General features: G+C 59.2%; 109 protein-coding genes (2 of these 109 cut by a window edge). 90 read left to right on the top strand and 19 right to left on the bottom strand.

Going from position 1 to position 115343, the window contains the following annotated elements:
- On the top strand, window positions 1-706 hold the 3' portion of the coding sequence (locus EL234_RS01905) for an amidohydrolase family protein (protein ID WP_126415881.1). It extends 374 nt beyond the left edge of the window; only the last 706 of its 1080 coding nucleotides appear in the window; its start codon lies beyond the left edge, outside the window; the stop codon is at window positions 704-706.
- A 19-nt stretch (window positions 707-725) separates the two neighbouring features.
- Here EL234_RS01905 and EL234_RS01900 read toward each other — a convergent pair whose 3' ends face one another.
- The gene (locus EL234_RS01900; RefSeq protein WP_126415880.1) at window positions 726-1700 is read right to left on the bottom strand and encodes a cation diffusion facilitator family transporter; all 975 of its coding nucleotides are present in this window, start codon (window positions 1698-1700) and stop codon (window positions 726-728) included.
- 271 nt (window positions 1701-1971) lie between these two features.
- Here EL234_RS01900 and rpsP point away from each other — a divergent pair, with 271 nt between their 5' ends.
- From rpsP to EL234_RS01840, 12 genes are all read left to right on the top strand, one after another.
- On the top strand, window positions 1972-2460 hold the full coding sequence (rpsP, locus tag EL234_RS01895) for a 30S ribosomal protein S16 (protein WP_126415879.1): 489 nt from the start codon (window positions 1972-1974) through the stop codon (window positions 2458-2460).
- Window positions 2460-2696 carry an RNA-binding protein gene (locus EL234_RS01890; protein ID WP_126415878.1) on the top strand — a complete coding sequence of 79 codons (237 nt, stop codon included), beginning with the start codon at window positions 2460-2462 and terminating at the stop codon, window positions 2694-2696. Before rpsP ends, EL234_RS01890 begins: the two co-directional genes overlap by 1 nt.
- A gap of 132 nt (window positions 2697-2828) precedes the next feature.
- A complete protein-coding gene (gene rimM / locus EL234_RS01885; protein WP_126415877.1) occupies window positions 2829-3383 on the top strand; it encodes a ribosome maturation factor RimM in 555 nt (184 codons plus the stop codon).
- A complete protein-coding gene (gene trmD, locus EL234_RS01880) occupies window positions 3380-4753 on the top strand; it encodes a tRNA (guanosine(37)-N1)-methyltransferase TrmD (protein WP_126415876.1) in 1374 nt (457 codons plus the stop codon). The genes rimM and trmD overlap by 4 nt, the downstream gene beginning before the upstream one ends.
- A 125-nt stretch (window positions 4754-4878) precedes the next feature.
- The gene (gene rplS / locus EL234_RS01875) at window positions 4879-5226 is read left to right on the top strand and encodes a 50S ribosomal protein L19 (RefSeq protein ID WP_126415875.1); all 348 of its coding nucleotides are present in this window, start codon (window positions 4879-4881) and stop codon (window positions 5224-5226) included.
- A gap of 124 nt (window positions 5227-5350) precedes the next feature.
- Window positions 5351-6151, top strand: a complete 801-nt coding sequence (gene lepB / locus EL234_RS01870; protein WP_126415874.1) for a signal peptidase I — start codon at window positions 5351-5353, stop codon at window positions 6149-6151.
- A complete protein-coding gene (locus EL234_RS01865; RefSeq protein WP_126415873.1) occupies window positions 6148-6837 on the top strand; it encodes a ribonuclease HII in 690 nt (229 codons plus the stop codon). The genes lepB and EL234_RS01865 overlap by 4 nt, the downstream gene beginning before the upstream one ends.
- The gene (locus EL234_RS01860; protein WP_126415872.1) at window positions 6834-7145 is read left to right on the top strand and encodes a DUF2469 family protein; all 312 of its coding nucleotides are present in this window, start codon (window positions 6834-6836) and stop codon (window positions 7143-7145) included. The genes EL234_RS01865 and EL234_RS01860 overlap by 4 nt, the downstream gene beginning before the upstream one ends.
- 97 nt (window positions 7146-7242) lie before the next feature.
- On the top strand, window positions 7243-7620 hold the full coding sequence (locus EL234_RS01855; protein ID WP_197718451.1) for a YraN family protein: 378 nt from the start codon (window positions 7243-7245) through the stop codon (window positions 7618-7620).
- Complete coding sequence (locus tag EL234_RS01850) at window positions 7617-9134, top strand: YifB family Mg chelatase-like AAA ATPase (protein WP_126415871.1); 1518 nt, start codon at window positions 7617-7619, stop codon at window positions 9132-9134. The genes EL234_RS01855 and EL234_RS01850 overlap by 4 nt, the downstream gene beginning before the upstream one ends.
- The gene (dprA, locus tag EL234_RS01845; RefSeq protein WP_126415870.1) at window positions 9134-10240 is read left to right on the top strand and encodes a DNA-processing protein DprA; all 1107 of its coding nucleotides are present in this window, start codon (window positions 9134-9136) and stop codon (window positions 10238-10240) included. The genes EL234_RS01850 and dprA overlap by 1 nt, the downstream gene beginning before the upstream one ends.
- Window positions 10237-11133 (top strand): tyrosine recombinase XerC, encoded by an 897-nt coding sequence (locus EL234_RS01840; RefSeq protein ID WP_126415869.1) that lies wholly within the window; start codon window positions 10237-10239, stop codon window positions 11131-11133. Before dprA ends, EL234_RS01840 begins: the two co-directional genes overlap by 4 nt.
- A gap of 62 nt (window positions 11134-11195) precedes the next feature.
- Here EL234_RS01840 and EL234_RS09450 read toward each other — a convergent pair whose 3' ends face one another.
- Both EL234_RS09450 and EL234_RS01830 read right to left on the bottom strand, forming a co-directional pair.
- Window positions 11196-11738 (bottom strand): M23 family metallopeptidase, encoded by a 543-nt coding sequence (locus EL234_RS09450; protein ID WP_241969056.1) that lies wholly within the window; start codon window positions 11736-11738, stop codon window positions 11196-11198.
- A gap of 87 nt (window positions 11739-11825) precedes the next feature.
- Entirely contained in the window at window positions 11826-12623 is a 798-nt protein-coding gene (locus EL234_RS01830; protein ID WP_126415868.1) for a trimeric intracellular cation channel family protein, read from the bottom strand.
- Window positions 12624-12987: 364 nt separating this feature from the next.
- Here EL234_RS01830 and rpsB point away from each other — a divergent pair, with 364 nt between their 5' ends.
- From rpsB to EL234_RS01800, 6 genes are all read left to right on the top strand, one after another.
- Complete coding sequence (gene rpsB, locus EL234_RS01825) at window positions 12988-13890, top strand: 30S ribosomal protein S2 (RefSeq protein WP_126415867.1); 903 nt, start codon at window positions 12988-12990, stop codon at window positions 13888-13890.
- A gap of 19 nt (window positions 13891-13909) precedes the next feature.
- A complete protein-coding gene (tsf, locus tag EL234_RS01820; protein ID WP_126415866.1) occupies window positions 13910-14755 on the top strand; it encodes a translation elongation factor Ts in 846 nt (281 codons plus the stop codon).
- 161 nt (window positions 14756-14916) lie between these two features.
- Window positions 14917-15669: an electron transfer flavoprotein subunit beta/FixA family protein gene (locus EL234_RS01815; protein WP_126415865.1), complete on the top strand. Its 753-nt coding sequence runs from the start codon at window positions 14917-14919 to the stop codon at window positions 15667-15669.
- Between the two features lie 2 nt (window positions 15670-15671).
- Window positions 15672-16526, top strand: a complete 855-nt coding sequence (locus EL234_RS01810; RefSeq protein ID WP_126415864.1) for an electron transfer flavoprotein subunit alpha/FixB family protein — start codon at window positions 15672-15674, stop codon at window positions 16524-16526.
- A gap of 80 nt (window positions 16527-16606) precedes the next feature.
- Window positions 16607-17899, top strand: coding sequence for an FAD-dependent oxidoreductase (locus EL234_RS01805; RefSeq protein ID WP_126415863.1), 1293 nt, complete (start codon window positions 16607-16609; stop codon window positions 17897-17899).
- Between the two features lie 7 nt (window positions 17900-17906).
- Entirely contained in the window at window positions 17907-18197 is a 291-nt protein-coding gene (locus EL234_RS01800) for a ferredoxin family protein (protein WP_126415862.1), read from the top strand.
- Here the strand turns inward: EL234_RS01800 and EL234_RS01795 are convergent.
- Window positions 18194-19747: an MFS transporter gene (locus tag EL234_RS01795; RefSeq protein WP_126415861.1), complete on the bottom strand. Its 1554-nt coding sequence runs from the start codon at window positions 19745-19747 to the stop codon at window positions 18194-18196. The genes EL234_RS01800 and EL234_RS01795 overlap by 4 nt on opposite strands.
- 110 nt (window positions 19748-19857) lie before the next feature.
- On the opposite strand from EL234_RS01795, the gene EL234_RS01790 reads away from it, so the two are divergent.
- The 11 genes from EL234_RS01790 (at window position 19858) to EL234_RS01740 (ending at window position 30745) form a co-directional block, all read left to right on the top strand.
- Entirely contained in the window at window positions 19858-20235 is a 378-nt protein-coding gene (locus tag EL234_RS01790; RefSeq protein WP_126415860.1) for an RNA-binding S4 domain-containing protein, read from the top strand.
- A 32-nt stretch (window positions 20236-20267) separates the two neighbouring features.
- Window positions 20268-20984 carry a UMP kinase gene (pyrH, locus tag EL234_RS01785; RefSeq protein ID WP_126415859.1) on the top strand — a complete coding sequence of 239 codons (717 nt, stop codon included), beginning with the start codon at window positions 20268-20270 and terminating at the stop codon, window positions 20982-20984.
- 7 nt (window positions 20985-20991) lie between these two features.
- Window positions 20992-21549: a ribosome recycling factor gene (gene frr, locus EL234_RS01780; protein WP_126415858.1), complete on the top strand. Its 558-nt coding sequence runs from the start codon at window positions 20992-20994 to the stop codon at window positions 21547-21549.
- A 2-nt stretch (window positions 21550-21551) separates the two neighbouring features.
- Complete coding sequence (locus tag EL234_RS01775; protein ID WP_126415857.1) at window positions 21552-22439, top strand: phosphatidate cytidylyltransferase; 888 nt, start codon at window positions 21552-21554, stop codon at window positions 22437-22439.
- Window positions 22440-22471: 32 nt separating this feature from the next.
- The gene (gene rlmN, locus EL234_RS01770) at window positions 22472-23764 is read left to right on the top strand and encodes a 23S rRNA (adenine(2503)-C(2))-methyltransferase RlmN (RefSeq protein WP_126415856.1); all 1293 of its coding nucleotides are present in this window, start codon (window positions 22472-22474) and stop codon (window positions 23762-23764) included.
- Entirely contained in the window at window positions 23757-24302 is a 546-nt protein-coding gene (locus EL234_RS01765) for a DivIVA domain-containing protein (protein ID WP_126415855.1), read from the top strand. Before rlmN ends, EL234_RS01765 begins: the two co-directional genes overlap by 8 nt.
- Window positions 24302-25516 carry a 1-deoxy-D-xylulose-5-phosphate reductoisomerase gene (gene dxr, locus EL234_RS01760; RefSeq protein WP_126415854.1) on the top strand — a complete coding sequence of 405 codons (1215 nt, stop codon included), beginning with the start codon at window positions 24302-24304 and terminating at the stop codon, window positions 25514-25516. Before EL234_RS01765 ends, dxr begins: the two co-directional genes overlap by 1 nt.
- 2 nt (window positions 25517-25518) lie before the next feature.
- Window positions 25519-26832 carry a M50 family metallopeptidase gene (locus EL234_RS01755; RefSeq protein WP_126415853.1) on the top strand — a complete coding sequence of 438 codons (1314 nt, stop codon included), beginning with the start codon at window positions 25519-25521 and terminating at the stop codon, window positions 26830-26832.
- An 87-nt stretch (window positions 26833-26919) separates the two neighbouring features.
- Window positions 26920-28080, top strand: a complete 1161-nt coding sequence (ispG, locus tag EL234_RS01750) for a flavodoxin-dependent (E)-4-hydroxy-3-methylbut-2-enyl-diphosphate synthase (protein ID WP_126415852.1) — start codon at window positions 26920-26922, stop codon at window positions 28078-28080.
- Complete coding sequence (locus EL234_RS01745) at window positions 28080-28928, top strand: GNAT family N-acetyltransferase (RefSeq protein ID WP_126415851.1); 849 nt, start codon at window positions 28080-28082, stop codon at window positions 28926-28928. Before ispG ends, EL234_RS01745 begins: the two co-directional genes overlap by 1 nt.
- Window positions 28929-28954: 26 nt before the next feature.
- On the top strand, window positions 28955-30745 hold the full coding sequence (locus EL234_RS01740; RefSeq protein WP_126417210.1) for a proline--tRNA ligase: 1791 nt from the start codon (window positions 28955-28957) through the stop codon (window positions 30743-30745).
- A 4-nt stretch (window positions 30746-30749) separates the two neighbouring features.
- On the opposite strand, the gene EL234_RS01735 is transcribed toward EL234_RS01740, so the two are convergent.
- Entirely contained in the window at window positions 30750-31571 is an 822-nt protein-coding gene (locus EL234_RS01735; protein ID WP_126415850.1) for a hypothetical protein, read from the bottom strand.
- Window positions 31572-31610: 39 nt separating this feature from the next.
- Between EL234_RS01735 and EL234_RS01730 the strand changes: the two genes are divergently transcribed.
- The 7 genes from EL234_RS01730 (at window position 31611) to EL234_RS01700 (ending at window position 39724) form a co-directional block, all read left to right on the top strand.
- Entirely contained in the window at window positions 31611-32060 is a 450-nt protein-coding gene (locus EL234_RS01730) for a ribosome maturation factor RimP (RefSeq protein WP_197718450.1), read from the top strand.
- A gap of 8 nt (window positions 32061-32068) precedes the next feature.
- On the top strand, window positions 32069-33058 hold the full coding sequence (gene nusA / locus EL234_RS01725) for a transcription termination factor NusA (protein WP_126415848.1): 990 nt from the start codon (window positions 32069-32071) through the stop codon (window positions 33056-33058).
- A 62-nt stretch (window positions 33059-33120) separates the two neighbouring features.
- Window positions 33121-33417, top strand: coding sequence for a YlxR family protein (locus EL234_RS01720; RefSeq protein ID WP_126415847.1), 297 nt, complete (start codon window positions 33121-33123; stop codon window positions 33415-33417).
- 90 nt (window positions 33418-33507) lie between these two features.
- Window positions 33508-36312 carry a translation initiation factor IF-2 gene (gene infB, locus EL234_RS01715; protein ID WP_126415846.1) on the top strand — a complete coding sequence of 935 codons (2805 nt, stop codon included), beginning with the start codon at window positions 33508-33510 and terminating at the stop codon, window positions 36310-36312.
- A gap of 8 nt (window positions 36313-36320) precedes the next feature.
- The gene (gene rbfA, locus EL234_RS01710; protein WP_126415845.1) at window positions 36321-36803 is read left to right on the top strand and encodes a 30S ribosome-binding factor RbfA; all 483 of its coding nucleotides are present in this window, start codon (window positions 36321-36323) and stop codon (window positions 36801-36803) included.
- Between the two features lie 107 nt (window positions 36804-36910).
- Complete coding sequence (gene truB / locus EL234_RS01705) at window positions 36911-37840, top strand: tRNA pseudouridine(55) synthase TruB (protein ID WP_241969054.1); 930 nt, start codon at window positions 36911-36913, stop codon at window positions 37838-37840.
- A gap of 159 nt (window positions 37841-37999) precedes the next feature.
- A complete protein-coding gene (locus EL234_RS01700; RefSeq protein WP_126415844.1) occupies window positions 38000-39724 on the top strand; it encodes a leucine-rich repeat protein in 1725 nt (574 codons plus the stop codon).
- 299 nt (window positions 39725-40023) lie between these two features.
- Here EL234_RS01700 and EL234_RS01695 read toward each other — a convergent pair whose 3' ends face one another.
- The 3 genes from EL234_RS01695 to EL234_RS01685 form a co-directional block, all read right to left on the bottom strand.
- Window positions 40024-40404 (bottom strand): carboxymuconolactone decarboxylase family protein, encoded by a 381-nt coding sequence (locus EL234_RS01695; RefSeq protein ID WP_126415843.1) that lies wholly within the window; start codon window positions 40402-40404, stop codon window positions 40024-40026.
- A 116-nt stretch (window positions 40405-40520) separates the two neighbouring features.
- Complete coding sequence (locus EL234_RS01690; protein WP_126415842.1) at window positions 40521-41186, bottom strand: class I SAM-dependent methyltransferase; 666 nt, start codon at window positions 41184-41186, stop codon at window positions 40521-40523.
- A 67-nt stretch (window positions 41187-41253) separates the two neighbouring features.
- The gene (locus EL234_RS01685) at window positions 41254-42099 is read right to left on the bottom strand and encodes an Ltp family lipoprotein (protein WP_126415841.1); all 846 of its coding nucleotides are present in this window, start codon (window positions 42097-42099) and stop codon (window positions 41254-41256) included.
- Between the two features lie 186 nt (window positions 42100-42285).
- On the opposite strand from EL234_RS01685, the gene EL234_RS01680 reads away from it, so the two are divergent.
- The gene (locus tag EL234_RS01680; RefSeq protein WP_126415840.1) at window positions 42286-42501 is read left to right on the top strand and encodes a hypothetical protein; all 216 of its coding nucleotides are present in this window, start codon (window positions 42286-42288) and stop codon (window positions 42499-42501) included.
- 100 nt (window positions 42502-42601) lie between these two features.
- Here EL234_RS01680 and EL234_RS01675 read toward each other — a convergent pair whose 3' ends face one another.
- The gene (locus tag EL234_RS01675) at window positions 42602-44269 is read right to left on the bottom strand and encodes an FAD-dependent oxidoreductase (protein WP_126415839.1); all 1668 of its coding nucleotides are present in this window, start codon (window positions 44267-44269) and stop codon (window positions 42602-42604) included.
- A 27-nt stretch (window positions 44270-44296) separates the two neighbouring features.
- Here EL234_RS01675 and EL234_RS01670 point away from each other — a divergent pair, with 27 nt between their 5' ends.
- The gene (locus EL234_RS01670; protein WP_126415838.1) at window positions 44297-44563 is read left to right on the top strand and encodes a hypothetical protein; all 267 of its coding nucleotides are present in this window, start codon (window positions 44297-44299) and stop codon (window positions 44561-44563) included.
- A gap of 2 nt (window positions 44564-44565) precedes the next feature.
- The gene (locus tag EL234_RS01665) at window positions 44566-44829 is read left to right on the top strand and encodes a metal-sensitive transcriptional regulator (RefSeq protein WP_126415837.1); all 264 of its coding nucleotides are present in this window, start codon (window positions 44566-44568) and stop codon (window positions 44827-44829) included.
- A 246-nt stretch (window positions 44830-45075) separates the two neighbouring features.
- Here EL234_RS01665 and EL234_RS01660 read toward each other — a convergent pair whose 3' ends face one another.
- Window positions 45076-45732 (bottom strand): hypothetical protein, encoded by a 657-nt coding sequence (locus tag EL234_RS01660; protein WP_126415836.1) that lies wholly within the window; start codon window positions 45730-45732, stop codon window positions 45076-45078.
- Between the two features lie 471 nt (window positions 45733-46203).
- Between EL234_RS01660 and EL234_RS01655 the strand changes: the two genes are divergently transcribed.
- The 11 genes from EL234_RS01655 (at window position 46204) to EL234_RS01605 (ending at window position 62905) form a co-directional block, all read left to right on the top strand.
- The gene (locus EL234_RS01655; RefSeq protein WP_126415835.1) at window positions 46204-47847 is read left to right on the top strand and encodes a site-specific DNA-methyltransferase; all 1644 of its coding nucleotides are present in this window, start codon (window positions 46204-46206) and stop codon (window positions 47845-47847) included.
- Between the two features lie 15 nt (window positions 47848-47862).
- Complete coding sequence (locus tag EL234_RS01650) at window positions 47863-50517, top strand: DEAD/DEAH box helicase (protein ID WP_126415834.1); 2655 nt, start codon at window positions 47863-47865, stop codon at window positions 50515-50517.
- Between the two features lie 213 nt (window positions 50518-50730).
- Window positions 50731-51288: a LemA family protein gene (locus EL234_RS01645; protein ID WP_126415833.1), complete on the top strand. Its 558-nt coding sequence runs from the start codon at window positions 50731-50733 to the stop codon at window positions 51286-51288.
- A 16-nt stretch (window positions 51289-51304) separates the two neighbouring features.
- The gene (locus EL234_RS01640; protein WP_126415832.1) at window positions 51305-53050 is read left to right on the top strand and encodes a DUF2207 family protein; all 1746 of its coding nucleotides are present in this window, start codon (window positions 51305-51307) and stop codon (window positions 53048-53050) included.
- A gap of 270 nt (window positions 53051-53320) precedes the next feature.
- Entirely contained in the window at window positions 53321-53467 is a 147-nt protein-coding gene (locus EL234_RS01635; RefSeq protein ID WP_164712287.1) for a hypothetical protein, read from the top strand.
- A 60-nt stretch (window positions 53468-53527) separates the two neighbouring features.
- A complete protein-coding gene (locus EL234_RS01630; RefSeq protein ID WP_126415831.1) occupies window positions 53528-54511 on the top strand; it encodes a bifunctional riboflavin kinase/FAD synthetase in 984 nt (327 codons plus the stop codon).
- 170 nt (window positions 54512-54681) lie between these two features.
- Entirely contained in the window at window positions 54682-54951 is a 270-nt protein-coding gene (gene rpsO / locus EL234_RS01625) for a 30S ribosomal protein S15 (protein WP_126415830.1), read from the top strand.
- A gap of 135 nt (window positions 54952-55086) precedes the next feature.
- Window positions 55087-57417, top strand: a complete 2331-nt coding sequence (locus EL234_RS01620) for a polyribonucleotide nucleotidyltransferase (RefSeq protein ID WP_126415829.1) — start codon at window positions 55087-55089, stop codon at window positions 57415-57417.
- 126 nt (window positions 57418-57543) lie between these two features.
- Window positions 57544-58842, top strand: a complete 1299-nt coding sequence (locus EL234_RS01615; RefSeq protein WP_126415828.1) for a M16 family metallopeptidase — start codon at window positions 57544-57546, stop codon at window positions 58840-58842.
- Window positions 58843-58893: 51 nt separating this feature from the next.
- A complete protein-coding gene (gene dapB, locus EL234_RS01610) occupies window positions 58894-59637 on the top strand; it encodes a 4-hydroxy-tetrahydrodipicolinate reductase (protein ID WP_126415827.1) in 744 nt (247 codons plus the stop codon).
- 31 nt (window positions 59638-59668) lie between these two features.
- Window positions 59669-62905 carry a DEAD/DEAH box helicase gene (locus EL234_RS01605; RefSeq protein WP_126415826.1) on the top strand — a complete coding sequence of 1079 codons (3237 nt, stop codon included), beginning with the start codon at window positions 59669-59671 and terminating at the stop codon, window positions 62903-62905.
- 12 nt (window positions 62906-62917) lie between these two features.
- Here the strand turns inward: EL234_RS01605 and EL234_RS01600 are convergent, their stop codons facing one another.
- Window positions 62918-63502 carry a GNAT family N-acetyltransferase gene (locus tag EL234_RS01600; RefSeq protein ID WP_126415825.1) on the bottom strand — a complete coding sequence of 195 codons (585 nt, stop codon included), beginning with the start codon at window positions 63500-63502 and terminating at the stop codon, window positions 62918-62920.
- 76 nt (window positions 63503-63578) lie between these two features.
- Between EL234_RS01600 and dapA the strand changes: the two genes are divergently transcribed.
- Both dapA and EL234_RS01590 read left to right on the top strand, forming a co-directional pair.
- Entirely contained in the window at window positions 63579-64475 is an 897-nt protein-coding gene (dapA, locus tag EL234_RS01595; protein WP_126415824.1) for a 4-hydroxy-tetrahydrodipicolinate synthase, read from the top strand.
- A 109-nt stretch (window positions 64476-64584) separates the two neighbouring features.
- On the top strand, window positions 64585-66279 hold the full coding sequence (locus EL234_RS01590) for a ribonuclease J (protein ID WP_126415823.1): 1695 nt from the start codon (window positions 64585-64587) through the stop codon (window positions 66277-66279).
- An 18-nt stretch (window positions 66280-66297) separates the two neighbouring features.
- Here EL234_RS01590 and EL234_RS01585 read toward each other — a convergent pair whose 3' ends face one another.
- On the bottom strand, window positions 66298-67215 hold the full coding sequence (locus tag EL234_RS01585) for an NAD(P)-dependent oxidoreductase (protein ID WP_126415822.1): 918 nt from the start codon (window positions 67213-67215) through the stop codon (window positions 66298-66300).
- A 128-nt stretch (window positions 67216-67343) separates the two neighbouring features.
- Between EL234_RS01585 and EL234_RS01580 the strand changes: the two genes are divergently transcribed.
- Window positions 67344-69938 (top strand): FtsK/SpoIIIE family DNA translocase, encoded by a 2595-nt coding sequence (locus EL234_RS01580; RefSeq protein ID WP_126415821.1) that lies wholly within the window; start codon window positions 67344-67346, stop codon window positions 69936-69938.
- A 25-nt stretch (window positions 69939-69963) separates the two neighbouring features.
- Here the strand turns inward: EL234_RS01580 and EL234_RS01575 are convergent, their stop codons facing one another.
- Window positions 69964-71250: a CapA family protein gene (locus EL234_RS01575; RefSeq protein ID WP_126415820.1), complete on the bottom strand. Its 1287-nt coding sequence runs from the start codon at window positions 71248-71250 to the stop codon at window positions 69964-69966.
- A gap of 53 nt (window positions 71251-71303) precedes the next feature.
- Here EL234_RS01575 and pgsA point away from each other — a divergent pair, with 53 nt between their 5' ends.
- The 8 genes from pgsA to miaA all read left to right on the top strand — a co-directional run bounded on the left by pgsA (window position 71304) and on the right by miaA (window position 77609).
- The gene (gene pgsA, locus EL234_RS01570; protein WP_126415819.1) at window positions 71304-71882 is read left to right on the top strand and encodes a CDP-diacylglycerol--glycerol-3-phosphate 3-phosphatidyltransferase; all 579 of its coding nucleotides are present in this window, start codon (window positions 71304-71306) and stop codon (window positions 71880-71882) included.
- Complete coding sequence (locus EL234_RS01565) at window positions 71875-72429, top strand: CinA family protein (protein WP_126415818.1); 555 nt, start codon at window positions 71875-71877, stop codon at window positions 72427-72429. Before pgsA ends, EL234_RS01565 begins: the two co-directional genes overlap by 8 nt.
- Window positions 72430-72536: 107 nt before the next feature.
- On the top strand, window positions 72537-72914 hold the full coding sequence (locus EL234_RS01560) for a helix-turn-helix domain-containing protein (protein WP_126415817.1): 378 nt from the start codon (window positions 72537-72539) through the stop codon (window positions 72912-72914).
- A complete protein-coding gene (locus EL234_RS01555; protein WP_126415816.1) occupies window positions 72911-73135 on the top strand; it encodes a DUF3046 domain-containing protein in 225 nt (74 codons plus the stop codon). The genes EL234_RS01560 and EL234_RS01555 overlap by 4 nt, the downstream gene beginning before the upstream one ends.
- Window positions 73136-73431: 296 nt before the next feature.
- Window positions 73432-74490 carry a recombinase RecA gene (gene recA, locus EL234_RS01550; RefSeq protein ID WP_126415815.1) on the top strand — a complete coding sequence of 353 codons (1059 nt, stop codon included), beginning with the start codon at window positions 73432-73434 and terminating at the stop codon, window positions 74488-74490.
- On the top strand, window positions 74490-75080 hold the full coding sequence (locus EL234_RS01545; RefSeq protein WP_126415814.1) for a regulatory protein RecX: 591 nt from the start codon (window positions 74490-74492) through the stop codon (window positions 75078-75080). Before recA ends, EL234_RS01545 begins: the two co-directional genes overlap by 1 nt.
- Before the next feature lie 67 nt (window positions 75081-75147).
- Window positions 75148-76683: a tRNA (N6-isopentenyl adenosine(37)-C2)-methylthiotransferase MiaB gene (gene miaB, locus EL234_RS01540; RefSeq protein ID WP_241969051.1), complete on the top strand. Its 1536-nt coding sequence runs from the start codon at window positions 75148-75150 to the stop codon at window positions 76681-76683.
- A complete protein-coding gene (gene miaA, locus EL234_RS01535) occupies window positions 76683-77609 on the top strand; it encodes a tRNA (adenosine(37)-N6)-dimethylallyltransferase MiaA (protein WP_126415812.1) in 927 nt (308 codons plus the stop codon). The genes miaB and miaA overlap by 1 nt, the downstream gene beginning before the upstream one ends.
- 3 nt (window positions 77610-77612) lie before the next feature.
- Here the strand turns inward: miaA and EL234_RS01530 are convergent, their stop codons facing one another.
- Window positions 77613-78221, bottom strand: coding sequence for a class I SAM-dependent methyltransferase (locus EL234_RS01530; protein ID WP_126415811.1), 609 nt, complete (start codon window positions 78219-78221; stop codon window positions 77613-77615).
- An 86-nt stretch (window positions 78222-78307) separates the two neighbouring features.
- On the opposite strand from EL234_RS01530, the gene hflX reads away from it, so the two are divergent.
- Together hflX and EL234_RS01520 are read left to right on the top strand one after the other, a co-directional pair.
- Window positions 78308-79765: a GTPase HflX gene (gene hflX, locus EL234_RS01525; RefSeq protein WP_126415810.1), complete on the top strand. Its 1458-nt coding sequence runs from the start codon at window positions 78308-78310 to the stop codon at window positions 79763-79765.
- Window positions 79762-81711: an ATP-dependent DNA helicase gene (locus EL234_RS01520; protein ID WP_322787199.1), complete on the top strand. Its 1950-nt coding sequence runs from the start codon at window positions 79762-79764 to the stop codon at window positions 81709-81711. The genes hflX and EL234_RS01520 overlap by 4 nt, the downstream gene beginning before the upstream one ends.
- Window positions 81712-81761: 50 nt before the next feature.
- Here EL234_RS01520 and lexA read toward each other — a convergent pair whose 3' ends face one another.
- Complete coding sequence (lexA, locus tag EL234_RS01515) at window positions 81762-82484, bottom strand: transcriptional repressor LexA (RefSeq protein WP_126415809.1); 723 nt, start codon at window positions 82482-82484, stop codon at window positions 81762-81764.
- Between the two features lie 194 nt (window positions 82485-82678).
- Between lexA and EL234_RS01510 the strand changes: the two genes are divergently transcribed.
- Entirely contained in the window at window positions 82679-83386 is a 708-nt protein-coding gene (locus EL234_RS01510) for a LysM peptidoglycan-binding domain-containing protein (RefSeq protein ID WP_126415808.1), read from the top strand.
- 216 nt (window positions 83387-83602) lie between these two features.
- Window positions 83603-84073: a transcriptional regulator NrdR gene (gene nrdR / locus EL234_RS01505; RefSeq protein ID WP_456119762.1), complete on the top strand. Its 471-nt coding sequence runs from the start codon at window positions 83603-83605 to the stop codon at window positions 84071-84073.
- 96 nt (window positions 84074-84169) lie between these two features.
- Here the strand turns inward: nrdR and EL234_RS01500 are convergent, their stop codons facing one another.
- The 3 genes from EL234_RS01500 to EL234_RS01490 all read right to left on the bottom strand — a co-directional run bounded on the left by EL234_RS01500 (window position 84170) and on the right by EL234_RS01490 (window position 89578).
- Window positions 84170-86044 carry an AMP-binding protein gene (locus EL234_RS01500; RefSeq protein ID WP_126415806.1) on the bottom strand — a complete coding sequence of 625 codons (1875 nt, stop codon included), beginning with the start codon at window positions 86042-86044 and terminating at the stop codon, window positions 84170-84172.
- 76 nt (window positions 86045-86120) lie between these two features.
- Window positions 86121-87326, bottom strand: coding sequence for a phosphoglycerate dehydrogenase (gene serA, locus EL234_RS01495; RefSeq protein WP_126415805.1), 1206 nt, complete (start codon window positions 87324-87326; stop codon window positions 86121-86123).
- A 17-nt stretch (window positions 87327-87343) separates the two neighbouring features.
- Entirely contained in the window at window positions 87344-89578 is a 2235-nt protein-coding gene (locus EL234_RS01490) for a UvrD-helicase domain-containing protein (protein ID WP_241969049.1), read from the bottom strand.
- A gap of 172 nt (window positions 89579-89750) precedes the next feature.
- On the opposite strand from EL234_RS01490, the gene EL234_RS01485 reads away from it, so the two are divergent.
- On the top strand, window positions 89751-90776 hold the full coding sequence (locus EL234_RS01485) for a PAC2 family protein (protein ID WP_126415804.1): 1026 nt from the start codon (window positions 89751-89753) through the stop codon (window positions 90774-90776).
- On the top strand, window positions 90776-92182 hold the full coding sequence (locus EL234_RS01480; RefSeq protein WP_126415803.1) for an MFS transporter: 1407 nt from the start codon (window positions 90776-90778) through the stop codon (window positions 92180-92182). The genes EL234_RS01485 and EL234_RS01480 overlap by 1 nt, the downstream gene beginning before the upstream one ends.
- On the opposite strand, the gene EL234_RS01475 is transcribed toward EL234_RS01480, so the two are convergent.
- Entirely contained in the window at window positions 92183-93022 is an 840-nt protein-coding gene (locus tag EL234_RS01475) for a spermidine synthase (RefSeq protein WP_126415802.1), read from the bottom strand.
- Window positions 93023-93148: 126 nt separating this feature from the next.
- Between EL234_RS01475 and dinB the strand changes: the two genes are divergently transcribed.
- The 22 genes from dinB to dnaE all read left to right on the top strand — a co-directional run.
- Entirely contained in the window at window positions 93149-94384 is a 1236-nt protein-coding gene (gene dinB / locus EL234_RS01470; RefSeq protein WP_126415801.1) for a DNA polymerase IV, read from the top strand.
- Window positions 94385-94472: 88 nt separating this feature from the next.
- Window positions 94473-94847, top strand: coding sequence for a DUF3040 domain-containing protein (locus EL234_RS01465; RefSeq protein ID WP_126415800.1), 375 nt, complete (start codon window positions 94473-94475; stop codon window positions 94845-94847).
- 406 nt (window positions 94848-95253) lie between these two features.
- Window positions 95254-95685 (top strand): division/cell wall cluster transcriptional repressor MraZ, encoded by a 432-nt coding sequence (mraZ, locus tag EL234_RS01460; protein WP_126415799.1) that lies wholly within the window; start codon window positions 95254-95256, stop codon window positions 95683-95685.
- A 136-nt stretch (window positions 95686-95821) separates the two neighbouring features.
- The gene (gene rsmH, locus EL234_RS01455; RefSeq protein WP_126415798.1) at window positions 95822-96823 is read left to right on the top strand and encodes a 16S rRNA (cytosine(1402)-N(4))-methyltransferase RsmH; all 1002 of its coding nucleotides are present in this window, start codon (window positions 95822-95824) and stop codon (window positions 96821-96823) included.
- Entirely contained in the window at window positions 96820-97209 is a 390-nt protein-coding gene (locus EL234_RS01450) for a hypothetical protein (protein ID WP_126415797.1), read from the top strand. Before rsmH ends, EL234_RS01450 begins: the two co-directional genes overlap by 4 nt.
- 90 nt (window positions 97210-97299) lie before the next feature.
- Entirely contained in the window at window positions 97300-99099 is a 1800-nt protein-coding gene (locus EL234_RS01445; RefSeq protein ID WP_241969047.1) for a peptidoglycan D,D-transpeptidase FtsI family protein, read from the top strand.
- A complete protein-coding gene (locus tag EL234_RS01440) occupies window positions 99089-100609 on the top strand; it encodes a UDP-N-acetylmuramoyl-L-alanyl-D-glutamate--2,6-diaminopimelate ligase (RefSeq protein WP_241969045.1) in 1521 nt (506 codons plus the stop codon). The genes EL234_RS01445 and EL234_RS01440 overlap by 11 nt, the downstream gene beginning before the upstream one ends.
- Entirely contained in the window at window positions 100606-102003 is a 1398-nt protein-coding gene (locus tag EL234_RS01435) for a UDP-N-acetylmuramoyl-tripeptide--D-alanyl-D-alanine ligase (protein ID WP_126415794.1), read from the top strand. Before EL234_RS01440 ends, EL234_RS01435 begins: the two co-directional genes overlap by 4 nt.
- Window positions 102004-103089, top strand: coding sequence for a phospho-N-acetylmuramoyl-pentapeptide-transferase (mraY, locus tag EL234_RS01430; RefSeq protein WP_126415793.1), 1086 nt, complete (start codon window positions 102004-102006; stop codon window positions 103087-103089).
- On the top strand, window positions 103086-104627 hold the full coding sequence (murD, locus tag EL234_RS01425; protein WP_126415792.1) for a UDP-N-acetylmuramoyl-L-alanine--D-glutamate ligase: 1542 nt from the start codon (window positions 103086-103088) through the stop codon (window positions 104625-104627). Before mraY ends, murD begins: the two co-directional genes overlap by 4 nt.
- The gene (locus EL234_RS01420) at window positions 104624-105853 is read left to right on the top strand and encodes an FtsW/RodA/SpoVE family cell cycle protein (protein ID WP_126415791.1); all 1230 of its coding nucleotides are present in this window, start codon (window positions 104624-104626) and stop codon (window positions 105851-105853) included. Before murD ends, EL234_RS01420 begins: the two co-directional genes overlap by 4 nt.
- Window positions 105853-106965, top strand: a complete 1113-nt coding sequence (gene murG, locus EL234_RS01415) for an undecaprenyldiphospho-muramoylpentapeptide beta-N-acetylglucosaminyltransferase (protein ID WP_126415790.1) — start codon at window positions 105853-105855, stop codon at window positions 106963-106965. The genes EL234_RS01420 and murG overlap by 1 nt, the downstream gene beginning before the upstream one ends.
- A complete protein-coding gene (gene murC / locus EL234_RS01410; RefSeq protein ID WP_126415789.1) occupies window positions 106962-108293 on the top strand; it encodes a UDP-N-acetylmuramate--L-alanine ligase in 1332 nt (443 codons plus the stop codon). The genes murG and murC overlap by 4 nt, the downstream gene beginning before the upstream one ends.
- A 47-nt stretch (window positions 108294-108340) precedes the next feature.
- Window positions 108341-109474 carry a cell division protein FtsQ/DivIB gene (locus tag EL234_RS01405; protein WP_164712285.1) on the top strand — a complete coding sequence of 378 codons (1134 nt, stop codon included), beginning with the start codon at window positions 108341-108343 and terminating at the stop codon, window positions 109472-109474.
- 126 nt (window positions 109475-109600) lie between these two features.
- The gene (gene ftsZ, locus EL234_RS01400; RefSeq protein ID WP_126415787.1) at window positions 109601-110827 is read left to right on the top strand and encodes a cell division protein FtsZ; all 1227 of its coding nucleotides are present in this window, start codon (window positions 109601-109603) and stop codon (window positions 110825-110827) included.
- A gap of 146 nt (window positions 110828-110973) precedes the next feature.
- Complete coding sequence (locus tag EL234_RS01395) at window positions 110974-111711, top strand: polyphenol oxidase family protein (protein ID WP_197718449.1); 738 nt, start codon at window positions 110974-110976, stop codon at window positions 111709-111711.
- A gap of 88 nt (window positions 111712-111799) precedes the next feature.
- Window positions 111800-112231, top strand: coding sequence for a cell division protein SepF (locus tag EL234_RS01390; protein WP_126415786.1), 432 nt, complete (start codon window positions 111800-111802; stop codon window positions 112229-112231).
- An 18-nt stretch (window positions 112232-112249) separates the two neighbouring features.
- The gene (locus EL234_RS01385) at window positions 112250-112534 is read left to right on the top strand and encodes a YggT family protein (protein ID WP_126415785.1); all 285 of its coding nucleotides are present in this window, start codon (window positions 112250-112252) and stop codon (window positions 112532-112534) included.
- Window positions 112535-112746: 212 nt separating this feature from the next.
- The gene (locus EL234_RS01380) at window positions 112747-113328 is read left to right on the top strand and encodes a DivIVA domain-containing protein (protein WP_197718448.1); all 582 of its coding nucleotides are present in this window, start codon (window positions 112747-112749) and stop codon (window positions 113326-113328) included.
- A gap of 61 nt (window positions 113329-113389) precedes the next feature.
- Window positions 113390-113932 (top strand): signal peptidase II, encoded by a 543-nt coding sequence (gene lspA / locus EL234_RS01375; RefSeq protein ID WP_126415783.1) that lies wholly within the window; start codon window positions 113390-113392, stop codon window positions 113930-113932.
- Window positions 113929-114849 (top strand): RluA family pseudouridine synthase, encoded by a 921-nt coding sequence (locus tag EL234_RS01370; protein ID WP_197718447.1) that lies wholly within the window; start codon window positions 113929-113931, stop codon window positions 114847-114849. Before lspA ends, EL234_RS01370 begins: the two co-directional genes overlap by 4 nt.
- Window positions 114850-114923: 74 nt before the next feature.
- Window positions 114924-115343, top strand: the 5' end (the start) of a protein-coding gene (gene dnaE, locus EL234_RS01365) for a DNA polymerase III subunit alpha (RefSeq protein WP_126415782.1). It continues 3117 nt past the right edge of the window; the window shows 420 of its 3537 coding nt (coding positions 1-420); its start codon is at window positions 114924-114926; its stop codon lies off the right edge, out of view.

Here is a 115343-nt window from a genome sequence, read left to right as displayed (position 1 = left end):
GGAGACGGAGCCGGCGGACCTGCCGGCTGAGGCGCTACGCCAATTAGCGGTATCCGGCGGGTGGATCAAAGTGGTTGGCGATTGGATCGACCGCGAGGTCGGGGACATGACGCCGCTATGGCCGCGTGCCGCTTTGAAAGATGCGGTGGCCGCGGTACACGAGGCTGGCGGCAAAGTCACAGTACACGCTTTCGCCCGCGAGACTATTGATGATCTGCTGGAAGCCGGCGTCGACGGAATCGAACACGGCACCGGCATGACCCGCGATCACCTGTTGGAGGCTGCAGCCCGCGGCATCCTCATCACTCCCACTGTTCGCCAGATTCGCCGCTTCCCAGAGTTCGCGGCCAGTGCCACGAAATATCCGGCGTACCAACAGCGCATGTTAGCAATGGACGCCCAGCGGCGCGAACACCTCGCGCTCATGGTTGATACTGGCACGCATTTCCTCATGGGCTCAGATTCGGCAGAAGACGTCGGCGAAACTAACCTAACCGATGAGCTGATCTGCGCCGTCGAGGATGGGATGCCTGCCGACGTCGTCATGGCAGCGGCCTCCTATGATGGCAAGCGCCGGCTCGGGCTGCCTTTCTGGGCCGAAGGTGCCCCTGCCGACGTCGTCGTCTATCTAGACGATCCCGAAGAGAATATTGCCACCGTACGCACGCCTGCTGCCGTATTCATTGGTGGGCATGCCATCAGCTAGAAGCTCCTGGGAGCGGTAGTTAGGCGCCCGGTTCGGGCTCGTCGTCAGTGATTGGAATGTAGCCTTCGGGAATGTCCTCGTACGAACTTGCGTCTTCGATGGGCTCCACGTGAATCTCAACAGAGGAATCGGGCAGCTTCGCGGTGATTTCTTCTTCGATGACGTGCGCGAAGTCGTGGCCTTGCGTGACGCTCCAGTGGCCAGGAACCTGCAGGTGGAAGCTAATGAAACGCTGGCGGCCTGCTTGGCGGGTGCGCAGGCCGTGGAAGGTTACTTTGCCCTCTTCGGTGCGCTCGCGCAGAATGTTGACGATAACCTGGTTGTCGGCGTCGGGAAGCGTGACGTCGAGGAGCCCGGCGAGAGCCTCGCGTAGCAGTTGGACGCCGGTGCGCAGAATGTTGATTGCAACGAGGATTGCGATGATCGGATCAAGCTGGTACCAGCCGGTCACGGATACGAGTGCGAGCCCGCAGATCACGCCGGCAGACGTATACAGGTCAGTCAGGAGGTGCTTGCCGTCGGCTTGCAGCGTGATTGACCTGTGCTTGCGGCCAGCGCGCAGAAGAAAGATACCGGCCCCACCGTTGATGAGGGCCGCAACCAGCGAGATCGCAAGACCAATACCAAGTTCAGTGACCCCTTGTGGCTTGAGCAGACGCTGCACCGACGCGAAAATGATCAGCGCAGCCGCACCGAAAATCATTGCGCCTTCGACTGCCGCAGAGAAGTACTCGGCCTTCGAACGCCCGTAGGTGTAACGGGACGACGCCGGCTTTGCGGCGAGAATTAAAGCGACGAGCGCGATGACCGCGGCCACGAGGTTGACCACGGATTCCATCGCGTCCGACAGCAACGACACCGAACCGGTAACGTAATAAGCCCCGGCTTTGAGGCCAATCGTGACGATAGCGACGCCGATCGCGAACCAGGCGTATGGGGTCAGGTTTGGTGCGGATTGGGTGGACTGAGCGGACTGACCGGATGTGCTAGACATGCCTCTATTGTGCCGCTGCTGAGGAGTGGGCGAGAAGAATGGTGATGTAGATATCTCCACAGTTGTCAGGATTCGTGACCACTACCACCGCGGTTTTGGTTACTCCCGCTGCCATTTGGCGCTGAAATCTGGCATGATTAACCACTGTACTCAGGCTTTCCGAGACCCCTCTCTTCTCGGTCAGTCTTAGTCACGGGCTGGCGATCATGCGCATGATTTCCCACGCTACGATCGGCGCCCATTGAAGAAGAAAATAGGAGAGACCGCTAAAGTGGCAGTCAGAATTCGTTTGAAGCGCATGGGTAAGATCCGGGAACCGCACTACCGGGTCGTCGTCGTGGACCAGAAGAAGAAGCGTGACGGCCGGGTGATCGAGGAGATCGGATACTACAACCCGAATACCGATCCGTCGGTTATCGACATCAACTCTGAGCGTGCCCGCTACTGGATTTCGGTTGGCGCACAGCCGTCCGAACCGGTGCTCGCACAGTTGAAGATCACTGGCGACTGGCAGGCAGCCAAGGGCCTTGAGGGTGAATCCACCCTGCGTACGCCCGAGGTTGTGGATAAGGAAAAGGCTCGCGAAGAGGCCGTCCAGGCTGTTCAGGACGACGCCGAAAAGCGCCGTGCCGCTAAGGCACAGGAGCGCGCGGAAGCTGAGGCGGCAGCCAAGGCTGAGGCCGAGGCCGCAGCAGCTGAGGAAGCCGGCGAGGATGTTCCTGCTGAGGAAGCTCCGGCTAGCGAGGCGGAGGAAGCCTAATGCTGAGTGAAGCCTTGGAACACCTCGTCCGCGGAATCGTGGACAATCCCGACGACGTCGAGGTGACCGCCCGTGAAAACCGCCGCGGCGAACTGCTCGAGATCCGGGTTAATCCTGAGGATCTTGGGCGCGTGATCGGCCGTAATGGTCGCACGGCCAAGGCGTTGCGTTCTGTCATGAGCGCGCTATCGACGGACGGTCCCGTTCGCGTTGACGTGATCGAGACCGATCGATAACCCAAAACTCTCAAGGGAGCCCGCCAACTGGCGGGCTTTCTTGTTGCCCGCCGGCATGCGGGCGCTTTTGAGTGTTAGCCTGTGATGTCGGCACAATAGATCTGGTACGAACATGCGAATGAGGGGAGTGGCATGCAACTCACGGTGGCTATTATCGGGCGCCCGCAAGGCCTGAAAGGCGAGGTCAAGCTGGATGTGCGTACCGACGCCGTAGAGGAGCGCCTCGCCCTTGGGGCAATGCTGGAAACCGACCCTGCGGAGATGGGACCTGTGACTGTTGCGAAGCGGCGCGAATATAAGGGGCAAGTGTTCGTCACGTTCGAGGAGTACCCGGACCGCAGCGGCGCGGAGGCCTTGCGGGGCACGAAGCTCGTCATTGAATCGGATGAGGACGAGGTGGAAGACGACGCCTGGTTTGCCCACGAGCTGAAAGGCTTGGAGGCGCTCGACCCGGAGGGTTACGAGCTGGGCATTGTTGTGGGGTTGGAATACATGCCGGGGCATGACCTGCTGGTCGTGCGCGAGCCGGATGGGATTATTACCCGCGTGCCCTTCGTGAAAGAGATTGTTACCGAGGTTGACCTTGAGGATAACTGCGTGGTCATCGACGCGCCGCCCGGCCTGTTCTCGCCCGAGGACCTCGTGGTCTCGGAAGAGACCGGTGAGATTAAGGAGCGGCGTTCATGAGGTTTGACATCATTTCGGTTTTCCCGGAGTTTTTCTCGGTGCTCGATCTTTCTCTTGTGGGTAAGGCACGCGAGCGGGGGCTGATCGCGGTGCAGGCACACGACTTGCGTGATTGGACGAGCGACGTGCACCGGACCGTTGACGACGCCCCGTTTGGCGGCGGGGCCGGCATGGTCATGAAGCCGGACGTGTGGGCAAAGGCGATCGACGACGTCGCACGCGCGGCTGACGGCGAAACCCCAGGTAGTGACCAACAACAGTCGAAGGTGGTGCTCGCAATCCCGACCCCGGCCGGAGAGCCATTGACGCAAGCGGACTGCTGGCAGCTCGCCGATACGGATCACCTCATTATTGCGTGCGGACGCTACGAAGGGATCGACGCGCGCGTCGCGGATTACTACCGCGGGCAGGGCGTGGAAGTCTTCGAATATTCGCTGGGCGACTTCGTGCTCAACGGTGGCGAAGTAGCGGCGATTGCGCTGGTCGAAGCGGTGGCTAGGCTTGTGCCAGGCATGGTGGGTAATCCCGATTCGCTGCGCGAGGAGTCGCACGGGGAGCAGGGCTTGCTTGAATACCCGATCTATACGAGGCCCACAGACTTCCGCGGGCTGCAGGTGCCGGAAGTTCTCACCTCGGGCGATCACGGCAAGGTTGCCCGCTGGCGGCGAGACCAGGCGCTCGAGCGGACCGCACAGCGGCGTCCGGACATGATCGCAGCTTTGCACGCCGAGCAGCTCGACAAGAAGGACCGGGCAAAACTTGCCGAGCTTGGCTGGCTGGTTCAGGGTGATGAGCTGGTCAACGTCGTCGTTGAAGAGGCAAGCCCGGAGGAAGCCACCGCAGTGGCCGAGCTCGCCGGCCGGTTATTCCCGCACGCCTGCCCACCAGAAATGAAAACCGAAGATATCCAGGCCTTCATCGATCAGAACCTCACCGAAAAACATTTCGCGCACTATATTGCCGATCCGAACCATATCGTGCTCGTTGCCCGAGATGGCCGTGACATTGGCGGATATTCCCTGTCGATCATCCCGCGGCCAGGGGAGGTGGAACCGGACGCCCCTGTCGACGTCGTGCTCGATGTGCCACGAAACGGCCCACTGGCCTACCTGTCGAAAATGTATATCGAACCGGCATGGCGAGGAACCGGCCTATTTGACTTGCTCATGGGCGAAACAATCGCCGCGATCCGGCGGGCATCCGATGGGCCGGAACCCTACGTGTGGCTCGGCACCAACGCCGGAAACAAGCGGGCGATCCGGGCGTATAAGCGTGCCGGATTCGCCGTGGTCGGCGAACGCGAATTCTTAGTTGGTGATCAGATCAACAAGGATGTGACTTTGGCGATCCGCGCCAATATGCCAAAATAATAGGGCTTGCACATGGAGGATCGGATCCGCCGCAGGGGATCGACCTCGTCAGCAAGAACATCACAACGGACGGGCACTGCCCGGAAAGCATTCTGACCTGCGTGCAGAGTGAGAAGAGAACGAACATGAATATTCTCGACAAGATCAATGAAGCCTCCCTCGTGGAACGCCCGGATTTCCGTGCGGGCGATACGGTCAAGGTCAACGTGAAAGTCGTTGAAGGTACCCGGAGCCGTATTCAGGTGTTCCAGGGCGTCGTGATTAACCGCCGCGGCGGCAACTCTGTGAACGCTACGTTCACGGTGCGTAAGTCGTCGTTCGGTGTTGGTGTGGAGCGTACGTTCCCGCTGCATTCGCCGAACGTGGATTCCATTGAGGTTGTCACTCGTGGTCGCGTGCGCCGCGCTAAGCTCTACTACTTGCGCGATCGCCACGGTAAGGCTGCGAAGATCCGCGAAAAGCGCGAAAACTAAGAGTTTTCTTAGCGGGGCGCCCTTCGGGGCGCCTTTCGCTTACGTGGCCAACACAATTGATCACATCACCGATCAGGCCGGTTAATGCCGTAGGCTAGAGGTCTCAGCGCGAAAGGAAGGTGCGATGGACGGGCAGGATAACTATGGCCAAGCGATGCCGCCGTCGTACCCGCCAGAAAATCCGCGTGCAGCTAATCCTGCTGTGGAGCCTGAGCCGGTCGAACAGGAAGCAAGTGCTGAGACCAACTCGTCGAAGTTCTTCTCTGGTTTTCTCGAGTTCGGTATGGTGATCGCCGCGGCACTGTTGCTGTCGGTCATCATTAAAACGTTTTTTGCGCAAGCGTTTGCTATTCCGTCTGAGTCGATGGAAGACACGCTGATTCCTGGTGATCGTATTTTGGTGAACAAGCTCGCCGATGGTGAGGGCGATCTGAATCGGGGCGACGTCGTCGTGTTCGTGGATCCGGGATCGTGGCTGGATGATGTTCCAGAGCCGGAACGTAACGCGCTCCAAGAGGCGCTGATCAATATTGGTGAGGCGATCGGGCTCGTACCGCAAAATGTGGGCGATCATTTGGTGAAACGAATCATTGGTATGCCTGGAGACCACGTGGCATGCTGCACTGACGAAGGGCTGCTGACCGTGAACGGGCAGCCGATTCGGGAGAGCTATTTGAAGCCGGGCGTGTCTGCCTCGCACAGCACGTTTGATGTGACTGTTCCTGCCGGGCACGTGTGGGTGTTGGGGGATAACCGCCCGCGATCGAAGGATGCTCGTTTCCATCACCAAGCCACCGGTTTTGGGTTCGTGCCTATTGCGAACATTGAAGGGCGGGCGTGGTTGACTGTCTATCCGTTCGATCGGTTCGGCACGATTCCGTCTGCCACTCACGTGTTCGAAAACGTGCCTGATCCTGCTCCATGATCGAGCCTGATCGCGTTCTTGAAAAAGAGCTACTTTCCTTAGCCGCGCAGCATGTGAGCGGCCCGGTTTATCTTGCCGGTGTTGACGAAGTGGGCAGGGGAGCCCTCGCCGGCCCGGCGAGCGTTGGCATCGTACTCGTATCAAAGACGACGTCGGATCAGTTCCCGGCAGGGTTGCGAGATTCCAAATTGATGAGTGCCGCGGCGCGGGAAGCTATCGTCGACGACGTCGTGACTTGGGCTGATGCTGCCGCTGTGGGGCATGGCCAACCGGAGGCTGTGAACGAATTTGGGATTATTGGAGCGTTGAGGTTGGCGGCCGCGGACGCGCTGGCGCAGCTTGCGGACTATCCGATTGCGGGCGTGCTTCTTGACGGATCGCATGACTGGTGGACGAGCCACGAACTGCCGCTGGGCCCGCAGCTTCCGGCGTTGCCGGTGCACGTGCAGACGAAAGCGGATGCGACCTGTGCCGTGGTGGCTGCGGCTTCCGTGCTGGCGAAGGTGGCACGCGACAGGCGGATGGTCGAGCTTGCCGGGCACTACCCGGGTTACGATTGGGAACATAACAAAGGATATTCCTCGCCGCGGCACATTGAGGGCTTGCAAACGCTGGGGGCTAGTCCGCAACATCGGACGTCGTGGAAACTACCAGGGCTGACCAACGGAACGGAAGGGCGCGCATGAGCGAACTGGAAGAATACGAAAGTAATCAGGAGCTTGCCCTGTATCGCGAATACCGTGAGGTGGCCAGCCGGTTTAGATTCGTAGTGGAAACGGAGCGGCGTTTCTATTTGGCTAATGACGTGGACGTGAAAGTGCGCGCCTCCTCGGCTGGCGACGTGTTTTTTGAGGTGACGTTGACGGACGCGTGGGTGTGGGATATCTACCGGGCCTCGCGTTTTATTCGAGGTGCGCGGATCGTGACGTTCAAGGATGTCAATGTTGAAGAGCTCAACCGGCCGGATAGGACGCGCGAACTCGGCAACCAGTAAAGGTCGAATACTTTTCCACACCCAAGTAAAAGCAGCGTTTTTCTAAGCGCGGGGGATAACCGTGCCAGCGCTTCTTCGGATTTGGTGAGATCGCATCATGACGATTGAACAAATGACGAAGAATGAGTTGGGCGCGTGGGGTGAAAACCTTGCGGTCAAACATCTGAAGGATTCCGGCTGGGCGATTCTCGAACGTAATTGGCGCACCCGCGGAGGCGAACTCGATATTGTGGCGTTCGACCCGCAGCGCGGGGCGATCGTGGCCGTTGAAGTGCGTACTCGGCGCACCCGGATAGCTGGCACGGCGGAAGAATCCGTCACGTACGCGAAGGTGAATCGGCTGCGCGGATTGCTGTTGAGCTGGCTGGTGCAGCGAGGCAGCTTCGCGGCTGAGATTTCGGTTGACGTGATCGCAGTGGCCGTGGGCGACGACGGGCTACACACGATTAGCCATGTGACGGACGTGACGTCATGAGCGCGGGAACTGTAGGGCGAGCGCACACGCTCAGCCTGCTTGGACTCGACGCGGTGCCCATCCTTGTTGAGGCAGTTCAACTCAACGGGCTGCCTAGCTTCACGATTGTGGGATTGCCGGACGCGGCGGTCAACGAAGCACGCGAACGTCTGCGGGCCGGTTTTCATGCGATCGGGCTGCCGTGGCCAAACCGCCGGTTGACGGTTAACCTTTCGCCTGCTGACGTGTCCAAATCCGGTACGGGTTTTGATTTGGCGATTGCGGCCGCCATCCTCGGTTCGATGGGGTTTCGGCTCCCACCTGGTGTGACGGTCATGGGTGAGCTTGGACTTGATGGTTCTGTCAGAGGGGTGCGCGGAGTGCTACCGGCCCTCGTTGCAGCCTCTGAGCAGGGTGTTGGCAGAGCAATCGTGCCGGTAGCAAATAGGGCCGAAGCTGAACTTGTTGACGGCATCGACGTGGCCGCCGTGCGTCACCTTGGTGAGGTGGGCTCCATGTGTGGGGCGCCGTGTGAATTTTCCATGCCGAGCGTTCCGGAGTCAGCCCCAGACGTCCACGTTGAAACTGAGCCTGATCTTGATCTTTCCGACGTCTACGGCCAAGAAGCGGCTATCGCTGCTCTCGAAGTCGCGGCTACCGGTGGTCATCACATGATCATGGTCGGATCGCCAGGGGTCGGTAAGTCGATGCTGGCTCGGCGCCTGCCGGGAATCTTGCCTCGACTTACAGATGAAGCGGCGCTTGAAGTTGCCGCGGTATCCTCACTTGTTGGCCGGCAACTAGCTGTTCTCCCTCAAGAACCACCGTTCGCAGCCCCGCATCATACGGCGTCGCCGTCAGCGATGGTCGGTGGCGGATCGGGGATCGCTCGCCCGGGTGCGATCACACTAGCGCACAGGGGCGTGCTGTTTTGCGATGAGTTCCCCGAGTTCGCACCCAGAGTGATTCAGGCGTTGCGCCAGCCGATGGAAGATGGCTACATCGACATCGCCCGTGCCAAGGCCGCCGTTCGGTTTCCGGCCCGGTTCCAACTGGTGGCGGCCGCTAATCCGTGTCGGTGCGGTGCCATTCTTGATGCGCCTAGTTCGTGCACGTGTACCTCGCGAGACAACCGCATGTATCAAGCCTCGCTTGGCGGGCCGGTACGGGATCGGATCGACATCCAAACGATTGTGCGCCGCCCGTCGAAAGCAGATCTGCGCCGAGGTGGAACAATCACGAGCGCCGAGGTTCACGAACGTGTCAGCGAGGCACGCTTGCGGCAAATCCACAGGTTGGAAGGCAGCGGTTTCGACTGCAACGCGCACGTGTCCGGGAAATGGCTACGGGCTAACACCACGCTGCCCGAGCGTTCGCGAACGGTTTTCGAAGAGGCCATGGCTCGCGGGGATATGTCGTTACGCGGATTTGACAGGATTTTGCGTTTAGCGTGGTCGGTGGCCGATCTCGCTGGGCATGAGCACCCGAGCGACGACGACCTCGCGCTCGCGTTTACGTTGAGACGAGGTGCCTGATGGATAACAGGCTCGCGCGGATTGAGTGGTCGCGGATTACTGAAGGTGCAGATCAGGCCGCTCATGGGCTGATCGCCCGGCTCGGAGCGGCTGCAAGTCTTGAGGCCGTCCGCAGTGGAGAGGGGCTGACACCGGATGAAGAGCAGGTGGCCCGGAGGTGGCGGCACAGGCTTGACGGCCTCAGTCCATTCCGGGAAAAGTCGCTAGCCGCCCTTGGGATAACCGTTCTTGCCCCCGAAGATGAGCTGTGGCCCGAACAGATCAACGACCTCGGCGCTGAAACGCCTCTCCTGCTGTGGGTGAAAGGCAACCCGGAGGTACTCTCGTCTCGCCCGGCAGTAGCGATTGTTGGCTCGCGGGCGGCAACCGCGGATGGGAAACGTATTGCGCGGGATTTCGCCTGCGATATTTCGGATACCACCACGGTCGTCTCTGGTGGGGCGTTCGGAATTGATGCGGCCGCCCATGGTGGCGCACTTCTTGCGGAAAAACCTACGGTGATTGTTTCCGCCGGGGGAGCAGATCGGGTTTATCCGCGCGCTCACGAAGCACTATTTGCAGCTGTGCTCGACGGCGAGGGCGCCGTCGTCTCCGAATCTCCCATTGGTGCTGCTCCGCAACGGTTCAGGTTTTTGGCCCGCAACCGGATTATTGCAGCGTTAGCCCGAGCTACGCTCGTCGTCGAAGCTCCAGTGCGGTCCGGTGCGCTATCTACTGCCCGGCATGCGATGAAAATAGGTCGGGATGTGGGCGCCGTGCCGGGTCAGATTGACTCGATCCAATCTCACGGGTGTATCGATCTGCTCCGTAACGGGGCGACTGCGATCGCGAGCGCCGATCACCTGCGTGAACTCGTCGGTCCTTTCGATGTGCAACCGACGTTGGCCGCCGATTTCTTTTCGTTTGGTGCAGCCGACGATTTCGATCTGCGCACGGCCCGCACATTCGATGCCGTGCCGGTGAGCCACAGTGCCGACGCGCATTCGATCGCTTCCGTGGCAGGGTTGACCGTTGCGGAAACGTTGACCGCGCTAGGAAAGCTCACGCTTGGCGGGCATGTTGAAGAAAACAGGGGCAGGTGGCGGCGCAGTAGAATCAAAGCATGAGTGTTGAGCGTGTGCTTGCTGAATATGGCCACGAGCTCGCTGTGCGCAGAGGTCTGTCCGAGCACACCGTCACCGCTTACGTGAGCGAGGCGCGATCACTGGTCGAGTTTCTTTCTGAGTTCTCCGACGACGTCACCGCTTCGCTCAAGCACCTCGAGTTAGATGATCTGCGGCTATGGCTGGCTTCTTTCGATGGCCATTCGCGCGCATCGGTCGCTCGCCATTCGTCTGCGATCCGGAACTTCACGGCTTGGTTGTATAAGGCGGGCTATGCCGATGCTGATGCTGGGCAACGCTTGAAAGCCCCGCGGGCAGATGCCACGCTTCCGCAGGTGTTGACTGAAGCGCAGGCTAAAACCCTACTCGCCACAGCAGAACAGAAAGCGAATGAGGAAGGCGGGCTCGCTGTTCGCGACTGGGCCATGTTGGAGCTGCTGTATGCGTCGGCCATCCGAGTCAGCGAGCTCGTCGGGTTGAACGTGGCGGATCTGCGCCCAGATTCCACAATGCGGGTACTGGGTAAGGGTAATAAGGAGCGCATCGTTCCCTACGGCCGCCCAGCTCGGGAGGCGATCATGCAGTGGTTAACAGCCCGCCAGGACTTCATCACTGATGACCACCGAGCACTGTTTCTTGGTGCGCGCGGAAAACGGATTAATCCGCGGGTTGTTCGCACTGTGTTGGATAACCTGACGGCGCTTGCCGGGGTGCCCAAGATTGGGCCGCATGCGCTACGCCACTCAGCTGCCACTCACCTGTTGGACGGCGGCTCGGATCTGAGAAGCGTGCAAGAAGTGCTTGGTCATTCCTCGCTGGGCACCACCCAACGCTATACGCACGTGAGCGCCGAACGGTTACGTGCCGCGTTCGGGCAAGCTCATCCGCGCGCATAAACCTCGCGCTAGATCCTCATACGTGGGCTTGGCGTGCTCAGACACGGGCGCAGGCGTGAGCTCTACTCGAGGAGCCGGATCGGCGCCCGCTGTAATAACGTCAGCGGATCGATATAGTCGCTTGATCCGCGTTTGGCACCCCAGTGCAAACACGGCAACGGAGCGCAGTGCGTTCCGTCCACATAGCCGATCACCTCGCCCCGGGTGACGTCCTGGCCGCGGCGAACCGCCGGTATGAGGGGTTCGTAGGTGGTACGAATGCCATCGGCATGTTCAATCGACACGAGCTGGCGATCATTGAGCCAACCGGAGTAAATAACCGTGCCGTCGGCTGCAGCGTACACGGACTGCCCGGCGTCGAGCGCAAGATCAACCCCGCGATGGCCCGGATTCCAGTTCGCGCCGTCCATATAAAACGGACGCAACACGGGAACTTCTGCCCCGGAGGGCCAGTCGTAGTCCACCGGCGCACGTGACTGGTCGGTGATAACGGTGATGGTTTGGTGAGAATCGAGAACGCGCGCCGGAGCGCCAGGGGTGTAGACGGCTGCAACTCCCAGTGCGCCAAGAGCAAGTGCGGTAACAGATAAGGCAAGTTTCTTCATGCCTTCACCCTGCCACCTAGCCACTCTTCAGCGTTCGGAACGGCTGCTTGCTGTGGGTAACGCGAACAGGAGACAGACTGTGGAGAACTATTCGGAGTGTGAGCTATCGGAGTCTTGCTGGTTGTTGGACTCGTGCCCTGCGCCAGACTTTTTCCGTTTGCTGCTCGCTTGCCGCTCCTTGGATTTGCGCCGCTGGCTACGCGTGAGCTTTTGGCTCGTGCGCAGGCGCCGGTGGTGATGCTGGATTTGCCGGGTGGAGGTCTCGAGCACGTTCAGGGGGCGGGATGGGAGCACCCAGTTGAACTTCTGGGCGGCAAGCCCGAACACGAGGCAGATCAAAATGGCAAGCGCCATACCCTCTTCGTACAGGCCGTTCTTTTGGAAGATGACCATCACCCCGGAGGCGAGGATCGCGAACGAGGCGTACATGGGGTTAGAGCCGAAGATTGCCGGGCGTCGGCCGATGACGACGTCGCGAATAACGCCGCCTGCGGTGGCGGTGATGACGCCGAGAAACATGGAAGGAATGGGCGCGAGGCCAGCGGCGAGCCCCTTTGATGCTCCTGTGGCGGACCAGCAGCCGAGTGCGAGCACGTCGGCGAGCAGTAGCCACCTGCGCCACCACGGGCCGTCCATCGGAATCAGATACGCAACGAAGGCGGCGCCCAGTGCACCGGAGAGGTACCACGGATCGGTGAGTGCCACGGGAAAGCCGATGCCGAGCAGGCTGTCACGGATCATGCCGCCGCCAAGAGCGGTGATGACGCCAAGGAACAAATAGCCGATCACGTCATAGTTCAGGGCGCGGGCATAACTGGCGCCCAGCACGCCGTAGGCGATGACGCCCACAACATCAACGATTCGGAACAACACGTCGGGTTCCATGGCTCTCCTTCCTCCTGAACCAAATCCGCAATCATCTTACGCGCCTGGCGCGGTATGCGGCATGCCCGTTATCACTTCCGTCGTGTTGTGTTGCTAGCAATGTTGGCAAGACCACCCGCACCTAGAGCGGCCATCCTTGGAATGGTTCGACGCCCCGGGGTAGACTGGTGAGGCTGTGATTTTCGCGGCGCACGGCTGTGTGCCCGGTTTTCGCAGACTACGCGTGCTCGTACGCCGCACGGCCTCTAGCGTGTCGGTCTGCCCGGTATAGGTGGATAGCGCTGGATGGAGCACTAGGGCTGGCCGCATAAGCGTGCTCAGCAAGAACCGACAGCGCACTCGTGCGCACATAGAAAGGACGGCCATGGCAGTCGTTACAATGCGTCAGCTTTTGGAAGCTGGCGTCCACTTCGGGCATCAGACCCGCCGCTGGAACCCTAAGATGAAGCGTTTCATTCTCAATGATCGCAACGGCATCTACATTATCGATCTGCGCAAGACGATCGACGACATCAATCGCACCTACGATTTCGTTAAGGAAACGGTCGCGCACGGCGGCAACATCCTGTTCGTGGGTACCAAGCGTCAGGCGCAGCGTCCGATCCGCGAGCAGGCGGAGCGTGTTGGCATGCCTTACGTTAACGAGCGTTGGCTCGGCGGTATGCTCACCAATTTCCAGACCGTCAACCTGCGTATCCAGCGCCTGAAGGAACTTGAGCTTATTGATTTCGACGACGTCGCCGGCTCCGGCTTGACGAAGAAGGAACTGCTCATGATTAGCCGCGAGAAGGACAAGCTGGAGCGTACGCTCGGCGGTATTCGCGACATGGCTAAGGTTCCCTCGGCGATCTGGGTTGTTGACACGAACAAGGAGCATCTGGCTGTTGCGGAAGCAGCCAAGCTCAACATCCCGGTGATCGCGATTCTTGATACGAACTGTGATCCGGACGAGGTCGATTACGGAATCGCCGGTAATGATGACGCGATCCGTTCGATTGAAATTTTGACCCGCGTGGTTGCCGACGCCGTCGCTGAAGGCCTCGTTGCCCGTAGCGGTGGTGCTGCGAACGCTGAAGATCCTATGCCTGAGTGGGAACGTGAGATCCTTGCAGGTGAAGAAGGATCAGCCGACACGCCGGAAGCTGCCGAGCCGGCAGCTGACAAGCCTGAGGCCGCCGAGCCAGCTGCTGAGGCTTCGGAGCCGGCAGCTGAGGACGCCCCGGCAGAGCCGGCTGGTGAACCGACGACTGACCAAGACAACGCCTAAATCTTCGGAGGATTAACACATGGCAAAGTACACTGCTGCAGACGTGAAGGCGCTGCGTGACAAGACTGGCGCCGGCATGATGGATGCTAAGAATGCGCTTGTTGAGGCTGATGGTGACGCCGTCAAGGCGGAAGAGATCCTGCGCCTCAAGGGCCTGAAGGTTGCTGCTAAGCGTGGCGACCGCACGGCTTCTAACGGACTTGTGCTCTCGCACATTGGGGACTGCGATGCGGGCAAGTTTGGCCTGATTGTCGAGGTCAACGCTGAGACCGACTTCGTGGCGAAGAACGAGAAGTTCATCGAGTTCTCCGAGGGCATCTTGGCTGCCGCTGTTGAGGCTGGCGCGAAGACCACCGAGGAGGTTCTGGCCGCCACGCACGCCGATGGCACCGTTCAGGATGCCGTTACGAACTTCACCGGAATTATTGGTGAGAAGCTGGGCGTGGGCGCCGTCGAATACATCGAGGGTGAGAACGTGTCGGCTTACATGCACAAGACGGCCACGGATCTACCTCCGCAGGTTGCGGTGCTCGTGGCAACGGATGCGGCGGGCGCTGAGATCGCTCACGACATCGCCGTGCACATCGCCGCGCTGTCCCCGCAGTACCTCGATGAGGCTTCCGTTCCGGAAGAGGTCGTGGAAAACGAGCGTCGGATTGCGACCGAGCTGACGATTGCTGAGGGCAAGCCGGAGAAGGCCGTGCCGAAGATCGTTGAAGGCCGCCTGCAGGGCTTCTTCAAGCAGGTGACGTTGATGGATCAGGGCTATGCTCGCGATCCGAAGACGCCCGTGAGCAAGGTGGTTAAGGATGCTGGCGCTAAGGTGACCGGCTTCAAGCGCGTCCGCGTTGGCCAGGGTGCCTAACGAGGGCTGTTAGATTGGTGTGGGGTGCGGAGTTTTTCGCACCCCACACCTCTATATTGGTCGATTTCCCGCTCCGCTATGAGATGAAATGAGACGAGTCGTACTGATTTTTGCTGGTCTCACGCGGGACAATGAGGCGTTTAGTACTAAAGGGAGAGCACATGAGCGTAGTTGTTGCATATAAGTATGCGCCGAATCCGCAGGATGCCACAGTGCAAGCCGATGGCGCGATTGACTGGTCGCGTGCGAAGGCAGCGGTCTCGGAATCTGATCCGGTGGCTATTGAGCTTGGCCGGAGGGTCGCGAACGCGCAGGATACTGAACTGGTGGGGATCAGCGTGGGCGCCAAGGTGGCAGGCTCGGCGATGGCCACCAAGAATGCGATGTCGCGCGGTTTCGACCGGGGGATCGTGGTTGCTGATGATGCGACGGCGGACTGGTCATCCACGCAGGTGGGCTCGGTGCTCGCCGGTTTGGTGAAGAAGATTGACGGCGCGACGCTCGTGCTCACCGCAGATTCGTCGATTGATGATTCGGCTGGCATGATGCCAGGGCTGATCGCAGGCTACTTGGGCTGGCCCGCAGTTTTAGAGGTCACCAATGTTGAAGTGACTGAAACGGGTTACGTGCTCACTCAGCGGGTGACGGGCGGTACACGCAAACTGGAAGTGGATGGCCCTGTGGTTGTTGCGACGACGTCGGACGCAACGTCTCCGGCTGTGCCGTCGATGAAGGACATCCTGGCTGCAGGCAAGAAGCCGATCGACGTGCTCAGCGCAGCCGATGTTGAACCGGCGAAAGCCGGGCTGAACGTTGCCCGAACTGAACGCCCGCAAACGCGGGAGCGGAAGGGCAAGATGTTTTCTACTGCGGAAGAACTTGTTGCCGCGCTGCGCGAGGATGGGGTGCTGTAAATATGACCACGTGGATTGTGACGACCGAAGCAGAAATCTCCCAGCTGGTAGATATGGCGGTGGGTGAAACCGTCGGCGTTGTGGTTGGTGAGGCCGAGATCGGCGGGGTCGACCACGCGATCCGGATTCCTTGCGGGAATCTTCCCGCTGAGGCGATGGCACCAGCCGTTGTGAATGCCGTTGAAGCTCAGGACGGGGATGTGATCCTCGTGCTCAACAATCCGGCGGGCCGCGTGCTCGCTGGCGCGCTCGCGGCGTCGAACAACGCGCCCGTGCTACGCGGGTTGCGCGAGCTTGGTGAAGGTAGCGCAGTGCTTGGCCGCTACGGAGGAATCACTCACGAGCACGTGACGTTCGACGGCGTCGTCGTAGGCTTGGTGGCAACCGGGGAAGCGGTAGCAGACCCTGTGGCTGCGGATAGCGTGGATGGCGAGTCGTACCCGGTGAGCGTGGTCAGCGAGGATATTGGCGAGGGCGCGCAGGTGAACCTGTCGGCTGCCACACGCATTGTTGGCGTGGGGCGCGGCTTCTTGAATTACGAAGATCTTGATCTGGCACGTGCGCTTGCTGATGCGATCGGTGGGGAAGTCGGCTGTACGCGCCCGCTTGTGGAAGGTAACGGCTGGATGGATCGTGACGCCTATCTGGGAGTGTCCGGGCATACGGTTGCCCCCGAGGTCTACATTCCGGTTGGCATTTCGGGGCAGATCCACCACACGTCGGGTATTGACGAGGCCGAGACGATCGTCGTCGTCAACAATGACGAAACGGCGACCATTTTCGAGTTTGCCGACTACGGGATCGTGGGCAATCTTTACGACGTGCTGCCCAAGATGATTGGGCAGCTCAAGAAATAATTCCTCATGCTCGATAGTATCGGGGTTGCGCTCCGGAGCCGGGGCGCCCCGATTGCGGCGGGTGATGAGGAAGGACGGCAATGGACTACGATTTTGACGTGATTGTGGTGGGAGCCGGTGTTGCCGGCTGCATTGCTGCCACCCAATTATCCCGGGAGGGCCACGAGGTGCTACTCGTGGAGCGCGGGGTGGAGCCCGGTGCGAAGAACCTGTCTGGAGGCGTGTTCTATACCCGTGTACTCGACGAGGTTTTCCCTGATTTCGTCGAGCAGGCACCGATTGAGCGGATTATTACGCGCAACACGTTGAGCTTCCTCAACGAAGACTCGGCGGTCAACATCGACTATTGGGATCGCAAGCTTGCCGAGCCTGTCAACGCCGTGTCAGTATTGCGCGCGCATCTTGATCCGTGGCTGGCTGAGCAGGCCGAAGAGGCCGGCGTCGCTATCATTCCGGGTATTAAGGTTGATCGTCTGCTGCGCGAAGGTACTCATTTCACGGGTATCGAGGCGGCGGGGGAACAGATGCGCGCGAAGGTCACGATTGTGGCTGAGGGCGTGAATTCGTTCTTGGCGCACGAGGCCGGAGTGCGTGCCACGCCGAAGTCGAAGCACCTGGGTTTGGGCGTCAAGTCCGTGATCCGGATTGGCGAGCAGGCCGTTCAAGAACGTTTCAACCTCACAGGTAACGAGGGTGCGGCGTATGCGATCGTGGGGGATGCGACCCTCGGCGTGCCCGGCGGCGGATTCCTGTACACGAATAAGGATTCCATTTCGATCGGCGTGGTACTCATGCTCGATAAGTTGACGCAGTCCGGGCTCGCGTCATCCGACATTCATGATCACATGATCAACCATCCCTATTATGCGCCGTTCTTAGAAGGTGGCGAGCTACTCGAATATGGCTGCCATCTGGTGGCTGAGGGCGGTGAGGCCATGCAGGAAGATCTGGTCCATGACGGGCTGGTCCTCATTGGCGACGCCGCCGGGTTCACTCTCAACACCGGGCTGACCGTGCGCGGAATGGATATGGCGGCTGGTTCGGCGATCTCCGCGGCGCGCACAGTACATGACGCCCTGGAGGCCGGCGATTATTCGCGCCTCCAACTGAACTCGTATGTCACCGATTATCAGAGCACGTTCGTGGGCAAGGACATGCACACGTACCGGCGTGCGCCGGAGTTTTTAGAGAACGATCCGCTCATGTTCACGCAGGTTGGCCCGCTACTCGCGGATGTCTTTTATCGCGCATACAATCATGATCTCAGCCCGCGCAAACCCCTTGTGAAGGTCGCACTAGATGCGTTCAAGGCGTCAGGGGTTAAGGTGCGCGATCTTGCGCGCACTGGTATAGCGGCGTTGCGTGCCCTTTAGGAGGAACATGTCTTTCAATCTTGGTTCGGTTAACGAGCGCTTGTCGAAGAACGTTTTCCATACTGATTCGCAGCCGCACATCTCGATTGATCAGGAGCGTGCGCGTGCCACCGGCTCTGGTAAGCGGCTGGTGGCCGTGTGCCCGGCGCACGTCTATTCGGAGAACGACGACGGCACCATCGCGATCGAAACAGCCGCCTGTCTCGAATGCGGCACGTGCCTGGTGGTTGCCGATCCGGGAGTGCTCACCTGGCACTACCCGGCCGGCGCGATGGGCGTGCAGTTCCGGGAAGGTTAAGATGCCTTGCGCTTTGTGCGTCCGTGTCGCAAAAATGCGATGGCGATGATGAGGGCCAGCGTGATGAAGACGAGCACGACCGTGTAGGCGAGCGCGATCCCGAGGTAGGAGCCGTCTAGGCCTGCGATCATGCGCTGGCCGAGGAAGAAGACGGCGGTGATGACGGCGTTGCCGATTGCTGTGGCGATGCGCTGACCGGTCTGCGTCACTCCGCCGGCCGTGCCGCCGGAGGCCGGGGGCACGTCGAGCATGGACTGGGTTTGGTTGGCCGATCCCATGGCGCCCTGTCCGAAACCGAGCACGGACAGCGGGATGATGAGCCACCAGAACGATGCGCCGGCCCTGATGCCCCAGACCACGCCTATTGAGCTCAGCACTCCGAGGAACATGAGACCAAGAGCGAAGACCTGGATCTCGCGCCCGTGTTCGACTGCTCGTTTACCCGCCCACATTGCCGCGTATCCGGAGATAAGCGCGTTTGGTAGCGATACGAGGCCGACCTGGAGCGCCGTGGTGTCCAGACCGCGCTGCAGGAAGAGGGCGAGGACGGCGAAGATCGACGTCGTACCTAAAAATTGGGCTGCAGAAATAGCGGCGGAAAAAGAGAAGGTCTTGATGCGGAACAGGTCGAGATCAACCATCGGTTCCCGGCCACGGTTCTTGTACCAGCGTTCCCAGGCCACCCAGGCCACGGTGAGCAGTACGCCGACCGGAAGGAGTGCCCACACCCATGCCAGCCCGGTGGACATGAATGGCAGCATAATGCACAGCACTGCCAACACCAGGATCAGCATACCCACCGGATCTAGATCCACTCGTACCCGTTTGGTGTAGGGAACCCCGCGGGCTTTCTGCTTTTCGATGTGTTCGGCACGGGCACGATCCTTGTTCGGGCCGACGTGGCGGCGTTCCTTACCAAACGGAAGCCACATGAAGGCAAGCACAAGGCCGAGGATGCCGAGCGGGAAGTTAATGATGAAAGCCCAGCGCCAGCCCAGCTCGCGGCCAAGGCTACCGATCATCACACCAGACATGAGTGGCCCAACCGCCACTGACATGGCCACGACGAGCCCAAAGAGTGAAAAAGCTCTCGCCCGGGCGTGCCCGGTAAAGTATTGCTGAATCAACCCGGTGGTTTGCGGGGAAAGTACGCCGGCGCCGAAGCCTTGGACGAGGCGCATGATGTTGAGCAGCGTGGCGTCGTCGGACAGCCCCACGAGCAGGGAGGCTACCGTGAAGATGCCCAGCCCTATGGCGAATACGGAGGACCGGCCGAAAATATCGCCGATACGCCCGGCTGGCACCAGCACGATTCCCACGGCTAGCGCGTATCCGGACAGCACCCACTGGAGTTGCGCGTCGGAAGCTTCCACGGCCTGACCCATTGCCGATAGCGTGTTGTTGACCGAGGAGATCTGCATGAGGGTCATCATGAGCGGTACCAACAGCACGGCTAGTAGCTTGTTACGATCGTAGACGCGATCGGATCCGGCTACGGAAAAATAGCGCGGGTTGTCTCCAACCTGATTAGGCTGTTTCGGGGTAGTCATTTAACCTCAAGTTTCTTCAATTTAAAAGCAATAAAATATGGTGCACGCGAGCACCCGTATCTAGGGTAGCCCTAAACGAGTTGCGATGCACGGATGGAGAGGTTGGCCTCATGGATGCACGTATCGATCAGTGGCTGTGGGCTGTACGGCAAACGAAGACCCGTTCGGCGGCTACTGCGGCGTGCCGTGCGGGGCATGTGCGTATCAATGGAGAGCCGGTCAAGGCTGCCACGAAAGTGAAGGTGGGCGACACAGTGCGTTACCGTGTGCAGGGCTGGGATCGTATCCTCAAAGTGAAGAAACTGATCGTCAAGAGGGTCGGTGCGCCAATTGCGCGGGAATGCTATGAAGATCTCACTCCCGAGCGCCCATACGTTCACATTCCGGTGATGAGACGCGAACCGGGAACTGGCAGACCAACTAAAAAGGAGCGGCGAGAACTCGACCGGCTGTTTGGGCGTGATTCTAATTGGGGGCGAATGCGCTAAACTGGGCACGCACCCACGAAGAAAGGTTTGACATGTCCGAGCAAAGGCGCCGAGTCCTTCTCAAACTATCCGGAGAGGTTTTCGGGGGAGGCCAAGTAGGTCTGGACACCGCAGTATTAACTCGTATCGCGTCGGAGATTAAGGCGGCTGCTGACGACGGCGTGCAGGTGGGCGTCGTCGTTGGGGGTGGAAACTTTTTCCGTGGCGTTGAATTGCAAGAGGCCGGGATGGATCGGGCGCGTGCCGACTACATGGGCATGCTGGGCACGGTGATTAATGCGGTTGCGTTGCAGGATTTCTTAGAGCATGCGGGCGTGCCTTCGCGGGTGCAGTCCGCGATTACGATGGCCCAGGTGGCCGAGTCGTATATTCCGTTGCGAGCCATCCGGCACTTTGAAAAGGGCCGGGTGGTTATTTTTGGTGCGGGCGCGGGTATGCCGTACTTTTCTACTGACACGGTGGCGGCGCAGCGAGCGCTCGAGCTTAAGTGTGACGAGCTGCTTGTGGGGAAGAATGGCGTCGACGGCGTTTACACGGCCGATCCGCGCACGGATCCCAGCGCGGTCAAGCTTGATCACGTGACGTATGAGGAAGCGTTGCGTGAGGGTCTGCGAGTCGTGGACGCGGCGGCGTTCTCGCTGTGCCAAGATAATGGCATGACGATGCGCGTGTTCGGGATGGTTGAACCCGGAAACGTGACCCGCGCGTTGCGCGGAGAAGATATTGGAACATTGGTGACTAAGAACTGAGGACACGATGATTGAAGAAGCCCTGCTAGAAGCAGAAGACAAGATGGAAAAGGCCATCGACGTGCTGCGCAACGAGTTTTCGAAGATCCGCTCGGGGCGGGCAAACCCCGAACTGTTTACGTCGCTCATGGTGGATTACTATGGTGCACCGACGCCGTTGCAGCAGCTCGCGTCCGTGACCGTACCGGAAGCTCGCCAGATTCTTATTTCTCCTTACGATCGCAGTGCGATGAAGGATATTGAGCGTGCGATCCAGGAAGCTGACCTGGGTGTGAATCCGACCGACGACGGCCAGGTGTTGCGTGTGAATCTGCCGGCTCTGACGGAGGAACGCCGTAAGGAATATGTCAGGCTGGCTCGTGCCAAGGCGGAGGAAGGCCGTATTTCGATCCGCGGCAACCGCCGGAACGCTAAGGAAGAGCTGGAGCGGATCAAGAAGGATGGCGATGCTGGCGAGGACGAGGTAGAACGCGCCGAAAAGGAGCTGGAGGCTCTGACCAAGCGGTTCACCGATCAGGTCGATGAGTTGTTGGCCGGTAAAGAAAACGATCTCATGGAGATCTAAATATGGACGTTGATCGTTCGGTGCAAGCCGCGTCGTTTTGGGCGCGGCTTGCACCACGTCCGCCGCAACCGCCGCGGGAGTCGACCTCGCGGGCAGGGCGTAATTTGTGGCTAGCCGTTCCCACGGCGCTCGTGTTGCTTGCGATCGTGTGGCTGGCGCTGTTTATTCGGATTGAGATCTTTGTTGGTCTTATCGTCGTTGCGCTGAGTATCGCCCTGTGGGAAATGGCCGGCGCCTTACTGGTCCGAGATTTTCGCATTCCGATCGTGCCCTTGCTTATTGGCCAGGCGATCATGCTTGTGGTGACGTGGACGCACGGCCTAGGCGGAGGCCTGATTACCTATTTCCTTACCTGCGCGGTTGCAATGGTGTGGTGTTGGCGTAGGCCGGCGGGAATGCGCGATGCGCTCGCGGGTTGTTTTTCTGTGGCGTGGCTGGGCGTGATGGGCATGTTTGCGGTGGCGATGGCGGCCATGCCTGATGGTGCGTGGGTGAGTTTAGCTTTTATCTTGTTGCCGGTGGCCTCGGATACCGGGGGCTGGCTAGCCGGAGTGTTGTTTGGTAAGCATTCGATTGCGCCGTCGATCTCTCCGAAGAAATCGTGGGAAGGGTTCGCCGGCTCGGTGATTGGTGCTGCGCTGGTGGCGTGGCTGATGTGCGGGTACGTTCTTGATCTTGACTGGCCATGGGTGGCTGCATTCGGTCTGCTCACCCCGGTGTTTGCCACGGCTGGTGATTTCGCGGAGTCGCTGCTGAAACGTGACCTTGGAGTGAAGGACATGGGATCGATTTTCCCCGGGCATGGCGGAATGCTCGACCGGATTGATTCGATGATTTTTTGTGCGCCTGTGTGCTATCTCCTGTTCGCCCTCGCACTTGGCCTGTTCTAATTTTTTGCTTTGGCTGGCACAATGGATGAGCTATGAAAAACCAGCACGCTAACCCCGGTGTTCGTCAGGTTCGCCCTCGTAACGAGAGCGGCCGTGAACTGACCCTGACCTTTCATGAGAAGCGCAGGGGTAAGCCGCCGCGCCATCTTGCGGATCTTGATCGGGGCGAGCGCCGGGAACTTCTTGAGCAGATGGGACACCCGGGTTTTCGGGCCGACCAGATCTCTGCACACTATTTCACCCACCGGACGATCGACCCGGATCGGATGACGGATCTGCCTGAAAATGGCAGGGAAGAGCTCGTGGCGGCGGTGTTGCCGCCGCTCATGGAGCGGGTATCTAGCCAGGTTGCCGACGGCGGGAAAACGCTGAAGGTGTTGTGGAAGTTGCATGACGGCGTCGTTGTGGAATCCGTGCTCATGGCATATCCGGACCGGGCTACCTTGTGCCTGTCCTCGCAAGCTGGCTGCGGTATGGCGTGCCCGTTTTGTGCGACGGGCCAAGCCGGGCTGTCGCGTAACCTGTCAGCTGCCGAAATTGTTGAGCAGTTGCGGCGCAACATGGAGATCGCAGAGTCGGGCGAACTAGGGGCGCCGCGGCGGGTGACGAACGTTGTGTTCATGGGAATGGGCGAGCCGATGGCGAACTATCCGGCTGTACGGGAAGCTCTGCGGCGGATGATTGAGCCGGCACCGGAAGGATTCGGGATGTCGGCCAGGAACGTCACCGTGTCGACTGTTGGGCTCGTGCCAGCAATTAAGAAGCTCGCATTGGAGGGCATGCCGGTCACGCTCGCCGTGTCGTTACACGCTCCCGACGACGGCCTGCGTGATGACCTGATTCCGATCAACTCCCGGTACAAGGTGGGCGAGCTACTGGATGCGGCACGCCTGTATTTCGTGAAGACCGGGCGGCGCGTGTCGATCGAATATGCGCTCATTAAAGACATGAATGACCACCAGTGGCGGGCCCAGCTCCTGGCAGCCGAACTGAATCGGCGCGGGCGCGGCTGGGCGCACGTCAACCCTATTCCGCTCAATCCCACCCCGGGCAGTATTTGGACGGCGTCAACTGCTGCCGCAACGCGTACGTTCGTCGATACACTACGGGCAGAGGGTATTTCGACGACGGTACGTGACACACGCGGATCTGACATCGACGGCGCGTGCGGGCAGCTGGCAGCCGAAGTGGTGGATCGGGATAACGTGGCACGCCGGGCGAAGAAAGCGCAGGAGGCGGTCGAGGTGCGGATTATGGAACATCGTGCCGAACCAAAAGATTTGGCGCAGCAGTTAGCAGCGGGTCGGAGGGGGACAGATGGCTGACACGTTCGAACGAGTTGATAAGGGCGATTACGGCTATAAGGCCGAGCAAGTAGAAGAGTTCTTGGAGCGCGCCAAGCAAGCTTACGGCGGTGATGACTCGCTGGGGATTGATGAGACATCGGTGCGCAACATCGCTTTTGATTGGGTACGTGGCGGATATGATCCGAAACTCGTGGATGCGGCGTTAGACAGGCTCGAATCGGCGTTCGTGCAACAGCGCCGGGCACGGGTAGTGGACGAGGAAGGCGAGGCCGCGTGGTTGGACCGCACATATGAGCTCGCGCAGAGCTTGTATCCGCGGCTGATGCGCCCGAACGGGGAGAAGTTCGCGGATGCCACGGGCCAAGGTTATGCGAAGAAGGACGTGGACGCCCTCATGGCAAGGCTCGCCGACTATTTTTCGGGAACGCAATCGCTTTCGTCGGCCGATTTACGTTTGGCGTCCTTCCCGACGGCACGCGGGTCTCAGGCATATTCGGAGGCGGTTGTCGACGTGTTTATTGACCGTGCCGTGTCCGTGCTACTGGCAGTCGAATAATGCGCGACGTCGTTCTACTCGGCTCTACTGGATCGATCGGCACTCAGGCCCTCGAGGTCATTGCCGCCCATTCGGCACAGTACCGAGTGATGGGGTTGGGTGCTGGTGGTGGCAACATAGAACTGCTCGCCACTCAGGCACGTGATTTTGCTGTACCGCGGGTGGCGATTGCTGCTGATCGGGCCGATGAGTTCGTGGCCGCGTGGGAGCAGATCGCACCTGGCCAGCCGGCCCCGCAGGTAGACACCGGTGCAGTAGCGATGGTAGAACTGGCCGGTTCGCTCAGTGGCACGGCGGAGGAATCCGGCGTCGTGCTCAATGGGATTACCGGAGCCATCGGACTTGAACCGACTCTTGCTGCTCTGAGGTCAGGTGCTACGCTCGCGCTTGCGAATAAAGAATCACTGGTCGTGGGCGGCGGTCTGATTGCTGCTGCGATGGCCTGGCCGGGGCAGATCGTGCCGGTAGATTCGGAGCACTCTGCGCTCGCGCAGGCGCTCACCTCCGGGCGGCACGCCAAGGGGTTGACCTCGCGCGTGGTGACGGGCGAATCGGAGGTTCGTCGGCTGATCCTCACGGCTTCGGGCGGTCCGTTCCGCGGCTGGTCGCGCGCCGAGTTGGCAAAGGTGACGCCGGAACAGGCGCTCAATCATCCAACGTGGGATATGGGTCCTGTGGTGACCATTAATTCCTCCACGCTCATGAATAAAGGGCTCGAACTCATTGAGGCAGCACTGCTGTTCGATGTTGCGCCCGCGGACATCACCGTGGTGATTCACCCGCAGTCGGTGATCCATTCGATGGTGGAGTTTATCGACGGTTCGACTATCTCGCAGGCCTCGCCTCCGGATATGCGCTTGCCGATCGCTCTCGGACTGTCGTGGCCGCGGCGGCTGGATGGGGTTGCGCGCCCGTGCTCGTGGGATGAGCCGGCGGCGTGGACGTTCGAACCCTACGATGCGTCCGTGTTCCCCGCGATTGATTTGGCACGGCAGGCTGTTGCGGCCTCGGCACTTCATCCGGCAGTGTTGAACGCCGCCAACGAAGAAGGCGTGGCAGCTTTCCGTGCGGGCACGATCGGCTACCTCGACATCGTGGACACGGTGGCACGCGTGCTTGACGCGTTTGACGCTCCCGGGCAGGTGGACCTGGCTGCCGTACATGGCGCTGACGAGTGGGCGCGGCGCACGGCACGCACCGCGTTCGGAGCTTAGCCGTGGGTGCGCTCCCTGGCATTCTTTTGCTGATTATTGGCCTGCTGGTCTCGGTGGGTCTGCACGAACTTGGCCACCTTGTGCCAGCTAAAAAGTTCGGGGTGAAGGTCTCCCAATATTTCATTGGTTTTGGGCCGACCTTGTGGTCGGTGACTCGCGGGGGCACCGAATATGGGATTAAGGCGATCCCACTTGGCGGTTACGTGGCCTTGGCCGGAATGTTGGCGCCAGCGAAGGCCGGCACCCCAACGCACAAGAATGGCCAGTTAACGATGGCCGAAGAGGCTCGGCGCGCTTCGGCTGCCGAACTCGAGCCTGGCGAGGAAGACCAAGCGTTTTGGCGCCTGCCTGCCTGGCAAAAACTTGTGGTCATGTGCGGTGGACCGGTGATGAACCTCGTGTTAGCGGCAGTATTGCTGGCGGTAGTGTTCGTCGGTATTGGCACCCCGCAGCTGACGAACACGGTGGGTGCGATCACGCCATGCGTCAACGCTGAGGCGTCGAGCACGCCTTCGGATGGCACGTGCGACGCCGACAACCCGCCTAGCCCGGCGTCGCGCTCTGACCTGCAGCTCGGCGATTCCATCGTCACGTGGGGTGGGATACCGACCACGAATTGGCATGAGCTATCGGCTGCTATCGCCAGTGGCGGCTCCGATCCGGTGATCGCCGAAGTGGTGCGGGACGGTCGTCAGATCGACGTCGTCATCGAACCGGTCACCGTGACCAAGCCAGTGCTTGACGCCGGGCAGCCGGTATACGACGACGCCGGAGATCCGCTCACCCACGACGTTCCGTATGTGGGGATCTCACCGGCGTCGCAGCGCGAACGCCAGCCGATCACGGCGGTTCCTGGGGCAACATGGGATTTCGCGGTGGGCACCGGCAAGGTTGTGCTTGCGCTGCCAGTCCACCTGTGGAACACGCTGACCGACCTGATCACGGGCGCCGAACGCGATCACACCGGGGTGATCGGCATCGTCGGCGTTGCCGACATCGCAGGTAACATCACAGCGACGGACAACGCCACCTATGGGCTTACCGATCGGGCAGGCGATTTGCTACTGCTTTTGGTGGGGCTCAACATGTCGCTGTTTGTGTTCAACATGATTCCGTTACTACCACTCGACGGCGGGCACATCCTCGGAGCGCTCATCGAGGGTACCCGCAGGCAGATCGCCCGCATGCGCGGAACCGCTGATCCAGGCCCGTTCGACACGGCACGGCTCCTACCGCTCAGCCAGGTGGTCATTATTGCCTTGATCGCGATGACGGTGCTGCTCGTCGTCGCTGATATTGCGAACCCGATCAGATAGCGGGCGGACAACGCTAAAGACCAGCTGTGAGGCGACCAAGAGGTGTCTCACACTGTAGAACTCGTGGGGAGATGACATAATCAGAGCGTGAGTATTCCAGTATCGCTTGGTATCCCGAAAGTGAAGGAAGTTCCGCAGGTTATTCGGCCGCGGAAGAAGACCCGCCAAATCAAGGTGGGCGATGTTTTCGTGGGCGGAGACGCGCCGGTCACAGTACAGTCGATGACCACGACGAAGACGCACGACATCGGCGCAACCCTCCAACAGATCGCCGAGCTAACTGCGGCCGGCTGCGATATTGTGCGCGTGGCCTGCCCAACGGATAAGGATGCTGATGCGCTCGCGACCATCGCCGCCCAGTCAACGATTCCGGTGATTGCCGATATTCATTTCCAGCCGCGTTACGTGTTCGCCGCAATTGAATCGGGGATGGGCGTGCGCGTGAACCCGGGCAACATTAAGAAGTTTGATGACAAGATTCCGGAGATTGCGGCCGCCGCGAACGCGAACGGTACGGCGATGCGGATTGGTATTAATGCCGGGTCGCTGGATCGGCGTCTCATGCAAAAGTATGGGAAGGCAACCCCCGAGGCGCTGGTGGAATCGGCGGTCAATGAGGCACGCCTGTTCGAAGAGTCTGGGTTTTATGATTTCGCGATTTCGGTCAAGCATCATGACCCGGTGACGATGGTGCGCGCCTACGAGCTGCTGTCGGAGGCCGGCGATTGGCCGTTGCACCTGGGTGTGACGGAGGCGGGTCCGGAGTTTCAGGGCACGATTAAGTCAGCTGTCGCTTTTGGTGCGTTGCTCAGCCGTGGGATTGGTGACACGATTAGGGTCTCGCTTTCAGCGCCGCCGGTTGAAGAGGTGAAGGTGGGCGAGGAGATCCTGCGCTCGTTGGGCTTGCGCGAACGCAAATTGGAGATCGTGTCGTGCCCATCGTGTGGGCGTGCTCAGGTGGACGTGTATACGCTCGCCAATTCTGTGACCGAGGGTTTGAAGGACGTCAATTTCCCGTTGCGTGTGGCCGTCATGGGCTGTGTGGTCAACGGGCCGGGCGAGGCACGCGAGGCCGATTTAGGCGTGGCTTCGGGCAACGGTAAGGGCCAGATTTTTGTGCGTGGCAAAGTGGTGGAGACGGTGCCGGAAAGCGAAATTGTTGAGACGCTCATTCGCCGTTCACGCATCGTGGCTGAAGAACTTGGGCTTGCTGAGGATCCTGCGGCCTCGCCAGAAGTGATCGTCTGATGCGCTGGCTGCGCCGCTCGCGCATTCGGCGGCTCAGCGCGCTTGACAAGCCGGCTGCCATCCGGTTGTTGGAACGTGACCCGGTTGCCACTGTTCTCGCTCGCGTACACATCGAGGCGGAGCCCACGCGCCCGGCTCACGCGCTGGGGCTTTTTGACGACGACGGCGAACTGACCGCGCTGTGTTGGAATGGCGCGAACTTGGTACCTTTCGGTTTTGATGCCGCAGGTTTGGATCTGTTGGCCGAACACTTGTTGACCTCTCGCCAGTTGTGTAATTCGCTTGTGGGGCCTGCGGATCAGGTGTTGCCGTTGTGGGAGCGGCTGGATGGCGGGTATTCGCGGCCGCGCGATATTCGCGAGCGCCAGTTGTCGATGGTGTATGAGGGCCGGGAGGTGGTGGCTCCGGATCCTGAAGTGCGGGCGGCACAGCTTGGGGAGGGGCGGCTGGTGGTTCCGGCGTCGGTGGCGATGTTCACCGAGGAGGTTGGTTACGATCCGACCGTGTTCGGGAACGCTTACACGCGGCGAGTGCACGATTTAGTGCGGCACGGGTACACATTCGTGCGGATTGGGCCGAATGAGTATGGCGTTCCCCGGGTGGAGTTTAAGGCGGACGTGGGCGCGATTGCTGGGGGAGTGGCGCAGATTCAGGGCGTGTGGACTGCTCCTGATCTGCGCGGCCAGGGGATTGCTGCACGTGCGATGGTAACCGTGGCACACGCGGTGAGTGCGGCGATCGCTCCGACGGTGTCGCTGTATGTCAATGACTACAACACGGCCGCGGTGCGCGCCTATCAGAAAGCCGGGTTTACCACGGTGGGCATCTATGCCACTGTGTTGCTCTGAACGGGTAGACTGTGGCCGTGCTAAAAATGTCGAAACTTTTTGTCCGTACCTTGCGTGAGAATCCTGCTGACGCCGAGGTTGAATCCCACAAGTTGCTTGTGCGTGCCGGGTATATTCGCCGTAGCGCGCCAGGTATTTATACGTGGTTGCCGCTTGGCCTGCGTGTGTTGCGTAACGTGGAGCAGATTATTCGCGAGGAGATGGACTCGGCGGGAGCGCAGGAGATGCTTTTCCCGGCGTTGCTTCCGCGCGAGCCCTATGAGGCGACCGGGCGGTGGGAGGATTACGGGCCGAACCTTTTCCGGCTGAAGGATCGCCGCGAGAACGACTACCTGCTTGCGCCCACACATGAGGAAATGTTTACCCTCATTGTGAAAGACATGTGCAGTTCGTATAAGGATCTGCCGCTGAACTTGTACCAGTTCCAGACCAAGTATCGCGACGAGGCACGGCCGCGCGCTGGCCTGCTTCGCACGCGCGAGTTCGTGATGAAGGACGCCTACTCGTTCGATATCGACGACGCCGGGCTGGATTCGGCTTACCAGATCATGCGCGACGCCTACGAAAAGACCTTCAAGCGTTTGGGCGTGCCGTATGTGATCGTGCAGGCGACGTCGGGTGCGATGGGCGGTTCGCGTTCGGAAGAGTTCCTCTCACCGATCGACGTTGGGGAGGACACGTTTGTGGTCTCCGACGGCGGATACGCGGCGAACACTGAAGCGGTAACCACTCCGCCGGTGGAGGATCTCGACTACTCGGACGTGCCGGACGCGCAGACCGTTGACACCCCAGATTCGAAGACGATCGCGGCGTTGGTCGATTTCTTCAACGAGGCTCATCCGCGTGCGGATCGCCCGTGGGAGGCGGCGGACACGATGAAGAACGTGGTCGTGACGTTGACGCACCCGGATGGCGAGCGCGAACTAGTGGTGATTGGCATGCCGGGGGACCGCGAAGCAGATCTGAAGCGTATCGAGGCGGCGGTGTCTCCGGCAGAAGTGGAGATGGCTGGCCCAGAAGATTTGGCTAAGCACCCCGAACTCGTGCCCGGTTACATCGGTCCGATGATGATCGGCCCGAATTCGCCGAACCGAGTGGCAGCATCCGACAGCGAGTCCGGCCGTCCCGAAGGCTCGGTGCGCTACCTGCTTGATCCGCACGTGCGCCGCGGATCGGCGTGGATTACTGGTGGCGACGCCGTCGACAAGCATTCTTACAACGTCGTGTATGGCCGTGATTTCGAAGCTGACGGGTTTATCGAGGCTGTTGAAGTACGAGCGGGCGACGAGGCGCCGGATGGATCCGGTCCGCTGCGTATCCAGCGCGGTATCGAAATCGGGCATATTTTCCAGCTGGGCCGCAAGTACGCCGAAGCGCTTGGGCTGACCGTACTCGACCAGAACGGTAAAGCAACCGTGGTGACGATGGGCTCGTACGGCATCGGCGTTTCGCGCCTGGTGGCCGCGCTCGCCGAACTTAATCACGACGAGCTTGGACTCAAATGGCCCGCACACGTGGCCCCCGCACAGGTTCACATTCTTGCGACGGGCAAGGGCAGTGAGGTGTTCGCCGCTGCAGAGAAGATCGGCGAGGAACTCACGGCCGCTGGCGTGGAAGTCATTTACGACGACCGCCAGAAAGTCTCCGCCGGCGTCAAGTTCAAAGACTACGAACTGCTCGGCATGCCGTATGCGATCGTCGTCGGGCGTGGTCTGGCCGATGGAAAAGTGGAACTCCGCGATCGCCGGGCGGGCACGTCAGTTGACGTGGATGTCGACGACGCCGTGGCCGCCACCCTCGAGGTTGTCCGCGGCTAGGGCGTTAATCTACGGCAAGGCCGGGTAGCGGGCTGATGGCCGGGGCGCCGGGGATCTTGTACAGGTGGCAGATGAACGATGCCGCGTTGTGAACGTCGGTTGGCTGGGCCGTGCGCGCGTGCGAAAGTAGTTCGGTGACGACCGTGTCGTATGCGGCTGTCACGTGCGTATCTGGTTCTGGTTCTGTGATGATCGCTGGGCGCTTATCAGGTGCACCGGCCGCGAGTTGGGCGTCGATCAGATCGGACAGCAATTCGATGCGGGCCACGTCGTTTTCACGTTCGCCCTCGGGTGTGCGGGCGGCGTCGAGTTCGAGCCATTGGCGTGCCGTTTCGATTCTTTCCACAGCAGTGCCTGTTGCGGTCATCGTACCGAGCGCTGCCATATCGTACTCGCCGCATCCGGCCACATCGTGAGCGTTCAAGGTCAGCGCAGCAACTCCCATGGAGGTAACTGTGCTACCAAGATCGGAGTTGAGCGCTGTGCTGGCGAGCTGGTCGAGCGCCGCGGGAGCGTCTGTAGCCGCGGGTACCGGCGTCGGCGGATTCGTGTAACCCTCGGGCGCGCCGTCCGGCCAGGGCACCCACACCCCACCCAGGGCATCCAGCCACGCCTGTCCGTAGTCGCCGAGCTCGGCGTCGTCGCTGATCACCTGCGCGAGGGCTGCGATTTCTTGGCGTTCATTTTCTTGCTCGCTAGCAGGCTCGGGGGAGACGTCCTTATCAAGCCGGGTGCCCATCACCACCATAACGAGGGCGAAGATAGCGACACCGAGCAGTAGCGACCCAGCAAAAACGAGTGTGGAGCCTGATTCGCGCTTTGACATGACTTTATCCTGCCACAGCCCGCGGGTAAGATGAGAACCATGTCAACACACAGCGAGATCGCCTCCCTCGTGGAGCCCATCGTGAACGAGCACGGCCTGTATTTAGAACAGGTCGAACTTCATCGTGCCGGAAAGCACTCCACGCTCCGGGTCACTATCGATCTGCCGGACGGGCCAGGCGGAGTAGATTCAGGGGCGCTGAGCGAAGTTACGCGTGCGGTGTCGGCTGCGCTTGATGAGGCCGATCCGATTGCCGGTTCCTACAATCTTGAGGTGACCACCCCGGGTGCAGAGAGGAAGCTCACCACGGCTCGCCATTTTTCGCGGGCGCAAGGCCGGCTTGTCGCGTTCTCGCTAGACGATGGCACGGAGTTCGAGGGGCGGATAAACGCCGTATCGGGTGATACTGTGGTGGTTGCTGTTGGCAGCGAGGAACGCTCGCTCGATCTTGCCGATATTGCCGGCGCGCAGGTCAGGCTCGAGTTCTAGGAGGTAACGTGGACATTTCGATGGACGAGCTGCGGATTGTTGAATCCGAGCTCGGCGTAGATCTCAACATTCTTCTCGAAGCAATCGAGGCCGCGCTCCTGCACGCGTATAACCGTGCGCCGGGTGCGGTGAAAGGTGCGCGTATTGAACTCAACCGCTCGACCGGTGTCGTGACTGTGTGGGCTCCCGAATTGGATGAGGACGGCACGGTTATCGGCGAGTTTGACGACACGCCGAACGACTTCGGCCGTATTGCGACGTCGACAGCCCGGTCGATTATTGCGCAGCGGTTGCGCGAGGCCGAGTCAAAGCGGATCCTTGGGGACTTCCAGGGTAAGGAAGGCGAGATCGTAGCCGGAACCGTTGAGGGTACGGCCGGGTCAAACCAAGGGCCTCGCGACATGTTCGTTGAGTTGGGAGAGAACCGCGGGCTGTTACGTTCCGAGGAGCAGGTGCCCACCGAGCGTTTCGAGCGCGGCGATCTGATTCGTTGCCTCGTGCTCGACATCTCGGTCACCCCGCGCGGTGCGTCGATTAGGCTCTCGCGTTCACATCCTGATTTTGTGCGTAAGCTTTTTGAAACCGAGGTTCCGGAGATCACGTCCGGCGTCGTCGAAATCGTGGCGTTGGCTCGCGAGGCCGGGCACCGCACCAAGATTGCCGTGTGGTCGAACGATCCCGTCGTGGCTGCGAAAGGTTCGTGCATTGGTCCGAACGGCCAGCGAGTGCGTGCCGTTACCCAAGAGTTGCAGGGTGAAAAAATCGATATCGTCGATTACGACGACGACATCACGGCTTTCATCGCAGCCGCGCTCTCGCCGGCGAAGGTGCTCCGGGTAGACATCTTGAATCCGGACACGCGCCAAGCGAGAGCTATCGTGCCAGACGACCAGGCCTCGCTTGCAATCGGCAAGGAAGCACAGAACGTGCGGCTGGCTGCGAAGCTCACCGGGTGGTCGATCGATATCCGTAAGGCGTCGGAAGATACTCGCCGATAGTTGAGCAACCTCACCACGGTGGCGGTACAGGAAACCGAAACGTCGGGTAAAATGACACAAGTATGCCTACGTCGATCCCGCGCGCAATTAAACAGCGCACATGTATCGGGTGTCGAACCGTAGCGCATTCCAGCGATCTTTTACGTTTCGCGGCAATCGAAGGGAACGTGTTCCCAGACGAGCGCGCGAATCTGGGAGGTCGCGGGGCGTGGGTGCATCCCACTGCCGAATGTCTGAAGCAGGCACTGGCGAAGAAGGCATTCAACCGAGCCTTTAAAGGAGCGGTTGGCCTCGAGCACGTGCAGGCTTTGCTTGAAATGACCACGGGGCGGCCAGCCCCCAGAGATGAAAGCGGGTAGAGAGCCCATGGGCACCCGATGAGTACCCAGCGATGAGCTATCTGCAGGAGGTCTGACGCCGCGTGCGCGGACCCACGATGAAGGAGAAAAGTGGCAAAAGTCCGCGTACATGAGCTTGCCAAGGAAATCGGCGTAACGTCTCGAAAGCTTCTAGACGTGCTGAAGGAAAATGGCGAATTCGTTAGTTCGGCGTCCTCAAGCATTGAGGCACCAGTCGTGCGTAAAGCACGCGAATATTTTGAAAAGCACCCCGAAGAAATTGACTCCGCGCCGGCAAAGAAACCGGCGAAGAAAGCAAAGTCTGCGAGTGCGGGGGCCAAGAAAGAGCAGACTCCGGCCGCTAAGCCTGCGGCAAAGCCGGCAGCCAAGCCGGGTGCAGCCGGCGCAGGTACCGCTGACGCTGATGAGTCGGCTGCACAGCCAGCCAAGCCTGGCCAGACCAGCGCCGTACCACGCCCACCCAAACCGGCACAGCCCAAGGGCAAACCAACGCCGGGCGCAGGCGGTGGAAAGCAGGAGACCGGGCAGGCCGATTCAGGAGCAAAGCCCACACCGGCTGCTAAGCCGGGCGGCAAGCCTGCCGATAGGCCACGCCCAATCGCAACTCCGGGAGAGGCCGCAGCCTCGGCGAGGGCTGCTCGTGAGGCGGCGCCGCCGCGTCCGCAGCGGCGCCGGGGGCCACGCCCAGGAAATAGCCCGTTTGCGTCGAAGCAGGGTATGGGACGGCCGCGCCCGGGCAATAGCCCGTTCGCGCCCCGTCAAGGCATGCGCCAAGATCAGGCTGATACTGGGCGTGGAGGCGGGCAGCGTAGGCGCCCGCGTCCAACGCCGAGCATGATGCCGGATCAGGCACCCCAGCCTGAATCGCAGCGTGGCGGCCGTGGTGGCCGTCAGCGCCCAGGTGGTGGCCAAGGCCAGCGTCCCGGCGGCGGTTTCGTTCGTTCCGGTGGTAAGGCACGCGGCGGTTCAACGGCTGGCGCGTTCGGTCGGCGTACCGGTGGCGGCAGGCGAAAGTCACGCCGTGCCAAGAGGCAGGAATTTGAAGAGCAGCAGTCACCAATGACCGCCGGCGTGCAGGTGCCGCGCGGTAACGGTGCGGAAGTGCGCGTGCGTGCAGGCTCCTCGATTGCTGATTTTGCTGAGCGTATTAATGCCGATCCGGCAGCGCTGATTACCGTGCTGTTCCGCATGGGCGAGATGGCTACGGCCAACCAGTCGCTGGATGAAGACACGTTCCAGCTACTCGGTGCCGAGCTTGGCTACGAGATCAAGATCATGAGTGCTGAAGACGAGGATCGTGAAATCCTCGAAGCCTTCGACATCGATCTGGAAGCCGAACGTGCTGATGAGGATCCGGAGGATCTCAACGAACGCCCGCCGGTTGTGACCGTCATGGGTCACGTTGATCACGGTAAGACGGCCCTGTTGGACGCGATCCGCAATGCCGACGTCGGGCGTGGTGAAGCCGGTGGTATTACCCAGAACATTGGCGCCTACCAGACCCACGTGGACGTGGAAGGCGAGCGACGCGCGATTACATTCATCGATACCCCGGGTCACGAGGCGTTTACGCAAATGCGTGCCCGCGGTGCCGACGTGACGGACGTGGCGATCCTCGTTGTCGCAGCTAATGACGGCGTCATGCCGCAAACCGTGGAAGCGATCAACCATGCGCAGGCAGCGAACGTGCCGATCGTCGTCGCTGTTAACAAGATCGACCTGGACGGGGCAAACCCGCAAAAGGTCCGTTCGCAGCTGACCGAATACGGGCTGGTTGCGGAAGACTACGGTGGCGACGTCGCGTTTGTTGACGTATCGGCGAAGAAGCGTACGAACATTGAAGACCTTCTGGAGACCGTGCTGGCCACCTCGGACATTTTGGTGGAGCCGAAGGCGAATCCGGACAAGCCGGCGCGTGGTGTGGCTATCGAAGCCAAGCTTGAGCACGGCCGTGGTTCGGTTATTACGGCGCTCATCCAGGATGGTACGCTACGAGTTGGCGATTCCATCGTGGTTGGTACCGCCTATGGGCGTGTGCGTGCGATGATCGACGAACACGGCGAAAACGTTGAGGAAGCCGAACCGTCACGTCCCGTGCAGGTTCTTGGCCTGACCTCGATCCCCGGGGCAGGCGATCAGCTCATCGTTGCTGAAGATGACCGCACGGCACGGCAGATTGCCGAACGCCGTGAGGCCGCCAAGCGTGCTGCAACGCTGGCTAAGCGCCGCAAGCGGATCTCGCTCGAAGATTTCACGTCCGCCATCGAACAGGGCAAGGTGGAAACGCTCAACCTTATTATCAAGGGCGATTCGTCCGGCTCCGTCGAAGCACTCGAAAGCTCGCTGCTTGAGATCGAAGTTGGTCAGGGCGAAGTCGAACTCAACGTCATCCACCGTGGTGTCGGTCCGGTCACCCAGTCCGATGTTGACTTGGCAACCGTTGATAACGCCGTCATCATCGGCTTCAACGTGCGCTCTGCTGAACGTGTGCAGGAGCTCGCGGATGAAGAGGGCGTGGAGATGAAGTTCTACAACGTCATCTTCGACGTTACCGACGATGTGGAAGCCGCGCTTAAGGGCAAGCTCAAGCCGATTTATGAAGATGTGGAGGTCGGCACTGCCGAAATCCTGCAGATCTTCCGCTCCGGCAAGTTCGGAAACATTGCTGGTTCGATCGTGCGCAAGGGCACCATCAACCGCGGCCACAAGGCACGGGTGGTACGCGATGGCGTAGTCGTGGCGTCGGATCTAGAGATCCAATCGCTACGCCGCGAGAAGGACGACGTGTCCGTGGTCCGTGAGGGCTTCGAATGCGGTATCACGCTCGGTTTCAACGACATCCGTGAAGGCGATCTCATTGAGACGTGGGAGACCCGCGAAAAGGCACGCGACTAGGAGAACCAATGGCGAATACTCGTGTTGACAGGGTTGCTGACCAGATCAAGCAGATCGTGGCACGGCTCATCAACAGCAAGTTGAAGGATCCGCGCCTGGGCATGGTGACCGTAACGGACGTCCGGGTAACTGGGGATCTGCAGCACGCCTCCGTGTTCTATACGGTGATGGGCTCCGAAGAGGAGCGGATTCAATCGGGCAAGGCTCTTGAGTCTGCTACCGGGATGATTCGGTCCGTCGTGGGAAAGCAGCTTGGCCTGCGGCTAACGCCATCGCTGGAGTTTATTCTCGATGCGTTGCCGGATTCGGTGAAGTCGATGGAGGATCTGCTCGCGCAGGCACGTGCCCGTGACGAGGAGATTCGCCGCCGGGCCGAAGGTGCTAAGCCTGCCGGTGATGCTGATCCGTATCGGACGCCACGGGATGAGGACGCCGCGGTAGGCACCAGCGAGGACTTGGGGTCCGGTGGAAGCCTAGGTGTGGATTCTTAGTGCCGAGTGGCCGGGAGCGTAATCGTCAGCGTGCGATTGCTCGTCATGCGCGCGTTAAGCCGTGGGGTGAGTTGCCCCGCGGCTTAACGCCGTCTCAAGGTGTTTTCTTGATCGATAAGGATCAGGGCGTGACCAGCCACGATGTGGTTGGTGCGCTGCGCCGTTTGGGTGCGACCCGCCAGGTGGGGCATGCTGGGACGCTCGATCCGATGGCCACCGGGCTGCTCGTCGTCGCCACTGGACGTGCTACGAAGTTGATTCAATACTTAGTGGGCGCGGATAAAACCTATGAGGCTCGCATCTGCCTAGGCGTTGGTTCGGATACGGATGATGCCGACGGCGAGCTGCGTGCGGCGAGCCCGCCGCAGGCGAGCGGCGCGGATGTGGATCGCGCTTTGGAAGCGTTGACGGGGGAGATCATGCAGGTGCCGGCCACCGTGTCTGCACTGAAGGTGGACGGCAAGCGGGCACACGATCTCGCGCGTTCCGGGCAGAAGGTTGAGCTGGAGGCTCGCCCCGTGCGGGTGGAACGTTTCGAACGTACTTCGCAGGTTGAGCCCGGGGTGGTGGACGTTGCGGGCGCCGAGGTGCCGGTGCTCGAGTTTGACGTGGTCGTGACCGCCTCTGCAGGTACGTATGTGCGGGCGCTTGCACGCGACGTCGGGATAATGCTTGGGACCGAAGCGCATTTGACTCGCTTGCGGCGCACGGATATTGGTTCGTGGAACGTTGCGGATGCGGTCACGGTGGCTGATCTGAAACGCGTGGTGGAAGCCGGGGGAGAGCTCGCCCCAATGTCTATCGCGCAGGTCTGCAGGCGGGTGTTTCCGGTGGTCGAGGTGACGGAAGCTGAAGCGCGTGCGTTGGGCAACGGGATTTTCGTGGATATGCGCAAACCTGTGTCTGTGGGTTCGCGGATGGAGCGATGGCCTGCGGCAGCTTTCACGGGTGAGGTTCCCGTGGCGCTGGTGTCGCCGCGTGCAGGGAAACTGAAGCCGGACCTGCAATTGGGTGAAACCACTAGTGTTCCGTCATAACGGACTGAGGAACCAAGATAATACCCAATAGTCCAGTTCACTTTTAGTTCAACATAGCTTGTTACGATCAGCGTGGAAACCGTTCTACCGGCAAGGTGAGGGCAGGTAAAAGTATCGTTATCCGGGTGTTTTGTGCATCTCAATATCTGAGGCGTAAGTATGAAGAACAAATCATTAATCAAAGGGCAGGGAACGACGCGAAAGATAACTCTGTCGTTTATCGCATCTTTGACTGCGGCTATTCTTCTCTTTTTGTGTGGAGCAAATTTCTCAATAGCTGAGGCCACCACGTCAGAATGGAAGCCGGAAGATTTTAAGTACAGTAACACGGCGGAGGGTTACTGGGTAGATGGCTTGAGCGCCTCCGGGGAAGAAAAGATCAAAACAAATAAGCATCTGGTCCTCCCTGAGGCGACTCCGGACGGAGTGCCCGTTACGGGAGTAGGCAAACGTGCATTCTTAAAAGAGACCATTGAGGAACTGACCGTCCCCGGAAATATTCGCACAATTGATGATTATGCTTTCCAGCAAACTGGGCTTAAGAAGGTTACATTTAACGAGGGCCTTGAGAAAATCAACGAATATAGCTTTGAAAACAATGACATCAGGGGGGTGAGCTTTCCATCCACTTTGAAACAAATCGGAGCGCTTGCCTTCCAGACGAATCCGAACATGGGAACGGTGGTGTTCCAAGAAGGAATTCAGAAAATCAAGTTGGGCGCGTTTATCGATAATGGCCTTACCGGTACGCTCAACCTTCCTGATTCTCTCCAGGAGCTAGGTGGATACGTTTTTTCCTACAACAAGCTTACCGGTGTTCGTCTTCCTGCGGCTCTGGATACCCTGCCGGCCAAAGTATTTGCAGGTAATCGGCTTAGAGAACATTCCATTACGAATATCGAAAACGTGCGATTGATCGATGATTCCGCGTTTACTGATAATCGCATTGAGTCATTTGAAAAGTTTGCGGGATTTGAAGAAAAGCCAGACGGTGAAAACGTTCAGCGTATCCGTATTGCTCCCACGTCTCTCACTTTCGACCTTCCGCTACGGAGTAAGGATGGCACGCGCATCCCCGCGCGGGTATACACGGCTGATGGTTTGCTGAAAGAAAATCCTGACGACACTTTCTCTTTCACCGAGAAAGCGATGGCCTCACCGCATGGGGTATTCTCCATTTCGGATATTAAATTCCCGGACAAAGGTGATGCATACACCTGGCAGCTGAGGATCTTAAAGCCTTATGAGTGGAAGTTTTTGTACACGCCGAAAGGCGGGGAGATTATTAAAGAGTTCGGTGAGGCTACGACGCCGCAAGAAGTGATTGATAAGGTCACGATTCCGAATTATCCGGCGGACGCACCTGCGCCTACTCTAACTGTGGTAGATGAAACGACTATTCCAGATGGCCAGACTGCCGGAATTGCTTACGTTGTCGTGAAGGTGACATATCCGGATACGACGTCAAATTCTGCAACGGTCAAGGTGACGGTGAAAGAAAAACCGGCGCCGGAGCCCCCGGATGAGCCCACCCAGGAACCGACTCAAGCACCGACGCAGGAACCGACGGATGAGCCCACCGAGGAGCCGACTCAGGACCGGACTCAGGAACCGACTCAGGACCCGACTCAGCAGCCCACTGAGGAGCCGACACAAGAACCGACAGTTGCGGCAAGTAGCGCGTCTTCCAGTAAGGGAGGAACGCAAGCGCCGCAGGTTGCTAAAGAACCGGCACCTACGCCGACTAAAACCAGTACCAAACCTTCACAGATGCCGTTAACTGGCATCATGTCGCTCGATCTTGCAGGAGCAGCAGCGGTATGCCTGCTTGTCGGAGCGGGCATCGTGTTGCTGACTCGCCGTTATCGTGAGGCGGCCGAGTAATAACCTGCCGAATAATTGCTAAGCGCCCGTCGAAGACGTGCGCTTAGCTTTTGTAGAGTCGCTCAACTCATGCGTTTTCGCTATTGCAGCAGCGAAAACGAGGTCAATGCCGATCAACTCGATTTTCCTTGCTGCCGTAGCAGCAACGCGCCAGATCGCCACCGATGTGACATTGATCAGCGGATTCGGCACTTTGTGGACCTGAGACTCGGCACTTTGTGGACCTGAGACTCGGCACTTTGTGGACCTGAGACTCGGCACTTTGTAGATCCGAGCCTCGTCAGTTTGCCACGCTCTCGTTAGTCGTCTTCGCCGCCGAGTGCTGCTTCCATGCAACGCATCGCTGCCAAGGTTTTCGGTACACCGATGTATGGCATGAGGTGGATGAAGCATTCGGCGATTTGTTCTTTGCTGAGTCCTGCGTGCTTGTAGGCGGTAGCAATATGCCCGGTAAGTTGGGGTTCCACGCCACCCATCGCAGCGAGTGCGGCCATGGTGAGCATTTGCCGGTCACGTAGCTCAAGTCCGTCACGCTCATAGGTTCCGCCAAAAACGGCGCCGGTTACCCATTCGGACGGGTTGCCTTTGGCGAATTTGTCGAGCTGGTTTTTCCAGGTGGCAGTGCCTTCTGGCGTGGAGGTTTGTTCTTCGAATTTCTTGCCTTGTTCAATGTTGTACATGTGTCCAGCCTATCGGGCTCGTTGATGGGCGTCGAGGATAGAGCTGTTCGCTAGATGCTGGAGCTGTTCACTCGTCTGTAATTCTTTAAACAACACTGACATCCTGTCAGTCAGGTTCAGATTCTCTGCGCGAGGAGCACGACGTCGGTATGGTGGTGTGCTCCGCCGCCTCCGTCTACGTGGCGTTCGCGAACGGCGTCGGTGATAATCCGCCAGCCGTCACGCAGGGTAGCCCGCAATACGTCGGGATCGACGTAATCGTCGCGAGTGAAGCGGTGCCCGTGAGCTTTCGGGTAGTCGAAGCCTTCGTGGTGGACGAAGAGGAGATGTCCGCCAGGCGCTACGAGCTCCGTGAGAAAACGCGCCGGATTCACCGACGCTCCTGCCGCGTCCTCGCTCGGTTGCTCTTCCTTAAGGAAAGCAACATACATGGACACGACGAGATCGAATTGAGATTCTCCCAGTTCAGCTTCTTCGAGTACCTGCGCAATCCAATGCACGGCTACGTCAGCATCCGACGCAAGTTGTTGTCCGCGTTGAACCGCTGTTTTGGACGGTTCAACTGCTGTGACCTCCCACCCGTGTTTGGCGAGCCAGACGGCGTCGGCGCCCTCTCCGGCCCCGACATCGAGTGCAGTACCCGGCCTCACACCAGATTCAATCAACTGCTCGACTTCAGCGATCAGTGCCTGGTTGGGGTTGCCGGACCAGTGATGGGTAGTGCCGTGGTACATGTCGTTGCGGAACTGAGCCGCCCGGTGCGGAACATGATTGTTTGTCATGGTTCTAGATTACCGGGAGTACGAGTTCTTGCTTGGAACGTCTCGGCTCTATCTGAGCTGGAACAATTTACGGAAGATTGTCGATGGCGTATTGAGCTTGTTCTTCCGTGAACTCTTCACCAAATTCGGAAATCAGTTGCTCATAGATTTCGTCGTTCGACATTCCCAGGTTATCTCGGTAGCTTTGCGCCGATTTGAGAGCCTGCTCATTCCAGTCCACCGTCAGGTTGGACATAGCGTACTGAGCCTCTTCTGGAGTGAAATTTTCGCCGTATTCTGACGTGAGCTGGTTGTAAAGCCCGGCTTCCGAAAATGCTGTGTGCGACAAGTAGGAGTTAGCTAACTTCAGTGCTTGTTCATTCCAGTCGACGTCGATATTATCCACCGCGTATTGGGCCGCTTCGGGCGACAAGTTTTCACCAAACTCAGAGGTTAGTTGTTCGTAGAGCCCGGCTTTCGAAAATGCTTTGAATGACAGGTAGGATTCGGCGTCTTTCAACGCTTCGGCATATTCCGCTGGAATGGTAGGCGTTGGAGGTGCTGAGGTGGTTGTGGGCGGAGCTTTGGTTGTTGAGGGGCGGACTGTTGGCGTTTGTGTAGCCGTGGCAGTTTCCGTTGGTGTGGCGGTTGCTGATGGTGAAGCTTCGGGTTTGTTGGATGTTCCGACTGCGATCGCTATACCGATAATGATGAGCAGGGCAACGACGCCAACAACGATCACCCATGGCTGCCGGTACCAAGGCTTTTTCTCGGGCGGTTGTGGACCGTTGTAAGGAGGGTAGGGGCCGTATGGTTGAAACTGTCCGGACGCGCCAGGCTGGGGAGGTTGCGGCTGGCCGTAAAATGACTGATAGCCCTGAGGCGGCTGAGTGTCATTCTGATTACCGAAATTAGGGTAGTTGTTCTCGTTCATGCGTGGCTTTCTGTGGGTGCGTTCGTCTTACACTCATATCCAATCAGGTTGCTCCGACAATCGCTGAGCCTATTTCATTTTGGGTGCAACCCGCCGGTGACATCGAAATGTGGATCGATTACAGTTGACAGTGAGGCTGCGCGGTGAGCGTCCCTCCCTGTAGAGCTCCGAGAGAAAGGCCCTCACGTGAACGGCAGCAAAAAAGTACAGGTCATCTCCTACATCGGTCGAACCCTTATCCTCGTTTTCTTCTTGATCATCTCCTTCAACGCTGCGATGAGTCGGGAAGGCTGGCAGTGGATGTGGATCGTCGTGGTGGTGTGGGTGTTCTTCTTGGTTGCTGATGCAGTCAAGACGCTCCCGCGGCTCACCCGAAGGAAGAACAAAGCAAGCAAACGCTAGAGGACATTGAGGATATCCGCGCCGCCGAATTGGCCCGTAAAGAAGACCTCATTTCTTTCGACGACGTTCTCAGCGGCGCGGATTCCTAATCCCGATTCGCTTACGACGCGTTCGTGCCGGCTTTCCACGTGCGGTATCCGCCCGAGAGGTTCTTGGCATCGCGCCCGTGCTGGCGAAGGATCCTGGAGGCGAGGTATCCGCGTAGGCCGACTTGGCACGAGACGATAAGCTCGCCATCGGGGAACTCATCGAGCCGGTCGCGTATCTCGTCGAGCGGGATGTTGATCGCACCCGGTATCGCGCCGTTGGCAAACTCGCCGGGCCCGCGCACGTCAATCAAATGCGCGCCGGACTCCATGAGCCCAGCGACTTCGTGCCACTGAACAGATTCGGTAAGGCCTTCGTGGAGGTTGCGGTTGATGTAACCGAGCATGTTGATCGGGTCTTTAGCTGACCCGAATGGGGGCGCATAGGCGAGCTCGAGGTCGGTGAGTTCGGAGGCGGTGATTCCGCCGGCGATCGCGGTGGCGATCACGTCGATGCGTTTGTCGATGCCGTCTTCGCCCACGCCTTGCGCGCCCAGAATGAGGTCGGTTTCCGGGTCCACGAGGAGCTTGAGATCCATGGCGGCGGCTCCAGGGTAGTAGCCCGCGTGCGACGACGGATGGGAGTGGATCGCCCGATAGGCCCGTCCGGCAGCGCGTAGCCGCTTTTCATTCCACCCCGTGCTCGCCACGTGAAGATCGAATACCTGCACGATGGACGTGCCGAGAACTGGCCGATCGGCAGCTTCTCGCCCGGTGATGATGTCTGCGACCATGCGCCCCTGCCGGTTCGCCGTGTTAGCGAGCGCAACAAGGCTCGCATCACCCGAGATCGCGTCCGTTTTCTCCACAGCGTCTCCGATGGCGTAGATGCTGGGATCGGAGGTTCGCATCTTAGTGTCGACGGCGATCCCGCCAGTCTCACCGAGCGTGAGGCCGGCTTGTTCAGCGAGTGTCGTATCTGGGCGCACACCAATCGACGCCACCACAAGGTCGGCCTGGATTTTCGTGCCGTCGGCGAGTTCGACGTCGTCGTCGCCGATTGCCACCACCTGCGAGCCGAGGTATAGATCGACGCCGCGCTCGCGGATGCGGTCGTGTACGGGAGTGACCATTTCGGGGTCGAGGGGTGCCATGACTTGGTCGGCGCCTTCGACGAGCGCGACTTTCAGCCCGCGGTGGGCGAGGTTTTCGGTGACTTCAACTCCGATGAAGCCGCCTCCGATGACGACGGCGGTTGTCGCGCCTTGTGTGTTGGCCATGAGTGCGTCCGTGTCTTCGATGTTGTGCAGTGGGAGGGCGCGTTCGATGCCAGGGATTGGTGGGATCACGGGTGTGGCGCCGGGGGAGAGGATGAGGGAGTCGTAGGCGAGTTCGGTGGTGCCGGCAGGAGCTCGGGAACCCTCGCCAACAGGCTGGATCTGCACGGTTTTCGCCGCGGGGTCAATGTGCGTGACTTCGGTGTGCACGAGTACGTCAATGTTGAAACGCGCCTTGAGAGCCTCGGGCGTTTGCAGGAGGAGCTCGCCTCGTTCTTCGATCACGCCGCCGACGTAGTAGGGAAGTCCGCAGTTGGCGAAGGATACGTATCCGCTGCGTTCGACCACGGTGATTGAGGCGTTTTCGTCTAGCCTCCGCAGGCGGGTTGCTGCGGACATTCCGCCGGCCACGCCGCCGACGATGACGTATTTCTTCTGATCTGTTTGTGCCGAGTTATTCTTCATACCACCAAGATACATACCCACAGGGGTATGTTGCAAGTACCCCCGGGGGTATGTAGAGTTGACGACGACGATCTCGCGGCACGCGAGTGTGCTGCGGCGAACGAAAGGATTGAGGGAACAATGTGCAGACCAGCAAAATGCAAGACGTGTGGCAAGACGACGTGGGCCGGGTGTGGCCAGCACGTGGATGAGGTCAAGGCCGCGGTGCCGGCGGGCCAGTGGTGTGGCGGCCACGACGACGTAAGCACGGAGGGCAGCGGCTCCGGTTTCTTTGCGCGGATTTTCGGGAAGTAATCATGCAAGTCAACGCGGAAGAACTCGACGGCGTGCTCAAACGGCTCAAGCGGGCGCAGGGGCAAATCGGCGGAGTGATCAAGATGATTGAGGACGGGCGCGAGTGCGATGAGGTGGTCACCCAACTTTCGGCTGTCGGTAAGGCAGTTGACCGTGCCGCTTTCGCGGTGATCGCCACCGGCCTACGCGAGTGCATGACGTCAGACGACGAAACCGCCGAGCTAGACGCCAAGAAACTGGAGAAGCTGTTCCTCTCTTTGGCGTAGCGATGCGAGTGCGCATCCGATATAGCATGTCCACTACTAGGCTTTCGGTGTCCGGCAATGGGCCAGTTGCCGGGCACCAAAGTGTCCTATAGCCGTTATCCGTAGCCAGTGCGGGATAAATTGTCGTGCGTCTGGCAAATGTCAATTAAGGATAGCGAATTCAATCGCCAAGCGGCTGAGATGATGTACTTTGCCTCCGGAGCGAGATCGAACATAAATGCTGCCTCGCCCCGGAGCACTATTGCCTCATGACTTCCGCAGCTTCAAAGCTTCTTCGAGAAGCTCTTCAGAGCTCCAAACCTTGTTCATTGGCCCTGGGCGAGAACGCAAATAGTTGTGCGCGTACAGGTGGGCGTCATGCCTGTCAAAGGGCTTTACGACGAAGCAACGCCCGCCAGACTGGTTGACCACATTCGGAACGCATTCCATGATATGACCGCCGGCTAGAATAAAGCCGGCCCAAGAAAACACGATGATTGATTGATTTGAAACTAAAAAATCAGTGTCTTCTTGGCTGACGCGCCAAAACCCGGTCACTCGTAGCGTTCCATCCTGAACTTGATGCCAAGTTTCTTCGGAAACATTACTGCGGATCTTATCAAGGACATCTTTGTATTCCAGTGCTGTAGCGTCCAAATACGGTGAAGGAAGAGCATTGTGCTCTTCGACGCCCATTGAACAGACGAGAGCCTTCTGTCCGTCTTCAATCGTAAACGGCCGAGATCGAGCAGCGCTCAGGTATCCAATATCCCATCCCGAATACTCTTCGTTTCGCTGTTCTGTCCCACGTGGAGATGCTGAGACGAGATTGAAGTCGATGACTTTGCGCATCGTGCTAGAACTAATCCGAAGAATCCGCTTGGCCGTTTCAAAGCCGTAAGTACTTGTATTGAAATTGCACATTCTCGTACCTTTCTTAGTTCAGGTAGCAACTGCTACGTGACTTTGCAATTTATTTGGATGCGGCCAACGACTCACGTGTTGGATCGCTCCGAAAGACAGTAAAGCATAGTGCGCAAATCTTGTCAAGTGAGACTGCGTAGATCTGCCTTGTCTCATTTTTGATGGGGCTACATTGTTTACACCGAAGGTGAATTAGTTCAACAAAATCGCGCCTTGTCTTCAAAGGTGATTTATTGAAGCGCCCCGGGAGTCCGGGTATGGCAATAAGAGCTAGACGTCGAGATCGCGCCGTTTAATTGGGTATTATGGAGGAGCCAAACCTGGATACATGGAAGACTTGGCCGCGGAACGCTTGGGGGAAGTGGAAAGCATTTCAGGTTGAAACGAGGCGTATCGAAATAATAAAAACAAGGCGTACGCTTAGGATCAGAGCCTGAGATATTTCAGTGCCGGATCGAAGGGGAGGGGCAGTTGCCTGAATTGACCTGGGTGGGCAAAGACAAAGTAATCACCCACCACCTTGACGTGCCCTACCGGGTATTAAACCGCAAATACTCCTTCGATGAGACCGGCCAACACACTGAAGACAACGGCTCCGAAAACATGATCATCCATGGAGATAACCTCGAAGCTCTCAAAGCCCTGCTGCCCAAATATGAAGGAAAAGTCGACTGCATCTACATTGACCCGCCCTACAACACCGGCAATGAAGGCTGGGTGTACAACGACAACGTCAACGACCCCCGCATTAAAAAATGGCTCGGCGAAGTCGTCGGAAAAGAAGGCGAAGACCTCAGCCGCCACGACAAATGGCTTTGTATGATGTACCCACGCCTACGTCTCCTACACAGGCTGCTTTCCAAAAATGGTCTGATCGCCGTGTCAATAGGAGACACCGAGCTGTCTAACCTCGGCTGCATTATGGACGAGATTTTCGGCTCTGCAAACCGGCTTGCCTGCGCCCCGGTACGTTCAGAACCGAGCGGAGGAAAAGACAAAACTGCTCTTCGCACCGGGCACGAGTACATCCTGTTCTACTCCAAAGGTGATCAATCTGCGCTGGTGAAGGAAGAAAAATCGACCGGAAAACTTAACCTCAAAGACAGCAAAGGTCCATATCGAAAAGGCAGAGAACTCAGAAAATGGGGCGCGACTTCCGACCGAGCTGACAGACCTACTCTCTGGTTTCCAATTACAGCACCTAACGGTGAAGAAGTTTTCCCGATCAAAAATGATGGGACAGATGGTTACTGGCGATGGAGTCCCAAACACTCCGGCATGGCTGAAATTCTCCAGAATCCTGAAGCTGCCCATTGGGAGAGAACTGCGTACGACACGGGCGTAATCGTAGATGGAGAAGAAGAGCGCTGGGTGCCATATGAAAAGATTCGGGATTCCAAAAAGTCGTTCGGGTGGAATACCTGGCTAGATGGTTACGGCACTAACGCAGATGCCACTGCTGTTATTAAGGCCATTTTTGGAAGTAAAAAGTTTGATACGCCAAAACCCCTTTCTCTTCTCGAATGGATCATTGCATTGCACAGCAATGCGGAAGGGATTGTTCTTGATTCCTTTGCAGGATCCGGCACTACTGCTCATGCAGTGCTGAATTCGAACCGCGATGATGATGCTGAACGCAAGTTCATCCTGATCGAACTTAGCGACTATGCGGATTCAATAACCGCCGAGCGCGTCAAGCGCGTCATCAAAGGATACGGAAGCGATAAGGCAGTTACTGCTGGCACAGGTGGCAGTTTTTCCTATTACGAGCTTGGCGCTCCGTTATTGGTTGAGGGGAATCTAAATCCTGAGGTTCCTTTGGATCGTGTGCGTGAGTACATTTGGTTCACGGAGACTGGCGAGTCTTACCAGCCGGAGCAGGCCGGTATTCATGTTGATTTCTTGGGTCGTTCCACGACCGGAGTAGCGTATTTCTTTGCTTTTGATACCGACGCGCCGACGGTACTTGATCGGGAATATCTGGCATCGATTCCGGCGGAGTGTGCGGCTGAGTCATATGTGATTTACGCCGATACATGCGTGCTGTCCGAGCGAGAATTGGCTGCACATTCGATCACGTTTAAGAAGATTCCTCGGGACATCACTCGCTTGTAGGTCAGGAGTTAAATCATGGAATTGAAGAAGTACCAAAAGCGTGTGATCAATGATTTGACGGATTACTTGGCACACCTGAAAGACCAAGAATCCCTGGATAAGGCTTTTACTGCGTATTGGGAGTCGCGCCAGATTCCGGTTGGTAGGAGTGGCATCCCCGGCTATCAGAACATCATCGACGGAGTCCCGCACGTGTGTTACAAGGTACCGACCGGTGGTGGTAAGACATTCTTGGCGTGTGCGTCGGTGAAGCCAATCTTTGATGCGTTGGCGTCGGTGCGGTATCGCGCGGTGGTGTGGTTGGTGCCATCTGATGCGATTTTGACCCAAACGCTGGCTGCTTTGAAAGATCCTCATCATCCTTACCGGCAACGGCTGAATAAGGATTTTAGCGGCCGGGTGGAAGTGTACTCGAAGGAAGAGCTGCTCGCTGGTCAGAACTTCAGTCCTGCTGCGGTTGCTGAGCAGCTGTCGGTGATGGTGCTGTCCTATGATTCGTTCCGTGCTAACCGTAAAGATGGTCGCAAGGCGTATCAAGCCAATGGCAACTTGGCACCTTTTGCTACTGCTTTTGGAACTCCTGAGCAGCCGATTGTGAATGCTGATGAGACTGCGCTGTTTCAGGTGATTAATCAACTTAACCCGGTGGTGATCGTAGATGAATCTCACCACGCCACCAGCACGCTAAGCCATGAGATGCTGGAGAATTTCAATCCAGCGTTCATTCTTGACTTGACGGCCACCCCGAAGAAACAGTCGAACATTATCTCCTACGTTGATGCGTTAGCGTTGAAGAACGAGAACATGGTCAAGCTTCCGGTGATTGCATATAACAGGTCATCGCAGGCCGAAGTTATCACTGACGCGATTGATCTACGGCAATCACTTGAGGTTGCATCCATTCAGCAACAGGAGCAAGGTGGCCGCTATATCCGTCCGATAGTGCTGTTCCAGGCTCAGCCTAAGACCGGCGAGGACGCCACCTCATTCGAGAAGCTTCGTGAGAAGCTAGTTGGCACTGGAATCCCTGAAGAACAGATCGCGATCAAGACGGCTAGCATTAATGAGCTTAAAGGCGTGGATCTGCTGAGCCCTGAGTGCGAGATCCGCTACATCATCACGGTTAATGCGCTTAAGGAGGGCTGGGATTGCCCGTTCGCTTACATTTTGGCTTCTCTTGCGAATAAGACGAGTCAGGTAGATGTGGAACAGATTCTGGGTCGAGTACTCCGCCAGCCCCACGCGACCAGACAACGTAACCAACTGTTGAACATGAGTTACGTGTTGACATCGTCAAATGATTTTAATACCACACTTGAGCAAATCATCGCCGGACTAAATAGCGCTGGATTCTCCAAACGGGACTTCCGCGCCACCGATGACGAGACGCTTGACCTCACCCCTGAAACAACTGCGCCAGCCTTTCAGCCTCAGGTCGAGGAACCACAAGATGGATCTGAAACTGCTGACGAGGAGTTCCTTGACTTCGATGAGAATGAAGTCGCTACCGGGCTGGAGCAGAGAGGCTCGTCGGAAAGCAGCGAGACCGGGCCGAACGGTAAGGGTCCTGGTTTGGCTTCGATGCTTGACCGCGCTGTTCAACAAGGGGCGGACTACGAGCATGAGGCTGCAAAGGCTGCGCAGCTTGGTGATGATTTTGTTCCCTCGGATTTGGAGGAAGCCGTGGATAGCACACCAATGATTGCTGATTATCGAGAGGAAGTTTCCAAGTTAAAGCTTCCGCAGTTTGTGATTCAGACTCCTCCGTCAGCGTTGTTCTCTACCGGAAAGGACGGTGTGGATCTTCTTCGAAATGAAGCGTTAGCTACCGACTTCGTGCTTCGTGATAAAGACATTCAGCTTGACCTCACCATCGCAGATGAGCAGATGTACCGGATCGATGTCAAAAACAATGCTGATGTGCCACGCGCCTTTCGAATGAGTGCTATTGATCAAAAGATAATGCGGGAACACTTCAGCAGACTCAGTGTGGAGTCGCAGAAGCGCAACGCTGCTGAGGCTATCTACGAGCGGCTTAAGCCCATCAATTCTGTTTATGATGCCGACCTGCGCAATTACATCAATAGGATTGCTGACAACTTCGAAGCTGAAGATTTACTCACCTATCAAGAAAAACCCAGCGTGGTGTCTGACTTGATTCGTAAGAAAATCAAGGCTTTACTCGAAGAACACAAAATCAAAAAATTCTATGAATATATCGAGACTCGACGCATCGATGTTCGTTGCACGTACAAGATGCCAATGGTTATTCAGCCCATCCGCGCGAGCACTTTGATTGGCGGCTCGCTTTATGAGGCTGAAGATCGCATGAATAACGATGAGGTGGAGTTCGCAGGCCGGTTCTCTGGCATGCCAAATGTTCGGTGGTGGCATCGCAACATCGAACGTAAAGGATTTGTGCTCAACGGGCCGTTTAATCACTACCCCGACTTCATTGTGATGACCAATAGTGGAACCGTCGTCGTGGTTGAGGCTAAAGGCGAGCAACTCAAGAACGATGACTCTCGGCGTAAGCTCAAGCTCGGCAGGAAGTGGGAAGCTCTAGCGGGTGACAAGTTCCGTTATTACATGGTATTCCGAGACGGAATGGAACCGTTGGACGGGGCGCTGAACCGATCACGGTTCTTTTCGATCTTAGAGCAGCTTTAAACCGAAAGAAACGCGTGCTCTGATCGGCGGAGGTGAACGGTTGAGCATTTCGTGGTCTAGCACGTGAAATGACAGCAACTTCAATGCGGCGCACAAATCTTTGGAACCATTCCCAATAACGTGTGCCGAGAATGGCGCATGCTACTGCTTTGGGCTCTCTTACTGAATGGAATTACACCAACGTCGTCCAGCCGGCTGTGCGATAATTTTTGTATGAGCTCTAATATTGCTTTACTGATTGCAGGCGTCGTAGTCGTCCTGCTCATCGTATGGGTAGTGGCCACCTACAACACCTTTGTGCGATACCGCGAAAACGTTCGCAACGCGATGGGTCAGATCGCAACCCAAATCGAATCCCGATGGGACGCACTGACCTCCGTCATTGCTGCAGCTCAGCAGTATGCCCAGCACGAGGCCCAGACGCTACGCGAAGTCACCGCGCAACGCGTTCCTGTTCGCCCGGACTCCACGCCCAGCACGGTAGAACGAGACGACCAGGTCTTCGCAAGCGCACTGGCCAGAATCAACGCGCTCGCCGAAAACTATCCCGAGCTACGTGCGTCGGAAACCTACTCCTCAGCGATGAACGCGGTGCAAAAGTATGAAGACAACGTCCGCTACTCGCGCATGATGTACAACGACACGGTCACCAAGCTCAACCGCTACCGTTCACAGTTCCCATCCATGATCGTCGGAGCGCTGTTCGGCTTCCGCCACGAAGAATACTTCGCAAACCAGCCCGGCAAATCCGAAATGCCCACCTGGTCATGAGAGCGCTGTCCAGGTCATGAGAGCACTGTGGGCGGCCCTCGTAGCCGCGTTCCTCATCATCACAACCGCTCCCGTAGCAGGAGCGTCCGAGATCCACACGATCGACATCGACGCCGAAATCCAAGCAGACGGATCGGCCATTATCACCGACACGCGCACGTTCGAAGCCACGGAAGGTTCCGAGCACTACATATCGATCGGCAACCTGCGTGACTCCGACGTTCACAGCTTTTCCGTCGTGCTAGACGGCCAGCCACTCACCGACATCGGTGACTGGGACGTGAACGCAAGCCGTCAAGAAAAGGCGGGCAAGTCCGGCGTCGTCGACACGGGTGACGGGTACGAACTAAGCTTCGGCTTCGGCGAATACGGCAAACATACGGCCGTCATGACGTACACCGTCACCAACTTCGTCTACACGCTCTCCGACGGCGCTCAAACGGTGTACTGGCAGTTCCTGCCGCGAAACATGACCGATACGAGATCCGCCAAGATCTCGGTACGGAACGCCGTGGGAGTCACGCATACGCAGGAAAACACGCGAATATGGGGATTTGGATACGAAGGCGAATCGGAAATCACCGCAAACTCGCTGCGTTTAATCACTTCCAAGCCGATCAAAACCAATAACCATATGACGATGCTTGCCATCTTCCCCGAACCTCTTTTCACATCCAACGTCAGTCGGCCTGAAGACACCGAGGCTTTAATCGAGCGCGCGAAAGAGGGCTCCGATTGGGATAACTCAAACCCTTTTAATTGGGATAGCGCCGAGCTCTTTTCCAAGGCCATCACAGTGATTGGTGGGCTTGTAATCTTCGGGATCCTCGGCTATGTGGGCTGGGCCTTCTTGGTGGCGTTTTGGAACATGCTGCGGCCGAAGCGGTCAAAGTCGGCAGGCAGTGCTCAGAGTGGGCCAAGAACCCCCAGAGCTGAAAGCGAATATTGGCGAGAAGTCCCTTACGACGGCCCGATCACAGACATCTACACCCTGCGCGGCTACGCACTACCTGACCTCGCCACCGCACTATTACTCAAGTGGATCCACGAAGGCGCACTCCGCGAAGTGCAACACGAAGCGGGATGGGTGTTCAAACGCGAAGAAGCAGCCTTCGCCATCGTCCACATGCCCCAACTGCATTCCGACGTCGAAGCCACATACTGGGACTTCATTGTTCGAGCCGCGCGCGATGACGGCATCTTGCAACGCAAAGAAATCGAAAAATTCACTCGCAAGAACACCTCCGAAGTATCCAAATGGCAAACCGCGGCGTTCAATTACTCCCGCCAGCGGCAGGTGGAACTCGGACTACGTACGGTCGTCGAGAAAAAAGAACGAGTATTCTTCATCAGCTACACGAAGAAGGAATTCCCGCTCACGCCAGCTGGCAAAGACATGCGCAACAAGATCGACGGATTCAAAAACTATTTGCGTGACTTCTCCCTCCTCAACGAGCGTGCAGCCTCAAACGTGCTCCTATGGGACGCGTACATGATCTGGGCAGGCTACCTCGGCATCGCTGAAGAAGTCGCCAAACAGTTCAACATCGTGGACCCCGCATACGGGCAGCAGACCAGCATCTCGACCACCGCCGTCGCCACAGGAACCTACTTCTCCAACAAAATGGACGACGTCTACACCGCAGCCACCACCAGTAGCTCTAGCTCGAGTAGTAGCTCGTCGTCGGGCCGCGGCGGATCGTCGTCGGTGGGCGGCGGCGGAGGCTCGTCCGGTGGAGGCTCAGGCGGCGGTATTCGGTAGTTTGCCAGCCACGTTGTGCTGTGCGGGCGCTCGCAGGTGGGTACCCGCACGATGGCGTTCCCGCAGGTCAAAGCCCAAATAAGCAAAATAAACAAGAATAAACAAAATAAACAACAATAAACAAGAACTGTGCGCCACATTGCTATCGTGCGCAGGAGGATCATTCCCTGTAATCGAGCTTGTGTCTGCCGTTGTCGGCACGTTTCGGTAACCCAACTTGCCTGAGCGATCCGCGCTTCGGCTACCATAGCCGCATGAGCAATAACGGATGTGGATGCGGCAGACACGGCAAAGGCCACGGCCACGGACACGGTCACGGCCGAGGGCGTGGCCGCGGCGGCTGCGGTGGCGGTGGGCGGTGCCAGTGCGGCGGTAAAGGTAAACGCGCAGGCCAACACACCGAAAACACCCCGGTAGACGCGCCCCAAGATCGCTCGGAAGGCCGCCAGCAACTAGGCCTACGCGGGATCTAACAGCATGAAAGTCATTCACAGCGCCGACGGCTACCGCCTCGGCCCGTCCGTCGTGACCATCGGCGTCTTCGACGGCGTTCACCGCGGCCACCACGCCGTCCTCGCCGAAACCGTACGCCAAGCACGCGAACTGGGGTACGACGCCGTTGCACTCACCTTCGATCCGCACCCCAGCCACGTCCACCGGCCAGACGCCGAGCTGCCCCTTATCACCACGCTCGACGACCGGCTTAACATGCTCGAAGCGGCCGGCATCGACGTCGTCGTCATCCAACAATACGACCTCGACTATGCGCAAACCACGCCCGAAGACTTCATCGACGACCAACTCATCGCAAAACTCGGCGCGAAAGCCGTAGTCGTGGGGGAGGACGTGCGGTTCGGCCGCAACAACGCAGGCGACGGCGCTTTCCTGTGCAACTACGGCGCAGGCCGCCTCAGCGTCACACTACTTGACGACCTCGAAGGAACAACCGGGCGGCGCTTTTCCTCCACGTGGATCCGCGAACTTCTTGACGCGGGGAACGTGCGCGGGGCAGCCAAAGTGCTCGGCCGCCCACACCGCCTACGCGGGGTCGTTCAGCACGGCTTCAAACGCGGCCGCGAACTCGGCTTCCCCACGGCCAACCTACCCGGCGAAGGCGTAGGAGAGGTGCCGCGCGACGGCGTCTACGCCGGTTGGATCGTCCGCCGCGTACCCGGCTCCACCGCCACCGTCCACCTGCCCGCCGCAATCTCAATCGGCACGAACCCACAGTTCGACGGCGAACAGCGCACCGTGGAAGCCCACGCGCTCGGGCGAGCCGACCTCAACCTGTACGGTGAAGAAATCGCCATCGACTTCGTCGACTATGTGCGCCCGATGGTCAAACTCGACTCGGTGGAAGCCCTCCAAGCTCAAATGGACGACGACCTGCGCAAAAGCGCCGAAATCCTCGGCGTCCCAGTCTCGTACCGGGTTAATCCCGACGACGTCACCGCCCACTAACGGCAGGCCGCCGCTAGCTGCCCAGGTAGAGGCGTAAATCACCCAAACTTGGCGATGGTGTGCTGCGAGGATGGTGCTAGGCTTGTGTAGCCGTTTGATCGGCCACGGAGCGTCATCGCTCGGGAGAACATGCCCCGGGCTCCGTGCAACGAGACAAAAAGGAGAATCGTATGGCTCTTTCTAAGGAGCGTAAGAACGAAATCATCAAGGAGTACGCGACTCACGAGGGCGATACCGGCTCTCCGGAGGTCCAGGTTGCACTCCTGTCGGCTCGCATCTCCGAGCTCACGGAACACTTCAAGACCCACAAGCACGATCACCACTCGCGCCGCGGGCTGATGCTCCTCATCGGTAAGCGCAAGCGTCTTCTGACCTATCTGCAAAACGAAGACATCGAACGCTACCGTGATCTTATTAAGCGTCTCGGCTTGCGCCGCTAGATGCTACCTCGGCCCGCACCTTTAGGAGCGGGCCGATTCTCGTTAGAAGATTCCCGTCGGTCCTCGGTTGTGGCCAGCGCTCACACGCAGCGAGGGTGATGATCGAAGGCCGCGGGGCAACAGAAAAGGAGATCCATGGAGGGTCCAGACGTAAAATTTGCCGAAGCAGTCATTGACAATGGCTCGCGCGGCACCCGCACCATTCGCTTTGAAACCGGCCTGCTTGCCCGCCAAGCCGCCGGCTCGGCACTCGCCTACCTTGACGGCGAGACCACCGTGCTCGCAACCACGGCTATTTCGAATCAGCCGCGCGAGCACTTCGACTTCTTCCCGCTGACGGTTGACGTGGAAGAGCGCCAGTACGCAGCAGGCCGCATCCCGGGCTCGTTCTTCCGCCGTGAAGGCCGCCCGACGACGGACGCCATCCTCACCTGCCGGCTCATCGACCGCCCGCTACGCCCGGCTTTCGTTAAGGGCCTGCGTAACGAGGTACAGATCGTGGCCACCGTGTTCTCGGTGCACCCGGACGAGGCCTACGACGTCGTCGCGATGAACGCCGCCTCGGCGTCCACCCAGCTGTCCGGAATCCCGTTCTCCGGCCCGATCGGCTCGGTCCGCTTGGCGCTGATCGACGGCGAGTGGGTTGCCTTCCCGAAGTTCAGCGAACTGCCGGAAGCCACGTTCCAGATGGTTGTGGCTGGCCGGATTGTGGGCGACGACATCGCCGTCATGATGGTTGAAGCCGAAGCTGGCGACGACGTGCTCGCCAACATCGAAGACGGCGGCGCGAAGCCCACCGAAGAAACCGTGGCAGAAGGCCTTGAAGCTGCGAAGAAGCACATTCGTGTGCTGTGTGAAGCCCAGATCGAACTCGTCAAGCAGGCAGGCAAGGACGAACTAGACCTGCCACGCTTCCTGCCCTACGAAGACGAAGAATTCGAAGCGGTTGGCAAGAAGGTCGACTCCGAGTTCGAAGAACTGTGGGGGATTGTTGACAAGCATGAGCGCGACGACGCCCTGAACGAACTGACCGACAAGATCGTTGCCGAACTGTCTGAAGAATTCCCAGAGCGTGAGCAGCCGCTCGCCCTGGCGGTCAACGAGCACTGGAAGCAGGCCATGCGCCGCCGCGTGCTCACGGAAGGCGTGCGCATGGATGGCCGCGCCCCCGACCAGATCCGCACGATCACGGCGGAAACTCAGGTGTTGCCGCGCGTGCACGGCTCCGCACTGTTCCAGCGCGGTGAAACCCAGATCCTGGGTGTGACCACGCTGAACATGCTCAAGATGGAACAGCAGCTGGACAACCTCAACCCGATCACGTCCAAGCGCTACATGCACCACTACAACTTCCCGCCCTACTCGACCGGCGAAACCGGCCGTGTGGGCTCGCCCAAGCGCCGCGAAATCGGCCACGGTATGCTCGCCGAACGTGCGCTCGTGCCCGTGCTGCCCTCGCGTGAGGAGTTCCCGTACGCGATCCGCCAGGTCTCCGAGGCGCTCGGCTCGAACGGTTCGACGTCGATGGGCTCCGTGTGTGCGTCCACGCTCTCGCTGCTCAATGCTGGCGTTCCGCTGAAGGCTCCTGTGGCAGGTATCGCCATGGGCTTGATCTCCGGCGAGATTGACGGCGAACAGCGCTACGTTGCGCTCACCGACATCCTCGGTGCGGAAGACGCGCTTGGCGACATGGACTTCAAGGTTGCCGGTACCCGCGACATGGTGACGGCCCTCCAGCTGGACACCAAGCTTGACGGCATTCCGGCCCAGGTGCTCGCTGCCGCTTTGCAGCAGGCACACGACGCGCGCATCGCGATCCTCGACCTCATGGAGCAGGCACAGCCTGAACCAGACGAAATGGCCGAGACCGCCCCGCGCATCATCTCCGTGAAGATCCCGGTTGACAAGATCGGTGAAGTCATCGGCCCGAAGGGCAAGATGATCAACCAGATCCAGGAAGATACCGGTGCGGAAATCTCGATTGAAGACGACGGCACGGTATTCATTGGCGCCGACAACGGTTCCGCCGCCGAAGCTGCACGCGAGACGATCAACCAGATTGCCAACCCGCAGATGCCGGAAGTGGGCGAGCGTTTCGTGGGCACGGTCGTCAAGACCACCACGTTCGGTGCATTCATTTCGCTCTCGCCGGGCAAGGACGGCCTGCTGCACATTTCGCAGGTGCGCCGCCTCGTGGGTGGCAAGCGCATCGACGCGGTGGAAGACGTGCTCAACGTTGGCGATAAGGTCGAGGTCGAGCTCGCTGAAATCGACGAGCGCGGCAAGCTTTCGCTGCACGCTGTACTGACCGAAGAGCAGCTGGCTGCCGAGGCCGAGAACAAGGCTGAAGAAGACGAGCGCCCCCGCCGCCGCGGTGGCCGTGGCGATCGCCAGGGTGGCCAGCGTGGTGAACGCAGGCGCCGCACCCGCACGCGCACGCGTGAAGAAAGCTCCGACGAGGAGTAAGGCGAATAGTAACTGTTCTAGTTGCTGATCGTGAGGGGCCGGCCCGGTTGGGCCGGCCCTTTCGCGTCTCTATCTCACGTAACGTCAGTGGTGAAGGCGCGAGCCAAGCACGTACAATGAGCAACGATGATTGAACTACCTTTGGATATTCCGGGAAGTATCGGATTTGATGACGATGGGGTCCTCACCGAACGTACCGTGCTCCCATGTGGCATTCGCGTGATCACGCAGAATGTGCCGGGGCAAAAGTCGGTTGCGCTGGGGATCGGCGTGGGAGTGGGGTCTCGTGATGAGCGCCCGGGCACGGAAGGGTCTACTCACTTCCTTGAACACCTCATGTTTAAGGGCACGGACACGCGTAGTGCCGAGGACATTTCGGCGCTCGGAGACTATCTGGGCGGCACGCTTAACGCTGCCACGTCGCGAACTTACACTGTTTATTACGGGCGGGTGTTCCAAAGTGATCTGCCACAGTTGCTGGAACTTTTGGTGGATATGATCGCGCGATCTACGCTGAAGCCGGAAGACATGGAGCTGGAACGCCAGGTTATTCTGGAAGAGTTGGCAGCCTCGGACGATGACGTGGCCCAGGTGGCCGAAACCGAAATCCAGCGCCTCGTCATGGGTAGCCATCCGCAGGCGCGTCCGATTGGTGGCACGCACGAAACGGTGACGGCACTCGACCACGAACATCTTGTTGAACACTATCGGGCAAACTATCACGCCGGGGAACTCGTTGTGTCGGCCGCCGGCGCGGTTAATCACCAAGAATTATGTGCGATGGTGAGCACTTTGGTTGAGGCGGCTGGTTGGCAGCTGCCTGATCGAGCTCCGGTGGCTAGGCGCAAGGTTGCCGATGTCGTCTACACGGCTGGCTGCGAAGAATTCATGGAGCGGCCGGGGCGGCAAAGTGCCGTTGTGGTTGGTATGCCCGGTAAGCGGCTGAGTGACAAAAATGATTCAGTCCTGGCTGCACTTGAGACCATCTTGGGCGGCGGGCAGTCCTCCCGCTTGTTCCGGGAAGTGCGTGAAAAGCGCGGGCTGGCCTATTCCACCTATGCGTGGTCGGCTTCCTACCATGAGGGCGGTATTTTCGCGATGTCTGCCCAGTGTGCACCGGAGAGCACCCAGAAAGTCGCACAGATTATGGGTGATTGCCTTGATGAGATCGCGAGCGATGGCGTGAGCGCCGAAGAAGTAGAGACGGCGTTCCGCCAGCGGCGTGCCCGGCTCATCTTCGCTATCGAAAACACGTCATTTAGGCGTTCGCGGATCGCGTTCGCAGAAACTGTGCGGGGTAGCCTACGGACCATCGACGAAGTGCTAGACCAGGCACGCGAGGTGACCGCCGAGGATATTCAGGCGTGTGCGCAAGAGTGTGCGGCCAGGGCGCGGTCAGTGATGACTGTCGGACCTGCACGCTAGGCTAATACCAAACAGCGCGTTGCACGATCGCAGCGCGTGCGAACGAGGGGAGTGGCGATGAAGGTCGCAGTTGTAGGTGCCGCTGGGCGCATGGGTAAATCGGTGTGTGAGGCGGTGGAGGGCGCCGGCGATATGGAGCTGGTGGCGAAGTTGGACGTGGGCGATGTGATCGACGCCGAATCCTTGCGCGGTGCTCAAGTGGTTGTTGAGTTCACCGTGCCAAGTGCTACGGATGCGAACGTGCACGCGATCCTCGACGCCGGTGCCCACGCCGTCGTCGGCACAACGGGCTGGACGGACGAGCGCCTGGCCAAAGTGGCCGAACACGCGAAACAAGTGGGCAAGAACGTCATTATTGCGCCGAACTATGCCCTGTCAGCCGTGCTTGCCATGGCGTTTGCGGAAAAGGCTGCCACGATGTTTGAATCCGTGGAAGTCATCGAACTTCATCACCCGGATAAGGTGGATGCCCCTTCGGGCACGGCGACCACGACTGCGCGCCGGATCGGCCAGGTGCGCCGCGAGGCTGGGATCGCACCCAGCCCGGATGCCACGGAAACGGATCCGGAAGGCACCCGCGGTGGCGTGATCGATGGCGTTCACGTACACGCCGTTCGCCTGCGCGGGCTGTATGCACACGAGGAGATTCTTTTCGGTAATCCGGGCGAACAGCTGACCATCCGGCAAGATTCGTTCGGCAGGGATTCGTTCATGCCGGGCGTCTTGCTCGCGGTGCGCAACGTTGCTGAACGGCCAGGGCTCACCTACGGGCTCGAGGCGCTTCTTGACATTTAAGCAAACATTTTACGGCGCGTAGGGCTGACTCATGGCGGAGACTTTTGGGATCGAATATTTCGTCGACTATAGGTCAGTCCTACGCGGAACGGCGTATGCTACCCAGAATCGGTCGATAGTTCTTGAGAACGACGGCGCCACGATCACTGCGATCACGGAAGGTTCTGGCAACAACTATTACCGCCAGTCGATTGACTACGTGCTGAGCGATGGGCAGCTGGAGGTTTTCGACGGCTCGTGCACATGCCCGGTCGCGTATAACTGTAAGCATTGTGTAAGCGCGTTCTACATTGCTTTCGGTATCGGGGCATTAGGTGTAACGACGGCGAGCAACCTTAACGTCACTCCTAAGTGGCAACGGATGTTAGAGCAGGTATTTCCTGATACTTCACAAGAGCTGCAAGCGTTGGCTTTGGCTGTCGAGTTTACGGCTCCTACACCTCTCAATCCGGAGGTTCCCGCCTGGCAGCAGTACCGTCATCAAGGCAGCGTGTCTCTTGTTCCGATGCGAATGGGTAAGCGCGGACGCTGGATTAAAACCGGCGTGTCGATCAATGATGTGCGCTATGGTGTGGCGTCTGGGATTCGCCGGGATCACGTGGAGGTGGTACGGCAGCTCATCGAGGTCTGTGAAACTGGGGTGGCGTCCTATGCGCGGATGAATAAGCTGTCGCTGACCAGCGTGAAATCTGGGTTGCTCGGGCAGGCGTTACGCGATGTTCTTGACGCTGGGGTAGCTCTTATTTCGGGGTTGGAGCAGGCGCCCGTCATCATAGATCCTGATCCTGTGGAGCCGGTGATGGAGCTTCGCGACGACGGCGTGCTCACCCTTTCCGCATACACGCGTCACCCGCGCGTGCCCTCCGATGCCGTAACGATCGGGAAACCAGCCCAAGCTGCGATGTGGTACGACGGCGAACTCCACCTTGCCTGGTTTGATCCGGTTCCGAGCACGGAATGGGACCAGCTGAAAAGCGAAAAGATCGTTGTGCCCGCCTCGGAGCGGCGCACGTTTGACACGACGTATTACCCGTTGATTGCCGATCGGTTCGAGACCACGAACTACACGCCACCACCATCGCCGGAGCCGACCCTCATGCTGAAGCTCAACCCGGTGGGTGCTGACGACGATCCGAAGGTGGCTGGCGTGTGGTCGTGGGTATATGAAGCGTCGGATCTGACTGTTTTTGATGCAGTACCACTGTGGTCAGAGCCGGACTACCCGCGTGATGTGGCCAAAGAACGCCCGATTCTGGAGAAGATTACGCCGATTGTTGCGGATATTTTCCCAGAGATCGTAGACGAGCAACTGTTGGGGGAGTTTCAGCTTCAAGGCGAGAGCTTGCTTTCATTGCGCGAACTTATTGATCGGCTGAATGCGGAAAGGGTCCGTGTTGTCGATTTTCTGATCCCGGAGTTCCGCCGCGCGAGCGAGTTGCAGGTTGACGCCGATGTGGACGAGGGGCGTGACTGGCTTGATCTGAGACTGCGCATCACGGTTGATGGCACGGAAGTGAAGCTGCGCGATGTGATTGGTCCGATCGTCGAAGGGATGGACTACACGTTCATTGACGGGGCGTATGTGGATCTGACGTCACCCGACCTTACCAAGTTGAGCGCACTCATTGATGAGGCGCGCAACTTGGGAGGCTACCGGGAATCGGGTGTGCGGGTACCGAAAGTGCGTAGGTCATGGTGGGAGGAACTGCTTGACCTTGACGTGGTCGCAGCTTCGGAGCACGCCTGGTTTGACGCCGTCCGCACCGTTAAGGATCCCGAACCCGTCGAACTGCCGAAAGGTTTGAATGCGACCTTGCGCCCCTACCAGAAGGAGGGCTTCGAATGGTTGGCTCACCTGCGTGATTCGGGGCTTGGGGGAGTGCTGGCTGACGACATGGGGCTGGGCAAAACCCTGCAGATCCTTGCCATGATTCTCCGAGATCGGCAGCGCCAGCCGGAGAGCGGGCCGTGGCTCGTCGTCGCGCCCACATCTGTGGTGGGGAATTGGGCTGCTGAGGCTGCCAAGTTTACGCCGAGCCTCAACGTCGTCGTTATTGAGTCGACGGCGAAGCGGCGGCAGGCAAGCCTAGCGGAGGTGGTGGAGGGCGCCGATATCGTGGTGACCTCCTATACGCTACTGCGCCTGGAAGATGAGGAGTATCGCAGTCTTGGCTTTACTGGGCTGGTCTTGGATGAGGCGCAGAACGTCAAGAATTACAGGTCGAAGGGGTTCGCGGCTGCTAAGAACCTCGGGGCGCCCACAGTTTTCGCGGTGACGGGCACGCCGATTGAGAATAACCTGCAGGAGTTGTGGGCGATGTTCACGCTGTCTGCACCGGGGCTGCTGGGTAGTTCGGAGAAGTTCGGCGACACGTTCCGCAAACCGATCGAGAAAGCTGCAGGGCTTAGCGGCGGGGCCAGCCAAGGCACGTCACGGGATGGCAGTCAGGGAGCGCCCAGCACATCCGAGGAGGAAAAAGCTGGCGAGGAGCTGATGGCCACGCTTCGGCGGCGCATCTCGCCGTTCTTTTTGAGGCGCACAAAGAGCGCCGTCGCACTCGATCTGCCGCCCAAGCAGGAGCAGGTGTTGAAGATCGATCTTGCCGCAGAGCATCGCCGGATGTATGACGTCCACCTGGAAAAGGAACGCCAGCGCGTGCTTGGCTTGAGCGATGACGACCGGATCGAAATCCTGTCTGCACTCACCCGGCTGCGCCAGCTGGCGATTGATCCGCGCCTTGCAGATGAAAGTTCGGCGGCTCCGCCGTCGAAGATCAACGAGCTCATTCCGCTACTTGCGAACCTCGTGGCTGAAGGGCACAACGCGCTCGTGTTCAGCCAGTTCACGCGGTTCTTGAAGCTGATCGCTAAGCGGCTGGATGCTGAAGGAATCGCCTATCTTTACCTTGATGGCACCACTCGTCACCGGCCTAAGCTCATTCGTAGCTTTCAGGAGGGTGAGGCACCGATCTTCCTCATTTCGCTGAAGGCTGGTGGCACCGGGCTCAACCTGACGATGGCTGACTACGCGATTCTCACCGATCCGTGGTGGAATCCGGCCGCCGAGGAGCAGGCTGTCGACCGCGCGCATCGCATCGGCCAAACGAGGCCCGTCCACGTCTACAGGCTGGTCTCCCGCGGCACCATTGAGGAGAAGGTGGTTGCGTTACAGGATGCCAAGCGGCGCCTGCTCGCTGTTATTTCCGACGACGGCGGGGTCGGCACGGGCGCGTTGAGTGCGGCCGAGCTGCGCGCACTGCTGGCGTAGTGACTGCGCCGCCTAGGATTCGCGATCGGTGAGGGTGGTCCACCACAGGTGTTCGGCGATCTCTGCGCCGTCGACATCAGCGACCCGCCGGATTGGCCGCGGCGCGAATCCTGAGCCGCTGAGCAGGTGGGTGAGCTGGTCGTAGCCGGCAATTACCCACGTGTGGATTTCGGTAGCGTCCGTCACGGTGTCGGTAATCGCTGCGAGTAGCCGTGCTTCGTGCCCCTTACCGGAATGCGCCATGGGCACGTGAAAGTTCGTAATCTCGTAGGCAACGCGCGGCTCGCCGGTTTCGGCGTCGAGCCCATCGGCGTCGTCGCCGTCCAAAATCATCGGTGCAGCCGGGGCGACGGCCGCGAAGCCCTCCACGGCGCCGTCGTCTGTGGCAACGAGCACGTGGTGATCGGGGGAGGGAAGGTTCTCGATTGTTGCTTGCCAGGTGGTGGCAAGGCTGCCCACTTCGAGCTGGGCGCGCACCGCGTCTGAGGCGCGCCGATCCATCCCCGCGCTAATCGCTTCAAACATGGCAGCGGACTGCAACTGGCCGACACTGAGCGCGTCGGCACTACGAGCTGGGCGTACAGTTCTTAAACTCACACGCCCATTGTTCCATTGACGCTTCCGAATTTCGAAACATCTAACCACCCGGCTCCTTTCCGATTAGTATGAGTGCATGGCTCAACTACCTTCACGTTCATTTGGTTCAGTCTCCGTGGCAATGGTGACCCCATTCCATCCGGATGGCTCGATTGACATCGATAGCGCCGTTAAGGTTGCAAACAAGCTGGTCAACGATGGATGCGACGCCCTCGTGCTGTCTGGCACCACGGGTGAATCGCCGACCACCCATCAGCCGGAGAAGAACGAACTGGTTCGTGAAGTCAAAGCTGCGATCGGGGATCGCGCGATGATTATCGCGGGCGCAGGTTCGAATGACACGGCACATGCCGTGCGCATCGCGAAAGGTGCGCAGGAATCGGGCGCGGAAGGCCTGCTCGTTGTCTCCCCGTACTACAACCGCCCCTCACAAGAGGGCGTCTACCAGCACATTGTTGCGGTTGCCAACGCTACGGACCTGCCCGTCATGGTCTACGACATCCCGGGCCGTACCGGTGTAGCGATCTCTGACGACACGCTGGACAGGCTGGCCGAACACCCGCAGATCAAGGCAGTCAAGGACGCCACGGGTAACGTGCCGCAGGGCTTCGAACGTATTTCACGTACGGGCTTGGAGTACTATTCTGGCGACGACGCGCTGAACTTCGCCTGGCTCGCACACGGTGGTTCCGGCGTCGTGTCTGTGGCCGGCCATGTTATCGCCTCCAGTTTACGAGCGTTGGTTGATGAGGTCGACGCCGGGGATCTACCCGCAGCGCGCGCCGAGTTCACCGCACAGGCGCCGATTATTGATGCGATCATGGGCGGCGGCCAGGGGGCAGTCATGGCGAAGGAAGCGATGAAGCTGATGGGCGTGATCCCGTCGGCCGCTGTTCGCCTGCCGCTCGTTGGCGCATCAGAAGCCGAGATTGCCAAGCTTCGTTCGGCGCTCCAAGCTGACGGCTACATTTAAGCCTGCGGTCATCTGAACCACCCGCGATCCCCGCACATGAGCTGGCACTACAGCGGGCTTTCGGGGTGCCCGAATTCCCGCGGACGGTAAAGCGTGACACAATGGGGGCGTGACTACGCAACATCTTTCCGAGTTAGTTGACCCTCCAGCCCTCGAGCCGGGAACCCTTCGTATTGTTCCGCTTGGCGGAATCGGAGAAGTGGGCAGGAACATGGCCGTGTTCGAAATTGACGGCCGTATCCTCATCGTCGACTGCGGCGTGCTTTTCCCCGAGGTGATCCAGCCGGGCGTGGACCTCATCTTGCCCGATTTCGACTATCTGAAAGACAAGCTCGACCGCATCGACGGGATCGTGCTCACCCACGGCCACGAGGACCACATCGGGGCCGTCCCGTACCTGCTGCGCCTACGCAAAGACATTCCGCTCATCGGCTCCAAGCTCACCATCGCCCTTGTGGAAGCGAAACTGGAAGAGCACCGGATCAAGCCCTATTCGCTCGTGGTGCGCGAGGGCGACGTCGAAAACCTCGGCAAATTCGACCTGGAGTTCATTGCCGTCAGCCATTCGATCCCGGACGCGCTCGCCGTCGCCATTCACACCGACGCCGGAACTGTCATCCACACCGGCGATTTCAAAATGGATCAGCTCCCTCTCGACGGGCGAGTCACCGATTTGCGTGGATTTGCGCGCGTTGCTGACGACACGGGCGTCGACCTTCTCATGGTCGATTCCACGAACGCGGAAGTACCCGGCTTCGTGCCCGCGGAAGTAACGATCGCGCTCGCACTCGACGAACACATCGGAGCAGCACGCGGCAAAGTGATCGTCTCCTCGTTCGCCTCGCACGTGCATCGCGTCCAGATGGTTATCGACGCCGCGGCCAAGCACGGCCGCAAGGTCTGCTTCGTGGGCCGTTCGATGGTGCGCAACATGGGACTCGCGCTCAAGCTCGGTTACCTGTCTGCGCCGGAGGGTACCATCGTCGATCTCAACCAGGCCAATAACCTGCCTGATCACGAGGTTCTATACATGTCTACCGGTTCGCAGGGTGAGCCGATGGCAACCGTGGCGCGGATTGCCGCCGGGCAACACAAGTCGATTTCGGTGGGGCCAGACGACACGGTCATTTTTGCCTCCTCGCTCATCCCCGGTAATGAAGAGTCAGTGAACCGGCTCATCAACCAGCTCACCGCCCGCGGAACAAAGGTTGTCCATTCGGGTAACGCCAAAGTGCATGTGTCCGGCCACGCCTGTGCCGGCGAACTGCTCGTGCTCTACAACCTGCTCGAACCCGAGTACGTCATGCCCGCACATGGCGAACCGCGTCACCTGGTCGCCAACGGTAAGCTGGCCGTCTCCACGGGTGTGCCGGAAGAAAACGTGTTGCTCACCCGCAACGGCACAGTGGTGGACATGGCCGACGGCGAAGCCAAGATCGTCGGCCAAGTGCCGGTCGGATACGTGTACGTGGACGGCTCGTCAGTTGGCGAGATCACGGAAGCTGAACTCACTGAGCGAATCACGCTTGGCGAAGAAGGCTTCGTGGCGATCTTCGCCGTCGTCGACGCCCACAAACGCGTCGTGCTCTCCGGGCCACACATCCAGGCTCGCGGTATGGCTGAAGACGACTCGGTCTTCGATGACATCCTGCCCGCCGTCCGCGAGGCACTCGAAGAATCGGTGGCAGACCCGCAGTCGACCACTTACCACATGCAGCAGGCGATGCGCCGAGTGATCGGCCGGTGGGTGGCGCGCAAGCTCCGCCGCAAGCCGATGATCATCCCGACCGTCGTGGAAGCCTAGTTCTAGTGGCGCCTAACCCTAGTTTCCGGACTGGTTAAACACGACGTTTTCGGGCTCGCGCCCGGCGCTCAACGCATCAATCTGACGGTGAATGAGGGCTCGAAGCCGTGGCCACATCGCGTCCGAATACCCGCCCATATGTGCGGAAAACAGGACGTTCGGGTGCGAGTACAGCGGGTGCCCGGCTGGTAGTGGTTCGGGGTCAACGACGTCGAACGCCACCTTGAGCCTGTCCGCGTGTGCAACGAGCGCATCGGTGTCCGCCACAGACCCGCGGGCCATGTTGACGATGAGCGCGCCGTCTTTCATCAGGCTCAAGAACTTATCATCGACCATCTTGGCCGTGGATTCTTGGCCGGGCACGATGAGGATGACGATGTCCATCTGCGGCAAAAGCTCGGGCAGATCCTCCGGGCCGTAAACGATCCCGTCGGCATCTTCACGCCGGTAGGAAGCACTGCGGTAAAGCTCCACCTCGAACGGACGCAAGCGATCTCCGATCGCCTTGCCGATCCCGCCCCAACCGATGACGAGCACCTTCTTATCCGCAAGGCCGGGCGCGGTGAACGTGTCCCATTCGCCACGCCCCTGTGAAGCGACCATCCGCGGCACGTCACGCATCTGAGCCAGCACTAAGGCGAGGGTCAGCTCCGACGTGGAGGTTTCGTGGACTGTGGTAGCGTTTGCCAGTGGCTTGCTACCAATGTGCGGCAGGACGTGTTCGAAGCCAATCGACGACGCCTGAACAAGGCGGGCATCCACGCTATGCAAGGTTGTCAGATCGGGGTTATCGGTCACGAGCGGAAGCAACACGAGGTCGATAAACTCAACCGGGGCGGGGGATTTGAGATCCCAGTCGATAATCTGTACTTCGCCGTCGTAGTTTTCAACCGCGGCGCGAAAGTCGGGATTAGGAACGCTCACTGTGATAGTCATGAGCCCATTCTAAGCCGTATAGGCCGCTTATGGACATGTCACACTTTGGCAACCACGGCGCGTTATTTGCGGCTAGTTTGGCGCAGGCCACTAGGCTAAAAACGTACTTTGCCCACGAAAGAGGAGACATGGCGCGAAGCAAATCGAAACCGCGAGGTGGCCAGGACAAGCCGCGCTCATATGAAGGCCTAGCCTTTATTATGCTTGCGCTCGCTATTGTTGTTGGCCTGCGTGAATGGTTTGGGCTGTCCGGCCTGCTGGGTGACGTGATCCATCACGCCACCGCCGGGGTGGTGGGTGCCCTGTCGATCTTCGTGCCGATCATGTTCATCGGGATTGCGATACGGCTGTTTCGCCGCTCGGTGGGGAACACCAACCAACGTTTCGTCATTGGTCTGGCACTGCTTGTTGTGGCAATTACCGGAATTTTGCATGTGGCCAAGGGGCTGCCTAATCCGACCGTCGCATTTTCCGCGGTGGAAGACGCCGGCGGGATTATCGGCTGGATGTCGGGCGGGCTGCTCACCGCGCTCGTGTCCGAATGGGGAGCGGTACCCCTGCTGGTGTTGCTTGCCGTCTATGCGATGCTTGTTGCCACCGACACGTCAGTACGCGACGTGATTGACTGGTTTTCTGCCAAGCGCGCCCAGCTTGATGAGCGGCGCGAACAGCGGCGGGCAGAGGTTGACAAGACCCGCGTTCTTGATGAGCCCCAGCCGGCTCCTTCCCGGGTGAAGCGAGGCAGGCCTGACAAGCAGGCACGCAAGCTTGCCAAGTCGGCTGAGGCCGCGCCGGTTGAGCCCGACGAATCCGAGACCGTCGTCGCACCTACACCTGGCACGGCCGCGGCCGATAAACCAGCAGAGTCAAACGAGCAGGGTGCGAAGAAGAAGCGGGTTGCTCCCGCACGGAAGAAGGCGCCCAAGCCCGAACCGCTACCTGCACGAGTGGAGCAGCTCGAGCTGTCGTCCAACATTACCTATACGCTTCCGCCCTCCGATCTGCTGACCGAGGGCGCTCCCGCCGTCGAACATTCCGAAGCAAACGATCTCATCGTTGACGCGCTCAACGGAGTGTTTACCGATTTCGGTGTTGACGCGCAGGTCGTGGACTTCACCCGCGGGCCCACAGTTACCCAGTACGAGGTCGAGCTCGGGCAGGGCGTGAAAGTCGACCGGATTACGTCGCTGTCGAAGAACATCGCCTACGCCGTGGCCACCTCCGACGTTCGTATTCTCTCGCCCATCCCCGGCAAGTCGGCGATCGGCATCGAGATTCCTAACCGTGATCGAGAGACCGTCATGGTTGGCGACGTGCTACGTTCCCAGGTGGCACGCAAGCAAACGCACCCGCTCGTCGTCGCCGTTGGAAAATCAGTCTCCGGTAAACACGTGGTGGCGAACCTGGCGAAGATGCCGCACCTGCTGGTCGCCGGCGCTACAGGTTCGGGCAAGTCCTCGTTCATTAACTCGATGCTGACGTCGATCCTCATGCGGGCCACTCCGGAAGAAGTGCGCATGGTGCTCGTGGATCCCAAACGCGTGGAGCTGACGATTTACGCGGGTATCCCGCACCTCGTCACACCGATTATCACCGATCCGAAGAAGGCCGCCGAGGCCCTCGAGTGGGTGGTACGCGAAATGGACCAGCGCTACGCTGATTTTGCTAACTACGGTTACAAGCAGATCGACGACTTCAACGAAGCCATCCGCTCGGGCAAACTGACGACGCCGCCCGGCTCGGAACGCAAGCTGTTGCCATACCCGTATCTGCTCGTCGTCGTCGACGAATTGGCAGACCTCATGATGGTTGCCCCGCGCGATGTGGAAGCCTCTATTCAAAGGATCACCCAGTTGGCGCGTGCCGCCGGCATCCACCTGGTGCTGGCCACGCAGCGTCCGTCCGTGGACGTGGTCACCGGCCTCATCAAGTCGAACATTCCGTCGCGCCTAGCGTTCATGACCTCCTCGCTCGCTGACTCGCGCGTCATCCTCGACTCGGCCGGCGCGGAAAAGCTGATTGGCATGGGTGACGCGCTCTTCCACCCGATGGGCGCCTCGAACCCGGTGCGCGTGCAGGGCGCGTGGGTGACCGAACACGAGATCGCCGACGTCGTCAAACACGTCAAGGCACAAATGCAACCCGTCTATCGCGACGACGTGATCCCCAAGGTGGAAAAGAAGAAGATCGACGAGGAGATCGGCGACGACCTCGACACCCTCCTGCAAGCCGCCGAGCTCGTGGTCACCACCCAGTTCGGCTCGACATCGATGCTGCAACGCAAGCTCCGCATTGGCTTTGCGAAGGCTGGGCGCATGATGGATCTGCTCGAATCGCGCGATATTGTTGGCCCGTCGGAAGGCTCGAAGGCACGCGACGTGCTCGTCACGCCAGAACAGCTCGACGACGTGCTCGCACTCATCAAGGGTGAAGACGTCGATCTGCACGCCCCCGCCGAAGCGCCGGAGGATCAGTATGCTGACGCCGATTTCGGCGACGTCGACGTGGCGCGTGAGCCCGACGCCGATTCGCGCCCCTACGCCCATTCTGAGGCGGGAGCGGGCGTGGACGTTGACGACGACGCCTCGGGTGGTGACGAGGACAGCGACGACGCGACCGTGGTCATGAGTACCGATCGGTACGCTGACGACCCGCTCGCCTACGACCCTGCCGACTACGATTCTGACGACGACGAAGACGCCTGGCAGCTCACCGGGCGGTAGCGAAGGCGGCAGTGAGCGCAGATAGCTAGCGGCGTGAGGGAGTCACCGTTGCCCCAGTCGGAGTGGGCGGCTCGGTGCGTTCTGGCCCAGAGCTTTCAAGAACCGGGTAGGTAACATCGGCGCGAGAGTTAATCTGGTAGGCCGATAAGCCGAGATCAGCGGGATAGTCGCCGGCGACGAGCGGGGTGAGCGGGCGTAAGCGTTCGCCGGCCGCACGATCTTGCGTGACCACCGTGTAATCAAAGTCCGTGACCGCGGCGTCGCCCTCGCCACGCACCTCGATAGTCGCCGTCGTCATCAAACCAGTGGTCACTCGCGGACCGTGACTTTCCACCGTCTGCCCAGAAATCTGATTACCCATCGAGTAGACCACCCACATGCCCTGACCATCCGGGCCGCCGGCGACCCTCTCGAGTGGCTGCGGCACGTGCGAATGATTACCAAACACCAGGTCCACGACCCCCGATTCTGCCAGCTCGCGTGTGATCTCCACCTGCTCATCAATCGGCTCATTGACATACTCTGTACCCCAATGCATGGACACGATCACGATGTCCCCGCCGCGCTCGCGAGCTTCCTTTGCACGCTCGATGACGGTTGATACAGGCTGGCCCAGATCGCCGACCACGTTCCACGAATACGGGTGATCGGCCGGGATTGGAATCCCGTTCGTCAGCGTGGTGGCAGACAGGTGGGCGATCGTGACCTGCTGGTGTTCTCCTTGCACGTGGTAGAACTGAATCTGATCAGCCTCGTCTTGGGTACGCGCAGATCCGGCCCAGCCCAGCCCGGCCTGGCTCAGCGCCTCAATCGTGGTGTTCACGCCGCCGAAGCCGCGATCCATCGTGTGATTGGTTGCCAGTGCGCAGCCGTCAAAGCCGATCTGAGCGAGCGAGGCCGCCAGATCCCAAGGCGCGCCGAACAGCGGATAGTTGGACGGCATCTCGTCTGATCCCACAATCGGCGTCTCCAGAGCACACAGCGCCACATCGGCGTTCGCAATAAACGGCTGAATATCCTGATACAGCGGCGTGTAGTCGTAGTTTTCCCCGCGGATGCGCGCTGACTCATTGACGGACAGGTGCAGCAGAATATCCCCGCCAGAGACCACCGTGAAACGCTCGGGTGGTGCGCTGGGGGTCGGCGACGGCGTCGGCACATTCGGGCTTGCCGTTACCGTTGGGGTCGCCGACGGGGAATGCGAAGCCGCAAGGTCACGATCCGCCGTGCCAAAATGAATAAACCCGAGCGTCACAGCAGCTGCGATGATCGCCGCCACCACGAAGACTGCCGCACCCATCCGTGTTTTCATGTCTCTCCCGCGCGCATAAATCGGAAACTTTAGTCATGAACTAGAGTAGAGCAGTGGACGAAAAATCTCAGGTACCCGTGGTGAATATTGCCAATGCGCTCACCGTGCTGCGCCTTGTGCTCGTGCCGGTGATGATCTGGCTCCTGTTAGACCCAACCGTAGAGCGGCGCTGGCTAGGCTGGGGCGTTTTTGCAGTGGCCGCGTTCACAGACCAAATCGATGGCCACCTCGCCCGCAAGCTCGGCCTGATCACTGACTTTGGCAAGCTTGCCGATTCGATTGCAGACAAGTTCCTCATCCTGTCCGCGATGATCATGGCGTCGGTGAACGGCTGGCTGTGGTGGTGGGTCACGATCCTGTTTATCGTGCGCGAGCTCGGCATCACGATCATGCGCATGGTAGTTGTAAAAAAGAAAGTGATGGCCGCAGGGCGCGGGGGCAAGATCAAGATGTTCGCCCAGTCGCTTGGCGCTGGCGGCCTGATTATTCCATGGCACAGCTTCCTACCGGGCGCGCTCGCCACTGGCGTTGTGTGGGCGTGTTATGCACTGATTGGTATTGCGCTGTTCTTTGCGATCACGTCCGCCGTGGAGTACATCGCCGAAGCCCGGGCTCTGAGCGACGATGAGTGAGCACGATACCGCAGGGCCGATTGGTGACGCCGGCTCGCTGGCTCACGACGTCGTCACGGCGTTGACAGAGCGCGGCGGCACGATCGCCGTCGCCGAATCACTCACCGGAGGCCTGCTTGCCTCGACTATCGTGTCTGTGCCAGGAGCCTCGGAGTGCTTTCGCGGGGGAGCAGTCACCTACGCCACCGACACGAAAGCCTCAGTGCTCGGGGTATCCCGGGAACGTTTGGCACAGACGGGGCCGGTAGACGGCGTCGTCGCACAACAAATGGCTACCGGGGTCGCCGAACTCTTCGGGGCAGATATTGGCATCGCGACGACGGGCGTGGCCGGCCCAGGTCCAGCAGACGGACACCCCGCCGGAACCGTGTATGTGGCAATAGCCACACGAAGGTTGGTGGGTGCTGCTGGCGACGGCGTCGTACATGCTGATTCCGGCATGCGTGCGAAGCACTTTCACTTCGACGGAAATAGGGCGCAAGTCCGCCAACAGGCGGTAGACCAGGCACTAAACTTAGTAAACGAACTGCTAAAAAATTTCCCCTAAACTCGGACGTGGTTTTCAGGAAATGTTCAGATTCGCGTGGGAATATTTAGCCGTAAGCGGGAGTTGTCTTATATAGCGAATCCCGAAGTGAAGATAGAGAGTTACACATGACGATGATGAATGAGTCCCAAGTTCGCCCCGAACCGGTTCTTTTCCGCCGGGAGCTTGGTGATGTTTTGCGTGACTACCGGCAGCGGCAGGGGAGAACCCTGCGTGAAGTGTCGTCGGATGCGCGGGTGTCACTTGGTTACCTCTCAGAAGTTGAACGTGGCCAGAAGGAAGCCTCCTCAGAGCTTCTGCATTCGATTTGCCGCGCGCTGAACGTTCCGATGAGCCACGTGCTTCGCCTCGTCGCTGATCGCATCGACATCGCAGAAGGCCGCACGCCGCCGATGATCCGCAAGGTGCAGGCAGCACGCGCTGCTGGCATGCGTATCCCAGACACGGCCGAGGCACTGCTGAACGGCGAACTTTCGGGAGTATGAAACACACCGAGTTCTGGGGTGTAGTCGAACAGGCTTTCCCAGGCGGGCACGGGCGAGCGCTCGCGCACGATCTGGTCCTTCCCGAACTCGGCTCACGAACACCCGAAGAAGCCCTAGCAGCCGGGTGTGAGCCACAAAAGGTGTGGCACGAGTTCCGGGTAGCCATGGATCTTCCAGACTCCTACGAGTTCCTGCATCGCAAGAACACCAAGAAAGCTTAGACTTCTAGGCAAACACATAAGCTAGCTAAGGGAGCCACCCGCGGGTGGCTCCCTTCTTTGCGTCTAGCCCGGCAAGTGATGCACGCCGCGCGTGTCGGCGTGCATTAGAACAGTTGTTCGCATAAAGTTATCCACGGCAACGCTTCCCGTCTAGCATATCCACAGGGGATGTGCGCGGAAAGTTTTGTGTCGGAGGTCGGGCATAAGGTTGTCCGTAAGCCGCTCGGAGAGGGCGGTATTCGTCGAAAAGACCTGTTCTATTCGCCGGCCGGAAGGCCACTACATGAAGGAAACGCATGTCTAAGAAGAAAGATGCGCGCGCTGAAGCGCTTGAAAATGCCCTGAGCCAGATTGATCGCAACTTTGGTAAAGGCTCTGCGATGCGGTTGGGGGATGCGCCCAAGCAGCGGGTCGAAGTGATTCCCACCGGTTCACTCGCCCTTGATATTGCGCTCGGTATTGGTGGTCTCCCGCGCGGGCGAGTGGTAGAGATCTACGGTCCGGAATCGTCCGGTAAAACCACTGTTGCCCTTCATGCTGTGGCAAGCGCACAGGCACAAGGCGGAATTGCAGCGTTTATTGACGCCGAACACGCCCTCGATCCGGAATATGCCAAGAACTTGGGTGTAGACACCGATTCACTGATCGTGTCCCAGCCGGATACGGGTGAGCAGGCACTCGAGATTGCAGACATGCTCATTCGCTCGGGTGCACTCGACATCATCGTTATCGACTCGGTGGCGGCACTCGTGCCCAAGGCAGAAATCGAGGGCGAAATGGGTGATTCGCACGTGGGTCTGCAGGCACGGCTCATGTCGCAGGCACTCAGAAAGCTCACAGGTGCGCTGTCCGCATCTGGCACCACCGCGATCTTCATCAATCAGCTGCGTGAAAAGATCGGCGTGTTCTACGGAAATCCGGAAACCACCACGGGTGGGCGTGCGCTGAAGTTCTACTCGTCGGTGCGCCTAGACGTGCGGCGTATCGAAACCCTGAAAGAAGGCTCCGTGCCCGTGGGTAACCGCACCCGCGTCAAGGTTGTGAAGAACAAGATGGCCCCGCCGTTTAAGCAGGCAGAGTTTGACATCCTGTACGGCAAAGGGATTTCCCGTGAAGGTGGCATCCTCGATATGGCTGTTGACGCGGGCGTGGTTCGCAAGTCTGGTTCGTGGTACACCTACGAAGGCGATCAACTCGGCCAGGGCAAGGAGAAGTCACGCCAGTTCTTGATTGATAACCCGGAGATCTCGGAAGAAATCGAGGTCAAGGTCAAGCGCTCGTTGGGCATTGGCGAGTTTGCTGACGACTCCGATGATACTGATAACCCCGATCCTGAGCAGGCGCCGGAGGCGTAGTGGTCGACTACGCTGAGCGCGCGGACTTTGCTCGTCCGCGCAGGCGGCGGCGATCTCCCGACGAGATCGCCGCCGGGAGGAAAGCACGCGCGGAGGCTAGAACTGACGAGGAGTGGTACGCGTTTGCTAAAGACGTGTGCTATCGGCAGCTCGCCATGATGGAACGATCAACCGCGCAGCTGCGTGAAGCATTGGAACGCAACCTCGTTCCCGAACCGATCGCCGAAGAAGTCGTGGCTGCCTTTATTGAGGCTGACTTGGTCAACGATGCGCGCTTTGCGCACATGTTTGTGCGCTCCCGGTTCGCTGCTAAGCCGACCACACGGCGTGCATTACGCCAGGAACTTGCCCGGAAGGGAATCACCGGTCAAGAAGCCGAAGACGCCCTGGCACAGATTGATCCGGAGGAGGAACAAGACGCGGCCACGGACTTTGCGCTACGGAAAATGCGGTCGATGCGCCAACTCGAACCACACGTGCAACGGCGTAGGCTCTACGGGGCACTCGGGCGGCGCGGATTTTCCCCGAGCCAGATCAGCCAAGCAATGGAACGGGCGATGGGCGAAGCAGAAGAGTCCGATAGAACCTAACTGGCGTCTCTAAATGCGGCCGATCTCGCACACCCTGCACGCGCTAACACGCCGGGGAGCCAGTAGAATGTCCGAGATGACTAAGACGTATGCGGTGCGCACCCTCGGGTGCCAGATGAACGTTCACGATTCTGAACGCCTAGCCGGCCTGCTCGACGCCGCCGGCTACGTCCCTGTGTCCGAAGTCCCCGAAAAAGCTGCACGCGCTACAGATGCGGGCGATGAAGGCGCGGACGTGCTCGTGATCAACACATGCAGCGTACGTGAAAACGCGGCGAACAAACTGTTCGGAAATCTCGGACAGTTGGCCGCCGTCAAGCGGGAACGGCCAGACATGCAGATCGCCGTCGGCGGATGCCTCGCCCAGCAACTACGTGGAGGAATCGTCGACAAGGCGCCGTGGGTCGACGTCGTGCTCGGCACCCATAACCTTGACGTGCTCCCCGCGCTCCTGGATCGGGCTCGGCACAACAACGAAGCCGCTGTCGAAATCGAAGAATCTCTCAAAGTTTTCCCATCCACATTGCCCACCCGCCGGGAATCGGCGTTCGCGGCCTGGGTATCGATCTCTGTGGGATGCAATAACACGTGCACGTTCTGCATCGTGCCGCACCTGCGCGGCAAGGAACGTGACCGCCGCCCAGGTGACATCCTTGCGGAGATCGAAGCCGTCGTCGCTGAGGGGGCAATCGAAGTCACGCTGCTTGGCCAGAACGTCAACTCCTACGGCGTTGGGTTCGGTGACCGCGGTGCATTCGCAAAACTCTTGCGCGCTGCCGGCGAGGTCGAGGGGCTGGAACGCCTTCGGTTCACCTCTCCGCATCCGGCGGCTTTCACCGACGACGTCATCGACGCAATGGCACAAACCCCCACGGTCATGCCCTCGCTACACATGCCGCTACAATCAGGGTCTGATCGGATCCTGCGAGCCATGCGGCGTTCCTACAGGTCAAAGAAGTTCCTCGGCATCCTGGACAGGGTGCGCGAGCAGATCCCACACGCGGCGATTACCACCGACATCATCGTCGGTTTCCCGGGCGAAACGGAAGAGGATTTTCAACAGACGCTCGAGGTGGTGGAACGTTCCCGGTTCAGCTCAGCCTTTACGTTTATCTACTCGCCACGGCCGGGCACGCCAGCCGCAGACATGGACGACCAGGTTCCAGACGAGGTCTCGAAAGACAGGCTCAACCGGCTCGTCGAATTGCAGAACCGGATTGGCCTGGAGGAGGCGCAAAAGCTGGAGGGGAGCGTCGTCGACGTGCTCGTGTCCGAAGGCGAGGGCCGCAAGGACGAGGTGACGGAACGAATCACGGGCCGGGCAGAAGACAACCGGCTGGTCCACGTGGCTCTGCCTGCGAACATGCCCGCCGACCAGCGCCCCCGCCCGGGGGACTGTGTGAGTGCCCGCGTTACGCACGCCGCACCACATCACTTGTTAGCTGACTCTGCGCTCACCGGAGGCGAATTCTCGATCCGCCGCACGCGTGCCGGGGACGCCTGGGAGCGCGGTGAGAACCGCAAGCAGCAGTTAGCCGCAGAAGCAGCTGGAACCGCTCCGGTATCTCTAGGTTTGCCGAAGATTCCCGTGCGCCGATCATAGTGGTTGAGATCATCGCGATTGTGGGGCCGACTGCGACGGGCAAGACAGCGCTGTCGCTTGAGGTTGCCGAACTTCTCGGCGGCCCTGACCAGGTGGAAATCATTTCCGCTGACGCGATGCAACTGTACCGCGGCATGGATATCGGCACCGCTAAAGTTCCCGTGGGGCAGCGCCGCGGAATCGCCCACCATCAGATTGACGTGCTGGACGTGACAGAAAACGCTTCGGTTGCCGCATACCAGAAAGCGGCTCGGGCAGACCTGGAAGGCATCCGTGAGCGCGGAAAGATCCCGCTCGTCGTCGGCGGCTCCGGGCTTTATGTGTCCGGCTTGTTAGACGAATTAGACTTCCCGGGCACAGACCCGGCAATACGCGAGGAACTCGAGGAGATTCACGCCCGCGACGGGCTTGAGCCGCTCGTGCAGGAGCTTGTGGACAAAGATCCGACGTCCGCCGCGCGGATCGACCTGCGCAATCCGCGGCGAGTCATCCGCGCGCTCGAGGTCGTCCGCCTCACTGGGAGATCCTTCACGCCCGTTTTCCCGCGGCACACCAGCCATTACGACGGCGTGCGGATGTTCGGCCTGCGCCGGGAAGATGCGCTCCTTGATCAATCGATTAACGAGCGGGCCGAGCACATGTTTGCCGGCGGGCTTATTGAAGAAACTCGCGGATTGCTTGCTCGCGGACTACGCGAGGGGCAGACCGCACGCAGAGCCACCGGATATGCGCAGGCAATCGCCGTCATCGATGGTGAGATGAGCCAAGCTGAGGCCATCGAGTCTGTCGGCTTAGCTACCCGGCAGCTTGCACGCAGGCAACGCAAGTGGTTCCGCCGCGACAAGCGCATTACCTGGTTAGATGTGGCCGACGCACGGGACATCCCGCGGCTGGCCGCACAGATCGCCGCCGCCGTGTGTTTCTAAGGGTCACGCCCGGCGAGTTTCGAGCACCCGGAAGCCTTTTTGTGAGCCGAGCTTCGCCGTCGGGAAACCCTGCTCGGTCAGCCAGGTCGCTAGTGAATCAGCGCCCAAGTTGCGTTGTACAACTAGGTGCGCCGCGCCGTCGTCGTTCAACCGGTTCAGCCAAGACATGAGTAACTCATGCAAGGCCGGCTTGCCGATACGGATCGGCGGGTTTGACCACAGTAGATCGATACCTCCGATAGTGGTATCAGTGGCATCAGGCTCGGCAAGTACGCTCACGTTGGTGAACCCGGCACGCTCGGCGTTCACTTTCGCGAGCTCGAGGGCGCGTTCGTTTACATCGACGCCGATCACGCGGCAGTCCGGGTAGTTCGCGGCGAGCGCGAGGGTGAGCGGACCCCAGCCGCAACCCAGATCAACGATCGTGGAACCGGGTGCAAGATCAGGCAAAGGTGCTTTGCGCAGCAAGACGGCCGTGCCCTTATCCACCCCCTGGGGAGAAAAAATACCTGCCGCGGTAGTGACCAGGTAGTCTTCACCATGAATGGTGACGCTTACCTCGCGGGTAGCAGAATCAGAGCTTGGCTGGGCTGAAAAGTAATGATCATTCACGCCAATAGCGTACCGCGCCAAGCCCGGGGCTTGCGTCACGAGCGTGGGTTTTATAGGACAATAGAAGAAAGCTAAGGAGTACACCTATTATCGATTCACACGAACTGGAAGTACGTTCGCGCAAGGGGACGGCACTGCAAGCCGACCCGGCTTACGGCGGCCACTGGGCCGGTGATTCACTTGAGCGGGAAGAACGCTCCTCGCTACGGCGAGTGGCCGGCCTGTCGACTGAACTGGCCGATGTCAGCGAGGTCGAATACCGGCAGTTACGCTTGGAACGCGTGGTGCTCGTCGGGCTAGTCACCGACGGCGATATGACAGCGGGTGAAGAATCTTTGCGCGAACTTGCCGCGCTTGCCGAGACCGCCGGTTCGCACGTACTCGACGGCGTGTTGCAACGCCGCCACATCCCCGATCCTGCCACTTATTTGGGTTCTGGCAAGGCCGCCGAGTTGGCCGATCTGGTGGCGGCCCACGGAGCGGACACCGTGATCGTCGACTCCGAGCTTGCACCCTCCCAGCGGCGTGCACTGGAGGACGTCGTCGACGTGAAAGTCATCGACCGCACCGCGCTCATTTTGGATATTTTCGCCCAGCACGCCAAATCGCGTGAGGGTAAGGCACAGGTTGAGCTTGCCCAGCTGGAATATCTGCTGCCGCGTCTGCGTGGCTGGGGTGAGTCGATGTCCCGGCAGGCTGGTGGCCGGGTGGCCGGCGGTGAGGGTATTGGTTCGCGCGGGCCTGGTGAAACGAAGATTGAACTCGACCGGCGTCGTATCCGCCAACGTATGAGCCGGCTGCGCCGCGACATCGAGCACATGAAAAATTCGCGTAACACGCGCCGGCACAGCCGTAGGCGTCACCGGGTGCCGTCCGTCGTCGTCGTGGGATATACGAACGCCGGGAAATCGTCGCTGATGAACGTGCTGACGGGCGCGGGCGTGCTTGTGGAAAACGCACTGTTCGCCACGTTGGATCCCACGGTTCGGCGGGCAGAAACGCCGGACGGGCGGCACTACACGCTCACCGACACGGTGGGCTTCGTGCGCAATCTGCCCACGCAACTGGTCGAAGCGTTCCGGTCGACACTCGAAGAAGCAGCCGACGCCGACGTGCTGCTACATGTTGTGGACGCGGCTCACGATGACCCTGTTGGTCAGATCGACGCCGTCCACGAGGTGCTCTCCGGAGTGGACATCGCGCCCGACACGCCAGAACTCATCGTACTCGCAAAAGCGGACATCGCCGATCCCGTCACTGTTGCGACACTGCGCAGCAAGTATCCGAACTCGGTACTCGTCAGTTCAGTCACCGGCCTAGGAATCGAGGAACTCCAAGAACGAATCGGCGAGCTGTTGCCTCGCCCCGACGTCGAAATCGACCTCGTCATTCCCTATGATCGCGGCGACATCGTCAGCCGCATTCACAGCGAAGGCGAAATTCTCGCCCAAGATCACGCCGCCGACGGCACCCACCTGCACGCGAGAATAACCCCGGAAATCGAGGGCATGCTCGTGGCCGCTGGAATTATGGAGGCGAAGTGAGCGATGAGCCGCTTGATCCGCGTGAGGTGCTCGACCAGGTAGTCGCCACGATTGGTGGCGCGCGGCGGGAAGGCCAGGAGCGGATGGTCGACGCCGTCTACGAGGCGCTCACCGATGACGGTCACCTCATGGTGGAAGCCGGTACGGGCACGGGAAAGTCGTTCGGCTATCTCGTGCCGGCGATGACGTGGGCGGCCCAGACGAAACAGCGTGCCACGATTTCGACTGCGACGTTGGCTTTGCAACGCCAAATCATCACTCAGGACGCTCCGGCGGTTGCTCGGGCGATCCAGAAGGTGAGCGGGGAGCACGTGGACGTGGCCGTCCTTAAAGGATGGAATAACTATGCGTGCCTACGCAAGGTTGAAGGCGGCTATCCCGAAGAAGACGCCTTGCTGTCTCGTGCCGAAGGAGAGTTGGGCGCCACTGCTACCGGCGAAGAGGTGGTGCGGGCACGCGATTGGGCGCACGAGTCAGATACCGGCGATAGAGACGACCTCGTACCCGGTGTGTCTGACCGGGTGTGGCAACAGATTTCCGTACAAAAACGCGAGTGTATCGGCGATTCGTGCCCCTTGCGTCACGAGTGTTTCCCACGGCTCGCACGTATTCGGGCCGACGAGGCCGACATCGTGGTCACAAACCACGCACTGCTAGGGATTGAGGCCTCCGGCACGCCAGCGCTTCCCGACACCCACGCCTACATTATCGACGAGGCTCACGACCTGGTTGAGCGCGTGACCACTCAGCTCACCCGCTCGCTGGCCGGATATGACGTGCGCGCCGTGGCTCGCTTGCTCCGTCAACTTGAGCTCGACGACGAAGGCTTACCCGACCTTGCCGATCAGCTGGCCGATGCACTGGAGAGCGTAGGCGAAGAGCGGATCACACGGCTTGGCCAAGAACTGAGCGATGTGATCAGCCGACTCCTTGGCAGGCTCCAGGCGGCAGGAGAATCCGTATCCTCGCTAGGCAGTGGCAATGAGGAGCAAAACTCCACGAAGCATGTGCTGCGCGCTCGGCTCAACGAATTGGCGGACCTGTGTCAGGATCTGCTTGGCGATGCCATCAGCACAGGCACGTTCGTGGCCTGGGTGAGCGAATTTAAAGACGTGTATACGCTATATCTTGCCCCGCTCGACGTGGCTACCGCCATCGCTGACCGGCTTTTTGCAGACACGCCAGTGGTGCTTACCTCTGCGACCTTGCAAGTAGGTGGCAGTTTCGATGCGATGGCCAGCCGGGTGGGCTTCACCTTTCCGAGTCAAGGAAAGTGGAGTGGAATCGACGTCGGCACCCCATTTAGCCCGGCGAAACAGGGCATTTTATACGTGGCAGCCCACCTGCAACCTCCTGGGCGAGACGGTTACGGCAGCGCACATCTTGAAGAAATCGTTGATCTTATTCAGGCGAGCGACGGCGGGGCGCTGTGCCTATTCACATCGCGTGTCGGTGTCGAAAGGGCTGCAGAATATGTGCGGGAGAATCTTGATGTTCCCGTGTTTGCGCAGGGTGAGGATCAGCTTCCCACCCTGTTGGAGGATTTTGCGAAAGACCAGCGTGCGTGCCTGTTTGGAACGTTGTCGCTGTGGCAGGGCGTTGACGTGCCGGGGTCAACGTGCAGGCTCGTGATTATTGATCGGATCCCATTCCCGCGGCCTAATGAACCTCTTGTTCAGGCGCGTAGCGACGCGGCTCGCCAGGCAGGGCTTAATCCGTTTATGACGGTGTCTGCCACTCATGCCGCTTTGCTTTTGGCGCAGGGTGCGGGCAGGTTGCTGCGTCGGACTACCGATCGCGGGGTAGTGGCAGTGCTGGATTCGCGTTTGCACACGGCTCGTTATGGCTCGTTTTTGCGTGCGTCGATGCCAAAAATGTGGCCGACCACCGATCGTGAGGTCGTGTTAGGCGCGCTTGAACGGCTGGCCTCCATGAAAGATGAGTAAAGCCCCGCCGGGTCAGCCATGGTTGTGGCCTGTGCGCCGAATTTTCGCCCCTATAGGGCTCGGATAACCGTGACGACCTTCCCGAGGATTTCTGCCTCATCACCTGCGATCGGTGCATAGTTCGAATTGCGCGGCATGAGCCACAGGTGCCCATCTTTGCGCATGAACACTTTGACTGTGGCTTCGCCATCGATGAGGGCAGCGACGATCTCGCCATTTTCGGCTGTGTGCTGCCGGCGGATGACCACCCAGTCGCCGTCGCATATCGCGGCGTCAATCATTGAATCGCCCGAAACTTCCAGCATGAAGAAATCACCCGTTCCGGTGAATTGCCGGGGGAGCGGGTAGATGTCATCAATCAGTTCTTCAGCGAGGATCGGCCCGCCAGCTGCAATCCTGCCCACGGCAGGCACGTTGATCGGGGCCGTGACATACATCTCGGTCTCATCGACGCGGAACATTTCCTCACGCGGTTCTGCGGCGGTTTTCACAACCGAGCTGAGTGGCAAGCGGTAGGAGCCGGCCTCGCCGTCGAAATCAGCGAGCTTGTAACCGAGCTCAGTGACTTCGAGCGTGCGCGGGCGGCGCGGATCGCGTTGAATGCAGCCGAGCTCTTCGAGCGTATCTAGTTGATACTTCACTGACGACGACGACTTAAGCCCCACTTCCTCTCCGATTTCACGAACCGTGGGAGGATAGCCATTTTTCGCGACGCCGGTGCAAATTGAGCGCAGGATATCTTGCTGGCGCTTCGTGATCTTGACATCTGCCATAAGAACCTCCGTATGCGATGGCGGCGAAAAAGATTGTCGGAGCCATGCGATTGACTTGAACCAAGTCTACCGGATTTACAGGCAATGATCAAACACCTGTTCTAATGAGAGTCGAACGCAGGTTCTAGACATCGCTGCGAAAGTGCGGTAGGGTTCAAACAAGTGTTCGCCGAACAGTAGTTCGAGGAGGAGAAATGACTGCTATTCAAGCTCAAACACGGATGGATGTTCGTGGCAGGCGGCGGCTGCGGTTAGCAGCCAATTCCGGGCGCAAACTCGAGGCGAGGAATGAGTCCGCGGTGCGCGGGCGTGCCGTTCGGCCGGATCGGCCACACTCACATGAGAATCGGCTGTATGCAGTCCCGAGTGCGGACTCGCTCGCGCGCATTGTTTCGCCCGTCACCTGGAGCAAGCGTCCTTCCTTACGATCTGGTGATCAACTGCCGGCCGGCGCTAAAAAGCAGCTTCGGCGCAAGGGGCGTATGGCAGCAGCCGCAGGGGGAGCTTCGCGCGATCAGGCCGTGCTGGTAAAGCAGAGTTCTCGCGGCTACACCGCTCCCATAAGCCGGATGTCCCGTGTGCACTCCAAGCCAGCGCGAGCCTCGCAAACTGCGGTGCGGTTCCACGAGCAGCTGGCGCAAGGCGTGTTGCAGACTACTCTATTCATTTTCGCCCTGGTCGCGCTATTCGCTATCGGAATGGCTCTGGCCACGCTCCTTGGCCTCGGCGTCCAACCTGGAGAAGCTATCACCGTGCTACCTGGTGACACGCTGTGGTCGCTCGCATCGGCTGTGGAGGCCGATGTGCCCACATCAAAGATCGTCTCGGACATCATCGCGCTCAATGGTCTCGAAGGACCTGAGATCATCGACGGCATGAAGCTTATGCTTCCCGCCTACTAGCGCCATCGGTTCTAGACAGATCGGTCGGCGCCGCGTCACAGGTGATGGGTTACGTCGCAGCTCGAGTGATGGGTTGCGTCGCAGCTCGAGCGATGGTTTGTGTCGCAGCTCGAATGCTGGGGTAGCGTGCTGGGGTAGCACTGCCTAGTTAGGGGGCCCTTACTTGGCAGTTTGCGTCAAACTGCTTGAATCTTCCCTTAAGAGGCCGGTATTTTTATGAACATGTACTGCCCCTTTTGCCACCATGAAGACTCCCGAGTAGTTGACACCCGCACAAGTGACGACGGCCAGATTATTCGGCGGCGCCGGGAATGCCCAGCCTGCTTACGGCGGTTCTCCACGCAAGAAACAGCTACACTCATGGTCCGCAAACGCTCGGGCACCACAGAACCCTTTTCACGAGAAAAAATCATCTCGGGCGTCGGCCGCGCCTGCCAAGGCAGGCCCGTCACCCGCGACCAACTTGCCGTTCTGGCACAAACAGTCGAAGAAAAACTCCGCGACACCGGAGCAGCACACATCGACTCCCAAGAAGTCGGCCTCGCAATCCTCGAACCTCTACGCGATCTGGACACGGTGGCCTACCTACGCTTCGCCTCCGTCTACTCGAACTTTGACTCACTTGACGACTTCGACGAAGCCATCCGGCAACTACGCGAATACGACGCAGACCAGCACGCCGAATAGCCACGAAGGCGGGCCCGGCCGTGCCACGAAGGCGGGCCCGGCTTTCACGGCAACCGCAGCACCGCGAAGGCGGGCAAGGCCGGTATCAGCACGGTTCTACTGTGTATCCTCGCCGTTCTTGTTCTTTTGCTGCTTATCACTGCCACGGGCGGGAGAATGCGCAGACAGCGCTGACAGGCTCGACTTTGCTGTAGCAGCACGTTCCTTCACGGCCGTATAGTATTCGTCAAGCTTTTCAGCGGTCTCCCGAGATGCCGCAGCCGCACGCTCACGCCACTGACCAGACACGAGCTCGAAATTCTCGAGCCGTTCACGCACATTCCTGCGCATGATCTTCCCCAGCTGTGACCGTGGCAAATCATCGAAAATAGCGATCGACTTCGGCATGGCGTAATGAGAAAGCTTGTCCTCCGTCCACTTACGCACAGCCGCCAAATCTACGGTCGCACCCGGCTCAAGCACGAGAGCCGCAACCACAGATTCGGAGAATGAATCGGTCGGCATGCCCACAACCGCCACGTCAACAACGCCCGGCATATCCCGAACCGCTGACTCCACTTCGGAGGGGTAGACGTTAAAGCCTGAGTTAATAATCATTTCTTTGCGGCGGTCGGCCATAATAAGGAAGCCATCATCCCAGCGAGCCAAATCGCCAGTGTGCAGCCAGCCGTCACGCAGTGCGTTCGCCGTTTCTTCCGGATTCTTGTAATAGCCAGTAAACACTTGCGGGCCGCGAGCACACAGCTCACCAATCTCGCCTTCACCCAATTCGATGCTTGGATCGTCCTGATCCACGATCTTCACCTCGGTCGAAGGGAAAGGAAGACCAAGGGTTGACGGACGGCGTCGTTCACTCACCGGAGACCCAGAGATCACCGGCGAGGCTTCAGTCATGCCATAGCCCTCGATAATCAAACCGGCCTTTTCTTCCCAGCGCGCCGCAAGCTCCGGATCGAGCGGCATCGCGCCACACACGGCGTAACGAATCGAACTCAAATCAGCAGACTTGCCCGAGTCAACGGCGTCGAGAATCTTTTGGAACATCGGCGGTACCCCACCGAAGAACGTGATCGGATGGCGCTTGTGGGCGGCAAACAGGATGTCGACGTCGAAGGTCGGAGTCATCACTTGGGTTGCCGCCATGTTGACGCACACCAACATTGACAGCTGCAAACCAAACGCGTGGAAGAACGGCAACACGGCGCCTACGGTCTCGGTGCCGCGTTCGAAATCTTTCAACCAGTAGTCAACCTGCCGAGTATTCGACAGCAGGTTACGATGCGTCAACTGCACGGCTTTGGGCGTGCCGGTGGTTCCACCTGTCATCAATAACACGGCGAGTGAATCGACGTCGGGGCCTTCTTCACGGGAAAGATCGAGCGGAGCGTTGTGCTTGACCTGGTTGTCCCACGAATGCACGCCAGCGGGAACCTTGCCGCGTAGCTTGTTACGCTGCTGACGGGCAGCCTTAACGGGAAGCTTCAACAGCCACTGAGACTTCGTGGGAAGCGCCTTCGTCAGATTGACGGCGAGGTAGGTGCGGCCCTTGAAGTCGCCGTCGACGATCAGCTTTTCCAGCGTCTGCTCCCAGCCGATCACCACCTTGGAACCAACGAGCTCAATCTGGCTATCGATCTGAGCACGCGGCGCAAGCGGATTATGCTCGGCGACTGTCACGCCTAACGACATCGCAGCATAGAACGCCACATAGTGTTGGGGGCAGTTGGGCAAGATGAGCGAGATGACATCGCCCCGGCGCACACCCACCATTTTCAGCACTTGTGCAGCCCGGCTCACCTCGTCAAGGACTTCGGCATAGGTGTACTCCCGGCCAAGGAAATCAATCGCGATCCGCTCGGGAAAATCCTTCGCGGCTGAGAAAAGCAGGTGGTCAACGGTGTGCGTAACCGGTTCGATCTCGGTAGCCACGCCGTCCAAATAATGTGAGTGCGCAAGGTCCATCTGGTTCATGTGTGCCCCTTTCAGAAGCTCCAAACCACTATGTTACGTTACGGTAACTGCAAATGTTGGTAGTACGGCGAAATGCTCATTCGCGGGTGAGCAGGCGCAGGCGAATATGTGCTTTGGCATGTGCCAGTTCATCGATGATCGAATCTGGAATGTCCGTGGCGGTGTCCGTCACCATGTACCCGTATTCGCCACCGGTGGCGAGCGACTGGAAAGTGACGTTGACGTGCTGTTCGGCGAACAGACGGTTGACGTCGGCAAGAGCGCCAGGAGTGTTCCAGTGGAACCAGACCACCCGGTGCAACGATTCTGCCGTGGGCGAGGCGGCAATATTCGGAATGTTGACAGACATGTCTGTCGAGCCTTTACGCCAGTAGTTCATGAGTTTCATGGCGACGAACTGGCCGATCGATTCTTGAGCTTCGAGTGTGGAACCGCCAATGTGCGGGGTGAGGATCACGTTGCTCAGCCCGGCGAGGGTTGACGAGAACGGATCTCCGTTGGCGAGTGGTTCGCTGGGGAAGACGTCGACGGCGGCTCCGGCCACGCGCCCAGAGACCACTGCCTCGCGTAGGGCGTCAAGATTCATGACGTGTCCGCGCGCCAAGTTGAGCACGATCGCGCCGTCCTTGAGTTTGGCGAATTTTTCGGAGTCGAAATAGCCGGTGTTTTCTGGCCGTCCGTCGATGTGTAGGCTGACGACGTCGGCGCTCTCAAGTAGTTCGTCAAGCGGAACGGGGACGGCGTTGCCGAGTGCGAGCCGTTCGGCGATATCGTGGAAGATGACCTTCATGCCGAGCGCTTCAGCCACGATAGATAGTTGCGAGCCGATCGAACCGTAGCCGATGATGCCCAGAGTCTTTCCGCGTACTTCGTGCGAGCCGGCGGCCGTCTTTTCCCACACGCCCTGGTGCAGGGCGGCATTCTTGGCAGGAATCTGGCGGACCAGCGAGATGAGTTCGCCGATTGCTAGTTCGACCACGGAGCGCGTGTTGGAGTAGGGCGCGTTAAAAACTGCGATCCCGTGATCGGAGGCTGCTTCGAGGTCGATTTGGTTTGTGCCGATACAAAAAGCACCAATCGCGGCTAGGCGCGGACTAGCTTCGATAACGCGGCGGGTGACGTTCGTTTTCGAACGAATCCCCAGCATGTCAACGCCGTCGAGGGCTTCAATGAGTTCATCTTCTGCTAGCGATCCTGCGATGCGCACAACCTCAACTCCATAGCGGGCGAAAATATCGTCCGCGCAGCTGTGGGGGTTTTCCAGAAGAAGGATCCGAGTCACATCCATCACACTTTCATTCACATTCCAGCAGGTAGCTGATCTTGATATAGGACGTCGAGGCGGCGTGTTGGCCGTGTCATTGCCACGTACAGATCGCCTGGTCCGTCTCGTAGCACACTGGCAGGTTCGACGAGCACGACGACGTCGTACTCCAAACCTTTTGCCATCCCGGCAGTCAACACGTGTATTCTCGCCGATATTTCACTTCCCGTGCGATCGAGCGTCCAGCTCGTGAGATCGGGAGCGGCAGCGAGCAGGTCACCAACCTTCGTATGCAACGACCGGGAGGTGATGACACCGATGGATCCGTGTCCGATACCGAACTCGGCATCCTGCTCTTTAGCGGCTCGCACTACGAGGTCGACCAGTTCGTTTGTTCCGCCCTGGGTCACCCGGTATGCGCTGGGAAGATCGCGTGCGGCCCGCATCTGGCCCACGTTGTAGCCGGCTCGAAGCATCACCTCACGTGCCACGTTGAGCACAGAGGCCGGGGTGCGATAGGAGATCGTGAGCTGATCAACCCGGTGGAAATCAGCCAAAGCACCGAGTGCTTCATCCCAGCCGCCCTGCGGCGCGCCCGCTGGTCGCTGATCTAAATCACCCACGATGGTCATCGACTTCGCCGGATTACGCCGGGCAATCATTCTCCACTGCATGGGGGAGAGCTCTTGGGCTTCGTCAACGACGACGTGCCCGTACGTCCACGACCTGTCCGCACTTGCCCGCTCTGCGAGGGTCTGGCTGGATGGTCGATCACTTATCCGCTCCGTCATCATCTGGCTCGTGACGATACCGCCACCCAAGTCCATTGCGTCCATCGTTTGGGCTACGTAGTTACCCAGTTGGCGCTGTTCTTCTACGCGAGCTGCACGCTCACGCTTGTCCGAATCGCTCGCAAACGGTCCAAGAAGCTCGGCAAGTTCATCAATGATCGGCACATCGGCAGAAGTCAACGCGCTACCGCGCTCGCGGCGTAGCAGCTCACGCTCGCGAGCTGTTAATTCGGGGGCGATTCGCTCCAACAGTTCTGGCCAGTGGTAAATCCGCTCCAGCAAGCCCTGTGCGGACGTGGGCAGCCAGCGCAAGTTAATCTCCCTGCGGGCGTCAATCGAGCCGGCGACGTCGGCGATCAACCAATCTGACTCTTCCACCGTGGTCTTCATCTGCGTAGCGAGCTGGCCAGCAAGCAGATTTACCAGGTGGCGGGCATAGACCTCGCGCGCCTGATTATGAGGCTTGCCAGACCTGCGTGCCCGGCGCTGCGCGTCGTCGACCATATCTGGCGTGAGTGTCACCCTTGTCCCGTTGATCTTGAACGACACGGGCTCTTTGAGCGGTTTTTGCACGATCTTGCGCACGGCACGCTTGGCAAACGTGGCCCAGATTGGCCGCCCTTTAATCTGTGCGACCTCAGCCGACTCCTGTGCACCGACAACGACGCCGGGAACCAGCTGGTCGATCGTCGTCGAGACCACGTCCGACTCGCCGAGCGAAGGTAAAACCTGATCGATGTAACGCAAGAACACCGGCGACGGGCCGATAATAAGCACGCCGGAGCGGGACAGGCGCTCGCGATGGGTGTAAAGCAGATAAGCGGCCCGATGCAGGGCAACCGCTGTTTTGCCGGTTCCTGGCCCGCCCTGCACGACAAGGATCCCCGCGCTGTCTGCACGAATAATCCTGTCCTGTTCGGTCTGAATGGTGGCTACGATGTCGCCCATCTTGCCCTCGCGGGCCCCGCTCATCGCGGCCATCAGCGCGCCCTCACCAATAAGATTCAAATCTGAAGAATCGGCCGCATCGCTCACGAGCAGCTCATCTTCGATCCCCGTCACTTCACGGAAACGAGTCTGAATGTGCCGCCTGCGCACGATGTCACCCGGATGTGCGGCAGTCGCCTGATAGAAAGGCTCAGACTGAGGGGCACGCCAGTCGGTGAGCAAAATTGAGGTGTCCTCCCCGCGCAGGGTCATCCTCCCAATATGGGTGACCTCGCCATCGGTATGATCGAGCCGCCCCATGACAAGCCGGTTTTCTACGTTCCGTAAGCGAATCAGGTTGTCCTCGTAATGGGTAGCAAACGAATCTCGCTCAGAGACCGCACCCGGAGTGCCTGTGCCGCCCTGTGCTCGCACTCGTGCCAGCTGCTCGGTGTAGTAGTCGCGCTGCGCATCAAGAGCCCGGTAGGCAGTAGAAACGAACACTTGCTCTTCAGCAATTGCACGTTCGATAGCGGAATTGTCTTGAGTCACTCAATCTCCCCTAGGGCTCGGATCATGGCATTCAATTATTCCCGATCACGATCAATTTGGCACTAGGGGTGGCGCGAACCACGTTCTTGAGTGAAATGGTGAGAGGTTTAACGCGGGCAATAGTTAACTTCGAGGCGGTAGGTGTGCCAATCTAGAAGTTAAGGAGGGTAAGTTGGCTGAGATTTTTCACCTTGACGAGATCGCGAAAGACCTGCAAGTAGACACGCTGGTTATTAACTTTCGCGATAGTCTTGTGGACGCCGGTAACACCTGCCAAACAATCAACGCAACTGTCGAAACGCTCGAAGGTGAGTCCATCGGGCGGTTTAATTCAGATCTGCTCTACGACTACCGCGCCCAGCGCCCTATCGTCACCTATGGTGACGGCCGGCTTAGGGACATCCTCATGCCGGAAATGATCCTTGCCCTTTGCACCGATGTGCACGGAAAGAACTTCCTCTATTTGACCGGTGAAGAACCAGACTTTCGGTGGAACGAGATCGCTTCTACGATTGTCAAGATCGTCAAACATTTCAACGTGCAGACCACGTTTTCTTTTGCTGCCATGCCAGCGCCCGTGCCGCACACGCGTCCAGTTGACATGCTTATCAGAAGCACGAAACCTGACGGCCAGTATCCGGTGGTTAAAGGAATGGCCCAGCATCACGGGGAACTGACTGACGTGTTCGAGTTCAAGGCTGAAGAAGAAGGCCTCGCCGTCGTCAACATTCGTGTACGAGTGCCGTTCTATCTGGCACGCGGTGACGATCCGTTCTTCGCAGGCGCGCTCGCCGCAGTGAAAATGCTCGCCACATGCGGAGGCCCAACTTTTCCGCTGGGTGATCTGGAACAGCTTGAAGACGCCCAACGAAAAGCGATCTCCCAACTTCAGTTGGAAGGCTCAGATTTTGCCGAGGTGCTTGCAAAACTTGAGGAAGACTACGACACGTCCGGAGTTGGCTACATTACGAACGACGACGCCACTCCGACCATCCCGTCGTCAGAAGAGATCGGCGACGCCGTTGAACAGTTCCTCGCCCTGCAAAACTCCTCACCGCTTGACCTGTTGAACAAGCCGAAACAGGACAACCACGTTCCCAAAGACCCCACCCTGTTCGATCTGAGTTCCCGACACGCAGACTCCGATCACGAACAACGCCAAGATGGCGCTCATGACGGGGAAGAAACAGAGGAATAATGACTCGCCACAAAGTGGCACTTTTTGTATGGCTCATGGCCGTAGCCGTCTACGCCGTGGCAGTGGCAGGTAGAACATCGTTTGGAATCGCGGGGCTGACCGCAATAGACAGGTTCACTATCGATGCCGCTACGCTGTCGCTTTTCACGATCGTCCAAGTCGGTGTGTATGCGGGCGCGCAAATTCCCGTCGGCCTCCTGCTTGACCGGCTCGGACCACGCATATTGTTAAGTGGGGGAGCGCTGATTCTTGCTGTTGGTCAGCTGGGGATGGCGTGGGCGGACTCGCTGGGCCTTGCACTTGCAGCGCGTTTCTTCATTGGTTTGGGGGACGCGACGGCGTTCACATCCGTCATCAGGATCATACCCTCGTGGTTTTCACCGCGGCGAGCACCACTGTTCACGCAACTCACGGGTATCGTGGGCGGGCTCGGTCAGTTCATTTCCTCCGTGCCTTTCGCCTACGTGTTGGCAAACGTCGGGTGGACGCCCGCGTTCGCGGCGCTCGCGGTTTTCGGTTTAGGGGTGTCGGCTCTCGCTTTTGTATTCGTGCGAGACACTCCGAGCCAGTGGACATATAGTACGATCGACGTCCCAGATGCAGCGACGCCCGCGGACAGCGCGGCCCGGCAAGGCAAACAAGAAATTGAAGCGCGCCCAGATGGTGCAACACGCTCACGCGAGGTGCCGCACGTAGCCGGGCGTGACGGCGTCGAGTCCGCCTCGATCTCGCAGCTCGTACGGGATCCAGAAGTATGGCTCGGCTTTTGGACGCACTGGTTGGGGAATTTCCCGCAGACAGTGTTCCTTTTATTGTGGGGCGTTCCCTTCTTGCAAATCCATCAGGAGATGAGCCAAGCTCAGGCCTCCGCGCTGCTGTTAGTGGTGACGATAGCGGGCATGGTTTTTGGCCCAGTGATCGGAGAGCTGACTGCACGCCATTCGAAACGCCGGGTTTGGCTAGTCAACGCGATCGCGATCATGTTGGCGACGACGTGGACGGCCGTCTTGCTTGCACCGGCCCCTGCCCCGATGTGGCTCATTATCGCGTTGCTGATCGTGCTTGCAGCATCGGGTCCGGCTTCCAGCATCGGGTTTGACTTCGCACGCACAGCGGCACCTGCACGCCGGCTGGGCATGGCAACCGGTCTTGTAAACATGGGCGGATTCACCGCCGCGCTCCTGACAGCTGGTGCGATCGGCGTCGTCCTCGACCGGTCATCGGGCGGCGCTCCACTTGACGCTGGCGATTTCAAACTTGCGCTGGCAACCCAGGCGATTCCGTGGCTATTTGGCATGTTTATGCTTGACAGGTGCAGGCGTAAAGCCCGCCTGCGCGATGCCAAACGAGGAATCGTTGTTGCACCCGTACGGGACGTGCTCGAACGCTATGCGGTACGCAGATAGTCAGGCAGATGGTGAGGAATCAGCGGCCTTGCTGGACGGCGGCCATCCGACGTCGCGATCATGAACAAGGCGCGCTCCGATAGCTGCTTCCACCAAATGATCGTGCGGAACAACGATGGTCGGCAACGGCAGGCGGCGCACCCGTGCAGAAATCTCGGCAAGAGGTAACGGCCGGTGGGCGGCTAACACGATCACGTTACCGAACCGGCGCCCCTTCATGATCGCAGGATCCGAGATCGCCGCAATGTGATCAAACGACTCGCCGAGCGCGCGCACCTCCCGGTACACCGGAGCAAGACCAGCCTCACCTGCGATGTTCAGCGCGTAGACGCCGTCGTCAGTCAACAGCCCACTCGCTTTGGCATGAGCCTCGACCGTCGTCAAATGAGCAGGAATCCGCCCGCTCGCAAACGTGTCCCGAACAATCACGTGCCACGAGCCCTTGTTCGTATCAAGAGTGGTGCGCGCGTCTTCGCAACGGATCCGCAACCGTGGTGCACGAGGCAGGTCGATCCACTCGCGCACAAGGCTAGCGAGCTCGCCATCAATCTCGATAGCAAGCTGGCGCGAATTCGGCCGGCGCGCCTCAAAAGCCCTCGCTAACGCACAACCAGCCCCACCTAGGTGGAGTGCGCGAATCGGTTGGCCCTCGCCAAACAGCGCGTTAACTGCAATCTCAATGTGTTGCATGTACTCGAACTCGAGATAGCTAGGATCAGCGAGGTCCACCGCCGATGATTCCACGCCGTCCACGTAAATCGTCAGAAGATTATCCGTCCGATCCACCTCAATTGATGACAGCGCTGTACGAACAGAAAACGGGAAAGTCTGACGAGCCATGCGCCCAGTGTAGCCCGCCGCGCTGACAACACCGAACGCCACCACGGCCCACACCCAAGCCTGAACAGTGCCGGTGAGCACCCGGTGTCGGAACGCACGCGTATGCTTGGTACGTAAGGAGGGCACATGTCACGCGCACCGCGAAGCGAAGAGGCGAAAAGAAACTGGGGCAGCGATGATTCACAAACGAACATCCTGCACGTCGACATGGACGCCTTCTTCGTGTCCGTCGAACTACTGACGCGCCCTGACCTGGTTGGCAAACCCGTGGCCGTGGGCGGCCAAGAACGCGGAGTCATCGCTGCCGCCTCCTACGAAGCACGCGCCTACGGAATCAACTCTGCCATGCCAGTCGCCCAAGCTAAGCGCCTGTGCCCACACCTCATCATTATCAGCCCAGACCACCGGAAATATGCGGACGTGTCCGCCCGCATCATGCAGATTCTCGACGACGTCACCCCACGCGTCGAACCCATCTCTGTTGATGAAGCCTTCCTCGACGTCTCAGGAGCACGGAAAATCTTTGGATCACCCGTCCAGATCGCCAAACACATCCGCCGCACTATCCGCGAACAAGAAAACGTTCCCGCCTCCATCGGCATCGCCTCCTCCAAACACGTGGCCAAAATCGCCTCCGCACACGCTAAACCCGACGGCTACCTGCTCATCCCACACGACCAAACCCTCAACTTCCTCCACGGACTACCCGTCGGCGCACTGTGGGGAGTCGGCCCCGTATCGCGTGACAAACTCGAACGCAAAGGCGTGCGAACTATCGGCGACCTCGCCGCACTCGGCGAACATCGCCTACGCCGCCTTCTCGGCGACGCCGCAGGCACACAACTGTATGCGCTCGCGATGGGGCACGATCCCCGCCAGGTCACCCCCGACGTCGTCGAAAAATCAATCAGCCGGGAACAGACATTCTTCGATCCGATCATGTCTCGCAGCGACGCCGAACGGATGTTGCTCCACTTGAGCGACGACGTCGCACGCCGGCTACGTGCTGCCGATTTCGTGTCGTGGACTATCGGGATCAAAGTGCGCTCCGCCGAAGATTTCTCGACCATCTCACGATCTGTGACCCTCGGTGCGCCCACCGATCTCACCCACGAGATCTACGACACCGCACGCCGGCTCCTCGACGAGGTCGACCTGCCCGCCGGGGGACTCCGACTCATCGGAGTAAAAGCAGAAAATCTAGCGCGTCCATCCGATGGGGTCCAGATCCAGATTGGCGACGACGGCCGGCGTGGCAAAGCGGAGCTGGCGATGGATCTCGTGCGGATGAAGTTCGGGGGAGCCAGCCTGAAACGTGGATCTTTGATCGGGGAGGACGACGACCCGCGGTCGTTATCGTAGCGATTTCGTTGCCAGCGTGAACCATGGCTTTTTACTACTTGCTTTGTGCTGTATCCTAATAAAACCGAGCAAATAAAGGGGATGAACGATGGCTCTATCCGAGTACGAACGCCGGATGCTTGAAAAGCTTGAAGAACAGCTTTTGGACGACGATCCGAAGCTGGCAGAGTCGCTTGCCTCCAAAAAGCCCACGGCCACCCAGACTGCCGTCTCACCGAAAAACTTGGTTATCGGACTCATCGTCGCCGTCGTTGGTTTGCTCATCGTTCTTGGCGGAGTTGCCGCCGAAATTATTGTTGTTGGCGTGCTCGGTTTCCTCGTCGTTTTCGGCGGCCTATGGTACCTATCAGAAGGTTTCACCCGCGTCGAAGCACCCGCGGATTCCGGGCCATCACCACGCAAATCACGTTCATCATTTATGGAACAGCAACTTGAGGAGTGGCGTAAGCGCCAGCAGGGCTAAGCCTCCACTCCGGGCGTAAGAACCCTCCACTTTCCTCCCCGCGCCCCTGCGTTTCTGCCCACGCCCCCGCGTTTCTGCCCACGCCCTGCGTTTCTGCTACTACAGCAATAATGCGGGACTCGAGCCCGGTAAACCTCTTCGTTTCTGCTATTACAGCAATAACGCGCGAGAAGTACTGAAATAATGCGCGTCCGGCGCGCCCTTCTTCGTAACAAGGCTTGCGTCCTCACGCCTGCACCCCTAGATTTCCCGTCTTGTGCCGCCGAAGTGTGGCCGAAATATCGAAAAATCCCTCCACCTGCTTTTTCATTGATATATCAGCAAAATTCATCGTCTCAAACCCGTGTTTGGTGTTGCTCTTGGAGCAAAGTGGAGTAAAGTGGAGACCAAGGGTAAGGAGGTGCAGATGTTCCTTGGTACATACGAGCCGAAGCTTGACGACAAGGGGCGTCTCATCCTCCCTGCGAAGTATCGAGCTGAGCTTCAAGGCGGTCTGGTGATGACGCGCGGTCAGGAGCACTGCTTGTACATCTTTCCGATGGCGGAATTCGAATCGATGCTGGAGCGGTTGAACCAGGCGCCGATGACATCCAAGGAAGCTCGTACGTACAAGCGCGTGTTTCTATCGGGTGCAAATGATCAGATCCCGGATAAGCAAGGTCGCGTCACGATTCCGGTGGCTCTGCGGGAGTACGCCGGGTTGCAGCGCGATGTTGCGGTGATCGGTTCGGGTAATCACGTTGAGGTCTGGGATCTCGAATCGTGGAACACGTTCTTGGACGCGAGCGAGTCGGAATTCGCAGATAGGGAAGAAGAGCTCATTCCAGGGGTCTTCTAGAGGCATAAGACAGCCGGCGCGAAGCGCCGACAACGCGGAGGCTGGTTGGCCTTCTGCCGATGTCCTGAGGTAATTCCCCAACTTCAGGCCAACGGTGGAGGACCAATCGGGCTCCCAGACGACGAAAGGGGGATCGGTGCTGACAGCCGACAACGACGCCTTGCACGTACCGGTCCTTACTCGTACGGTGATTGACCTGCTTGCGCCTGCCCTTTCTGGTGAAAGCGCACTGCTTATTGATTGCACGCTTGGGATGGGCGGGCATGCAGAGGCTTTTCTTGCCGAGTTTCCAAACGTGACCGTGGTGGGAATTGACCGTGATCCGCAGGCAATCGAACTTGCTTCGGCTCGTTTAGAACGCTTCGGCGAGCGCTTTCGAGCGGTTCATGCCACGTACGACGACGTCGATCTCGTCGCCTCCGACGCGGGCGGCTACGCGGACGCGATCCTCATGGACCTGGGCGTGTCCTCGCTGCAGCTGGACGCGGAAGAGCGGGGCTTTTCCTACAGTGTTGACGCGCCTTTGGACATGCGAATGGACTCGAGCGGCGGCATGAGCGCTAAGGATCTGCTCGCCACGGCAAGTGCGGGGGAGATCGCACGAATCCTGCGTGTGTACGGCGAGGAGAAGTTCGCCAGCCGGATAGCTGACGCGATTGTTCGCCGTCGCGTAAATGAACCACTCACACGCACGGGTGAGCTGGTCGATATCGTTCGCGAGTCGATTCCTGCCGCTGCTCGGCGCACCGGTGGTAATCCGGCTAAGCGAACGTTCCAAGCGTTACGGATTGCTGTCAATGATGAGCTTGCAGTGTTGGAAGCCGCGCTGCCCCGGGCGATTGAGTCGCTCCGGGTAGGTGGGCGGATTGCTGTTGAGTCCTATCAGTCATTGGAAGACAGGATCGTCAAAGAGGCGTTCGCCAAGGGCGCCACATCAACCACGCCAGCGGGTCTGCCCGTTGAGCTGGAAACCCATAAGCCTTACCTTCGGCAGCTCACTCGTGGAGCGCTGAAGGCTCCCGACGCCGAAATTGCGCGCAATCCGCGTAGTGCGTCGGTCCGGTTGCGTGCGGTGGAACGTGTTTCGCCGACGCCGCCACACATGTTTAATCCGCAGAACTATCGAGGTGTCCGATGAGCACAGCTGCTGAGCAACAACGTCAGATTGCGCCAAATTATCGCCCGGTCATTCAAGCTCCCGGGCTGAGCGTGGTGCCTACGCCGGCTCCGGCGCGTAGTTTCATCTCGACTGTATTTGTGTGCATCGGGCTAGTTGTGGGTGCTGTGGTTGGCGCATTTCACCTCAACACGCTGATGATTCAGGGCGCCTATGATGTGAAAAACATTAGTGTGGAACTAAACGAGATGGTCGCCCGTGAGGCCACGTTGAAGAAGGACGTCCTTGGGCTATCCACTCCGGGAGAGCTACGTGTTCGCGCTGACGCGCTGGGTCTTGTTCCAGCGCAGGGCGCCCGGCACGTGAATCTTGAAACCGGGGTGATCACCGCTCCAGCCGGGAAGTAGGGAAGTGAAATGGCACGCTCGCAAGATCAGCAGAGTGGTGCTTCAGCGTACCCTGGATCGCCTGGTGTGGCAGAGGGCCGAGCTCGAGCGGTGACCCATAAGAACCTTAATATTCTTGTGGTTCTCACGCTTTTTGCTGCTCTCTTGTTGGCTATTCGTCTGGTGTTTTTGCAAGTCATCCATGCTGAGGCGCTGTCAGAGACAGCCCGAGAGTTTCGTATGAGGTCCGAACCGTTGGAGGCTAAGCGCGGTGACATCCTTGATGCCAACGGCGCAGTGTTAGCCACGTCGTTGGAGCGCTATAACGTGCGGGTCGATCAGGTTGAGATCGAAAATTATGTTAAGCGTGACGAGGATCGTAACATCATCGGTGCTGGGCCGGCGGCCGCAGCGAAAGATCTTGCGCCCGTGCTCGGAATGGATCAGGCGGAGCTCGGTGGCCAGCTGATGGGCGGCGAGAAGAAGTCGAAGTGGCGCCTGATTGCCTCCGATATTTCTCCAGACAAGTGGCGGGAAGTCAACGCCTTGGGGATCAAGGGTATTTATCCGGAGAGGTTCATGCAACGTCAGTATCCGAACGGTAATACGGCCGGTACGGTACTGGGTTACCTGGGGCAGACGGAGGAATCGGAGATTCCGATCGGGCGCGCTGGGGTCGAGCAAGCATATGAAAATGTGCTTGCAGGTACGCCGGGTGCGATGCAATACGAGGTCGGTCCAGGTGGAACCGTGTTCCCTAACGCGGAAAGAACAGAAGTCCCGGCGGTTGATGGCGATACTGTGCACTTGACGATCGATCGTGATTTGCAGCGGGCTACACAGGATGCCGTTGACGAAGTGGTGGCCGCGCAGGGTGCGGAGTGGGGTACCGCCGTCGTCATTGAGGTTGGTAGCGGGCGGGTGCTCGCCTTAGCAGATTCGAACGCGCCCGATCCGGCGAACTTGAGCGCGACTGATCCGAAGCATTGGAACTCCCGTGCGGTGTCGGCGATTGTGGAACCGGGTTCATCCGGCAAGGTCATCACCTATGCCTCGGCGATCAATGAGGGTGCGGTCGGGCCGTTGGATTTGTTTACGGTGTCGACCCCGATGCAGATGCCAAACGGTCAAGTGATTAGAGATAACGATCCGCATCCGCCTGAACGGCTTACTGTGGCGGGTACGCTTGCTGAGTCGTTGAACACCGGCATGGTTCAGATTGGTGATTTGGTGCCGGATGAGGTGCGCTACCAGTATCTGGTTGATTTCGGATTGGGTCAGAAGACTGGCATTGAGCTTCCTGGGGAGCAGGCGGGCATGTTGCATCCGCTGGAAAGCTGGGGGCCACGTGAGCGGTACACCACAATGTTTGGTCAATCGTGGTCGGCCACGACTTTGCAACTTGGGCAGATGATGTCGGTGATCGCTAACCGTGGCGTCTACATTCCGTTGCATATTGTGGATGGCGTGGAGAGTATTGACGGCGAATACACGCCTACCGTGGTCGGGGAATCCCGGCAGGTTGTTACTGAAGAAACTGCCGATACGATGTTGCAGATGATGCAAGCAGTGACTGATCCTTATTCAACGGGCTGGCGTGCTCGCGTTGATGGCTACAACGTTGCGGGTAAGACGGGTACCGCTCAGGTTCCTGACGCGTCGGGCGCGTTGACGAAGCGCGCCGGTACGTTCGTGGGTACGATTCCGGCGGAGGATCCGCAGATTATTTTCGCCTCGATTGTTTACAACGCGGCAGGCCCAGGCTATGGCGGCGACACGGCAGCCGTGGTGTTTTCTAAGACGGCCGAATTTGCGATGCGGCAGCAGAAAATTCCGCCATCGAGCGTACCGTTGGTGCGTTTGCCGTGGAATGAGGAAGAGTTAGCGAATGGAGTTCCTCGTGCGTCCTAAGAATTCTCCGCAGGTGGCTCTTAGCGACGTCGGGCGGGCACTTGGATTGCCCGTACAAGAGCTGAACGTTTGTGGCGCGACGGCGGTGAGTGGTGTGAGCGCTGATAACCGTCGGATTCGCCCTGGGGACGTGTTTATTGCTAGGCGTGGTGCGAAAGTACATGCGGCAACATTTGCTCGCGAGGCGATTGCGGCGGGCGCGAGGGCAGTGGTTACTGACGCCGAGGGTGCCCACATCATCGGGGATGCAGATGTGCCGGTGCTCGTGGTGGGCGATCCGGCTCGCTCAGCGGGCGTTGCTGCGGCTGCCGTATACGGTAACCCGGCAGCTCAACTCACGGCGTTTGGCGTGACGGGCACGAACGGTAAGACGTCGACGGCCTTCATGATTGACCATATTCTGCGTAAGCTGGGCAGGACTACCGGTTTGATCGGCACGGTGGCAGTGAGAATCGGGGATCTCGAGTTGGCCTCCACGCTCACGACCCCGCAGCCTGCTGATCTGCAGGCAATGCTGGCCACACTCGTGGAAAACGGCGGCACCGATCTGGTGATGGAAGTGTCTTCGCATGCGCTTGCGCAGGGGCGTACTGAGCCGATGCGTTTCGACGTCGCAGGTTTCACGAATCTCACTCACGACCATCTGGATTACCATGGCACGCTCGAGGAATATTTCGCGGCGAAAGCTACGCTGTTTGATTCGGACCACTGCGAGCGCGCCGTCGTGTTGGTAGACGACGACGCCGGGCAGCGGCTCTATGACACGCTCGCAACTGAACGGCCTGGCGCGGCAGTGTCGCTGTCAGTGACGGGCCTGGATGCGGACTGGTCGGTGACCGAACTACGGGCAGAAGGAGCAGTGCAACGTTTCACGCTTGCAGGCCCCGGTGGCTCTTTGGAAACCTGCACCCAGCTTGCGGGCATGTTTAATGTGGCAAACGCAGCATTGGCGATCATCATGGTGTGTGAAGCAGGTATCCCGCTTGCCCAGATTGGGCAGGCTCTCGGCCAGGAAGGCGTATCGCCGGTCATTCCCGGGCGGATGGAAGTCGTGGGGGATAAGCCATATACAGTTGTTGATTTCGCGCACAACACTGACGCGCTGGACAAGGCGATGGTGGCACTCCATGGAGTGAGGCCTGGCAAACTTATTGTGGTGACCGGGTCGGCCGGCGAACGTGATCGCGAAAAGCGTCCGCAGATGGCTGCGGCGGTTGCCCGCCACGCGGATCATTTGATCGTGACGGATGACGATCCCCACGGTGAAGATCCCGCGCAAATCCGGCGTGAAGTGATCACTGGTATTCCGGATGGCTTTTCGTGGGAAGAAATTCCGGATAGGGCTGAGGCGATCCACGGCGCTATACGTCAAGCAGGCGATGATGACGTAGTGTTAATCGCGGGCCGGGGGCATGAAACGATTCAGGACGTCGCCGGCGTAGACGTGGAGATTGATGACCGCGTGATAGCACGCGATGCGCTAGCGCGACGGAAGGTAGATGGCACATGATTCCAATTTCCTTGCAGCAGGCTGCTGACGACGCGCGCGGCCACCTCGAGGGTGCTTCGAGTGTTGAGGTGACCGGGGTGGTCACAGATACTCGCCAGATCAGCGGGAGTGAACTTTTTGTTGCGATCAAGGGCGAGCGGGTGGATGGTGCCACCCTTGCCGGTTCGGCTATTGAAGCAGGTGCTGCCGGCGTGCTTACCTCGGATCTGGAGAGTGCCTTGGCTAGCGGCGCTCCGCGCGAACGAGTAATTGTCGTTCCTGATCCGGTCATTGCGTTGGGGCATCTTGCACGGGAATCACTGCGGCGAGCACGCGCAGAAAATCCGGCATTGAAAGTTGTGGCAGTGACCGGTTCGGTCGGGAAAACCACCACGAAAGACTTGCTGGCTGCTCTACTTGCGATTCGCGGGCCGATCATCGCGCCACCTGGCTCGTTCAATAATGAAATTGGCCTACCACTGACCGTGCTACGTGCAGGTACGGACACGGCTACGCTTGTTCTTGAAATGGGTGCGGACAAGGTGGGCAACATCGAGTATTTGACGGACATTGCTCCACCGGACGTGTCAGTCGTACTCGCGGTTGCCCGCGCCCACCTGGGCGAGTTTGGCGGTATCGATAACGTGGCGCGTGCCAAGTCCGAACTCGTCAGCGGAACACTACCTGGTGGAACCGTGATCCTCAACGGCGCTGACGAACGCGTGCGCGCGATGGCTGATCTGGCTAACGGCCCCGTGAGTTTCTTTGGAGTCCACGGCTTGCCTGGCGTGTACGCGGCGAACGTGAAGCTTGACGACGCCGGGCACGCAGATTTCGAGCTGGTCACAGCACGCGGGCGTGCGCACGTTACCCTGAAACTTGTGGGCGAACACCATGTGGCGAACGCTTTGGCAGCGGCAGCTGTGGCTGATTCATTTGGGATTGACCCGGGATATATTGCGGACGTGCTCGGAGCTACGGGCCCGGCAAGCCCGCACCGAATGGCCGTCACGGAAAAGTCAGGCATGACGATCATCGACGATTCGTATAACGCGAATCCGGAATCGATGCGTGCAGGGCTCGACGCGCTTGACGACCTTGGCGAAGGCCGCAGGAGGATCGCCGTGCTCGGCGCAATGCTCGAGCTCGGTGAACAGTCGGCAGCCGAGCACGCGGCAATAGGCGAGTATGCAGCGAAATCGGGTGTCGACGTCGTCGTGACGATCGGCCCGGGAACCGAAGCTCTTGCTGCCTCCGCGAAAGACAACGGGATAACCGTGTATAGCGCCGAAGCGGACACCGCACTGGACGTGCTTTCCCCGATTATGAGGGAAGGTGACGTAATCTTACTTAAAGGTTCGAACGGTTCCGGTGTGTGGCGAGTTGCGGAAACGCTCCTCGGGGAGGATTGCTAAATGCTCGCGATTCTTATCGCTCTAGCGACGTCGTTGCTGATTTCTTTGTTTGGCACGCCGGCGTTCGTCAAGTTTTTACGCGCACGTTCGTACGGCCAGTACATTCGCGAGGACGGGCCGACCACGCACCTCGTCAAACGTGGCACTCCAACAATGGGCGGCATTATTATCATCATCGCCACCGTCATGGGCTACGTGATGGCGAACGTGTTAAGTCAGCGCGGTCCGAACGCGTCGGGCATTTTGCTGCTCGGGCTGATGGTTGGCTTGGGATTCATCGGCTTCTTGGATGACTATGCGAAGATTCGCAACGAACGGTCGTTGGGGCTTACTCCGATGGGGAAGATCATCGGGCAGGGCGTGGTTGGAATCGCGTTTGCTGTGGGAGCCTTGCAGTTTAAGAACGATCTCAACCGTACGCCGGCGTCGATGCGGATTTCGATTGTACGCGACACGCAGATCAGTCTGGCCTTTGCCGGGGTGGCCATCGGCGTCGTGCTGTTCATTATCTGGGCGAATTTCTTGATTACGGCGTGGTCGAACGCGGTGAATTTGACGGACGGACTCGATGGCCTCGCCGCTGGAGCTGCTTCTATCGCTTTCGGGGCCTACACGATCCTCACCATTTGGCAGTCCTACCAGTCGTGCCAGTCCGTGGTGAACCCGACGCCGGGCTGTTATGACGTGCGTGATCCGCGCGATTTAGCCATCATTTGTGCTGCGATCGTGGGCGCGTGTCTTGGTTTCTTGTGGCACAACACCTCACCGGCCGCGATTTTCATGGGTGACACCGGCTCGCTCGCACTCGGTGGCGCGTTCGCGGGCGTGTCCATTCTGACGAAGACCCAGTTCCTTGCCGTGCTCATCGGTGGCCTGTTCGTCATTATCGTGTTCTCGAACATTATTCAGGTCGGCTCGTTTAAGTTGACCGGTAAACGCGTGTTCAAGATGGCTCCGCTCCACCATCATTTTGAGCTGAAGGGCTGGAAGGAAGTCACGATCGTGGTGCGGTTCTGGCTGATCGAAGCGTTGCTTGCCGCAGCCGGCATGGGCTTGTTCTACGCGGAATGGCTGGCACAGCGATGACACGCACAATCCCGGGCGCCGCTGGATTAGCCGGGCGGCGCGTCGCCGTGTTAGGGCTGGGTATTTCCGGCCGGGCGGCTGTTGATGTGCTTCGTGGTAAAACACAGGCGATTGTGAGCGTGTGGGACGGCGATGCCGGCAAACGTGAGCTCTATCCGGAGCTGCCCGGAGGCTTCGGACTCCAACCCCCTGCACTCATGGATGAGCTGCTAGCCTGGCAGCCTGACATCGTGGTGATCGCACCCGCGTTCGCTGAAGTTGGCGTGGAATGGACGAGGCTGCGGGAAGCGGGCATACCCGTGTGGTCAGAAATCGAGCTGGCTTGGCAGCTACGCGCCCAGGGCGAGGACGGCCGTTACGCCCCGTGGCTGTGTGTGACGGGCACGAATGGCAAGACGACCACCGTGTCCATGCTCGCTTCGATCCTGGCGCAGGCGGGGCTCGGGGGAGCACCGGTGGGGAACGTCGGGAATCCTGCGGTGAGCGCCGTGTCCGACACCGGCCCGAACGCTCCGGGAGCCTTCGCCCTTGAACTGTCATCTTTCCAGCTGTACGCCACGTATTCGATGCGCCCGGCTGGCGCGATCTGCCTAAATCTCTCCGACGATCACCTCGAATGGCATGACGGGCGCGAGTCTTACCGCGCAGCCAAAGGGCGGATTTACGACGGCGTCACGGCGGCTCGCGTCTACCCGGCAGGTGACACGGTGGTCGAGGGCATGGTGCTTGATACAACCACTCGCCGGCCCAAAACGGATGCGGCCCAAGCCGGGGCTGACAGCGCCGCCGCGCCGCGCAATGTGGGGCTTGTGCTTGACGTGCCCGGCCCTGGCCAGATCGGGCTCGTCGAAGATTTGATCGTCGACCGTGCATTCGTCGATAATCCCGCGCAGGCACTCCAGCTTTTTGAGCTGTCCGACATCATGCACCTTGGCCCGGCTGGCCAACTACCAGTGCATATTCTGCGTGATGCGTTGGCAGCGGCAGCCCTGGCTCGCGCGATAGACGTCGCACCGGAACACATAGCCGCCGGCCTGCGCTCGTTCACTGCCGGAAAGCACAGAATCGAGCACGTGGCGACCATCGACGGCGTTCACTACATTGACGATTCGAAGGCAACAAACGCGCACGCCGCCGAAGCATCTGTACGCGCATTGGAACGTGCCGTCTGGATTGTAGGCGGGCTTGCGAAGGGCGCCGAGTTCCACGAGCTGGTGGCGAAGGTGACGCCGAACGTGCACGCCGTCGTCGTCATCGGCACGGATCAAGAACCGTGGAAAGCCGCTCTTGCCGAATTTGCTGGTCCGGTCCATTACGTGGATCCGGAAGCGTCCGATCCCATGGAACAAGCCGTGGCACAGGCCAGCCAATGGGCCAAACCGGGAGACACGGTTATTTTGGCGCCGGCGTGCGCGTCGATGGACCAGTTCGTTTCTTATGGCGACCGAGGTGAGAAGTTTGCTGCGGCAGTCGGCGCGCTCAGCTCGTCGCGCGGTAGCCATGCAGGGGGAGAAGCTGAGGGCGGTGACGATCGATGAGTGAGGATGTCATCGTCAATGAGCAGCGCGAACAGCGCGACGCCATCCGCACCGGCCTTATCGTCGTGATCGTGAGCACGGTGCTCCTCGTCGCGTTTGGGATCATGATGGTCTCGTCTGCGACTGCGCCCTCAACGGTGGGAGCAGCGAATAACAGTCAGGAGAGTGCTCCTCTGCTTTCAAACGCTGCTTCGCAGGTCATTTTCGCCATTATTGGCGCAATTGTCTGCTTCGTGCTGAGCCGTATTCCATACACGTATCTCAAGGGATGGCCTGCTCACGCCGCCTTTATCGCGGCCCTATTGCTGCAATTCCTCCTCTTGGCCATTGGTAAAGAAGTCGGCGGAAACAAGAACTGGATCGGAATCGGGCCGTTTAGTATCCAGCCATCAGAATTCCTCAAACTGGCAACGGTGGTCTGGCTCGCCTACATGTTGAGTTCATTGACACTCGACCAGATGCGAGATTGGCGGCAATTCCGCTGGCCTGCGGCGGGGGCGATTGTGGCCTTAGGCGGAATCGTCGTCATTAGTAGAGACATGGGTACCGCTCTTATCTTCGTACTCATCGTGGCTGGCATGTTCTGGATCGCCGGAATAAATCGGAAAATTTTAAGCGGCTTCCTGGTATGTGGTGTCATCGCTGCCGCCTTATTTATCGCGGTGAGTGCCAACCACCGACAACGTATTCTTAGTTTCATCCCGAACCTGTTCACATTGCCGGATACTCATGCACCAACCCAAGCCGAGTTCGCACAATTCGCATTCGGCACAGGGGGTTTGTTTGGTGCCGGAATCGGGGCGGGCAAAGAAAAGTGGCAGGATCTGCCCGAGCCACATACGGATTATATTTTCGCAGTGATCGGCGAAGAACTGGGACTGTTCGGAGCGCTGATCGTTATCATCCTGTTCCTTGCACTCGGATGGGGCTTGTACACGATCGCTGTTCACCATCCGGAGCGCTACGGCCAGCTGCTCGTCAGCGGGGCCGGGCTATGGCTGTGCGGGCAGGCGTTTGCCAACATGCTCGTCGTCACCGGCTTACTTCCCGTGTTTGGTGTTCCGTTACCGTTCATTTCCTATGGTGGAAGCTCGATGTTGGCCACACTGGCCATGGTGGGAATAGTCATCGGCTGCGCCCGGGGCGTGCCCGGGGTGCGCGCGAACGAACGTGTTCGCGGTAGGCTTGCCCACAAGATAAGCTCACTTGTCAGGAGACCCGAATAATGGCGAACATAGTTCTCGCCGGCGGTGGAACAGCCGGTCATGTTAATCCGCTATTGGCAACCGCAAACGCCATTAAAGAAGAGCACGCTGGTTGCCACGTGGTTGCTGTGGGAACCGACGACGGGCTCGAGACCACCCTGGTTCCGCAAGCGGGCGTCGCATTGGAAACGATCGAACGAGTTCCACTACCGCGCTCCATTTCTCTTGACATTGCGCGGCTTCCTTTCCGTATGCGGCAGGCGACCGCCGCGGCTATGTCGATTTTAGATCGGCACAAAGCCGACGTCGTCATCGGGTTTGGCGGATACGTGTCGACTCCGGTCTACCTTGCGGCGAAAAAGAGCCGGATTCCCGTCGTCGTGCATGAGGGCAATGCTCGGCCGGGGCTTGCCAACAAAGTTGGTGCGCGGTTTGCTGCCACCGTAGCGCTCACTTTCCCTTCCACGCCGTTACGTGCGAAGAAAGGGATCACCGTGTGCGTTGGGCTTCCTCTCAAGCGAGAGATTGAACGGCTCGCAGGGCACCCCGGTGGGCGTTCGGCGCGGCGGGTTGAAGCTGCAGCTCGCTATGGCCTTGACCCGGATAAGCCCATCATGCTTGTGACGGGAGGGTCATCGGGCGCACAGCACCTCAACGAGGTGTTCGCCCAGTCTGCCACGGATATTCTCGACGCGGGCATCCAGGTCATTCACGTCACCGGTAGGGACAAGGATGGGCCGGTGCGCGAGCGTGTATCGGATCCCAGGTATGCGATCGTTGACTACGTCGACGACATGGAGACAGCCTATTCGGCAGCTGATCTCGCAGTTTCGCGTGCCGGTGCGGGTATGGTTGCCGAGCTGTCCGCGCTAGGTATTCCCGCCGTGTTCGTGCCGCTCCCGATCGGTAACGGCGAGCAGGCGTTAAACGCACGCGACGTCGTCAATGCCGGCGGTGGGATCATGATTGACAACAAGAAGCTCACGCCGGATGCCGTACGAGACCGCATTATCCCTCTGTTTGAGGGCGACACGTTGGAGGTCATGTCGGCCCGCTCGACCGGAGTATCTCCGCTGAATGCCGCTAGCCGACTGGCCGGGATTGCACTCCACCTTGCCGAGGCCGTGCGATGACCTACCATCTGATTGGCGCCGGTGGCGCTGGAATGAGCGTGGTTGGCCAACTCTTGGTCCAGGCAGGGCATCGCGTGAGCGGCTCCGACCGCAGCGATTCAGCGAACTTGCAGCGGCTCAAAGAATCTGGTGCGGACGTTTTCGTCGGGCATGACGCCAAGCAGGTACCGGCCGATGCGATCGTCGTCGTATCCACCGCGATCAACCCCGATAATCCAGAGCTGGTGGTTGCCCGCGAGCGTGGGCAGGAGATTATTCACCGCTCGCAGGCACTTGCTATAGCCGCGCAAGACAAGGATTTTGTGGCGGTTGCCGGGGCGCACGGGAAAACGACGACGTCGGGGATGCTCGCCGTCGCTTTCGGCGAACTCGGCCGCGATCCTTCCCGTGCTATCGGCGGTAACCTTGCAGGTGGGGCATCCGGTGCTCATTTGGGTACAGGATCCATTTTTGTCGCGGAAGCAGATGAATCTGATGGCTCGTTTTTGAACTACACGCCGCGAGTGGCGATCGTGACGAATGTGGAGCCCGATCACCTCGACCACTACGGATCCGAAGAGGCCTTCCACGATGCGTTTACTGAATTTGCTCGCCGTATCGAATTTGGTGGTCTGCTGATTTGCTGCGCTGATAGTCCCGGTGCACTCGAGCTTGCCAAGCGATCGCGGGCAGCTGGTATTCGTACCTGGACATACGGGCGCGGTGACGGCTTGGAATACCACGCGAAGATCACCGATCAGGAAGACGGACCGAACATTACTTTCCGGGGCAAACCAATCGAACTTCGGCTGTCAGTACCCGGTGAGCATAATCTTCTTAATGCCACCGGCGCGCTCCTGGGCGGCATCGAACTGGGTGAGGACGCCCACGACATGGCTCAGGCACTACGCGCATTCCGAGGTACTGGGCGGCGTTTTGAGCAACGCGGCGAAAAGGCGGGGCGGCGCGTCATTGACGATTACGCACACCACCCCACCGAAGTGCGTGCGACGCTACAGACGGCGCGCGCTGAAACTGAACGGGCAGTGCGCGTGCTGTTCCAGCCGCACCTGTATTCTCGTACTGAAATGTTTGCCCAAGAGTTTGCTGATGCTCTAGCTTTGGCGGATTCCGTGGTCGTGACTAACGTGTATCCGGCTCGTGAAGTACCCGCTGATGGGCGGGAATCCGATGCGATCACAGAACTGCTGCCCGGTGCCGAACTGGTTGCCGACAAGGTCGCTGCGGCTCACCGGATCGCGCAACTGTCTGAACCTGGCGATATCGTGTTGACGATGGGCGCAGGGGACGTGACCGAGATGGCCGACGTCGTGTTGGAGCAGCTATGAGGGCGCCGCGCCAGCCGCGAAAACCCCGCCAGATCTCAACTCCCCACGTGTCTGAACGGCAAGGCGGGGGAGAGCTACCGGTGGCCAATCGCCCCACCATCGATGATCATGTGCCCACGGCGCCCATGCCTCCACCTGCTGATGCGGTTGACGCTGAATGGACGGATGCGGAAGATACGTACACCCAGGCCGGGTGGTCGGCGTCGTCGGCTATGTCGAACGCCGAGGATGACGCCGGTGGTGGTGAGCACGATAGCTCAGAAAGCGATATTGCCGAAGATAGTGAGCCGTCGACCTCTTTGATCCGGCGCGAGCTACCCGCATGGTTGACACCCGACCAACTACGCGCACTTCCTGGCCGTTTGGGCAGTACTTTCACCGGCCTCACGTCTGCGGTTTCCGCCAGAAACACGTCAGATAAACAGCACGATCAGCACGCGGGCAGCTCGGTAAGCCTTGACGCGCGGCGCGAAGAACGACGTCGGGAAAACCAACTCGTGACTGTCAAACGGCTGGTAAAGATCGCGGCTGTCATCATCGTGTGTGCAATCGCGGCCTGGGCGCTGTTGGGCTCGCCCGTGTTGCGTTACAAGTACAGCCCAGAACAGATCACCGGTTACGGTGAACCGTCGATTGTTAACCGGGGTGAGCTCGAACAGCTAGTTGCCACCTATGACGGCAAACCTTTACTACTGCTCAACGAACGGGCAATGGAAGAAGACATCACCTCGCAGATTGCAGAAGTCGCGGCAGTATCAGTAACACGCGATTTCCCGCGCAGCCTGTCGATATCGATCACCGAAGCTACGCCCGTAGCATGCCTGGCAGCCGCTGATACCTGCACGGCAGTGACTGCCGACGGCACGGAACTCGACATTCCGCAAGAGATCGCCGGGGCACTGCCGCGAATAGGAAGTATTGGTGACCAGATCAATCGGGCGTCGGCCGTATCACATGCGGTTGAGGTGTTGGGCGCTCTGACTCCCGAAACTCGCGGGCTCATCGCTGACATCTCGGTGGCTAACGGTGATCTGGCCACGCTCACGCTGACCGATGGACGCACAGTATTTTGGGGTGGATTCGAACGCAACGCGTTTAAAGCACAGGTGTTGAACGCCATCATCTCCCAGCCAGCGTCCCACTACGACGTGTCCGTACCTGAAGCACCCGTCTCTCGGTAAATCTCAAAGTATTTTCGCAACACACCGGCGCGGTCGTTGAAATTAAGGCGGTCCAACCGTACCTTTTGCGCGAGGTTGGAGTCGAAAAACTTCAAGTACAACTTGAAGTCCGGAAGGAATAACTTTATGTACGCTTTGAATAACTCAGCGACCATTAAGGTCGTCGGGGTCGGCGGGGGCGGTGTCAACGCCGTCGATCGCATGATCCAAGATGGGCTCGCCGGGGTTGAATTTATTGCGGTGAACACCGATAGCCAGTCGCTGGCAAAGTCCGAGGCCGAAACGAAGATCGATATCGGCCGGGACGTCTCAAATGGCCTAGGTGCTGGAGCTGACCCCGCCGTGGGGCGGCGCGCCGCAGAGGAAAACATCGACGTCGTCGAATCAACCCTCGAGGGCGCAGACATGGTGTTCGTGACCGCCGGCGAAGGCGGCGGCACCGGCACGGGCGCGGCTCCCGTGATCGCGAATGCTGCCCGCCAGCTCGGTGCGCTCACGATCGGCGTCGTCACTCGGCCATTTTCTTTCGAAGGCCTGCAGCGCAATCGTAACGCGAACGAAGGTATTGCTGCGTTGCGTGAGGCCGTTGATGCGCTCATCGTGATCCCGAACGATCGTCTGCTTGACGTCACGGAAGAAGCCCTGACGATCATTGAAGCGTACCGTCTTGCTGATGAAGTTTTGCACAACGGTGTGAAGGGTATTTCTGACCTGATCACGATGCCGGGCGAAGTGAACGTGGATTTTGCCGACGTGCGGACGATCATGAAGGACGCCGGCACTGCGATCATGGGCATCGGATACGCCACCGGTCCAGACCGCACGCTGCGTGCTACGGAGAACGCGATTTCCTCCCCGCTACTCGAAGCTCGGATCGACGGCGCGCTCGGCGTACTTCTCGCGTTTACCGCCTCCACCGATATCAAGATCACCGAGTACGCCGAAGCCTCGCAGCTCGTCAAGGAAGCTGTGGATCCGAACGCCAACATCATCCACGGCGTCATTATCGACGAATCGCTTGGCGATGAGGTGCGCGTGACCGTGATCGCTGCTGGTTTTGACGAGTCGAAGGACTACACGGCTGATGACACCAGCCAAGACAGGCTGGTTCCTCCGGCTGAGCGTACGCCCGCGCAGTCTGAGCCTGCATCCGGGGATGCTGCGCAGCCGGCTGGCGAAGAACCGCGCACGCCCGGTCATGTGCAGCACCAGGACACTCCGGTTGAGCAGGTCCACCGGCCCACTGTCACGGGCGGTCAGTCTGAACAGCCGCTCGAAGTACCGAAGATCGAGGAAGAGACGAGGCGCCGGCCTGATCTCGATATCCCGCCATTCCTTTTCGGTGACGAATAACGGCGGCGCTGAACGGCTCTAACTTCTTTTTCGTTCCCGGGGTATGCGTTAGCTTCTGGGGGTACGCAAATCGCTGGGTTTGCCTGCCCTAGGAAAGCAACGTGTACCCCGGGAATAGTTCGAGTACATGTAAGGCGGGAACAGGGATGATTGACTGGGTCGACCAGCGGATTGCCGGCATGCCGCAGGGTGTGCGCGTTGGGTTTACGTCGCGCCGCGGCGGTGTATCTACTGGTGATTATGCGGGGCTGAACCTCGGTTTCCATGTGGGTGATGATCCGGAGGCCGTCCGAGCTAACAGAGATGCGCTCCAGGACCAGATCGGTAGGGAGCTGGCGTGGATGTCGCAAGTCCACGGCAATGACGTCGCCCAGTTCGGCTCTGCCACGCGTGCAAAGACGGGATACTTGAGCGTGGGCGAGGCGGATGCGATCGTGGTGAATAGGGGACAGGCAGCGGCCGTGATGGTTGCAGACTGCGTACCGCTCATCCTTGTCCGTGCCGACGGCACGAAAGGTGCCGCAGTGCACGTGGGAAGGGCTGGCTTCGACCTCGCGATCACCCACCGAGCACTCGACGTACTCGGCACGAATGACGTGCTGGCTTTCCTTGGGCCGTCAATCTGCGGCAGCTGCTATGAAGTGAGCGAGCAACTCGCAGCGGACATCGGTGGGCGCTGGCCGGGTGCCGCCGTCGTGACCACGTGGGGAACCCCAGGCGTGGACGTCGCTGGCGGTGTGGAACGCCAGTTACGTGAACGAGGCGTGCACAACGTCTACCGTTCCCCGATCTGTACGTATGAGTCCGCCAATCATTATTCGCACAGGCGAGCAACACACGACGGCGTAAGCGCAGGTAGGTTCATCGGTTTCGTCGCGATGTAGACGACACACCGCGCGCCATCGCCGTATTGTGGCCATTTCTCTAATAGTTTAGAAACAGCCGATTGAGGCAAACCGAGAAGGGATCAAGATGGGACTTTTTGACAGGATCGCAGCAAAGGCTTCGCCGCAGAGTGAGGACGTGTATGACGACGAGCTCGGCTACGCGGAATACGACGACTTCGATGACTACGAAGGTGACTACGTAGATTCCTACGAGGACGCCGAAGTGACGAGCCTGCAAGCGGTGAGCCCGGCTCCCGAGGTTGCGCGTATCGTGACCGTATGGGTCTCCTCCTTTAACGAGGTCAAAACTTTTGCGAGTAAATACCGCGAGAACCTGCCGATCGTGCTCAACTTGTCGAAAGCTCCGGATTCGCAGCGCAATCGGATTGTCGACTTCGCACTGGGTCTGACATTTGGCCTGGAGGGCACGTTTAGCACCATTTCCGACGACGTCTTCTTACTGACCCCCAAGAGCGTGAAAATCGATTCGCACGGATCAGAAAAGAAGCACTACTAAATTTAAACCCTTCTCGTCATGACGATTCTCGGTTTTGCTCTCTTTTGGTTATGCCAGCTCTACATTCTTGCGCTCATTGCGCGCATCATTTTTGATTTGGTGCAGATACTGGCTCGTGACTGGGTTCCCGGCAACGTGGTTCTCGTGCTTGCGAACCTCGTCTACAAGGTCACTGAGCCCCCGCTACGGTTTCTCAGGAAATACATTCCGCCGTTAAACTTCGGGGGAGTGAGCCTCGATTTGGGCTTTATTGTCTTGTTTATCGCCGTCCAGATCTTGCAGCGGCTTGCCTACGTGCTGTAGTGCAAGCGTGGCTTTCTGGGCGGCGAATAAAGGTGTGCGATAGGCAACAGCGTCGCAATAGTTATCAAAATGTGATAAATTGAACGCGATTTCGAACGTCTATTTTGGGCTTGAACTAGGCGGAAGCCGGCGAGCTCTAGTAGTCTAACGGAGGATGGTAAAGCTCTTTCTGAGTTTTACTCGTTAAGTCTTTCAAGTATGAGGTGAAAAACATGGCTCTGCTAACCGAGCATGATGTCGTCAATATGCGGTTCAATGATGCCAAACGTGCTGAGGACGGCTTTGACAAGGATCAGGTCGATTTCTTCCTCGACGAGGTTGCGGAGACCATCGCAACTCTTACCCGCGAGAAGAACGAACTGGAAGCCAAGCTGCAGGCATCACAGGCCCGCGTGACCGAACTGGAGAACCAGCTCGGTATCGCCCAGCCGCAAGAAGATCAGCATGCTCCTTCCGAGGCCGCATCCACTGCCGCGTTCGCGCCGGTTGATGCTCCGTCAGATGAAGCTCAGAGCTCGGTTGCGATGCTTGCTCTTGCCCAGCGTCTCCATGACGAGCACGTGGCCAATGGCCGCGCTGAAGAAGAGCGAATCGTGTCTGAGGCGAAGGCCGAGTCGGTGCGTATCATCACCGAAGCTGAAGACATCCACAACCGCACTCTCACCAAGCTGGAAGAGGAGCGTTCGCTGCTTGAGCGTAAGATCGCCGAGCTGCGTGAGTTCGAGCGTGACTACCGTACCCGTCTGCGTAGCTACCTTGAGTCGCTTCTGCAGAGTGTCGAAACTCAGAACTAACGTCAAGGTTTAACGTTGTAGGTGGGGAGGGCACGGCGTGCCCTCCTTTCCTTATTGTGTGATGAAGAAACTCGCTTTTTCCTTAATTCTCGGTCTGTTGGTGATCGTTGCTGATCAGGCGACGAAGCAGTGGGCGCTGGGCGCCCTTAGTGGCGGGCGCACGATGTCCGTGATCGGGGATTTTCTGTCTTTTAAGCTGGCGTTTAATTCGGGTGCTGCGTTTTCGTTCGGATCGTCGACGACGTGGATTTTCACTGCGATAGCTGCCGTGGTGGCCGCGGTCTTACCGTATGCGATCATGAAGTCTCGGCCTGCTGTGAGCATCGTCTTGGGGATTGTGTGGGGCGGCGCCGTCGGCAACTTGATCGACCGTCTGGTGCGAGAACCTGGTTTCCCTGAGGGGCACGTTGTCGATTTCATCAACTACAACGGGTGGTTCATCGGGAACGTGGCAGACATTGCGCTTGTTGGGGGCCTGGCCGCGCTTTTCTTGATTGAAGTGTTTCAGCCCGACGTCGAACCGGCCGCTGACGTCGATCGCTCCGCTGACGCCAGCGATTTGCCAGACGCACACGAGGGCTCGCACACAGAGGCAGCGAAGTGAATACTTATCTCGTACCTGAGGGGCTGGCGGGCGGGCGTGTGGACGCGACTCTTGCCACGATGACGGGCCTGTCGCGAGCAAAATGCGCGGAGCTGATCGAGGCTGGAGATGTGCTCCTTGACGGGCGCGTGCCAAAGAATTCGGCGAAGGTGGCTGCCGGCGCGGTGCTTGAGGTGAAAATGCCGACCGCGCAGCCCGTCGTCGTTGAAACACCCGTGCCGGGCATGGCAATTCTTTATGAGGACGCCGATATCGTCGTCGTTGATAAACCGGCGGGTGTGGCAGCGCACGCCTCACAGAATTTTGAAGGTCCGAACGTGTTGGGCGCACTGTTGGCGGCTGGCGTTACGTTGACGACGTCGGGACCTCAAGAACGTAAAGGTATCGTGCACCGCTTAGATGTGGGCACGAGCGGTGCGATGGCCGTGGCAAAATCAGAGTTGGCGTATTCCGTGCTCAAGCAGGCTTTCCGTGACCGTACGGTGAAGAAGACGTATCATGCGCTCGTGCAGGGGCATCCGGATCCGATGTCCGGCACAATCGAGGCGCCTATTGGCCGAGACATGAGACATCAGTGGAAGATGGGGGTGCGCCAAGACGGCAAACACGCCGTCACTCACTACGATGTGATCGAATCCATGCCCGGCGCCTCGCTTGTGGAAGTGGACCTAGAAACGGGGCGTACACACCAAATTCGGGTGCACATGTCCGCGATCAAACACCCGTGCGTCGGAGATGTGATGTACGGCGCAGATCCTGTGCAAGCTGATGCGCTTGGTTTGGAAAGGCAATGGTTGCACGCGTGTAAGCTCGCTTTCGCTCATCCGCGCACTGGCGAGTGGGTCGAGTTTTCCTCGGAATATCCGCAAGATTTGCGGCGTGCACTCGACATGTTACGGATGGGAACGTCGTCTTAGTTTGATGGTTTTGCGAAGACCCTCCCAGTGGTGCCGCTAGTGCATCTGTCGGAGGGCGTCCGTACACTCAATTCATGGCTAAGAATTTTGCGCACCTACATGTACACACTGACTATTCGCTGCTCGATGGCGCCGCGAAAATCAAGAAATTGGTGGCCGAGGTTGCCGCTCTTGGCCAACCTGCGGTAGCGATTACCGACCACGGGAATTTGCACGGAGCTTACGAACTCTACAAGGAGGCGACCAAGGTCGGTATCAAACCGATCATTGGTCTGGAAGCGTACATGACTCCGGGCACGTCTCGTCATGACAAGTCTCGCGTGCTGTGGGGCACCGAGGCGCAGCGTTCCGACGACGTGTCTAACCGCGGCACGTACACGCACTTCACCTTGCTGGCGGAGAACAATACGGGCATGCATAACCTGTTCCGGATGTCGTCGATCGCTTCGATCGATCGCACGATCGGTAACTATGCCCGTATTGACCGCGAGCTC

This window comes from Trueperella bialowiezensis, assembly GCF_900637955.1.
Taxonomy (GTDB): Bacteria; Actinomycetota; Actinomycetes; order Actinomycetales; family Actinomycetaceae; genus Trueperella; species Trueperella bialowiezensis.
Note: the sequence above shows the minus strand (reverse complement) of the source record. Positions and strands in the feature narration are given on the sequence as shown.

Excerpts from the sequence above, each read along its gene's own strand:
- EL234_RS01900 (WP_126415880.1), bottom strand. The coding sequence starts at position 1,700 with ATGTCTAGCACATCCGGTCAGTCCGCTCAGTCCACCCAATCCGCACCA.
- EL234_RS01890 (WP_126415878.1), top strand. The coding sequence starts at position 2,460 with ATGCTGAGTGAAGCCTTGGAACACCTCGTCCGCGGAATCGTGGACAAT.
- rimM (WP_126415877.1), top strand. The coding sequence starts at position 2,829 with ATGCAACTCACGGTGGCTATTATCGGGCGCCCGCAAGGCCTGAAAGGC.
- trmD (WP_126415876.1), top strand. The coding sequence starts at position 3,380 with ATGAGGTTTGACATCATTTCGGTTTTCCCGGAGTTTTTCTCGGTGCTC.
- rplS (WP_126415875.1), top strand. The coding sequence starts at position 4,879 with ATGAATATTCTCGACAAGATCAATGAAGCCTCCCTCGTGGAACGCCCG.
- lepB (WP_126415874.1), top strand. The coding sequence starts at position 5,351 with ATGGACGGGCAGGATAACTATGGCCAAGCGATGCCGCCGTCGTACCCG.
- EL234_RS01865 (WP_126415873.1), top strand. The coding sequence starts at position 6,148 with ATGATCGAGCCTGATCGCGTTCTTGAAAAAGAGCTACTTTCCTTAGCC.
- EL234_RS01860 (WP_126415872.1), top strand. The coding sequence starts at position 6,834 with ATGAGCGAACTGGAAGAATACGAAAGTAATCAGGAGCTTGCCCTGTAT.
- EL234_RS01855 (WP_197718451.1), top strand. The coding sequence starts at position 7,243 with ATGACGATTGAACAAATGACGAAGAATGAGTTGGGCGCGTGGGGTGAA.
- EL234_RS01850 (WP_126415871.1), top strand. The coding sequence starts at position 7,617 with ATGAGCGCGGGAACTGTAGGGCGAGCGCACACGCTCAGCCTGCTTGGA.
- dprA (WP_126415870.1), top strand. The coding sequence starts at position 9,134 with ATGGATAACAGGCTCGCGCGGATTGAGTGGTCGCGGATTACTGAAGGT.
- EL234_RS01840 (WP_126415869.1), top strand. The coding sequence starts at position 10,237 with ATGAGTGTTGAGCGTGTGCTTGCTGAATATGGCCACGAGCTCGCTGTG.
- EL234_RS09450 (WP_241969056.1), bottom strand. The coding sequence starts at position 11,738 with ATGAAGAAACTTGCCTTATCTGTTACCGCACTTGCTCTTGGCGCACTG.
- EL234_RS01830 (WP_126415868.1), bottom strand. The coding sequence starts at position 12,623 with ATGGAACCCGACGTGTTGTTCCGAATCGTTGATGTTGTGGGCGTCATC.
- rpsB (WP_126415867.1), top strand. The coding sequence starts at position 12,988 with ATGGCAGTCGTTACAATGCGTCAGCTTTTGGAAGCTGGCGTCCACTTC.
- tsf (WP_126415866.1), top strand. The coding sequence starts at position 13,910 with ATGGCAAAGTACACTGCTGCAGACGTGAAGGCGCTGCGTGACAAGACT.
- EL234_RS01815 (WP_126415865.1), top strand. The coding sequence starts at position 14,917 with ATGAGCGTAGTTGTTGCATATAAGTATGCGCCGAATCCGCAGGATGCC.
- EL234_RS01810 (WP_126415864.1), top strand. The coding sequence starts at position 15,672 with ATGACCACGTGGATTGTGACGACCGAAGCAGAAATCTCCCAGCTGGTA.
- EL234_RS01805 (WP_126415863.1), top strand. The coding sequence starts at position 16,607 with ATGGACTACGATTTTGACGTGATTGTGGTGGGAGCCGGTGTTGCCGGC.
- EL234_RS01800 (WP_126415862.1), top strand. The coding sequence starts at position 17,907 with ATGTCTTTCAATCTTGGTTCGGTTAACGAGCGCTTGTCGAAGAACGTT.
- EL234_RS01795 (WP_126415861.1), bottom strand. The coding sequence starts at position 19,747 with ATGACTACCCCGAAACAGCCTAATCAGGTTGGAGACAACCCGCGCTAT.
- EL234_RS01790 (WP_126415860.1), top strand. The coding sequence starts at position 19,858 with ATGGATGCACGTATCGATCAGTGGCTGTGGGCTGTACGGCAAACGAAG.
- pyrH (WP_126415859.1), top strand. The coding sequence starts at position 20,268 with ATGTCCGAGCAAAGGCGCCGAGTCCTTCTCAAACTATCCGGAGAGGTT.
- frr (WP_126415858.1), top strand. The coding sequence starts at position 20,992 with ATGATTGAAGAAGCCCTGCTAGAAGCAGAAGACAAGATGGAAAAGGCC.
- EL234_RS01775 (WP_126415857.1), top strand. The coding sequence starts at position 21,552 with ATGGACGTTGATCGTTCGGTGCAAGCCGCGTCGTTTTGGGCGCGGCTT.
- rlmN (WP_126415856.1), top strand. The coding sequence starts at position 22,472 with ATGAAAAACCAGCACGCTAACCCCGGTGTTCGTCAGGTTCGCCCTCGT.
- EL234_RS01765 (WP_126415855.1), top strand. The coding sequence starts at position 23,757 with ATGGCTGACACGTTCGAACGAGTTGATAAGGGCGATTACGGCTATAAG.
- dxr (WP_126415854.1), top strand. The coding sequence starts at position 24,302 with ATGCGCGACGTCGTTCTACTCGGCTCTACTGGATCGATCGGCACTCAG.
- EL234_RS01745 (WP_126415851.1), top strand. The coding sequence starts at position 28,080 with ATGCGCTGGCTGCGCCGCTCGCGCATTCGGCGGCTCAGCGCGCTTGAC.
- EL234_RS01740 (WP_126417210.1), top strand. The coding sequence starts at position 28,955 with ATGTCGAAACTTTTTGTCCGTACCTTGCGTGAGAATCCTGCTGACGCC.
- EL234_RS01735 (WP_126415850.1), bottom strand. The coding sequence starts at position 31,571 with ATGTCAAAGCGCGAATCAGGCTCCACACTCGTTTTTGCTGGGTCGCTA.
- EL234_RS01730 (WP_197718450.1), top strand. The coding sequence starts at position 31,611 with ATGTCAACACACAGCGAGATCGCCTCCCTCGTGGAGCCCATCGTGAAC.
- EL234_RS01720 (WP_126415847.1), top strand. The coding sequence starts at position 33,121 with ATGCCTACGTCGATCCCGCGCGCAATTAAACAGCGCACATGTATCGGG.
- rbfA (WP_126415845.1), top strand. The coding sequence starts at position 36,321 with ATGGCGAATACTCGTGTTGACAGGGTTGCTGACCAGATCAAGCAGATC.
- EL234_RS01700 (WP_126415844.1), top strand. The coding sequence starts at position 38,000 with ATGAAGAACAAATCATTAATCAAAGGGCAGGGAACGACGCGAAAGATA.
- EL234_RS01695 (WP_126415843.1), bottom strand. The coding sequence starts at position 40,404 with ATGTACAACATTGAACAAGGCAAGAAATTCGAAGAACAAACCTCCACG.
- EL234_RS01690 (WP_126415842.1), bottom strand. The coding sequence starts at position 41,186 with ATGACAAACAATCATGTTCCGCACCGGGCGGCTCAGTTCCGCAACGAC.
- EL234_RS01685 (WP_126415841.1), bottom strand. The coding sequence starts at position 42,099 with ATGAACGAGAACAACTACCCTAATTTCGGTAATCAGAATGACACTCAG.
- EL234_RS01675 (WP_126415839.1), bottom strand. The coding sequence starts at position 44,269 with ATGAAGAATAACTCGGCACAAACAGATCAGAAGAAATACGTCATCGTC.
- EL234_RS01670 (WP_126415838.1), top strand. The coding sequence starts at position 44,297 with ATGTTGCAAGTACCCCCGGGGGTATGTAGAGTTGACGACGACGATCTC.
- EL234_RS01665 (WP_126415837.1), top strand. The coding sequence starts at position 44,566 with ATGCAAGTCAACGCGGAAGAACTCGACGGCGTGCTCAAACGGCTCAAG.
- EL234_RS01660 (WP_126415836.1), bottom strand. The coding sequence starts at position 45,732 with ATGTGCAATTTCAATACAAGTACTTACGGCTTTGAAACGGCCAAGCGG.
- EL234_RS01650 (WP_126415834.1), top strand. The coding sequence starts at position 47,863 with ATGGAATTGAAGAAGTACCAAAAGCGTGTGATCAATGATTTGACGGAT.
- EL234_RS01645 (WP_126415833.1), top strand. The coding sequence starts at position 50,731 with ATGAGCTCTAATATTGCTTTACTGATTGCAGGCGTCGTAGTCGTCCTG.
- EL234_RS01640 (WP_126415832.1), top strand. The coding sequence starts at position 51,305 with ATGAGAGCACTGTGGGCGGCCCTCGTAGCCGCGTTCCTCATCATCACA.
- EL234_RS01630 (WP_126415831.1), top strand. The coding sequence starts at position 53,528 with ATGAAAGTCATTCACAGCGCCGACGGCTACCGCCTCGGCCCGTCCGTC.
- rpsO (WP_126415830.1), top strand. The coding sequence starts at position 54,682 with ATGGCTCTTTCTAAGGAGCGTAAGAACGAAATCATCAAGGAGTACGCG.
- EL234_RS01620 (WP_126415829.1), top strand. The coding sequence starts at position 55,087 with ATGGAGGGTCCAGACGTAAAATTTGCCGAAGCAGTCATTGACAATGGC.
- EL234_RS01615 (WP_126415828.1), top strand. The coding sequence starts at position 57,544 with ATGATTGAACTACCTTTGGATATTCCGGGAAGTATCGGATTTGATGAC.
- EL234_RS01605 (WP_126415826.1), top strand. The coding sequence starts at position 59,669 with ATGGCGGAGACTTTTGGGATCGAATATTTCGTCGACTATAGGTCAGTC.
- dapA (WP_126415824.1), top strand. The coding sequence starts at position 63,579 with ATGGCTCAACTACCTTCACGTTCATTTGGTTCAGTCTCCGTGGCAATG.
- EL234_RS01585 (WP_126415822.1), bottom strand. The coding sequence starts at position 67,215 with ATGACTATCACAGTGAGCGTTCCTAATCCCGACTTTCGCGCCGCGGTT.
- EL234_RS01580 (WP_126415821.1), top strand. The coding sequence starts at position 67,344 with ATGGCGCGAAGCAAATCGAAACCGCGAGGTGGCCAGGACAAGCCGCGC.
- EL234_RS01575 (WP_126415820.1), bottom strand. The coding sequence starts at position 71,250 with ATGAAAACACGGATGGGTGCGGCAGTCTTCGTGGTGGCGGCGATCATC.
- EL234_RS01565 (WP_126415818.1), top strand. The coding sequence starts at position 71,875 with ATGAGTGAGCACGATACCGCAGGGCCGATTGGTGACGCCGGCTCGCTG.
- EL234_RS01560 (WP_126415817.1), top strand. The coding sequence starts at position 72,537 with ATGACGATGATGAATGAGTCCCAAGTTCGCCCCGAACCGGTTCTTTTC.
- EL234_RS01555 (WP_126415816.1), top strand. The coding sequence starts at position 72,911 with ATGAAACACACCGAGTTCTGGGGTGTAGTCGAACAGGCTTTCCCAGGC.
- recA (WP_126415815.1), top strand. The coding sequence starts at position 73,432 with ATGTCTAAGAAGAAAGATGCGCGCGCTGAAGCGCTTGAAAATGCCCTG.
- miaB (WP_241969051.1), top strand. The coding sequence starts at position 75,148 with ATGTCCGAGATGACTAAGACGTATGCGGTGCGCACCCTCGGGTGCCAG.
- lexA (WP_126415809.1), bottom strand. The coding sequence starts at position 82,484 with ATGGCAGATGTCAAGATCACGAAGCGCCAGCAAGATATCCTGCGCTCA.
- EL234_RS01510 (WP_126415808.1), top strand. The coding sequence starts at position 82,679 with ATGACTGCTATTCAAGCTCAAACACGGATGGATGTTCGTGGCAGGCGG.
- nrdR (WP_456119762.1), top strand. The coding sequence starts at position 83,603 with ATGAACATGTACTGCCCCTTTTGCCACCATGAAGACTCCCGAGTAGTT.
- EL234_RS01500 (WP_126415806.1), bottom strand. The coding sequence starts at position 86,044 with ATGAACCAGATGGACCTTGCGCACTCACATTATTTGGACGGCGTGGCT.
- EL234_RS01480 (WP_126415803.1), top strand. The coding sequence starts at position 90,776 with ATGACTCGCCACAAAGTGGCACTTTTTGTATGGCTCATGGCCGTAGCC.
- EL234_RS01475 (WP_126415802.1), bottom strand. The coding sequence starts at position 93,022 with ATGGCTCGTCAGACTTTCCCGTTTTCTGTTCGTACAGCGCTGTCATCA.
- dinB (WP_126415801.1), top strand. The coding sequence starts at position 93,149 with ATGTCACGCGCACCGCGAAGCGAAGAGGCGAAAAGAAACTGGGGCAGC.
- EL234_RS01465 (WP_126415800.1), top strand. The coding sequence starts at position 94,473 with ATGGCTCTATCCGAGTACGAACGCCGGATGCTTGAAAAGCTTGAAGAA.
- mraZ (WP_126415799.1), top strand. The coding sequence starts at position 95,254 with ATGTTCCTTGGTACATACGAGCCGAAGCTTGACGACAAGGGGCGTCTC.
- EL234_RS01450 (WP_126415797.1), top strand. The coding sequence starts at position 96,820 with ATGAGCACAGCTGCTGAGCAACAACGTCAGATTGCGCCAAATTATCGC.
- EL234_RS01435 (WP_126415794.1), top strand. The coding sequence starts at position 100,606 with ATGATTCCAATTTCCTTGCAGCAGGCTGCTGACGACGCGCGCGGCCAC.
- mraY (WP_126415793.1), top strand. The coding sequence starts at position 102,004 with ATGCTCGCGATTCTTATCGCTCTAGCGACGTCGTTGCTGATTTCTTTG.
- murD (WP_126415792.1), top strand. The coding sequence starts at position 103,086 with ATGACACGCACAATCCCGGGCGCCGCTGGATTAGCCGGGCGGCGCGTC.
- EL234_RS01420 (WP_126415791.1), top strand. The coding sequence starts at position 104,624 with ATGAGTGAGGATGTCATCGTCAATGAGCAGCGCGAACAGCGCGACGCC.
- murG (WP_126415790.1), top strand. The coding sequence starts at position 105,853 with ATGGCGAACATAGTTCTCGCCGGCGGTGGAACAGCCGGTCATGTTAAT.
- murC (WP_126415789.1), top strand. The coding sequence starts at position 106,962 with ATGACCTACCATCTGATTGGCGCCGGTGGCGCTGGAATGAGCGTGGTT.
- ftsZ (WP_126415787.1), top strand. The coding sequence starts at position 109,601 with ATGTACGCTTTGAATAACTCAGCGACCATTAAGGTCGTCGGGGTCGGC.
- EL234_RS01395 (WP_197718449.1), top strand. The coding sequence starts at position 110,974 with ATGATTGACTGGGTCGACCAGCGGATTGCCGGCATGCCGCAGGGTGTG.
- EL234_RS01390 (WP_126415786.1), top strand. The coding sequence starts at position 111,800 with ATGGGACTTTTTGACAGGATCGCAGCAAAGGCTTCGCCGCAGAGTGAG.
- EL234_RS01385 (WP_126415785.1), top strand. The coding sequence starts at position 112,250 with ATGACGATTCTCGGTTTTGCTCTCTTTTGGTTATGCCAGCTCTACATT.
- EL234_RS01380 (WP_197718448.1), top strand. The coding sequence starts at position 112,747 with ATGGCTCTGCTAACCGAGCATGATGTCGTCAATATGCGGTTCAATGAT.
- lspA (WP_126415783.1), top strand. The coding sequence starts at position 113,390 with ATGAAGAAACTCGCTTTTTCCTTAATTCTCGGTCTGTTGGTGATCGTT.